This is a genomic window from Sphingobium scionense, from assembly GCF_014197035.1.
GTDB classification, from domain to species: Bacteria; Pseudomonadota; Alphaproteobacteria; order Sphingomonadales; family Sphingomonadaceae; genus Sphingobium; species Sphingobium scionense.
In genome coordinates, this window is sequence record NZ_JACIEU010000006.1 from 162061 (window position 1) to 257020 (window position 94960).

Below are 94960 nucleotides of genomic sequence, written 5' to 3' on the forward strand. Positions count from 1 at the left end.
GCTGATAGGGCAGGACATTCGCAGCCGCGTCACAACCGGCGATGTGCTGGAAGCGGCGGCGCAAGTCGATATCACGGGCATGTCGATGGTCAAGGGCCATGAGCTGGTATGCGCCTTGAGTGATGGGTCCGTGTTCCCCGCGATTTCCACGCTGGAGCGCGACGCGACCGTCAATAGCGGCGCGGGTTGGGGATATCAGTTCTACGATCAGGCCGACCTGGTCGGGGGCGTGATGAAAACCGGCAAGGCCAGCGTGCCAAGCAATTCAATGACGGACAGTTCTGGCAGCCTTCGCTTCCGCACAACCTTCGGCGGCGCGGGCGGTGCCGCCACCGTCAAAATGTCCCGCGCCCAGCTTCTGAAAAACTCCTGATCGAAAGGTATCGATATGACTGCTCTTAACATTCAGAATGCTGAGGCCATTTCAGCTCCTTCGGTTCGGACTGGCAAGGTTTATCCTCCGAAAGTAGATGGCCTGCGCGGGCTGTTTTTTCTCGGCGGTTCAATCAATGAGAGCATCGCTAACCGATCCCCGTGGCAAGGGGCGCAGCCTAATGCGATTGCGGTAGGTGCGCCTGCGGTTAACGCGTCGTATCTCACGCTGAAAAACATGACGAACTATTTGCAGACGCAGATCGCCGAAGTCGAAGAGATGACGCTAATCGCGTGGCACACAGCCGAATATCTCAACTTCAATGCTATCTCTAACACATGGACAACGCGGCAGGGCGGCACCGGGAATTCATATGGTGTTTCGCTCGCAGTCGGTGGCGGTTCGAGCCCAGCGACCGGCAAGCAGAACCGAGCGATCGCAGGTTACAAAACAACGGAGGAGCAGACCGCGGCTGGATCATCGCTGACGACCTCTCACACCGCAGTCATAAACGGCGGCGGCGCAGGCTCGTATATGACCCATGCAGCCCGATTCACCGCTACGGAAGTCTGTCATGACATCCTGACTAATGCATCTGGCAAGTCCACAGCGCTGTTCGGCTCGAATATTCGCGACAAGGCATCTGGGCTTCTGCGCATCGGCAGTTCGTCCGTTGGCGGGGCTGATGACGCCTTTAACATGTGTGGGGCGATCATTGCTGAGGGATTCTGGTCCGACGAAGACCTTTCAGACTGCTATGCGTGGCTATCTGCGCTTGAACTCGATGTGCGCGGTATCTCCGTATGATCGCTGATAAAACCAATCATGCGCAGCCCGTTGGCAATATCAATATCACAGCCGAGATGATCAAGGCAGGCGCTATGGAGATGCGCAGATTTCAAATCGGTGAGCCGTTGGAGCGTGTCGCAGAAGCAGTTTATTTGGCGATGGTCATAGAGGCTAATGCACACACAACAGGGAGCGGCGGCGGATGGCCTCTGAATATCTAGAGCAGATCGGCGCGGTGGCAACGTTGGGCGCGAGCGGTGGCGGCGGGTTCTTCGCGGTCAAATGGTTCGCCGAATGGATCGCGGGGCGGCTCGACAAGCGAGAGCAGCGCCTTGACGACACTGCGGCGAAACTGATCGCTGGGCTGGAACAGCGCATCGAAACGCTAACGTCACGCCTCGATATGGTCGAACGACTGCTGGCGGACTGCCAGAAACAGCACGCTAAGGCCGAGGCCGAGGTGATGAAGCTGACCGCGATCGTGGAGAGCAAGGGGATCATCAACCAGAAGGCGCAAGCGATCGTCGCGGCGGATCGCCTGGCGCAGGCTCAGGGGGAATTGTGATGGCCACCATCAACGCAATCATTGAAGACGTGCTGGCGAACGAGGGCGGCTATGTGAATGATCCGCGCGACGCCGGGGGCGAAACCAACTTCGGCATCACGATCGCGACGGCGCGCGCCAACGGCTTCACCGGCCCGATGAAGGCCATAACCCGCGACTTCGCGCGCGGCGTCTACGTGAAGCAATATGTGGAAGCGCCTGGCTTCGACAAGATCGCGGCTATCTCGCCCTCGATCGGCGCCGAGCTGGTCGACACGGGCGTCAACATGGGACCGAAGGTGGCGGCGCAGTTCCTCCAGCGCGCGCTCAATGGTCTGAACAATCAGGGCAAGGACTATGCCGACCTTCTGGTTGACGGATCGGCCGGGCAGAAGACGCGCGACGCGCTGACCGCCTTCCTGAAGAAGCGCGGCGCCGAAGGTGAGCGCCGACTGTTGCTGCTGCTCAATGCTCTCCAGGGTGAGCGCTATCTGTCCCTGTGCGAGGGCCGGGCTGCGAATGAGGCGTTTCTGTTTGGCTGGCTGGCAAGGATCGCGGCATGAGCCAGCCCCACGCCCTCATCGCCTTCATCGCAACCCTGGCAACGCTGCTCATGGTCCTGATCGCGTCATTCGTCGCCGCCTACATGGTGCCCCAGCTCATCGGCAAGATCGAGGCGTTCGGGTTGGGGACTGTCACCGGCGGCCTCGTCACGCTGGCGGCCTCGTTCCGGCCTCGCCACCCACAGGAGCCGCAGCCATGATCTTCGCCGCTGGATTTTTCATGGGCGCCGCGACCGTCGTCGGCGGGCTGGTGATCGCGGCATGCTTGATCTGGAAGCAACTGGCATGATTCCCCTGCCCGCCTCGATCCGTCCCTACCTGCTCGGTGCCGCCGGAATCGCCATCCTCGCCGCTGCCATCTGGGTATGGCGCATTGACAGCCTGCGCGCGTCCCACAAGGCCGACGCGGCGAACGTGCGGCGCGAATACGCCCTGTTCCGCGAGCAGGTGACGGCCAAGGCAACGGAAGCCCTGACAGCTCAGAAGGCCGTCAACGCCGCCCAGGAACAGAAATGGAAGGAGAGGGCCCATGCGGCTGACCAGATGCACGAAACCGAGCTGGCTTCGGCGAACGCTGCTGCTGAGCGCTATATTCGCGACAACCGCCTGCTGCGGCAAGCAGTCGTTCGAGGTGCGGGCGGGGAAGCCGGTGGAGCCGCCCAAGGTGACAGTGCCCAAGGTGGCGACCGATCCGGTGCGGCTGCCGACCTGGTTGCAGTGACGGCGGATGATGTGCGGATCTGCACCGAGAACACCCGCCGGCTGATCGATGTGCGGGATTGGGCGCTGGGGCTTAATCCTTAGCCCCCGCCTCCCGCGCTTCGGAGAGGGCGGCGCGGGCGATAACTTGGGCGTCTTTGTCCCGAAGCGGCCGATTATGGTGTTCCGAACCAGTAAACCGGATCGTTCGTCCATCAGATATTTTGCCCAGCGCCTTCCGCATCCGCGCAATCTCCTCATCCTTCCCGGCGGTTGCAGCGGCGACGGACTGGAGGCGGTGGGAAACGATCCGGCGCACAGTCTCGCTATCGCCGTCGTCCAGCGGATAGCCGGTCAGCCACATGTGCAACTCGCGATCCGCATCCGTCACCCCGCCAGCTTCCGCGACTGGCTGGGCGGGGGCGGGTTCTGTGCTCGTCATTTGTTCCTCCTTTCGCGCTTCCACTGCCGGTCGCACTCTCTGCATTTCCTGCGCGTGCCGTCGCCACGAACTACGATTTTCACGTTTTCAGCCGAAAGCTCATGCCCGTTAGAGCAATGAGTTTTCCGGCTATTTATGGCAGTAGGAGCATCCCCACGCAGTGTGTTGACCTTGCTAGTTACTGGCTCAAGGTGTGCCGGGTTCACGCACAGTTTGTTCCTGCACAAGTGATCGATGGTAAGGCCGTCCGGTATAGCCCCAACCTTTTCTTGATAGGCAACTCGATGGGCGAGCTGCGAACGGAAATTGCCATACCCGCGACTATTCGTGGCACCTGTCCAAACCCAACATTCATCACCGATAATTACCTTCGACCAAAACGGGCACGGCTCCAGCTTCTCGGCTTCTGGTCTGTCAGTCATGGGCGGTGCTCCTGCAGGGTGAGGGGGAATTTTTGGCGGGCGACGATTTGCGGAAATGATTTGCAGGCGAATGCGAAAGCCTGTTCCGCCTCTGGCCAGCCGAAGCCCCGAACATAGAAGCCTGAATTTGATGCGCCGCGCTTATCCCCTGACCGGTCCCACCAATAGAACGCATACCAGAAGGTCAGGCCGCCGCAGGTCCACCACACGCGACCATCAGGATCGTCGGCGCGCTTTCCATTCTTGAGCAGGCCGCCGTCCATGTGCGAAGGCTTCCACGGCAGTTGAATGGCGGACGCCTCGCGCTCCCAGACGGTTCGGCCTTGGGGATCGTGTAGGTAATGGCCCGGAGCGCCCCAGCATCCCCAATATAGCGCTGACTTCCCAGCCTCATGGCTGCGCCGAATAGCCGTTTCGAGGTCCATCATTCATCCCCCTTCTGTGAGGCGGCGACATCGGGATGCATGGCATAGCGGTCTGCGCTCTGTGAGGCGGCGAGGGCGCGTAGCTGCGTCGGGACCGCGATCATCTGGAAGCCCTGTGGCTCGACCTCGACCACGTAGCGGTGCTTGCCCTTGGTTGTCAGATAAGACGCGACGATGACGCCGTGCCAAATCGCCTCGCCTGTGAACTTCTCGACCGGATCGCCGATAGCAAAGCCCTCCCCCTCCCCGTCGAACGCCTGCCCGCGAGATTGGGGGCGACAGAACAGGTCGTATTCGCCGTCATCATCGGTGTCCGTGTGCGAATATTTCCAGATTTCACCAGCGTCTATTTTCAGACCGCTTATCCGGCCAGAAAGCAATTCGTTCGGCGTCCATTCGTGCAAATAGCATTTACGCTTTTCGACGGGTGTATCGTGAGATTGGGGCGGGTGGGCGAGGGCAGGGGCGATATGCTGTTCGATGATATCGCGCACCTCATCCCAATCGGACAGGCTGGCAACCGCGATCTTTTCAGGGCCATAGACCGAGAAGCCCATGCCCCCACCTTCGATGTCGAGAAGCTCGCCTAGCCACAGTTCCTTGCCGCCGCCCAAGCCGATCATGATGCCGACATCGGGGTCGCCGTCTTCTTCGCTGGAATGCCACTGGACATGACCCGGTTCCAGCCCCTCCCCCGCGTCGAACTCTTGGCCGAGACGCTGGAGCGTGGGGAGTGGGGCTTCGGTAGGCTGTTGAGCGTCACGCCACTCAGCATATTCCATCACGATCCCGATAATCGTGTCATCGAAATATTCAGACTGAGCATCCTGCCACGCCTGCAAATCCGGTCTCTGACTGCGGCTAATGCCGGGTTGTGCCTGATGCCGGCAAAGGCGCATATCGACGTTCACGAGCCGCATCACATCCTTTGTCGCGGCCTTCATGTCGCAGGAGAAATCCGCACCTCGGCAATGCTCAACCAAGGCATCAACGATGCGGCGCGCTTCAACGAGCGAAAGCATGACCTTCGGAGCCACCGGCTCCCCGGCCTGCTCAAGGGCGGAGATCAGCGTCTGGCAATCGCTGGCCAGCTGCTTGCTATCGGACGCGCCATCAATTCCATAGTGCGGGTGAAAGCGGGCCTTGATCCGCTCAATCGCCATCTTCACAGCATCAGTCATGTTCGTTTTCCTTGGATAGGAGGTGGGCGCGGACCTGCTCGCCACGCTTTGTCAGGGTCCAGCGGTCACGGAATCCCCGCGCAGTCACGCGTTTGAACAGGCCGAGCCTGCCGAGCGGGCGCATGACCGATGCGGCATACTGACAATTACCGAAGGCGATGCCGCGCCGCGCGATGACGAAGGCCTGATCCTCCGTCAGCTTCTCGGCTATCTGGTGGGCGGGGGTCATGCTGCGAGGCCTTCCGCCAGGGTCGCCACATGGATCGCCCAGTCTGCCATGCGATAAGCGTATTCGAGAGCGAACGGCTTGTAGGATCGGATGTGAGCAACATACTCGGCTGAGGTGCATTGCGCCGGATCGAACAGAGGCCGGCTATCCAGAGGGCTGCGGGTGTTGAACTCGCTGACTAGAAACAGATCGGCTAGTTGATCGCGTGTCATGCTGCAGCCCTCCTATTCTTCGCGAGGCGCGCAAGGCTCAGCAGCAGGTCGCGGAACGGACCAGGCGTGCGGTTGCGGATGCGCACCTTGTCCTTGCCGCCGACCATGGCCATCATCCCGATCCGCCGCGCCTTGGCATATCCGTAGCGCTCCAGGGCGCGGGGGTGCAGCCGCTGCCTACCCTTGCCCCAGATCAGTTCGGGCAGGTCTTTGGGGTCCACGCCGTTGACGTAAAGCCACGTCAGCTTGTTCGCGAAATGACCATAGTGCCCTTGGTCGACGCAGCAGGTCCATCCCCCGAGCATATCAGCGCGAACCCATCCGCCGTCCCGTGGGGGGGCATTCAGATTGAAGTGTGACCAGGCTTTGCTGTCAGCCGGATGCTCGATGACGCCGCCATGCTCGCGAGCCGATTCGAGTGCATGCTCGAAGCACCCGCCATCATCGCCCAGCTTGAACTGGTGAGGCTTGCGCGTGCTACCGTGCCAGAAACGGCCCCAGCGCTTGCAACTCGGATGCGCCACGACAGGCCAGGGGCCGGCATAGGTCCGCCCATCCATATGAACGGTCGTTGAGCCATCGGCATGGTCTTCGCCGTGCCCAACGACCTGGACGCCGGGCAGTCCAAAATAGCAGCCGTTGGTTTCGACATAGAGGGCGGCGATCATACACCCCTCCCCATCAGATCGGCGGGGCGGGTGGCGTTGAGGATTTCAGCGACAGCACCAACCGGGATGACGCCCCATTCCTCCATGAGGGCCACATGCGCTTTCCAGCGCCGCTCTTCGTGCCTGCCAGGCCGGAGCGCAGCGATGCGGTTTATCTCCTTGGTCATCGCGGCGCTGCGTCGGAACCACTCCCCGCGGATGCGCGTGTCAGCGAACATGCGGTGATAGTGGGCCTCAAGGGTAGCGTTGCCGGCGACGGAGGCGAGCAGCCTCAACGGCACCGGGTTTCCGATCTGGAGACTGTGCAGGCGCCTCCGCACGTCCTTTGCGATGCCGATCTTTACCAGACCCCGATCGCCGCCGATGAAATAGACGTGAGTCGTTTGATCGATTAAGCTGCTGTCAGCCATTGCGAACCTCCATTCGCTTGGTGAGGGCCGGGTGCGTTTGCAGACGCATTTCCGGCCCGTTTTTGTTTTCCATTCGGCCGCTATGATATTGATTTAAATAGCGGAGGTTTTGCGGTTCAATCCGTGGAGAGCCGCAGAAAACCTTCCTTCTTGGTAAAGGTTTGGTAAGCCATATGGTCTAGTGCCTGACCCTCATGTTGGGGGAATATTTCAGACTGGCGCTGATCGCCGCACTGGGCATTCTGCTGATCGCAGCCGCGATCACGGACCTGCGTGCGCGCATCATCTCCAACCGGCTGAACCTGGGCATCGCCGCCCTGGCGCCACTATGGTGGCTCGCCTGCGGCCTGCCGTTCTGGCCTGGCATGGCGGTGCAGTTGCTGGTCGGCCTGCTGGTCTTCGTCCTGTTCGCCGCGCTGTTCGCGTTCGGCATGATGGGCGGCGGCGATGTGAAGCTGCTCGGCGCGCTGGCGCTGTGGTTCCCGTGGCAGGCAGTGCTGACCTTGTTGACGCTGATGGCGATCCTGGGGGGGGCCGTGACGATCGTCACCGTGGTCCACCACCGCCTCCGCCGGAAACAGGGGCAGCCCGAAATACCCTACGGCGTAGCCATATCGATCGCCGCCCTTTGGTTACTTGGCGAACGATATCTTAACCAATTTGCGTGATGTTTGGGGCCTGGGGGCAGTGCACCCATTTGAGAAAGGCGAGTTCCGTCATGGATGCTAAGAAGATCGTGCTGCTGGTGGGGGCGTTAATCATAGCGGTCACTACAGCTTTGCTTGCACGCAGCATGCTGAGTTCTTCATCTACGCCGCAGGTGAACGCGGCCGCAATGCCGAACGAGGCGGATCAACCGCATGTTCTGGTCGCGACCAAGGCCCTGCCGGTGGGGACCATATTGGATGCGGAAAGCTTCCGCTTCCAGCCCTGGCCCAAGGATCTGATCGAAGCCGCCTATTATCTCAAGGGCCAGGCCGATCCGCTCAAGCTCGCGGGCAGCGTGGTGCGCAATCCGATCACCGCCGGCCAGCCGCTGACCCAGGGCGCCGTCATCCGTCCGGGCGACCGTGGTTTCCTGGCTGCTGCGCTCGGTCCGGGCATGCGCGCCGTCACCGTGCCAGTGTCCTCGCAGAACGCGGTTGCCGGCTTCGTCTTCCCGGGCGATCGCATCGATCTGGTGCTGACCCAGACGGTCTCGGGCGGCGGCGATGGCGCCCCGCTCAAGGTATCGGAAACGATCCTGCGCAACCTGCGCGTGCTCGCCACCGACCAGCGGACCGACGCCATGGGCCCCGATGGCAAGCCCGTCGTCCAGACCTATTCCAACGTCACGGTCGAAGTGACGCCCAAGATCGCCGAAAAGCTCGCCGTGTCGCAGACCATCGGCTCGCTGTCGCTGTCGCTGCGCTCGATCGCCGACACCGCGTCGGACCTGGATGCCGCCATCGCCGGCTCTGACGTCGACCTGCCCGATGGCACCAATCCGGGTTCGGAAAAGTCGATCATTGCCAAGATCGCCGCTCGCCCGGTCGATCGCGGCTCCACCTATTCGACCGGCGCCGACGTGTCGCGCTACCAGCGCAGCAGCGTCCCGGCCAAGCCTGATGCGGCCATGCCCGCGATGGCAGCTCCGGGTGGCGCACCGGTCGGCACGGCCGTCTTCAAGGGGCCGACCGTCCGCATCGCCCGCGGCACCAATGTGACCGAAGTTCCGGTCGGGGGGAAGTAAGATGAACGCTTACCAGATGCTCGCGCGGCACAAGGCGGCCCGTCCGCTCGCCGCCCCGGCGATCGCGCTCGGCCTGGCTATCGCCGCCGTCGCGGCGCCCACCACGGCCCTCAACGCCGCCCCTGCGGCCGATCAGGACAATGCGATCCTGATGTCGGTCGGCGGCAGCAAGGTCGTCAACCTGCCGGCCAAGATGTCGGACGTCGTCATCGCAAACCCCGAAGTGGTCGATGTCCATGTCCGCACCAACAACCAGCTCTATCTGATCGCCAAGAAGCCGGGCGAAACCACCGTCTTCGTGACGGCCGGCAATGGCAAGGTGCTGTTTTCGGGCACCGTTCGGGTCGGCAACAACCTGACCACCATCGACGACATGCTGCGTCTGGCGATGCCGGGTGCCAACATCGCCGTCAACAAGATGAACGGCATGGTGCTGCTGACCGGGACGATCAAGGCACCCGAAGACGCGGCCGAAGCCGAACGCCTGACCCAGGCCTTCGTCGGCAAGGAAACGACCGTGGTCAGCCGCCTGCTGATGGCTACCCCGCTTCAGGTCATGCTTCAGGTGAAGATCGCCGAAGTCAGCAAGGATGTCGGCCACAAGATCGGCACCAACTTCGCCAGCGTGGATCGGGGCAATTCCCTGGGTTTTGTGGGCGGCGGAAGCCGAGCTTTCTCGACCTACACCAAGCCGGAAATTGATACGGCTACCGGATTGATCACCAAGCCTGCCGAATGGGCATTCTCCACCCCTTCCGATGGTTCCTACAGCCTGGGCGGCGTTGCCCGCCTGTTCGGCATGGACATCGCCGGCGCACTCGACCTCGCAGAATCCAGCGGCCTTGCCACCACCCTGGCCCAGCCGAACCTGACCGCACTGTCGGGCGAAACCGCCAGCTTCCTGGCCGGCGGCGAGTATCCCTACACAGTCAACAACGGCCCGTCGTCGGGCAACAGCATCCAGTTCAAGCAATATGGCGTGCAACTGGCCTTCACCCCGACCGTGCTGGCCGATGGCCGCATCTCGCTGCGCGTCCGCCCGACCGTGTCGAGCCTGGACTTCAGCGTGAACAGCACCGTTCCCGCCCTCAAGAGCCGCACCGCCGAAACCACGGTGGAACTGGGCTCGGGCCAGGGCTTCATGATCGCGGGCCTGCTCAACAATGAAACCGGCAATACGATCAACAAGGTGCCGGGCCTGGGCAATGTCCCGATCCTGGGCAGCCTGTTCAAGTCGCGCAGCTTCCAGCGCAGCGAGACCGAACTGGTGATCGTCGTCACCCCTTATCTGGTGAAGCCGGTCAACGCGTCCGACATTCGCCTGCCGACCGACGGCTTCCGCAATGCCAATGTTGGCCAGGGCCTGTTCCTCGAACAGACCCATGACGGCGTCAGCGGCGCCCTGCCAAACATGCCCACGCGTGCCCCGGGTTCGCCCGTGGCGCCCACACCCGGCCCGCAGGCTTCGATCGCGGCGCCCGCGCTTGCCGCCCGCGAAGAGAGCCGGTCGTCCGGCAAGTCGGGCGGCGCGACCCCCGGCTTCAGCTTCTGACGGAAGGACGAAAGACATGACTTCCAAGTCCTACAAGAGCATCGTCCGCCTCGGCACCCTTGCCCTGCTGGCGCTGCCGCTCGCGGCCTGCTCGACCGACACCACCAATCGCGGCGTGGACTCGGTCCACCAGCCGGTCGTCAGCTATACCAGCTACACGTTCGACGTGCAGGCTGGCGGCGGCCGCCTTGCTCCGGCAGAAGCCGCGCGCCTGGATGACTGGTTTGCTTCGATCAAGCTGAGCTATGGCGACCAGGTCGCGATCGTCACCGACGCCGGCTATTACAGCCCCGACCTTGGCGAAGACATCGCCAATGTCGTCGCCCGCCATGGCATGCTGCTGGGCCAGGACAGTTCGGCCGCTGCCGGGTCCGCTCCCGAAGGCGCCGTCCGCCTGGTCGTGCGCCGCACCACCGCATCGGTGCCGGGTTGCCCCGACTGGTCGAACAAGGCCGAAACGCCGATGAGTCTGGGCACGTCGTCCAATTTCGGCTGCGCCATGAACAGCAATCTGGCGGCAATGGTCGCAGACCCCGAAGATCTGGTCCGCGGCCAGAGCAGCGACAGCGAATTGCGCACCGCCACGTCGAACCGCGCCATCTCCACCTATCGCGACAAGCCTCCGACGGGCTCGGGCGACCTCAAGCAGCTCTCGAACGGAGGCCAGTAAGATGAACGCACCCTGGAAACATGGTTCCGTGGGCCAGCGCGACCCCTTCCACGCCTTCGTTTGTGACGATCACAGCTTCGACCTGCTGCGCGCCGTCGCGTCCGAAATGGGCTGGGCACCGGAAAAGGTGAACAAGGGCGGCATGCGCAACGCCGTGCAGAGCCTGTCGATCACCGCCAGCCCTCAGATCCTGTTCGTCGACATGTCCGAAAGCGGCGATCCGCTGAACGACATCAACAGCCTGGCCGAGGTATGCGAACCCGGCACCGTCGTGATCGCGGCGGGCCAGGTCAATGACGTGCGCCTCTATCGCGACCTGGTCGCCAGCGGCATCCAGGACTATCTGCTCAAGCCCTTTGGTGCCGACCAGTTGCGCGATGCGCTGGCCCAGGCACAGGCCGTCTTCCTCGCCCCGCGCGACGCCGGGCCGGAACGGCCGCACATGACGGTCGCGGTCGTCGGCACCCGTGGCGGCGTCGGCGCCTCCAGCATGGCCACTTCGCTCGCCTGGATGCTGAGCGAGAAGAAGAAGCGCCCGACCGCCCTGCTCGATCTCGACATCCATTTCGGCACCAATGCGCTGGCGATGGACCTGGAACCGGGTCGCGGCCTTACCGACGCAATCGAAAATCCCAGCCGCATCGACGGCCTGTTCATCGAGCGCGCCATGGTCCGCGCCAGCGACATGCTGGCCATCCTGTCGGCCGAAGCGCCGATCAATCAGCCGATGATGACCGACGGCGGCGCCTTCTACCAGTTGCTGGAGGAGTTTCGTCAGGCGTTCGAATGCAGCATCATCGACCTGCCGCGCAACATGCTGATCCAGCACACCCACCTGATGACCGACGTCAATGTCGCAGTGGTCGTGACCGAACTCAGCCTGGCCGCGGCGCGCGACACGATCCGCATCCTGTCCTGGCTCAAGTCGAACGCGCCGCAGGCCCGCGTCCTGGTGGTCGCCAATCGCGTCCATCCCGGTGCGCCGGAAATCAGCCGCAAGGATTTCGAACAGTCGATCGAACGCAAGGTCGATGTGATCGTGCCGTTCGACCTGCGCATCGCGGCCCAGGCCGCCAAGCTCGGCAAGACGCTGGCGGAAACGGCCAAGGGCAGCAAGGTCGGCGCCGCCTGCACCGCCATGATGGACGAAGTGCTCGGCTTGGCCGGCGATGAGATCGACAATCCGGGCGGCAAGTCGGCAGCCAGGAAGGGCGACTCCCTGCTCGGCAAGATTGGCGACTTCAAGAGCATGATCCCGTCGCGCCGCAAGGACAAGGCGACGGCACTGGAAGGCTGACGCGCGGGCCGCTTCAGGGCGGCCCCGCACAGGCACATTCACGCACGGGGAACGGGCGAACAATGGACGGCAATTTCCTTCTGATCTTGGTGCTGATCGCGACCATGCTTGGTCTCGTCGTGGTCGCCTTTGCCGGCCCCTCGCCCGACAAGGCCCAGAAACGCCGTGTCGCCCTGATCCGTGGCCGCCACAGCGACTCCACCGAGGCGATGATGGAAGCGCGCATGCGCAAGGCCATCTCCAACCGGGCCACCGGCAACGAGGCCAAGATGCTGGTGTCGCTGATTCCCAATCCGGAGAATCTGGCCAAGCGCATCCGCATGACCGGCAAGAAATGGACGCTCAGCCAATATATGACGTCCTGCGCGGTGGTCTTCCTGCTGACCACCTTGTTCCTGCTGATGCGCGGCTTCCCCTTCCTGCTCGCTCTGATGGTGGGGCTGGCAGCCGGTCTTGGCCTGCCGCATCTCTGGATCGGCCGACTGATCAAGAAGCGGATCAACCAGTTCACCGGCAAATTTCCCGACGCCCTCGAACTGCTGACCCGCGGGCTTCGCTCGGGCCTGCCGGTTGGCGAGACGCTGGGTATCGTATCAACTGAAATCCCCGGTCCGGTCGGCGAGGAATTCAAGCTGATCACCGAGCGCATCAAGATCGGCAAGAGCATGGACCAGGCGCTCCAGGAAACCGCCGATCGCCTCGGCACGCCGGAATTCCAGTTCTTCGTCATCACATTGGCGATCCAGCGCGAAACCGGCGGCAACCTGGCCGAAACCCTCCAGAACCTTGCCACCGTGCTGCGCCAGCGTGCCCAGATGAAGCTCAAGATCCGCGCCATGTCGTCGGAATCCAAGGCGTCGGCCTATATCATCGGCGCCCTGCCGTTCCTGGTATTCGGCATGATCTGCTACATCAACTTCAACTATATGAGCCCCTTCTTCACCCCCGATCCGGCGGGCATTTTCGGGCTCTCGACCATGCAGGTCGTCGGCATTGGCGGCTTCTGCTGGATGGGCATCGGCGCCTTCATCATGGCCCAGATGATCAACTTCGAGATTTGACGGGGAACGGATAGAGATATGGACGCCCCTACCCCCACCGGCACCCTGTTCGGCATGACCGCGACCGATTTCGGGACGCTGCTTGCCGCGCTGGCCACGCTCGCCACGCTCTACGCGCTCTATGCGGTGATGACCGTGCGCGATCCGATGGCCAAGCGGGTCAAGGCCCTGAACGAACGCCGCGAACAGCTCAAGGCCGGCATCACCGCATCGACCGCCAAGCGTCGCGCCAAACTGGTCAACAAGAACCAGACCACCGACCAGATGCGGTCATTCCTGACCAGCCTCAAGGTGCTGCAGGACGATCAGCTCAAGGACGCCCAGATCCGCCTGGCCCAGGCCGGCATCCGTTCCAAGGACTGGGCGGTCGCGGTGATCTTCGGTCGCATGATCATGCCGATCGTCATCGGCAGCACCGCCGCGATCCTGCTCTATGCGGTCGGCATCTATCCCGAATGGGGTGGCGCCAAGCGCTTCATGGCCTTCGCCGCCGCGCTGCTGCTCGCCTACAAGGCGCCCGACATCTTCATCGACAACAAGATCGCCAAGCGCTCCGCCGCGATCCGCAAGGGCCTGCCCGACGCGCTCGACCTGCTGGTCATCTGCGCCGAGGCCGGCCTGACCGTCGACGCCGCCTTCAGCCGCGTCGCTCGCGAACTGGGCCGCGCCTATCCCGAACTGGGCGACGAATTCCAGTTGACGGCGATCGAACTGAGCTTCCTCACCGAACGCCGCATGGCCTTTGAAAACCTGGCCACGCGCGTAAAGCTGGACGCGGTCAAGGGCGTGGTCACGACCATGATCCAGACCGAGAAATATGGCACGCCGCTGGCCTCGGCACTGCGCGTGTTGTCGGCCGAGTTCCGCCATGAACGCATGATGCGCGCGGAAGAAAAGGCCGCCCGACTGCCCGCAATCATGACCGTGCCGCTGATTCTCTTCATCCTGCCGACCCTGTTCGTCGTCATTCTCGGCCCGGCCGCCTGCTCGATCAGCACGGCCTTCTAAAAAAATCGGGCTAAGGAGGGGGCGCTGCCGTAGCGTCCCCTCTTTCCGTTTCCGTAAACTGCCGGCAAACGCCTAGCGCGCTTCATTTTCCTCCCTTATTCTCGCCCTCAACCCTAAAAGGAGAGGATCGCATCATGACCATCAAGACCGGCGTTCGCATCGCCATCGCCGCTCTGGCCGCCTTCACTGCCACCCTGCCCGCTTATGCAGCCCAGCCCATCACCGGCCGCTGGTCGACCGTTGACGGCAAGGCGATCGTCCAGATCGCGCCGTGCGGAAAGAGCATCTGCGGCAAGATCGAGAAGATCGTGAAGCCGACGCCCGGCCGCCCCCAGACCGACATCAAGAATCCCGATCCCGCGCTGCGCACGAAGCCGCTGGTGGGCCTGGCCCTGCTGTCGGGCTTCAGCGATGCCGGCGATATCTGGAAGGGCACGATCTACGACCCGGAAAGCGGCAAGAGCTATACGTCCAAGGTCAGCCGCAATAGCGACGGCACGCTCAAGGTGCAGGGCTGCATCGCCTTCTTCTGCAAGACCCAGACCTGGACGCCGCTGCGCTGATCCCGCGCGCCGACCGGCAAAAAGAAGGGGCGCCAATGGCGCCCCTTTTGCTATCCATATTTCCCCGTTCAATCCCCGGCATGCTCCATTGGCGTGAAGCGCTGCGACCAGAGCGCGCCATAGATCGCCATCCACTGCACCACCGGCCCCAGACCCTTGGTCCGCGCCGCATACCAGGTTTCACGCCCCGTCCGCCTCGCCGTCACCAGTCCGGCGCGCTTGAGCTTGCCCATATGGCGGGACACCATCGGTTGCGAAACGCCGGCCACGGCGGTCAGCGCGACGACATTCTGCTCCCCCTCGCGCACCAGATATTCCAGCAGGGCACGTCGCGTACCGTCGGACAGCGCCTTGAAGAGTGAATCACTGTTCGCTCCCAGATCGCCTCTGAATTTCACTTCCGTCATCCAATTTTCATAATCATCTGGTTATGAATTGGTCAAGCGGCGGATGATTTTCGACTCGCCCGCGCCATTAACCAAAAAAAATGAAAAGCGGCGCTCCGCTGAGTCTTTTGAGTCACACTACCCGATGATGAGTCTCGCGCGACTCGCATGACTCAATATGTTGTGGCTACCCGCTTCGTTCTCCACCATCCTCGCAATCCTCACAGGGACGACCGCTAAAGCCCTGACCTTGACGGCAGACTCCTGAGGACTCAGTGCTGACGGACGAAACGAATGGGGGTTGCACACATGGGTGTCATGGAACGCGTCGCACCGCGGCGGAAGAAGGCGGTTGCGCTCGCGCCGGCACCGGCGATCGAGGCAAACCGCCTGCTGCGCGGTGACTGTATCGCGGAAATGGCCAAGCTGCCCGACGGCTGCATCGACATGATCTTCGCCGATCCGCCTTATAATCTCCAACTGGGCGGCGACCTGTTCCGCCCCGAAGGCGGCCGTGTCGATGCGGTCGACAATGATTGGGACAAGTTCGACACACTCAGCAGCTATGACCGCTTCACCAAGGCGTGGCTGGCGCAGGCGCGCCGCATCCTGAAGCCCAATGGCACGATCTGGGTGATCGGCAGCTATCACAACATCTTCCGCGTCGGCGCTGCCTTGCAGGATGAAGGCTTCTGGATCCTCAACGACATCATCTGGCGCAAGGCGAACCCGATGCCCAATTTCAAGGGCACCCGCTTCACCAACGCGCATGAGACGCTGATCTGGGCCAGCCAGGGCGAGGACGCGAAGTACACGTTCAACTACAAGGCGATGAAGACGCTCAATGACGAGCTGCAGATGCGCTCCGACTGGGTGCTGCCGATCTGCGGTGGCCAGGAGCGGCTGAAGCGCAACGGCACCAAGGCGCATCCGACGCAGAAGCCGGAATCGCTGCTCTATCGGGTGATGCTGTCCTGCACCAAGCCGGGCGACATCGTGCTCGACCCCTTCTTCGGCACCGGCACCACCGGCGCCGTCGCCAAGCGCCTGGGCCGCCAGTGGATCGGCATCGAACGCGAGCCCGACTATATCGAGGTTGCCGAGGAACGCATTGCCGAAGCCCTGCCACTCGATGAATCCGCGCTCGCCATCATGCAGACCGCGCGCCAGCAGCCCAAGGTCGCCTTCGGCACGCTGGTCGAGACCGGCTATCTCCAGCCTGGCTCAGTGCTGATGGACAGCAAGCGTCGCTGGAGCGCCACCGTGCGCGCCGACGGCTCGCTCGCCGTGGGCAGCGACACCGGCTCGATCCACAAGCTGGGCGCCACGCTGCAGGGCGCACCAAGCTGCAATGGCTGGACCTTCTGGCATATCGAGAAGGCGGGCAAGCTCCACCCGATCGACACGCTGCGCCAGACCTATCTGCTCGCCAACGAGCCTTGATTTCCGTTCCCCGTTCGGGTTGAGGCAGCCATAGTTCTTCCAAGACATGGCCCCGACCCGTCCGGGGCGAACGGAGCTTTATGACCCTCTCCTCCATCCCCGCTGACGCCCGGCTCTACCTCAAGCCGACCTGGTTCGTGCCGAGCCCGATCGGCCTGCCGGACGGATCGACCGCGCGGATGGGCAATGGCCTGATCTGGTTCCAGGCCTATGAACTGACGGCGCGCCATGCCGGCCGCCGCATCGCCCGCGACACCATCCCGGTCGCAGCGTTCGAGGCCGTCACCGCCACCCTGCCCGCCCCGCTGGCCGAGCGCGCCCGCCAACTGGCCGCCAACATCTCCGCCCAGCGCGCGCCGCTCAGCCTTGGCGATCGCGTCATCCGCTTCGACGCGCCACAGGCGATGGCGATCCTCAACATCACGCCGGACAGCTTCTCCGACGGCGGCAAGCATATGACCGACCCGCAGGCGGCGGCCGATGCCGGCTTTGCCATGGCGGCGGCCGGCGCCGCGCTGATCGATGTCGGCGGCGAATCCACCCGGCCCAAGGCACCCAAGCTCTGGGAAGGCGACGAGATCGCCCGGATCGTGCCGGTGATCGAGAAGCTCGCCGCAGCCGGCGTCGCCATGTCGGTTGACACGCGCAAGGCGGCGGTGATGGAGGCGGCGCTGGCCGCCGGCGCCCATGTCGTCAACGATGTCAGCGCGCTGGAACATGATCCCCGCAGCCTGGAGGTCGCGGCCCTCGCCGGTTGCCCGGTGATCCTGATGCACGCCCCTTCCGCCGGCGACGATCCGCACGACAATCCCAACGGCTATGCCGATGTCGTCACCGACGTGTTCGACTATCTCGATGCCCGCATCGCCGCCTGTCTCGACGCCGGCATCGCGCGCGAGAAGATCATGGTCGATCCGGGCCTGGGCTTCGGCAAGAACCTGGCCGACAATCTGGCGCTGGTGAACGGCCTCGCCACCTTCCAGGGGCTGGGCGTGCCGCTACTCTTCGCCGGCAGCCGCAAGCGCCTGATCGGCGCCCTGTCGAACGAGGCGCCCGCGCCCGACCGGCTGGGCGGTTCGGTCGCCCTCGCCTTCCGCGCGGCGCAACTGGGCGCGCAGATGGTCCGCGTCCATGACGTCAAGGAAAGCGTCCAGGCGCTCCATCTGTGGCGGGGCCTGGCCGATGCGGGGCTGAGCGCGGTCTGACACCGCGCCCGGCCGCCTCCGCCCTCATTCGCCCAGGATGAATTCCACGCCCGCCATGGCGTGGATTTCGGTGCAGTCGTAGATCGGCAGCACATTGGCCTTCACGTCGACGATCATCTCCAGCTCGGTGCAGGCCAGCACCACCGCCTGCACATCCTCCTTGGCGATGTCGGTCAGTTCCGACTTCATGAAGCGCTCGGAATCGCGGTTGATCTTGCCGACGGTCAGTTCGTCATAGACGATCCGGTCGATCCGCTCGGCCAGCGCGATATCGGCGGGCAGCAGCGATACGCCATGCGACACCAGCCGCTGGCGATAATATTTCTCGGTCATCACGTTGCGCGTGCCGATCAGCGCGGCGCGATCGATCCGGTCCGCCTTCATCCGCGTACCGACGACATCGGCGATATGGATGATGGGAATGGAAACCGCCGGCTTTACCCGATCATAGACACGGTGCATGGAGTTGGCGCAGATCAGCAGCGCTTCCGCCCCGCCCTGCTCCAGCCGCTGCGCCGCGCCGATCAGATGACCTGATGCACAATCCCAGTCTTCCTGGGTCACGCAGCCAGAAACCTGGGCAAAATCCAGGCTCTCGATCAGCAGCGGCGCGCTGTGCTGGCCGCCCTTTGCCCGGTGGATCGCCTGGTTGATGATCTCATAATAGCGGGCGGTGGACGTCCAGCTGAGACCACCAATCAGACCAAGTTTACGCATGTCGCTCCCAATATGAGGGCGCCTGTCCGGCCCCGTTCGGGCCGGGCATGTCAGTGCCCCACCCCCTCTTTTACGAAAGATGCGGGCTTCGACAAGTCAGGACGATCCACCCGCCCCGTCGACGGGGCGATCCGACGCGGGTGGATCGTTCGGTTTTAATGGGCCAGCGCCTTGACGATCTCCTCGACCATCTTCTTGGCGTCGGCCAGCAGCATCATCGTATTGTCCATGTAGAAGACCTCATTGTCGACGCCGGCATAGCCGGCCCCGCCCATGGAGCGCTTCACGAACAGCACCGACTTGGCATTGGCCACGTCCAGGATCGGCATGCCATAGATGGGCGACGCCTTGTCGGTCTTGGCCGCCGGGTTGGTCACGTCATTGGCGCCGATGACGAAGGCGACGTCGGCCTGGCCGAACTCGCTGTTGATGTCCTCCAGCTCGAACACCTCGTCATAGGGGACGTTGGCTTCGGCCAGCAGCACGTTCATGTGGCCGGGCATGCGCCCTGCGACCGGGTGGATCGCATATTTGACGCTGACGCCTTCCTTCTTCAGCATGTCGCCCATTTCGCGCAGCGCATGCTGCGCCTGGCTGACCGCCATGCCGTAACCGGGCACGATGATGACGCTGTCCGCCTGGCTCATCAGGAAGGCGGCATCCTCGGCGCTGCCGCGCTTGTAGGGACGATCGGCCGCTGCCGCGCCGCCGCCCGACGGGCCGGCTTCCGCGCCGAAGCCGCCGGCGATCACGCTGATGAAGCTGCGGTTCATCGCCTTGCACATGATGTAGGACAGGATCGCGCCGGAACTGCCCACCAATGCGCCGGTGATGATCATCGCCGTGTTACCGAGCGTGAAGCCCATGGCGGCGGCGGCCCAGCCCGAATAGCTGTTCAGCATCGACACCACGACCGGCATGTCCGCCCCGCCGATCGGGATGATCAGCAGGAAGCCGATGACGAAGCTCAGCGCCGTCACCGTCCAGAAGATCCAGGGCGACTGGTCGGTCACGAAATAGGCGATCAGGCCCAGGATCGCCGCCAGTGTCGCCAGATTGATGACATGGCGGCCCGGCAGCATGATCGGCTTGCCCGACATGTTGCCGTTCAGTTTCAGGAAGGCGATGACCGAACCCGAGAAGGTGATCGCACCGATCGCGACCCCCAGCCCCATCTCGATGCGGCTGGCATTGTGAATCTCGTTCGTCAGCGGATCGAGAATGCCGAAGGCGCCGGGATTGAGATAGGCGGCCGCGCCGACCAGCACGGCGGCCAGGCCGACCAGCGAGTGGAAGGCAGCAACCAGCTGCGGCATCGCCGTCATCTCGATGCGACGGGCGATGATGAAGCCGATGCCGCCACCGATGGCGATGGCGCCCAGAATTTCGGGCAGGCTCAGCACGTCATGGGTGTAAAGGGTCGTGACCATAGCGATCGCCATGCCGACCATGCCCATGCGGTTGCCGCGACGGCTGGTCGACGGGCTCGACAGGCCGCGCAGCGCGAGGATGAAGAGGACGCCGGAAACCAGATAGGCCAAGGCGACGAAGGGCGAGACGGGCGCAAGCTCGTGCATCACTTGCGCTCCTTCTTCTTGTACATGGCCAGCATGCGTTCGGTCACGGCAAAGCCGCCGAAGATATTGACCGATGCAAAGACCACCGCGACCAGCCCCAGCAGCTTGGCCGCCAGGCTACCGGCCTCCGCCGACGCGACCAGCGCACCGACGATGATGACCGACGAAATGGCATTGGTAACCGCCATCAGCGGCGTGTGCAGCGCCGGCGTCACCGACCAGACCACATAATAGCCGACGAAGCACGCCAGCACGAAAATCGACAGGATGGCAATGAAGTCCATGGTTAGTAAACCTCCCCCTTTGGTTCACGGATCATTTTAATGATCAGCTTGTCACCATCAGTTTTTTTATAAGAAAATGCCCCACCCATGAATTCCACCGTCTGCTCTAAATCAGAGGGCTTTATTTTTGGCGCATTTTGACGACAAACTTCCGTGCCATCGACACAATATGTCAGCATTCCCTGGGCGTAACGGATCTCGAAAGTCCCCCAAGGCTCAAGGCCCCTTACTTCCGAAATCGTCAACGGCTTTGTTGGCACCGGATCTATCGGATAGATATCATCACGTTTTAAGTGACCATAATATCCACCCCAAATAATGTTGATGCTGCTCTTAAACCAGGAATCGAGAACGCCATCCCCATCGCGATCAATCAGGCAAACAGGTGATTTACCCATACCCATGATGCCTTGCGATATGGGGGCATTCTTCTGACAAGCCATGAATTGCGCGCTATTAGCGACCGAGAAGACAGTACCCTTCTCAAGGAATATGCCCTTTTCAGAAATCGGTAGTGCTTTCTCAAGAACTACAGCGCGTACCGGAACCGCCTTCCCCAGGAGCCAAGCCCCCTTCTTCTTGATTGTCTGCGATTGATTGTCAGCTTTATCTGGGACCAACAATGTTGGAAAAATATATCGAATTGCTTCGGAGCCCCGATCCTCCTGAGCCAACGACTGTCCTGGAAGACTGATCAAAACTAGCAGAGGTGAGAGTAGTACGCGCATCAGCCCAGCAGCCGTTCGTTGACGACCTTGCCCCCCTGGGTCAGGCGGATGGCGTTGCCGATTTCCTCGTCCAGCACCGGCGCATTCCTCTCCTTGTCCCAGAAGGCGGACAGGAAATTATAGAGATTGCGCGAGAACAGGGCGGAGGTGTCGGCGGCCAGGCGGCTGGGCACGTTGCGATGGCCCACGATCTTGACGCCGTGGCGCACGACCACTTCGCCCGCGACCGCGCCCTCGACATTGCCGCCCTGCTCGACGGCCAGGTCGACGATCACGCTGCCCTGCTTCATCGATGCGATCTGCGCGTCACTGATCAGGCGCGGCGCAGGCCGGCCGGGGATCAGCGCGGTGGTGATGACGATGTCCTGCTTGGCGATGTGCGACGACACCAGCTCGGCCTGAGCCGCCTTATATTCGTCCGACATTTCCGTGGCATAGCCACCGGTGCCTTCCCCCTCGATGCCGGCCACCTTCTCCACGAAGATCGCCTTGGCGCCGAGCGATTCGATCTGCTCCTTGGTCGCGGCGCGCACGTCGGTCGCACTCACCTGCGCGCCCAGCCGCCGCGCGGTGGCGATCGCCTGAAGGCCGGCCACGCCCACGCCCATGACGAAGCATTTGGCCGCCGACACGGTGCCCGCCGCCGTCATCATCATCGGGAAAGCGCGGTCATATTCGGCCGCCGCGTCCAGCACCGCCTTGTAGCCCGACAGGTTCGACTGGGACGACAAGATATCCATCGACTGCGCGCGGGTGATGCGCGGCATGAATTCCATCGCCAGCGCCTCATAGCCGCCGGCGGCATAGGCATCGACCCGCACCCGCTCACCGAACGGGTTGAGGCCCGCGACGATCCAGGCCCCCGCCGCAGCGCCGCCAAGGCTTGCCGGATCGGGGCCTTGCACGCCCAGCAGGATCTCAGCCCCCGCCAGCGTCGCCGCACGATCGCCAACGCTGGCACCGGCCGCCGCATAGGCATCGTCGGCAATCCATGCGGTCAGGCCCGCGCCGGCCTCGACGGCCACGCTCGCGCCCAGCGCGATAAATTTCTTCACGGTCTCGGGCGTACCGGCCACGCGCCGTTCGCCCGCAGCCTGTTCCTTCAATATCGCAATTTTCATTATATCTGCATCCCCTCCTATGACGTCGGCCGGTTCAGCTGGAGATCAGCAGCACGACAAGGGCGGCGACAATGATGCAGCCGATCGTGCCCCATTTCACGAAACCGACAAACCCTTCATAGGTCTGGGTCGCGCTCTTGATGTTCCCGTCAGAAGCCATATCCGTTCCCCTAGTTCTTACATTGTTGTGCAACCTCTTATCCTGTCGCCCTACCCCCCTCAAGCCGTAGGGGCACAAGAAAATCTTTAGAGGTTAAGGGCGCCTTTACCCCCGGCGCCTACCCTGATGCTCTGTTTGCATATGAGGGGTCCAGATGGTTCGCGAAGGCGTTCCCTTGCTGATGTTGATCGACGACGAGCCCGCCCAGCGCCGGCTCGTGTCCGCGCTGGCGGCGCGTGCGGGATGGCGGACCATCTTCGCCAGCGACGCCGAAACCGCCCTGGCGACGCTGGGCACGCAGGACGGGATGCAGCTCGACGCGGTGCTGATCGATCAGTGGAGCCCCGATTTCGATCCCACCGGCCTGATCCGGGACATCCATGCACAACGGCCAAATCTGCCGATCCTGATCCTGACCGCCCATAACAGCGTCGCCGTCGCGGTACAGGCGATGCGTGCGGGCGCCACCGATTATCTGTCCAAGCCGATCGCGCCGGAACGGCTGCTGGCCGCGCTGAACATGGCGGTCGAAGGCAATGTGCGCGGCGAACTGCGCCCCCTCACCGAAAAGATCACCGCGCCCCTTGCCTTCGAAGACGTGGTGGGCGCCGCGCCCCAATTCCGTACCGCGCTGGCGATCGCCGCCAAGGCCGCGCGTGCCCGCGTGCCGGTGCTGATCGAGGGCGAAAGCGGTGTCGGCAAGGATGTCATCGCGCGCGCAATTCATGCGGCCTCTCCCCGGCACAAGCAGGCGATGGTGACGCTCAACTGCGGCGCCATCCCCGCCAATCTCGTCGAATCGGAACTGTTCGGTCATGAACGCGGCGCCTTCACCGGCGCGTTCGACCGCCATGTCGGCAAATTCCTGTCGGCCGACATGGGCACGATCTTCCTCGATGAAGTCAGCGAAATGCCGCTCGACGCACAGGTCAAGCTGCTGCGCGTACTTCAGGATGGCGAGGTGCAGCCGATCGGCGCGCGCCGCCCCCTGCATGTCGATGTCCGCGTCATCGCCGCCACCAACAAGAAGCTCAGCGAAGAAATCGAGGCCGGGCGCTTCCGCGAAGATCTTTATTATCGCCTGAACGTCGTCCAGTTGACCGTGCCGCCGCTGCGCGAACGCATGGGCGACATTCCCGCCCTCTGCCGCCACCTCCTCGCCCGCATCGCCACCCAGCCGGGCCTGCGGGGCCTGGGCCTCACCGACGATGCGCTCGCGCTGCTGATGCAGCATGACTGGCCGGGCAATGTCCGCCAGCTCCAGAACGCGCTGTTCCGCGCCGCGGTGCTGTGCGAGGGCGATGCGCTGACCCCGCATGATTTCCCGCAGGTGTCCGCGCATATCCTGTCGCGCGGCGCCAATGGTCCGCGCCAGCGCGCCGCCAGCACACCGCACCGCGAAGCGGCCGGCATCACCCTGTTCGAGGGCGATGGCCATGTCCGCCAGTTGGCCGAGATCGAGGCCGACGTCATTCGCCTCGCCATCGGCCATTATCGCGGCCGCATGACCGAAGTCGCGCGCCGGCTGGGGATTGGTCGCTCGACCCTTTATCGCAAGCTTGCCGAACTGGGCATCGACAACGCGGCCTGATCGCGGGACCGGGCGCCCCGCGACTGGGGCATATTGTCGCGGAGGCTCCGCTACGGCGTTGAATTATCCCCGCGCCTATGCTTTTGAACGGGACATGAAAGCGCCCCTCCTCGCCGCCTGCTCTCCCCTCCTGCTGCTGGTCGCCTGCGGCCGCGCCGAACCGGTCGCGGACATGCCGACCCAGGAAGAACTGGCCGCCGCCGCCAATGCGGCCGCTGCCAGTGCGCTGGCAAACGCGCAGAAGGATGATGCCGGCGCCACGCGCAACTATGTGAATATCGACCATGGCTATTCCGTCACCATGCCCGAAGGCTGGATGAAGGATGGCGAGGCGAGCAATGCCGATGGTGTGGTCTATCAGGATCCCGGCGCCGGTGCCGACGTCCGCGTCTTCTGGCAAAAAAATGCCAATGACCAGACGCTGCAGCAGATCGTGGAAGCCCTGTCGAATGGCGCAGAGGGCGTGGACGGCGATTTCATCGGCGAGAATGAATATCGCGGCACCGCCAATGACGGCGAAGGCAATAATGTCGCGCTGCGCCTGCTGAAACAGCCCGATGGCGCGATCGTCACCGCGACCTTCGTCTATCCCGAAATGCTGAGCGAACAATATCAGCCGATTGCCCAGACCCTGCTCGACAGCCTGCGCATCTTCGCGCCCAAGGCCCAGACTCCGGAGGGCCAGACGCCGGAGGGCGCGAGCGCCACGGCCACGCCCGCACCGGCCGCCAACGCCAGCAACTGACCGGCGGCTTTCGGCGCGGTCATTCGTTTCCTTCCGCGTCGATCATCCCGATCCGTTGACAGGAACCCTAGACGCTTGCGCCTGATCCGCCCCTTCGCCCCCGCCGACCAGCGGGGCATTCTCGACCTGATCCTCAGCATCCAGCGCGACGAATATGGCATCGCCATCACCGCAGCGGACCAGCCGGACCTCACTGACATAGCCGGCTTCTACCTGCCCGGCGCCGGCGGCTTCTGGGTCGCGGAGGAGGACGGCCCGATCGTCGGCACGATCGCGCTCAAGGATATCGGGAACGCCCAGGGCGCGCTGCGCAAGATGTTCGTCGCGGCCAGCCATCGCGGCCGCGCCCCCGGCGTCGCCCAGGCGCTGCTCGACCATCTGCTCGACGCGGCGGCCGATCGCGGCCTGGCCCAAATCTATCTCGGCACCACCGCCCGTTTCCTGGCGGCGCATCGCTTCTACGAGAAGAATGGCTTCGCGCTGGTCGAAGCCGACGACCTGCCACCCGCCTTCCCCAGGATGGCGGTCGACACGTGCTTCTACGAACGATCGATTAAACCGGCGAAAGCCGGATAAATTACGGATTATCGGTGCTGTTGGCCTTGGCGCCGGGCACCGCTTCCTTGCTGGTCATCGCCACTGCCGGCGGCCCCTTCTGGATCGCGGCATTGAGCTGCGCGACCTCGGGGCAGTTCCCCTTGCACAGGTTCTGCGCCTGGGCGAGATTTTCCTTGGCCTTGGCGATCGCGCCCTTCTCGACCATCGCCTCGCCCTGCCCGGCGATCGCGGTCACATCGGTGGGGTCGAGCAGCAACGCTTCCTTGTAGAGGCGGATCGCCTTGCCCTGCAGCCCCTGCGCCCGCGCCACTTCGGCCAGTTCGATATAGGCCGCGCGATTGCGCGGATCGACCGCCAGCGCGCTTTCCAGCGCATCGGTGGCACCGGTCAGATTGCCCGCCTTGCGCGCTGCCTCGCCCGCCTTCTGCCATTCGATCGACCGCGGTTCGATCTGGGTATCGGGGCGCTGGGTCAGGCCCACGCTGGAAACGGTGGTCAGAAGGACAGCAAGGGCAATCGAGGCCGGGGTGAAACGCATCAAAATCTCCAGCCATGTTTCAGGCATTGACTCAGGCCCGCAGACCGAAGGGCAAGTGTCGCTATTTTGCGCGCGCTTGTCCATGGCCTGTTTCAGGCGGTCCTCCGCAGCCGGGCGAAGTAGAAGCCGTCAGTGCCGTCATGGCCGGGCGTCAGCAGCAGGCCATGGCCATGGGCACGACCCATGGTCGACTGGTCAACACCCGCTTCGATCGGCTCGGCCCTCCAGCCGGCCTGACGCGCCAGAAACGCATCCACCTGATCCCGCCCCTCTCTGTCGGTCAATGCGCAGGTAGCATAGACCAGCAGACCGCCGGGCGCCAGCAAGGGCGCGGCGAAATCCAGGATCCGGGCCTGTTCCGACACCAGCCGGTCGAGCCGCGCCTGGGTCAGGCGCCAGCGCGCCTCGGGATTGCGGCGCCAGGTGCCCGTGCCCGAACAGGGCGCGTCGACCAGCACGATATCCGCCTGCCCCGCCAGGGGCGCCAGCGCACGCGCCTCATGCCCCTGGTCCAGCAGCAGCCTCTCGATACAGGTGACGCCGGCCCGCTCGGCACGTGGCGCCAGCCGGTCGATCCGGTTGCGGATCGTGTCGGCGGCGATCAACCGCCCCTTGCCGCCCATCGCTGCGGCGAGCGCCAGCGTCTTCCCGCCCGCGCCGGCACACAGGTCGACCACCGTCTGCCCGGCCTGTGCCCCGCATGCCGCCGAAATAAGCTGGCTGCCGGCATCCTGCACCTCGACCGCGCCGCGCTTCCACGCCTCGCTCTGTTCGACCGGATAGCCTTCGGGCAGGCGCAGTGCGTCCGGGATGCCGGCGATCGGCGTCGCGTCGGGCAATTCGGGCGCCACTTGCGCGGGCGTCGCCTTCAGCCGGTTGACGCGCAGGTCCACCGGCGCGCGGCCCAGCAGCGCATCCTGCTCCACCGGCGCGGCCAGCAAAGGCTGCAACCAGCCCGGCACCGCGCCGGCCGCCGCCCCCGTTTCGCCCGGCTCGATCGGCAGCGGCGCATGGGCCGATCCGTCGAACAGCGCGGCCAGCTCCGGCTGCGCCTCGACCAGGCCGATCATCGCCGCGCGGCCGGTTTCGGGCCGATCGGCGACGCGGCGGATCGCATCATAGACATGGTCGCGCACCGCCCGGCGATCGCGCGACCCGGCATAGCGCCGTTCCTTGAAATAGCGCGCGATCAGCGTGTCCGCCGCCGGCCCGCCATCGCGGGCGGCGGCGATGATCGCGTCCAGCAGGTCGATCGCGGCTTGGATACGGGCGGATGGTGTCATGTATACCTTCCCCCCTCCCTTCCAGGGAGGGGCTTGGGGGTGGGTAGCCTCCGCAGGAGGCTCGCTCCGCTCGCCACCTACCCTCGATCAGAGTCACGTGCCTCTGATCGACCCCTCCCTTGAAAGGGAGGGGAATGAAATGGGTTAGCGCGTCGGATAGTTGGGGGCCTCACGCGTGATCGTCACGTCATGGACATGGCTTTCCGACAGGCCGGCATTGGTGATCTGGACGAAGCGGGCGCGCTCCTGCAGATCCTTGATGGTGCGGCTGCCGGTATAGCCCATCGCCGCCTTCACGCCGCCGACCAGCTGATGGATGACATCCTTGGCCGGTCCCTTGAACGGCACCTGGCCTTCAATGCCCTCTGGCACCAGCTTCATCTGGTCCTTGATGTCCGCCTGGAAATAGCGGTCGGCGCTGCCGCGCGCCATCGCGCCGACGCTGCCCATGCCGCGATAGCTCTTATAGGCGCGGCCCTGATAGAGGAATGTTTCGCCCGGCGCTTCGGCCGTGCCCGCCAGCAGCGATCCGACCATGACGCAGCCCGCGCCCGCTGCCAGTGCCTTGGCGACGTCGCCCGACGTGCGCAGGCCACCATCGGCGATCACCGGCACGCCATGCTTGTGTGCCTCATTGGCCGAATCCATGACCGCGGTCAGTTGCGGCACGCCCACGCCCGCGACGACGCGGGTGGTGCAGATGGAGCCGGGGCCGATGCCGACCTTCACGCAGTCCGCGCCGGCGTCGATCAGCGCCTTGGTCGCTTCGGCGGTGGCGACATTGCCGGCCACGACCTGGACATGGTTGGACAGCTTCTTGACTGCTTCCACCGCGACCGCAACCTGCTTGCTGTGACCATGGGCGGTGTCGATGACGATCAGGTCGCATTCCGCATCGATCAGCGCCTTGCTGCGCTCCAGCCCCTTGTCGCCCACCGTCGACGCGGCGGCGACGCGCAGCCGGCCCGACGCATCCTTGGTCGCCTGCGGATAGGTGACGGCCTTCTCGATGTCCTTGACGGTGATCAGGCCGACGCAATGATAGGCGTCGTCCACCACCAGCAGCTTCTCGATCCGGCGCTGGTGCAGCAGCCGCTGCGCCTCGTCCTGGCCGACCCCGACCTTCACGGTGGCCAGATTGTCCTTGGTCATCAGTTCGCTGACCGGCTGAGCCGGATTTTCGGCAAAACGCGTATCGCGATGGGTCAGGATGCCGACCAGCTTGCCATTGGCCTCGACGACGGGAATGCCGCTGATCTTGTGGCGCTGCATCAGCATCTGGGCATCGGCCAGCGTCGCGGTCGGCAGGATGGTGATGGGGTTGACGACCATGCCGCTTTCGAAGCGCTTCACCGCGCGGACCGCATCGGCCTGTTCCTCGACGGTCAGGTTGCGGTGCAGCACGCCGATACCGCCCAGCTGCGCCATGACGATCGCCATGTCGGCCTCCGTCACCGTGTCCATGGCGGACGACAGGATCGGGATGTTGAGCTTGATCGCCTTCGTCACATAGGTGGACGTGTCCGCCTGGCTGGGCAGCACATCGGATTCGGCGGGCTGCAACAGCACGTCGTCAAAGGTGAGGCCAAGGCGGATGTCCATGGAAAAAGCCACTTTCTGCTGCGCGGGTCAGGTGGAGGGGAACCGGACCGCTGGGGGATTTGTGGCGGCCCATGTAACCATTAACCCGCAAAACGGCCAGCCCCCGGCGTCATTTTATTGCTGCTTCTGCGCAACAGCGCCCGTTACCCGTGCAATCCGCCGGCCATCCCCCGAAGCGACACGCGCATCTCGACAATTTTCTGCCCTGTCTCAGGGTATTTACGCGGTGCCCAGCCTGCGCCCCGGCTGCTAGACCGGCCCCCGACCAAGGCTTCCCCCTGTGATCCTGTCCACGGCCATAGCGAAGGAGACGGCAAAGATGACGTCATCGCCGATACCGGGTTTCGACATTCCCCGCACCGCCCCCGACGGATTCGTCCATGAACCCGACGCGGCCGGCGCCTTCTGGGAAAACAGCGCCGCCAATACCCTGCCCCCGCCGGACATGGTTGCCGCTTATCAGCGCAATCGCCCCCTGCCCACGGATGGCATCGAAGACCGCAAGGCCTATATCATCGGTGGCGGGATCGCCGGCCTTGCTGTCGCCTATTATCTGATCCGTGACGGCCATATGCCGCCGGCCAACATCATGATCCTCGAAAATCTCGATATAGAGGGCGGCTCGCTCGACGGCGCAGGCAATGCGCAGGACGGCTATATCATCCGCGGCGGGCGCGAGATGAACTGGAACTATGACAATCTGTGGGACATGTTCCAGCATGTCCCCGCGCTCGAACTACCCGAAGGGTTCAGCGTCCTCGACGAATATCGGATGGTCAACGACAATGACCCCAATTGGTCGAAGGCCCGGCTGATGCATCAGCAGGGCAAGATACGCGACTTCTCCACCCTCGGCCTCACCCGCGCGCAGCAATGGGAACTCATTCGCCTGCTGCTCAAGCGCAAGGAGGATCTGGATGACCTGACGATAGAGGATTATTTCTCCAGGGGCTTTCTCCAGAGCAATTTCTGGTTCCTCTGGCGCTCCATGTTCGCCTTCCAGAACTGGCAGAGCCTGCTGGAAATGAAGCTCTACATGCACCGCTTCCTCGACGCGCTCGACGGACTGCACGATATGTCGGCGCTGGTCTTCCCGAAATATAATCAATTCGACAGCTTCGTCCGCCCGCTCAGCAAGCTGCTCCGCGACAAGGGCGTGCAGATCCGCTTCGATACCCAGGTCCGCGACATGCACATGCGCCTGGACGGCGACCGGCGCACCGTCACCGACCTTGTGTGTCGCATCGTCGGGCAGGATCAGAATATCGCCATCGGCCCGCAGGATCTGGTCTTCGCCCTCACCGGATCGATCACCGAGGGGACGGCCTATGGCGACATGGATCATGCGCCGGCGTTGAAACGGGGCAAGGCCGATCCCGGCCCCGACAGCGACTGGACGCTGTGGAAGAATCTCGCCGCCAAGTCGCCGATCTTCGGCCGGCCCGAGAAATTCTATGGCGACGCGGACCGTTCGACCTGGGAATCGGCGACACTCACCTGCAAGCCCTCGCCGCTGGTCGACCGGCTGAAGCAGTTGTCCGTCAATGATCCCTATTCGGGCCGCACCGTCACCGGCGGGGTCATCACCTTCACCGACAGCAATTGGGTGATGAGCTTCACCTGCAACCGCCAGCCCCATTTCCCCGACCAGCCCGGCGATGTCCTGGTGCTGTGGGTCTATGCGCTGCTGATGGACAAGGACGGCAATCATGTGAAGAAGCCGATGCCCGCCTGCACCGGGCGCGAGATATTGGCCGAACTCTGCTATCATCTCGGCATCGCCGACCAGATCGATGCCGTGGCCGCCAATACCAAGGTGCGCCTGGCACTGATGCCCTATATCACCGCCGAATTCATGCCGCGCGCGGCTGGCGACCGGCCACGCATCGTGCCGGAGGGCTGCACCAATCTCGGCCTGCTCGGCCAGTTCGTGGAAACCAATAATGACGTGGTTTTCACCATGGAAAGTTCGGTCCGCACCGCGCGGGTCGCGGTCTACACGCTGCTCGATATCCCCAAGGCCGTGCCGGATCTCAGCCCGACCCAATATGATATCCGCAATCTGCTGAAAGCCGCCCGCGCGCTCAACAATGGCGAACCCTTCATCGGCGAGCGATTGCTGCGTCGCCTGCTCGACCGCACCTATTTCGCCCATATCCTGCCGCCCGCACCCGACGGCGCGCCACTCGACCGGGCGGAGGAGGAATTGCGCGGCCTGCTCGGCAAGGGCGGCGACGCGATCCAGAGGGTCGGCATATGGCTCAGCGGCTTCCGGGAGGCGCTGCAACGCCGGGGCGACTGATCCTGCCCACCCAAACGAAAAGGGGCGCGGCCATGATGGTCGCGCCCCTTTTTCATTCCACTGCCTGCTCGGCGCTTAGGCGCCAGCGGGGGTCGGATCGCCGAACGGCCCCTTGCGCTTGCGCGTCTTGGGGATGGACGACCCCGCGGCCGGGATCACCGACGGCTTGATCGTGGTGCCGTCGTCGCGGGTGATTTCCCCCTTCTCCAACAGCGCCTTGATCTCCTCGCCGGAGAGCGTCTCATATTCCAGCATGGCATTGGCCAGCAGGTGCAGCTGGTCCTCATGGTTCTTGAGCAGTTCCTGCGCGCGGGCATAGCCCTGCTCCACCAGACCACGGATTTCCTTGTCGATCAGCTTCGCCGTCTCGTCCGACATATGGACACGCTGGCTCTGCGAATAGCCAAGGAAGGTCTCGCCCTGCTGCTCTTCATATTGCAGCGGCCCCAGCTTGTCGGACATGCCCCACTGGGTGACCATGTCGCGCGCCAGCTTGGTGGCATACTGGATATCGCCCGACGCACCCGACGACACCTTGTCATAGCCGAAGATGATTTCCTCGGCGACGCGGCCGCCCATGGCGACGGCCATGTTCGCGTGCATCTTGTCACGATGATAGCTGTAGCTGTCCCGTTCCGGCAGGCGCATCACCATGCCCAGCGCACGACCGCGCGGGATGATCGTCGCCTTGTGGATCGGGTCGGACGCCGGCTCATGGACCGCGACGATGGCATGGCCCGCCTCATGATAGGCGGTCATCTTCTTCTCGTCGTCGGTCATGACCATGGAGCGACGCTCGCTGCCCATCATGACCTTGTCCTTGGCCGCCTCGAACTCGTCCATCGCGACCAGACGCTTGCCGCGACGGGCCGCCATCAGGGCGGCTTCATTGACCAGGTTGGCAAGGTCGGCGCCCGAAAAGCCCGGCGTGCCGCGCGCGATGGTGCGCGGGTTGACGTCGGGCGCCAGCGGCACCTTCTTCATGTGGACGGCCAGAATCTTCTCGCGGCCCTCGATGTCGGGACGGGGCACCACGACCTGACGGTCGAAGCGGCCCGGACGCAGCAATGCGGGGTCCAGCACGTCGGGGCGGTTGGTCGCCGCGACGATGATGATGCCCTCATTCGCCTCGAAGCCGTCCATCTCGACCAGCAGCTGGTTCAGCGTCTGCTCGCGCTCGTCATTGCCATTGCCCAGGCCCGCGCCGCGATGGCGACCGACCGCGTCGATTTCGTCGATGAAGACGATGCAGGGCGCGTTCTTCTTGGCCTGCTCGAACATGTCGCGCACACGAGATGCACCAACACCGACGAACATCTCGACAAAGTCGGAACCGGAAATGGTGAAGAAGGGCACGCCCGCTTCCCCCGCGATCGCACGGGCCAGCAGCGTCTTGCCGGTGCCCGGCGAACCGACCAGCAGCGCGCCCTTGGGGATCTTGCCGCCAAGGCGTGCGAACTTGCTCGGATCCTTCAGGAATTCGACGATTTCCTGCAGTTCCTCGCGCGCTTCGTCGATGCCGGCGACGTCATCGAACGTCACCTTGCCATGCTTTTCGGTCAGCAGCTTGGCCTTGGACTTGCCAAAGCCCATCGCGCCACCGGCGCCGCCCCCCTTCTGCATCTGGCGCAGCACGAAGAAGGCGATGCCCAGGATCAGCAGGAACGGAAGCGACTGGTACAGCATGATCTGCCAGAAGCTGGGCTGCTGTTCGGCCTGGCCCGAATATTTGACATTATAATCGTCCAGCAGGTCGGTCAGCTTGGGATCATTGACCGGGACCGTGCTGAAACCCTGGCCACTCGACAGGGTGCCGGTGATCCGGTCGGGCGCGATCGCCACATCCTTGACCTGGCCTTCCTGCACCTTGGCGCGGAATTCCGAATAGGCGATGGCGCTACCGGCCTGGGTGGTCGGGCGCTCGAACAGCGAAACGAACAGGAGCAGGGCGATGATGACCCCTGCCCAAATCATCGCACTCTTGATCCAGGGATTACCCTGTGGGTCTTTTTCGTCGTTCATCATCACTCTCTTTCACCCCGCAAGATAGGGTGTGGCCGACAAAGCGCAAGCTGGACGCACTGTCCGCTGCCGATTTCCAGCTAGTCAGTTGCCGGTGAACTGGAACAGCGCGACATAGACCAGCACCAGCGCCAGGCCGGCGGACAGGCCGCACAGCAGATAGCCCATATAGAGAAGCAGCGGCGGATGCGGCTGGTTCAGCTTCCGGTTCCGCTTTGCCGCCGAGAGGATCACGCTGGCCAGCAAGCCATAGGTCAGCGCCGCAAATTCCATCATTCCGAACAAATCCCGCTATTGGTCACGCTCTTGTGGTTAACGGCCCATGGGTTAAGAACCGGTCAGCATGCCGCCCAAAAGCGACGGACCGAAAGCACGGCAAGTCGGACGGTGGAACCTTCCCAGGAGTCTCAGCGGCGCGGTGGTGCCGGGGACAAGGTCCACACCGCGCCACCGCGCAGCAGCCAGTCGCCCAGACTCGCCTGTCGCCCGGCCCGTGCGGCGGCAATCGCCCGGTCCAGCGCCTCGCCACGCGGCAGCACGATCTCCGGGTCGGCGGAACAGAGCATCTCGATCAGCAGGCGCCGCAGCAATTCGCGCGGCAGGTCGGTGCGATCCAGCACCCAGGCATCGGTGGACGGATGGATATGCGCCGCCGCCAGCCCCGCAACCGTCCATTGCAATGCCGCTTCCGCCTCCGCCAGCGCCGCCGCGCTGCGCGCCGCCGCCTCCGCATCGATCCAGTCGACGCCCTCCAGCCGCTTGCGCAGCGCCGCCCGGTCGAAGCGCGGATCGGCATTGGACGGGTCCAGCACATAGTGCAGCCCGGCCTGGTCGGCATGGGCCTGCAACTGCGCCTTGCGCACCCCCAGCAACGGTCGCAGCACCCGGCCGGCCCGCGGCCGCACCCCGGCCAGACCGCCAACCCCCGATCCCCGGTTGAGCCGCATCAGCAGGGTTTCCAGCTGGTCGTCGGCATGATGGGCGGTCAATATCCAGTCCAACCCGGCACCGGCCCGCCACGCCTCCAACTGGGCATAGCGCTGCCGCCGCGCCCAATCCTGGATATTGCCGGACACCGCCGTTTCCGGCGCCAGGGTCGCATGGGGAATGCGCCGCTCCGCGCACCAGCGCGCGACCATCGCCGCCTCGGCCGCGGATTCAGCCCGCAATCCATGATCCAGCGTCGCGGCGGCCATCCGGCCGGGCCAGGCCTGCGCCGCCAGGTCCAGCAGCGCCATGCTGTCCGGTCCACCCGATACCGCAATGCCGAACCGGGCGGTCTCCTCCCCATCCACCAGCGCGCGCACGGCCAGCCGCAGCGCATCGGGGCGATGGGAAGGTGCCAGTTCCGGCACGTCTATCGGCTCAGACGCTGCACTTGGCCCTGGTCCGGCCTTTGTCCATCATGCCGCGCAGGCCGCTCGACAGGGTCGATCCATAGACCTGTTCCAGCTCCGCATAGACCTTGCAGGCGTCCGCAGGCTTCTTCAGCTGGATCAGCGCTTCGCCCAGGTAGGTGAGGCTGTCGGCCGCACGCTCGCCGCGCGGGCGCTTCTGATAATTTTCGTAGAAGGCAACCGACGCCAGCGCCGGCTTGCCATCGTCCAGATAGGCGCGGCCCAACAGGTTCGCGGCGCGACTGCCGACCGACCCGTCGCCATATTTGTCGACCGTTGCCTTGAGCTGCGCCTGCGCCTCAGGATAGAATTTCGCGTCCCACAGGCGGAAGCCATAGCTATAGGCGTCACCCGCCGCATCGCCGGTATCCGGCTTCTCGATCGCGGCCACCGCCGTCTTGCGCGCATCGCTCGCCACCGGCGCCGTTGCAGGCTTGGCGGGCACTGTCGTCGGCTTGGCAGCGGCCGGCTTGGGCGCGGGCGCGTCGGTCGCGACCGTCGGGCGCATCACCGGCGGGCCAGCTTCGACCGGTGTCGCAGCGCGCGCTTCGGCTTCCGCCTTGTAACGGTTGAACGCCTCTTCCAGCTGCTTGAGCTTGTAGCTGTTTTCCTCGACCTGGCCGGTGATCGACGCCAGCTGCGATTCCAGCGCGCCCACCCGCGCGGTCAGGTCGGCCACCGGGCTCGACGTCGGGCTGCCCGGCGCGATGGTCGGCGTCTGGGGGCGGGTGATTTCCGCTTCTACCGGCGTGCCGGCGGGAAACACCTTGCGCTGCACCGCCCGCATTTCCTTTTCCAGCCGGTCGACCCGCAGCTCGACCGTAGGGTTCTGCTGGGCAGCGGCCGGCGCAGGCGACAGCAGCGGGGCCGCCAGCGCAATGGCGGTGGTGGCAAGAAAGGCGTAACGCATGATGATCCCCGACTAAATCTATCCGCCTTTAACCATAGGCGGGCACGCCGCGCAATAAAGCGCGGCCCTCAGGCATCTGTCCGGCAATGGGACGGATCAGTTACCGGCGCTGGGCTGCGGCGCGGCGGGCGCGGGCGTCGATGCCGCCGGAGCGGGCACGGGCGCCTGAAGCGACGGTGTGCCAACCGATGCCGGCGCACGCCCCGGCCCAGATGGCGAGCTCTGCCCGGCCGGAACGCCAGCCGGCGTCGCCCGCGCCAGCAGCGCTTCCGCGCTCACCGGGACATCGGCGATGGTCCGATCGGCGGCGCCCAGCGGCGGGATCGGCTTGCCCCCCACGGTCACGTCCAGCGCCTGCGGACGACCGGTCAGGATCGTCGGATTGCGCGCGTCGGCCGGCAGGGTGAAGCTTTCACCCTTTTTCAGCAGCCCATCCTTCAACCGTTCCCCCGCCTCGTCGACGATGCGCATCCACACATCGTCATTGGCGGTGAACACGACCGGCCCGGTGACAGGCGCGGCGGCAGGCGCCGGCGCCCCGGCCTGCTGCGGCGCAGCCGGCTTCTGCTCCTGCTGCTCGGCGATCTGCTCGCCGGTCGGCGGGGTCAGCAACTGGGTGCGCCAGATGGTGAAGCCAGCAATTACCACGATCCCGATGACCGCTGCGGTCCAGGCCAGGGTGCGCGACGGCACGCGCGCCGGGTCGGCCGGCTCGAACGCCTCGTAACGGGTCGCACCCATGTCCGAATTATGCACGGCATTGCGCACGTCGGCGGCGATCGCCACCTCATCCAGGTCGATCGCCCGGGCATAGGCACGCGCAAAACCCACGGCATAGGGGATGCCCGGCAGTGCAGCATAATCGTCCCGCTCGATCGCCTCCAGCTGGCGCTGGGCTATCCGGGTGCGGGTTGCAATATCCTGTACCGACAGCCCCTGCGCCTCGCGCGCGGCGCGCAACTTGGCGCCGGGGGTGCTGGGCTGCGCTTCCGTCGCGTCGTCCGCGACGGGTTCGAATTCGGGTTCGTCTGCCATGCTGCTCCGCGACCTTGATTGGCGGCCTTGTCTCATTGCGGGACGGCGCTTGTCAACGCCGGGGCGGTGTCTTTTCAGGCCAGCTCGATGTTCCGCTGCTCGGCCCAACTGGTCAGCTGCGCGCGAATGTCTCCCGCCCCGCTATCCAGCAAGTCGCGCATCAGCGCCTGCAACTCGGCCGCGTCGATCGCCCGGATCATCGCCTTGACCGGACCAACCGATGCCGGCGTGATCGACAGGCGCCGCACGCCAAGGCCGATCAGCGCCATCGCCTCCAGCGTGCGCCCCCCCATCTCGCCACAAACGCCGACCGGCACCTTGTAGATTTCGCAAATGCGCACCACCCGATCCAGGAAGCGCAGGATCGCGATGCTCAGCCAGTCATAACGTTCCGCCAGTTTGGGATGGGCGCGATCGGCGGCGAACAGGAACTGGGTCAGATCGTTGGTGCCGATCGACAGGAAGTCGAGCCGCGGCAACAGCATGTCGAGCACTTCGGCGAGCGCCGGCACTTCCAGCATCGCGCCATATCTGACCGCAACCGGCAGCTTCTTCTTCTGCCCCGCCAGCCATTGTCGCTGATGCTCCACCAGTGCGCGCGCTTCGTCATATTCCCATGGCTCGGATATCATTGGGAACATGATGTTCAGCACCTTGCCCGCGCTCGCTTCCAGCAACGCGCGCGCCTGCGCCTTCATCAGCCCATCACGGTCCAGCGCCAGGCGGATCGCGCGCCAGCCCATCGCCGGATTATCCTCATGCTCGTCATCCTCGCGCTGCATGTACGGCAACGCCTTGTCGCCGCCGATATCGACGGTGCGAAAGATGACGGGGCGATCGCCCGCCGCGTCCAGCACATCCTTGTAGAGCCGCTGCTGCTTTTCGCGCTGCGGCAGCGTGGCCGACACCAGGAACTGGAATTCGGTTCGGAACAGGCCGATGCCATCGGCGCCGACCATGTCGAGCGCCTGCGCATCCTCGCGCAGGCCCGCATTGACCATCAGCTCGATCCGCGCCCCGTCCAGCGTCACCGACGGCAGGTCGCGCATCGCCGCGAACTCCGCCCGCCGCTTCTGCGTGACATGCAACTTGGTCTCGAACGCCTCCTCCATGTCGGGGGTCGGCCGGATCAGCAGCGCATTGCTACCCACATCCATCAGGATCACGTCGCCTTCATTCACCTGATGGCGAATGTCGCGCACGCGCCCCAGCACCGGCACGCCCATGGCGCGGGCCACGATGGTGACATGGGCGGTCAGCGATCCTTCCTCCAGGATCACGCCCTTCAGCCGCCGCCGGTCATATTCCAGCAGTTCCGCCGGCCCCAGGTTGCGCGCGATCAATATCGCGTCCTGGCGCAGGCCCATCTGCGCCGCCGTGCCCAACTGGCCCGACACGATCCGCAACAGCCGGTTGGCCAGATCCTCCAGATCATGCATCCGATCGCTCAGCAGCGGGTCGTCGATCTGCCGCATCCGCATGCGCGTGCGCTGCTGCACCCGCTCGATCGCCGCTTCGGCGGTCAACCCGCTGTCGATCGCCTCGTTGATCCGGCGCGTCCAGCCCTCGTCATAAGCGAACATCTTGTAGGTTTCGAGCACCTCCTGATGCTCGCCCTCGGTCCCGAACTCGACCGCGCCGGTCATCCGATCGATCTGCTCGCGCATCTTGGCAAAGGCGGAAATGACGCGCGCGCGCTCCGCCTCGGTATCCTCGGCGACGGTATGCTCGATATGGACGCGCGGCTGGTGGAAGACGACATGGCCACGCGCCATGCCCATCACCAGTTGCAGCCCGGTCATGATGTTCGACCCGGTTTCCTGCACCCGCGCATCGGCCGGGCCGTCATCGGCCAGTTCGGCATTGGCGATCAGCTCGGACAGCACCATCGCCACCGTCTGCAACGCCTCGATCTCGACCTCTTCATATTTGCGCGGCTCGACATGCTGCACGCACAACACGCCCAGCGCCCGCTCGCGCCGCACGATGGGGACGCCGGCAAAGCTGTGGAACAGTTCCTCGCCGGTTTCGGGCCGATAGGAAAAGTCGGGATGGGCCGCCGCCTCGTCCAGGTTCAGCGTCTCGACATTGGTGGCGATCAGGCCGACCAGCCCCTCGCCCTTCGCCATGCGGGTGACATGCACCGCCTCCTGCTTCAGGCCGCGGGTCGCGAACAGTTCCAGCACGCCCTCGCGCACCAGATAGATGGAGCAGACCTCGCTCGACAGCGATTCGCCGATGATCTCCACCACCTTGTTCAGCTTGGCCTGCGCGCTGGTGCGCGCCGCCATCACTTCCTGCAAGCGGACGAGTATCTGGCGGGCGGCGGCGGCGGGCGTGCTGGGCATGCCCATGCGCTAACAGATCGGCCGCTTTCTTTCCAAGCGCTTTCACATCGATATGACGATCACATCGGCAGAAAAGCACGATTGTTGCGCATCGCTGATAACCGACATGATCTTCCTCATTTGCTTGGCGGAAACATCCTGTACATTCGTTTAATCGAGCAAAGGCGCCATTCAGGCCTTCAGGGAGTTCAGGGATCATGGAAACGACCACGCCGACGGAGTTTGAACAGGATCTTCTCGACCGCGGCTATTCGCGTCGCCAGTTGGCGAAGGTGAGCGCGCTGCTGGGCGCCGGCGCCGTCGCGATGCGCACCGTGGGTGCCGCCGCGCAGCAGGCGGCCAAGCCGGTCGCGGGCGCCGTCCGCATCGGCGCCAACGAATGCTGGACCGGCCCCTTCCCGGTGGCGCAGGAAGCCGCGTTCAAGCTGGTGCGCGAAGGCAATCGCTACGAACCCGATGATGAACATGCCAAGCTGTTCGCCGCCGTCGCCCAGGTGGAGGGCATTCCGGCAGACCGCATCGTCGCCTGGCCCGGCTCGTCCGATCCGCTGAGCCGCGTCGCCGTCGCCTTCGCCTCGCCGACCAAGAGCATCGTCACCGCCGACCCGACCTATGAAGCGATCTGGCGCACCGGCGACTGGCTCGGCGCCAAGGTCATCAAGGTGCCGCTGACCAAGGACAATGCCCATGACGTCCGGGCGATGCTGGCGGCCGATCCCAATGCCGGCGTCTATTATATCTGCTCGCCCAACAACCCGACCGGCACGATCACGCCGATCGCCGACATCGAATGGCTGGCCGCCAACAAGCCCAAGGATTCGGTGCTGGTCGTCGACGAAGCCTATATCCACTGGACCGACACGCCGCGCGCCGCCAAGCTCGCCGCCACGCGCGACGATGTGCTGGTGCTGCGCACCTTCTCGAAACTGTTCGGCATGGCCGGCATGCGCCTCGGCCTCACCTTCGCGGCGCCCTCGCTGATGGCAAAGATGATGCGCTATGATGGCGGCCAGGTCACCGGCATGCTGCCGATGACCGCCGTCGCCTGCGGCACTGTCTCGGTCGCCCAGGCCGACCTCATCAAGGCGCGCCAGGCGGAAATGGCCGCCAACCGCGACAAGGCGATCGCCCATCTGACCAGGAAGGGGATCAAGGTTCTGCCGGGCAGCAAGGCGAACATGTTCATGGTCGACTGGGGTAAGCCCGCCAAGGACATGCAGGCCGCCCTGCTGGCGCAGAATGTCCAGATCGGCCGCAACTGGCCGATCTGGCCCAATGTCTCGCGCGTCTCGGTCGGCTCGGCCGAGGAAATGGACGCCTTCTCCAAGGCCGTCGATGCGGTCTGGAAGGCCTGATCTAGCCTGACCTTACGAAAAAGGGGCTGCGGCGCGCAAAATAAAGCGCGCCGCAGCCCCTTTTGCATTGCGGAAATTGTTTCCGACTTCGTTCTCCCAAACGAAATCCAAGGCATTTCGCAGGAAAATAAGGGGACAATCGGCATGACCATGATGTTGGACAAGGAAGCGCGGGAAGACCTGATCGAGCGCGGCTATTCGCGCCGCCAGCTTGCCAAGGTCGCCGCCCTGATCGGCGCCGGCGCCGCTATGCACGAAATGCTGGCCTCGCCGGCACTCGCACAGCAGCAGGCCGCCCGTGGCGTCAAGGGCGCGGTGCGCATCGGCTCGAACGAATGCTGGACCGGCCCCTTCCCCTCGGGCGTCGATGCCATCGCCAAGGCCGGCGCGGTCGGCAACTGGTATGATCCCGACAATTATCGCGGCGACCTGGTCTCGACCATCGCCAAGGTGGAGGGGATTCCCGAAGCGCAGGTGATGCTGTGGCCCGGCTCGGGCGGCCCGCTGGTGTCCACCGTCGCAGCCTATTGCTCGCCGACCAAGGGCTTGGTCACCGCCGACCCGACCTTCGAATCCGCCTGGCGCACCGCCGATTATCTCAAGGCCCCGATCGCCAAGGCGCCTCAGGCCGTCGGCAAGGGCCATGACGTAAAGGCGATGCTGGCCGCCAACCCGAACGCCGGCCTCTATTATATCTGCACGCCCAACAACCCGACCGGCACGATCACGCCGATCGCCGATATCAAGTGGCTGCTCGACAACAAGCCGGCCGACGCCATGCTGCTGGTCGACGAAGCCTATCTCCACTTCTCGGACGCACCCAGCGCCGCTTCGCTGATCGGCAACCGCAAGGACATCATTGTCATGCGGACCTTCTCGAAGCTGTTCGGCATGGCCGGCATCCGCCTCGGCCTCACCTTCGCCGATCCCGAAGTGCAGAAGCGCCTGATGCTGTTCGGCCCGTCGGCCGGCGGCCTGTCGATCACCGCCATGGCCTGCGGCAACGCCGTCTATCCCGAAGCCGCGCTCATCAAGGCGCGCCGCGACGAGATGATCGCCGCCCGCGACAAGACCATCGCCTGGCTCACCAAGAAGGGCATCGAAGTCCAGCCCGGCAGTGAAGCCAACATGTTCATGGTCAACTGGAAGAAGCCGGCCAAGGAAATGCAGGCCGCGCTGATGGCCGCGCCGGAAAAGGTGCAGATCGGCCGCAACTGGCCGATCTGGCCCAATGTCTCGCGCGTCACCGTCGGCTCGGCCGAAGACATGACGAAATTCTGTGCGGCTGTGGACAAGGTCTACAAGGCCTAAGCCCGTCCACGGCACCCCATAGCAAAGCCGTCACGAAGGAGGGGCGTCCGGACAACCGGGCGCCCCTTTCGCGTCAAGGCGCAGCGCCTTCCTGACTGTCCAGCGCCTTGCGATCCTCATGCGACACGAACTCGCAGGTCAGCAATGTGCGCCCGGCCAGGGCAGGCCCCTGCCGCGCGACGACGGAAATCAGCCCCATTTCGCGCATGTCTTGCGCCGCATCGTCCAGTTGCCGCGCAAAGCCCAGGCTCGACGCGCCGAACAACCGGCTCTTTTCCTTGGCCAGCCCATAACGGGCGGCAGCGGCCTCCGCGACCTCGCCATCCAGCAGCACGCCGACCGACATGCCGGCGAAGACCACTGCCCGCGCCATAAAGCCGTCCCGTTCGATCGGCGTGGGCAGCGTATAGATCGCCGCGCCCAGCATGGACATGTCCGCCTTCGCAAGCTTCTCGGCCGCCTCATAGAGCGCGGTCGCACTGTCGGTCGAATAGGGCGGCTGGCACAGTGCCGCGCCGAAAAAGTCCGGCGCCTCCTGCGCTGCGGCGGGAGAACCCAGCAAAATGCTCATCGGCAGAGCGAGGGTGCATAATTTTCTCATGCGCGCGAGATGCGAATTTTATGCTGTATTTTCAATAACGGTAATCCACCCGACGCGTCAGAACAGGTTCCCGCCGTCACTCGGTACATCCGTCGACAGCGCGCCATCACCATTGCCGGCCGCCTTCGCCGCGCCCAACTGATTCAACGCTTCGGCCGTTTCCGCACGGATGCGTCGGACGCGACCGGCGATGACCGAGTCATCATCGGACACCAGACGCCCCGCCGCTTGCTGGCTGTCATCGGCGACCACCCCCTGGAAATAATAGTTGGCCGGCATGCCATTTTGCACCGCCGCCGCATCGATCAGCGCGGCCGCCCAGTCGAAACCGATGCACCGATCAAAATCACGCACCATGTGCGATGCCGCCAGCCGATTGTGGCAATCCCGGCTATAGTCGGTCGCGCCTGACATGCCCGTATCGATATAGACCCGGTCGAATTCGGCCACCGCCCACTCGATGTCCGCCTTGTCCAGCGCCGGGATGAACGATGCGCCACCCGTCCCCTCTTCCGCCAACGCCTCGCCCGACAAAGCATAGCCAGCCATATCGTTGATCGGCTCGACATCATTATAGGACGTGGCCGCCGCGTCGGGCTGTCGCGATCGATCCTGCCAATAGAGGGCGATCATCGCCAGCGCCCCGACCAGCACGGCATAGCCGGCAATCTTGGTCCCGCGCCGAGCCAGGCGCCCTGCCGCCCGCATGCTATCCTTCGGTGCGGCTGTCCGCCGTCGATTGCCGGCCTGCGCAACATGGGGCGTCGGTTTGGTCCCCGGCTCGAACACCTCTTCATATTCGGCCTCGATGATACCGTCATCGACCGGCCTCTGACGCACTCGTCGCCCTCGCCCCAATGGCAGCAGCGCCAGTGTCGCCGCGATCACCATCGCTGCGATCGCGGGCAACAGGAAGGCCAGGCCCGGCGCCACGAACAACAAGGCGAAGAACCAGTGCCAGCCCCAGACATTCTTGGCGCACAGGAAAGCCGCGATGGTCAGTGGCAAGGTGAAGCGGAAATAGAGGCACAGAGCGATGACGAACAACGCGCCCAGAACGCCCAGATAGGTTTCCAGCCCCTGCAGGGATGCGACGATTTGCGCGATCGCATAAAGCGCAATGAATATCCCCGGCATATCGTCTCTCGCTTCCTGCCCGTTCCGTATGCAGACGACCTGCTGCACCGGCGCAATATTGGGCGATAATCACGATTTCCTGAATTTATCTAGGCCATTGTCCAATTTGATCGGCGATCGGCAGGAAAATAAGGGCGCGCCCGCCAGGACGCGCCCCGCTCAGAAGATCTTCCGCACCGACAGCATCAGCGTCCGCCCCTCGGGATCGAGATAGGCGGGCTGATAGGCGACGGGCGTCGTGCCCGTGCCATCGGTCACGCTCTGCCGCCGGTTGAGCAGGTTGCCGACGGTAAAGCTCAGCCGCATGCCCCGCGCCCAGTCCTGTCCACGGAACCGGTTGGCCATGTTGGCAAACAGCCGCAGGTCGAACGTCACCAACTGGCCAAAGCGCAGGTCGCCACCCGACGCCGTCTGGTCCCCGGTCACATGCGACGCGCTCTGCCAGTTGCCGTCCAGCCGGATGCCGACGCCATTGTCGATCACCCCGCTGCTCAGCTGCACCTTGTGGCGCGGCTGCGGACTGCCGCCCAGCGTGCCGCCGTTCAGCAGGTCGACCCACGGCCCGCCCTCGCTCAGCAGCACCGCGTCGCGCAGCATGATGCTGTGATAGAGCGAGAGTTGCAGACGCGCGCCATTGTCGCTGCCGCCGCCGAACGGACCGCCACCGGGCGGGCCGAAGCCGCCCCGTCCACCGGGTCCACCGGGACCGCCCGGACCACCGCCGGGCGGCGGACCATCAGGCGGCGGCCCCATGCCATCGGGCGGAGGGCCAGGCGGCGGGCCAAAGCCGTCCGGCCCGCCAAAGCCGCCGGGCGGCCCCATCGGCGTCGCATCATCGGGCCGGTGGCCGTCGACCAGGATCGCATCCTGCTCGGCATCGGGACCACCGCCGGGCGCGCCCTCTGCGGGCGGCCCATCGCCACCCTCCGCCTTTGGCGCCGCCATCTGCGCCTCATTCCCCTGCGCCGCTGCCCGCCGCCATGGCGGCACGAAGCCGGCCGGGGGCTCGGGCCGCTTGGGCTTGCGCAATATCTCCGTGAAATTGAGGCCCCAGCGCAGCTGCTTCACCTCCTCGCGCGCGACATTGACGGAGCGTGTGTCGATCCGCGTCAGCATTCCTTCCTCGTCGCGGCTGTAGCGATCGGGGAAGGCGCTCTCCAGCGCGGAGGACACGCCGGTCAGGCTGATGATCGCGTCGCGCGTCTCGCTGCTCACATAATTGGCCGACAGGGTCAGGTTGACCTTGGTGAGCGGCTTCACCGTCGCGCCCAGCTTGAACTGGTGGCGATTGTCGGCGGTCAGCGCCGGATTGCCGCCACTCACCTGCGTCACCGTCACGCTCTGCCCGCGCACATAGTCATAGACGCGCACATTGCTGGTCGTGATGGTCGGGCTGTTGCGCTGGTCCAGCGTCGGCGCGGTCCGGTCATTATTGACCGCCGCGATGATGGTGATGCCGGTGCGCGGCGTCCAGCTCAGGCCATAGCCCAGCGTGCCGAGCGTGCCATAGTCGGAAACCTGCGTCACCGACGCGTTCATGTTGGCGGTCAGCGTCCCCAGCACCGGCAGGAAGCCATTGCGCCGGCTGGCGATCGGCAGGTCGAAACTGATCTGGGCGCCGCCATTGGTGCGGCTGGCGGTCCGCTGCGACATCACCCCGTCCAGCGTGCTGGACGATCGCAGGCTGCTCGTGTCGCCGCTCAGCCGCAGGTTCATGCCGACATTGCCGGCCGGCAGCTTGAACAGCTTGCCATTGACCAGCAGGCTGGCGCTGCCCGTGTCCTGCAACGCGCGCGCCTTCTGCGTGCCCATGGCCCCCAGCAGGCTCGCGGACAGCACGCCATCGGCCGCCACATCGCCCGCGTCCAGCGCCGCCTGCACATCGTCCAGATCATAGCCGCGATCGCTGTCGGTCCGGCTATCGCTATGGCTGTAGCTGCCGATCACCGACAGGCGCCAGGTCTTCGACAGGTCGATATTCAGGCTGACGCCGCTGCTCAGCGTCAGCGCGCGCGCATCCTGATGCAGCGGATCGAGCGACAGGATGCGGTCGACCGTCTCGTCGCCATCGGTCAGGCTGCCGGTGGGCAGGCCATTCAGTGCCTTGCTCGTCTTGTAGTCCGCCCGCCCGTTCCAGGACAGGTTCGCCGTCTCGCTCAGTTGATGCGCGACCGTGGCGTTCAGCATATAGCTGCGGGTGGCGGGCGACAGGGTGCGATAGGCGCGGTCGTCGCTGACCCGCCCGGTCGGATCACTCGCAGCCTCCGGATCGACGATCACGTCGCGCTCGCTTTCCAGCAGCGAGGCGGAGGATTTGGCCCGCGCAGTCACGCTCACCCGGTCATTGTCGCGAATGCGGGTATAGCCCACGTCGCCGGCCAGATTTTCGCCCTGCCCCGCCGTCGCGATCCCGCCGCCCGCATTGGCGACCTGTGATCGGAAGCGCCGGTGCAGGATGATGTTCACCACCTTGCGCTGCGCGTCATAGCCATATTTGAGCGCGACCTCCTCGGGCAGGATGTCGAGCCGCAATATCGCCTCGGTCGGCAGGTCGCTGACCTCGTTGACGCCCGAAATCCGCTTGCCATTGACCAGCACCACCGGACCGTCATCGCTGCGCCCCTGATTGCTGCTGGTCTGCGCCGCGATCTCGTCCAGCAATTCGCTGACCGTGCCGACGCCATAGGCATCGATGTCGGCACGGCCGAGCTGGTTCTGCGCGGGAATGTCACCGATCACCGCGCCCGGCGGCGCCTGCCCGGTGACGACGATATCGTCGCTCGCCACGCTCTGCGCCGCCGCCGGTGTCGACAGGGCGAACGGGGACAGGGCGAACAGGCTGCATCCGGCGCGCAGCAGGGCGCTGCCCACCCGACGGCAGGACAAGGATAGGCAAGGCATCGGCATCTATCCCGTCAGTTGCGCGGCGGCGGTCCGCCCGCGCCGCCCGGTCCACCCGGACCGCCGGGGCCACCGGGGCCTCCACCGGGACCACGCCGCGGCATCAGGCTGCGCATCTCCTCGGCCGACAGCACGCCGTCATGATCGGCGTCCGCCGCATCGAAGCGGGCATGTTCGAACGCCAGCACTTCCTCCAGCGAGGCGCCGGCGTCATAATTGCTGTTGGCCTGGGCGATCGCGCTGGCATTGAGCGGCTCGATCAGGCGGCCCAGTATAGCATCCTCGGGGTCGTCGCCCAGCTTGGGCATGATCGCCTCGGCCACCGGCCCGCCCTGATCGCCCATCGCGCCGGTTTCCGACAAGGCTACCGATCCCATGCTGCTTTGCCAGGCCTGGAACTCAACCAGGCTCAGCGTGCCGTCATGATTGCCGTCGATCGCCTCGAAACGGGTGCGGATGATCGCTTCGCGCCGCGCCTGCACCACCAGCCGCAATTCGTCGATCGTCACGATGCCGTCGCGATTGCTGTCGGCTTCGGCAAACATGGCGGTCACGATCCTGTCGATCTGGCTGCGCTTGATCGGCTTCATCTCGCGCGGCTTTTGCGGCCGGCCTTCGCCACCACCGGGAGGGCCGCCACCGCCGCCGGGCGGGCCACCGCCCATGCCTCCCCCCATGCCGCCGCCGCCCATACCGCCACCCATGCCCCCCTGGGCCAGCAGCGGCGCCGAACAGAGCAGCAGCGCCGCCCCGATCATCATCTTGCGCATCGCGCCTCATCCTTCTTCATGAAAATGGGAAGGGGGCGGCGCCGTCCCCCGGCGCCGCCCCGCGTCGATCGCGATCAGAGCGTGCAGCGCACCCGCTTGCCGCGATAGAGATAGCTGTCCAGCCTGGCGTCATAGCTCTTGTAGCGATTGCGGCAGGCCTTCTGGTGCGCCGCGCCGGTCGAGTGGCCCTTGACCGGCTGGGCCTTGGCGGGCTGGGCCTTTGCCGGGGCAGGCTTCTTGGCCGGGGCCTTGCTGCTCGCCGGCTGGCTCGCGCCATGATGCGGCGCCTGCGCCATGGCCGGCGCGCCCAGCGTCGCCATCAGCGCGGCGGCGCCCAGGGTCAGGAGCGAAGGATAAGTCATGTCATGGCCTTTCATGTGGGTGGAAAATCTCCGTCCCGTCTGTGGCCACCCCATTTTGCCCCGGCATTTCACGAATATTTCAGAAGCCCGCGCCTTATTGCCCTCCTCTCTCAAAGGCTTGGGATGGCGCCTCCGGTGCGCGCGCGCATCACCGCCGCCTTGCTAAATTCCCGATATCCGGTATCCAATCCCGCAAATTGAACTTGAACTGGGAGGATGGGATGCGGTTGAGGCAGGCAATGATCGGGCTGGCCCTCCCCCTGCTCGTCGCGGCCCAAAAGCCCAACGCGTCGCCCGCTCCCGCCGCCTCGCCCGCCAGCTGGACCGACCCGACCACCGGCCACCGCATCGTCCGCGTCGATGACCGGCCGGGCAATTATGGCCTCTATTTCAACTATAATCCCTTCACTCCCGACGGAAAGCGCATGGTCTATCTGACGCCGGAGGGGATCCGCGTTGCCGACACCAGCAACTGGCGCACCCGGCTGGTGCTGAAGGAAAAGGTCGACCGGCTGCTGTTCGTCGGCCACCGCGCCAATGTCGCTTATTATACCACCAACCCGACCGGCAGCAGCGACGGCGAGCCCTCCTTCATCGTCTGGTCGGTCGATCTCGACAGCGGCAAGCGCCGCCGGATCGCGGCAATGCCGGGCGGCCGCATCGAATCCATCAATGCTAACGACACGCTGCTTGCCGGCCATCGCGAACTCGCCCCGCCGCCGCCCGCCATCGCCGCCCAGGGCAAGCGTGATCCCAAGACCGGCTCGCCCAGCTATAGCGGCACCGACGATCAGGGCCGCCCCCTCTCCTTCGCCGCCGCCAAGGAAAAATGGATGGAGGCCCGGCTCGCCGCCGGCGTGCCGATGGAAATCTTCGCGATCGACATCGCCACCGGCCAGCAGCGCCGCATCACCGCGTCGAAGGACTGGCTCAACCATGTCCAATTCTCGCCGACCGATCCCGATCTGCTGATGTATTGCCATGAAGGCCCCTGGCAGCAGGTCGATCGCATCTGGACCATCCGCACCGACGGCAGCGCCAAAACCAAGGTGCATCAGCGCATTCTGCAGGGCGAGATTGCCGGCCATGAATATTGGGCGCCCGACGGCCGCACCATCTGGTACGACCTCATCATGCCGCAGGGGATGCGCTGGCTTGCCGGCCATGACGTCACCAATGGCGCGCGTCGCTGGTATGCGATCCGTCCGGGCCAGGGCTCCTATCATTTCGCCTCATCGCCCGACGGCCGCAGCTTCTCCGGCGACGGCGCCAATGACGGCAAATATATCAGCCTCTTCCACCCTCGCCCCGACGACAATCCCCGCGCCCGCAACACGCTCGGCGGCGACGCGCTGATCGCCACCGGCACGCTGGAAACGGAACGGCTCGTCGATCTCGCAAGCCATGACTACACGCTCGAACCCAACCAGCATTTCACGCCCGACGGCAAATGGCTGGTCTATCGCAGCAATGTCGCCGGCAGCCCCGCCATCTATGCCGTCGAAACCGCGAAACCCCGCTAGACCGCGCGCGGACAAGTCCGACGCCCGCCGAATGGCGAGGATGGATGGGGTGCGCAATGCCCCTTATCCCGTCATGCCAGCGAACCCTGAGCCACCTTTGTCGTAACAATAGGTTCGGGCCGAGGGGTTTCGGTTGCAAAATCGAGTATGCTCATCAGGGCACCATGTAGCGTGGCGTGGATTTCGCCACGCTTCTCGCCGGGATGCAGGACGATCCGGTGAATGAGCGAACGAATAGCGCCGGAGGCGTCAAGCCGGGTTTCAGGGTCTTCGAGCGCCTTGCAGAACCGCTCCACTTCCCGCTTGTAGATTTCGGCGATACCTGGATGCACATCAGGCATCGCTTGCGGGGCCTGCGCCATGCGGGTTGCGATGTCGGCCTTCTGCCGTTCCAGTTCCGCCATGCGGGCCTTCATCGTGGGCTGGTATAGCCCGTCCTCGATCGCGGTCATGATCCCGGCGATGGCGCGCTCGATCTTGTCCAGCGCGCGGCCGTCGGCTTCGACCTGCGCGCGCGCCTCGCGGTTCTCGCGGTTGATATGCTCGGCATAGGCGGCGACTGCTGCCTGCACCTTCTCCGGCGACACCAGCCGTTCGCGAAGGCCAGCAAGCGCCCGCTCTTCCAGTGCCTCGCGGCGAACGGTGCGGTTGTTGTCGCAAGTATGGCGGCGATGATGATTGATACAGCCAAAGCGCCCATTGACCGCCAGACCGACCTTGCCGCCGCACACACCGCACTCGACGAGACCAGACAGCAGAGTGGCGGGGCGGCGGGCGCGGTGCATCCGGCTCGCCTGCGCCGCATGAACGCCATCGATCATCGGCTTGTATTGCTCGCCAAGCACGTCCTGTCGGTGCTTTACCGCCCGCCACATATCATCGCTGACGACGCGAAGTTGGGGCGCTTCGGCTCGAACCCATTCGGCCTCAGGATTGGGACGGCGCACGGTTCGTCCGGTGCGCGGGTCCTTGACGGCCTGCTTATGGTTCCACACACGCACGCCGACATAGAGTTCATTGTTGAGGATGCCGATCCCGAGACTGCGCTTGCCGCGTATGGTGGTGTCGCTCCACGGACGGCCTGATGGCCCCGGAATGCCATCGGCATTAAGATCGCGCGCGATAGCGCGCGGGCTCTTGCCAGCCGCGAACTCGCGGAAGATGCGTTCCACAATGGGCGACTCTGACGGCTCGATCCGACATTCGCCGCGCACCAGTTCGCCCTCACTGGAAAGGCGGCGAACGGTCCGATAGCCGTAGCCGACCGGACCCGCCGAGAAGCCCTTCTCGACCCGCCCGCGCTGCCCGCGATGGGTCTTCCTGGCGAGGTCTTTCAGGAACAGCGCGTTCATCGTGCCCTTGAGACCGACATGCAGTTCCGAAATCTCGCCTTCGGCGAGCGTCACCAAGGGAACGCGCGCGAACTGGAGATGCTTGAAGAGCGTCGCCACATCCGCCTGATCGCGCGACACCCGGTCCAGTGCTTCGGCAAGGACGATATCGAACTTGCCCGCCTGAGCGTCCTGCACCAGCGACTGGATGCCGGGACGCAGGATCATGCTCGCGCCGGAAATCGCGGCATCCTCATAGACGCTCACCACATGCCAGCCCTCGCGTGTCGCGCGCTCGCGGCACACGCGAAGCTGATCCTCAATCGAGGCCGCGCTTTGCTGATCGGAGGAGTAACGGGCATAGAGGGCAATACGCATCATGACATACCTCCCGTTTCGCGCCGTCAGGCGGCCTTGGTCAGCATGAAATCGACATGGACGGCATCGAAGGGAAACACGATGCCGCGCCCTTCCTTGCGGATCACGCCTGCCGCAAGGAGCGCTTGCACGTCGCCATGCACCGCCTTCATGTCCCGTCCCACACGGCGCGCCGCCTCGCGGATCGACATGACGCCCTGGCCGGTCATGGCCTGAATGAGGTCCCAGCGCTTGCGCGTGAACGTCTGCCACAGCAGGTCGGGGCTGGCGAAGCTGTGATGCGCGCCTTGGGCCTTGCCCTCGAACGCGGCCAGCGCGCGGCGTGTCACCTCTTCACGGGAGGCGACCGAGAGCGTTACAGTGTTCATGTCGGTTTCCATTGATCCACGTCCTTCCAAAAGTCCGCCAGCAGCGCGGCGGGCGTCGTGAAGGCATAGGCCGTTTCCACCTCGCCGATGTGCCGGTGATCGCCCTTGCCTGCCTCATTGTCGTAGCGCAGCACGCAAACGCTATCGACGACATAGGCAAGGGCGTATTTGAGATCGTGCGCCGATCCCTTCACCGGCTTTGGCACCCGCCATATCCGCAGTTCGACGAAGGAGACTGCATCAAGCTGGTGCCGCTCATTGAGCAACGGTTCCGCCTTCATGATGGCTTATATGCCATCATTAGCATTCGATGTCAATGAATCCATCATTTGCTTGTCTCCGGCTCATTGTCATTGGCCGCCCTCCAGGCGCGGATATGCTCCCGTGCGATGTGGCGGCCGATGGCCTCCGCTATGCGGGTCAGCGCCGCCTCCACATCAATGTCGGGCGGTTGCTGGGCAGGCTCATTGTCGTTGGCGGGGCGAAGGCGATCAGGGGGCGCGGCATCGTCACCCTTTTCCATGGCTCGCCTTTCCCTGCGAGGAAGGATTGTCGTTGTCGGCCCTGTAGCCAGCGGGATCAGCGATCCAGCGGCTTATGGCGGACTCGTGCCAGCCAGCGCCATGGATGCTGATCTTGAGTTGGGCAGGAAAGGTTCCGTCCGCCATCTTGCGGTAGATGGTCGAGCGGGAAAGCCCGGTGCGGGCGCGGACGGTATCGAGACGGATAATACGTTCTGCATTCGACATAAGGGAGGCTTTCAATCAAGCGTTGGCGATGCCCCCTAAAGCCCAGAATGGCGCAGTTTCCGCGCAAGACAAGATGCGCGCCACCGACCTTGCTGAAGGCCGGATGCCGGTTGTAGGGCAATGGAGGGACGTAGAGGGACATCGGCGGTCATAGCGGGACTTGGCGGGAACTTGCCCGCTTTGCTTCCGTATGCGTTTTCCTCAGGCGTTGTTGCCTGATTGCCACGCTTTTTACGCTCGCCGATCCGCCTCAGACCATTTGAGCTATGATGTATTCGGCATATCCATCGGTCCTTTCCCCGATGGCCTGCCCGCCAAGTGAGATGATTGCGCGAATCACGTGCTTCACGCAAGAGGCTGCTATGTCATGCCGAATGCGGCGGCGCGGATCTCGCGCAGGTTCGGGTGCCATCAAATCAACGACCGTTAAGCCTGCGAGCGGCCTGGAGGTACAGCGCATGTCCGCGCGTTTCCATATCATCACCGGCGGACCGGGTTCCGGCAAAACCAGCCTGGTAGGGCTGCTCGCGATGCAGGGTCTATGCTGCATGCCCGAAGGGGGGCGTGCGATCATTCAGGAGCAGGTCGCAAACGGGGGGACGGCTCTCCCCTGGGCGGATCGCACTGCGTTCGCCAGTATGATGTTGGACTGGGAATTGCACGCCTACAAAGCGGCAGCTTTGTGCGAAGGGCCTGTCGTCTTCGACCGGGGTCTTCCCGATATCGTGGGATACCTCCAGCTCAACGGTCTGGACGTTCCCCTTACGGTAATGCACGCGGTAGAAGTCCTTCGCTACGCCGAGCAGGTCTTCATCGCGCCGCACTGGCCTGCGATCTACAGGCAGGATGCCGAGCGGACGCAGAGCGAAATGGAAGCGAAGGTCACTTTCGAGGCCATGGTCGATGCGTACACGTCGTTGGGATACCGACTTGTTCACTTGCCTCTTGCATCCGTGTCGGAGCGCGCGGCCTTCATCCGCTCTCGGATCAATGCATGACCCTGACGCTGGAAGGCTTGTCTTAACGAGGGGGTGCTTTGATGAAGTCCGCTATAGCGTTCGCTACACCGGGAGCCAGCGGCAAGCCGGGGTCTGAGTAAGTCGCAATATTGGCTCTCCGATCATCGGAGGCAATCTCTTTCAATACATGATTGGTGGCGGGTAACAGGACCAGTTTGGCCTTGGGCTGCGCGTCTTTCAACAATTGCGCATCCCTGCGACTGACCTGGATGTCACGCTCGCCCTGAAGGATCAGAACCGGCTTCGAGCATTTTGCAGCAAGCTTTGCCGGGTCGATGGCAAACTGACTGATGAGAAACCCCTGAACCGCCGGGTGAAACAATGGAAGCAGGACGGGATTTATGCTGGCCTTGTCGACGCGGTGCCCTGCTTCGAGTTCGGAAATTATTCCTTCGGCTTCATCTAAAATAGGTGAATTTGCCGGATTAGCTTTCAACTGCTCATCCAACACCTGTCCCAAAGGCCTGCCCGGTGTAGATATAAGGATCACCCCGCAAATCTTCTCATCATCCTGCCCGGCCAGCAGTGCCACTGTCCCGCCTTCGCTATGCCCCAGCAGCCATACGCATTTGGCGCCGGTAGAGCGCTGGATGCTTGTGATCCAGGAATGCGTGTCCGACGCATAATCTTCCATGGTGACGGCGTTGGCATCTGCTATTGCGCCCGCGCTCGCGTACATGCCCCGCTTGTCGATACGGACGGTTGCAATGCCCCGCGCGGCCAGCCCCTCGGCAAGCAATCTCAGCGTGCCTGCCTTCAAGCCTGCAGAATTATTGCCATCCCGGTCTGTTGGGCCGGACCCAGGTATCATCAGGACGATCGGTGCGCTTTTCGCGGGGGACAGCATCGTCCCTTTCAGCGCCCCGTTCGGACCTTGCACCTCAGGAAAGGTTTCGAGTGGCGCAGGAGCCGTAGACGCGGCTAACGCGATGGCAAGCAGCGTGGCAGGAAAGCCCATGGGTCAACCTCGAAAGTAAGTAGTTATGCAATTTCTAGAAGGCACGCCTGCTCCGCGCAAGCAATGGTGCTGGTCGAGCGACGCATTGGAATGTTCTTTGTGACGTAGTAGGATTTGGAGATCAGCAAGGGCGTCCCCGCGCTGCGGCGCGGGCCGCGCTCTATTCCGCTTCGCTCCACCGAGCCACGCTGCGCTTGTGTCTCGGCGCCTCATGGCATGACGATCGCATGACGCGGGGAAAGCGCCTGCGCCGCTTCCATGCGGACATCGTGCATGCGCGCGATGGCGTAAAACCGGCTCCGACAAGCGGTGTGGGCGTCGCTACCCTTTAGGCGCGTCGCGGCGGGCCGCAACCTGGCTGCGCCGGGTCTTTCTCTTCGTTCCAGCCCTGCGGGTGCAACCCGCCTCTGCCGCCGCGCCTGCCGGTGCGCTCTTGCCGCCCACCCCGCATTCCGGGGCCGGGATGATGCGAAGAGGAGTAAAGAGACATGGAACTCAAGCACATCGATATCGCCAGCCTTTCGGTTTCGTCGGCCAACATGCGCGGGGGAAAGAAGGCTCCTGATCTGACCAACATCCTGCCTTCGGTACGCGCGCGGGGCGTCCTCGTGCCGCTGATCGTGCGGGAGAAGGATAGTGACAGCTATGAGATCGTGGCAGGCAAGCGGCGCTATCATGCCGCATTGGCTATCGCAGAGGAAAACGGCAGCATTGAGCCGTTGCCTTGCGCCGTCATGGCAGCAGGTGACGATGCGGCGGCGCTGGAAGCCTCGCTGATCGAGAACATCGCAAGGTTGGACCCCGACGAGATGACCCGCCACGAAACCTTCACCCGGCTTGTCCGGGAGGGGCGCAACGTGGAGGATATATCCCTGACCTTTGGGCTGACGGCGCTACAGGTGAAGCGGACCCTTGCGCTGGGCAATCTGATGCCGCGCATCCGCAATCTCTACCGGACGGATCGCATCGATGCCGTCACCGTGCGGCACCTGACCCTTGCCACCAAGGCGCAGCAGCGTGAATGGCTGGCACTGCTTGACAGCGAGAGGGACCATGCTCCCTTGGGCCAGAACCTCAAGGCGTGGCTCATGGGCGGTGCGGCCATTTCCACCAAGGTCGCGTTGTTCGGTCTTGAAGGCTATGGTGGCGAGATCGTCTCCGACCTGTTCGGCGAAGACAGCTATTTTGCCTGTGCCGCCGATTTCTGGACCGCACAGATGGCAGCGATCGAGAAACGCGCGGAGGCTTTCCGGGAGGCAGGTTGGCCGGAGGTCGTCGTGATGGGGCGCGGCGAATATTTCCACACATGGGAGCATGAGCGCTGCCAGAAGAAGAAAGGCGGTCGGGTCTATGTGGCTATCAGCCAACGCGGCGAAGTGACCTTCCATGAGGGCTACATCACCGGGAAGGAAGCCCGTAAGCGCGAGGCAGGAGAAACCCTATCCAAGCCCGTGCGCCCTGAGGTCAGCGCTCCTATCCAGAACTATATCGATCTTCACCGGCATGCCGCCGTGCGCGCTTCCCTAATTTCGCAGCCTGCGATGGCCCTTCGCCTGATACTCGCCCATGTCATTGTCGGTTCGCCCCTGTGGCGGGTGGATGTCGAGAAGCAGCGAGCCAATACCGATGCCATCGCGGAAAGCGTGGAAGCCAGTGCATCGGAAGCCATCTTCGATGCCAAGCGGCGCGCGGTTCTGAGCCTGCTAGACTTCGATCTCGAGACTCCCACCGTCACGGGCGGCTATACAGGCGATCATGGTTTGCCGGGGCTATTCAACCATCTGTTAGGCCTATCCGATGAGGGTGTCATGTCCGTCCTCGCCATCGTCATGGGCGAGACGCTGGCGGCGGGAAGCGGGATGGTCGAATTGCTGGGCGTGCTGCTCAAGGTGGATATGGCGGCGGTCTGGCAGGCCGACGACGCCTTGCTCGACAGCATCCGCGACAAGGAGATTATGGGCAAGATCGTCGCGGATGTCGCCGGTAACACGGTCGCAACCGCCAATGCCGGGGAAAGCGCCAAGGTCCAGCGGCAGATCGTGCGCGACTGCGTTGCCGGGACCAACGGGCGGGCGAAGGTTGATGGCTGGGTGCCGCGCTGGATGTCCTTCCTGCCGTCCACCTATACTGAGCGGGGCGGCGTTGGCAGCGTCGAGCGGTGGAGCGAGATTGCCTCGTTGCTCGATACCGCAGAAACCGTGGATCAGCCGATGGCGCAAGCCGCCTGACCTTGCATGACCCGGAGGCGGTATCGCCTCCGGGGCTTCTACCGCTCGGCGGGAAGAGCCACCAAGGACGAGCATGACGAACGCAGATTTGAAAAACCGCTCCTCCGCCAAAATGCCGGAGGAGCGGTTTGCGACGAACGGAATATTTCACTGCTGTCCAACTACTGGGGCCATAGAAAGCCTCTCGCAACGGTCATTTCGAAGCTGTCCGGCTGTAACGGATGGGAAGCGGCTTACTTGTGCGCCGACCCGCGTCGGTGTTGGTCCAAATCATAGGCAGACTTGCAAACTGAACCGCGCCGTCAGCGATCCAGGCTGTATCATACAGCGTTGTTCGCTCCTGTGCGAAGTAGAACGGATCGCATGTCCGCCCCGCAACAGATTTTGGCACATTGAGCGCCCACCTCTTCAATCCGCAGCCATGCACCTCCCCATCGACCAGATTATACTGGGCTATGACTGCCTCGGACAGTGGCGTCAGCGTGATTGATGCCACCGTATGATGAAACAGGATGCCGTCCTCCTTCTTGTTCGTTTGGAGGTCTATGCCACGATAGTCCACGTCCAGCGTGGGCGTTTGACAGTCATTCTTGGCATATAATCGAGCGCTGGCTTCGATCGCCCCGTCCTTGATGGCGATCCGGGTGATGATCCCATGTCGGCCGCCCTTGCCGATTGGGGTGCAATCCGAGGCCCAGTTTCCATACAACCCTTCTGCCTGAATCGGTGTAGCGACACTGACGGCTAATAAAGTGCCAAACAGGATCAATTGGGCCTCCCACTGCGATTCGAAGAAATTTAACTACCTGGTTGCGCTAAAGGCCAGCGTTTTTGACGGATAGGCGTCCATCCGCTGGCGCAAATAGTGCGACAAGTGGCATTGACGATCGGCTCTCTTTGAAACCGAACCAAAGCCCATCGCTTCAGCCGACTCTTTGTTTCATGGTCATTTTCTGATATGCTATCTTCGCGTTGCGAAAAGGGCAGCGCCGGGACTGGTAATCCCGATCCGAAAATAACGCGCCCGAAAACTCATCGTTTTCGGGGTGCCGTCGCATATGTCCAGGCCTTCGGGTTAAAAGCGGCGGCGCATGTCTTCGGATCATGTTACCAGCCCCGGTGGCTCCCGCGTCTCAGCGCGCGGGAGTTTCGGGACCGTATTACCGCATCCGCCCCGTTCCTTCCGCCTCATCCGCCTGGATGCGGACTGGAGGTTCCCATGGACGAGAACCATGACGGAGGTTCGCCGACACTTGCGGCTGACGCGAAGCATGATCGCGAGATGTCCGACTACAATGAGATGCGAGATCGCGTCGTCGCCCGCGTGCTGCATCTCGATCGCTATCCCAGAATGGCGATTGAGCGCGCGGTGCGCATACTTCGCGCCTATTTCATCGATCGTCGCGACCGCGCGCCCCGGCGCGGCAGGCTCGAAGGGTTGATGCTGGTCGGCAAGAATGCCGATCGATCAGCAATCATCAAATGGGACCGCGAGCCGCTGCTGTTCGAGATTTGGGCCTTCGTCGACCATGAGGCCTACAAGGGAAAAGAGCGCTATTGGGGCCGCGCCCAGGCCGTCCTCAAGTCTCAACTCGTGCGAGCGATAGAGGTTGAGCTATCGGTCTTCACCATCGATGAGGCCGCGCGCTTTTCCCATACCAATCCATGGCTGGCGGAGCGCTACGCGGGCGGCATCGTCCTGTTCGACCGGGCGATGGACCCGCCGCGGAATGCCGAGGCCAAGAGGGTCCATGACCGCTTCATGGCGGCAGTCGCGACCCTGGACGAGCCGCAACGGATCGCCTTCCAACGCTACCGGGCTTACGGCCTCGACCTTGGCCGGATCTCCCGCCCCCTGCGCACCAGCGAGGCCGAGGCTCGAATGATACTTGCTGAGGCATTCGGCACGCTTCTGGCCGAGATTGACAACGAGGCGCGGCCACGCTCGCTGCGTTCCCATCTTGGCAATCATCCCCGCCACAATCTCGATCTCTACCACCGCCCCGGCGACTTCGACCTGCTGCTTGCCGTCACCTTCTACCGCCGCGCCGTCGATCACGTCGGCATGATGGTCGAGGCCCATGCGCGCGACCTTTCCTCGAAGATCGTGCAGGCGGCAGCCTATGCCACGGAGTTCGCGCTCAAGGCCCTGCTGCTCCATGCAGGCTACTGCGATGACTGGAACCGAAGGCATATCGGGCTCGATCTGGAGGGCGCCCTGAGACACGCGCGCGCGAATGGGCTCGCGCCGCCCAGCGACGAACTCGAACGGCTGATCACGCCGCTGTCAGACTATCATCGCGGCGGCAGACGGCCAGATCAGGCAAGAGCCGTTCTCATGGCACTCCCTCCCGCCGAAATCATCGAAACGGTAGCCACGCTGGTTGCCGATGTGGGGACCATCACCGGCTATACCGATCTGCCGGGGGAGGAATTGCCGTGATGCTGCACACCGACCTCGATCATCTCTCCGGTTCCATGCGAGAGGAACTGCGCCGGGTCGCTGCCCTGTTGTTCGAGGGCTTCGACGACCTGTGCGCCCACAAGCGCGCGCAGCGCTACAAGACGGCCCGTATCGACAAGCTGATCCTCTACGGCGCGCACGCATGCCGGGATCAGGGCGCAAGTCCTGTACTTACACTCGCGCCCATCCGGCTGCTGGTTATCGTCAACCACAACCGGATCGCTGCGCGCCGGGATGATTGGGCGCCGATCCGCGACCGGCTGCGGCGCGCATGGGAAGTGGGCGAGATAACCCACCCGGTGCGGCTATGCATTCACACGCTCAGCCATGTGAACCACGCCCTCGTTCACGGCGTCCCATGGTTCGTGACGATCGCGACCGACGGTATCGCGCTCTATCAGGCCAGCAGCGCGCGCCTCGAAGCGCCGCGAAGGCTACCTGCCGCACGGCGGCGCGAGCGCGGGCATGGCGAGTTCGCACGCTGGTACGAACGGGCCGGTGATTTTCTCATGGGCGCGGCCTTCTTCGAAAAGCGCGGCAATGCGCCCATGGCGGCGCTCCTCCTGCACCAGGCCAACGAGCATCTCTACCAGTGCGTGGCGTGGTCGCTGACCCTCAATGGGCTGCGCACGCACGCCCTCGACGAACTGCGCGAAGTCGCCGAATATCTCGACAGCCGCCTTGCACTCGCATGGCCGCAGGAAACGCCTTTCGAGCGGCGTGTCTTCGGCTGTATCCGGCGCGCCTATGTCGAGGTGCGCTACGGGCGCACATACCGGATTGCGCCTGAAGAGGTGGCCTGGGCGATGGATTGCACCGCCGCTCTCTACAAGCTGGTGCAGGCGGTCTGCCTCGAACGGCTCGATGGGCTGGATGAGATTGGGCGGGAGGCGGATCATGTCCAGTTCGCCTGATCCCACGGCTGAAATGCGCGCCGCCTATCTCGATGCCGTGGAGCGCCTGCCGGTACTTTCCCGCGTGGTGCTCAGGATGCATCAGGCCGACGATCTCCCCTTCGAGGAAATCGCTCGCCGCTTGTCCATCGACATGACAGCGGTAATGGCCTGCATCGCAGAGGCACTGGGGATGATCGTCGCTATGCTCGACGGCGAGAGGCCAAGGCGCTGGCGCGCCGCGCAGATCAGCCCGACAGAGCGAGCTTTACGTGAGCGGCACCGACGCTATTGCGCGGATCGTTTACGCGCCATGGGCATCGACAAGCCGGTCGTCTGGCAGCGGAAGATGGATGATGACCTTACCGTCGCGATCCTGCTGATCGAAACCCTGCCCGAACCGTTGCGGGAAACGGTCCTTCTCTTCTCTGCCGACAAATTGACCCTGGATCAGATCGCCGCGCGGATGGCGATCACGCGAGAGAATGTCTTTGAGCGCATATCGAGCGTGCTTGACCTGATCGAGATCGGCCCGAAGCGCTTTGAGGATTGGTTGCGAACGCTGGGCACTGACGCCTGAGCCGTCAGTCGCCCTTGGCAAATAGCCGGTAGAAAAGTTCCTCGCTGCGGCGGCGACCTTCGGGTGTCAGCAGGACCGACTTTGCCTTTCCCACCGGGTCGAGAATCAGGTCTTGCGCATGCAAGCGATCGAGCGCGTCCCAGTCGAAGGACTTCCAGGCTCTCGCCATGCCCGACCGTCGGTCTTCCTCGTGCAGCGTCAGGAACATCAGCGCCAGGACCGCTTCGTCGATCCGATCGGTGTCGATATCCGCATCGTCCATGTCCTATCTCCCGAAGGTATCGGGCGAGTATGATATAGCGTGGGGAACCTGCCGTCACCGCATCGCCGATGGCGATCAATCCGGCGTGGCCGCAGCCGTTTGTGTTGCTGGCACCGCTTCACCTTTGAGCGCAGCGGTAATCATCGCTGCAAGCGTCTCTTCCGCGCGCGCGCGGACCCCGATATCCTTCGCTTCGAGATCGCGCCGTACCCATTGCGGCGCACGTTCCACTACGGCGAGAATGATCGCCTGAATATGTTCGTCCATGGCGCTCGGCTCTATGCGCCGCGCGACCTGTCGTCATCAAAAATTGCAGGCCAGTCGGCATCGGCGCGATAGAGTTCGAGTTGCGGTTCGGACAGCCACACGCGGGGATATTCCATGGGACCGTCGCCTTCCCTTGCGGCCCCATGGTCCTTGCCCCCACTTTGCGGCGGAACCACCCAGCCAAAGCGCCGTCGGCGAAGCGCCCGCAATTTGGGCCTGAACATGTTCAGGACCGATGGCGGGAGCAACGGTGCGCCGAAGTTGTCGTCTATCCATTCCAGCACCAGCAGCGCGCCTTCGCGCGTGCGCAGATCGGCGACACCGACAATAAGCAAGGCTTCGGCTAGATCGTCCAGCAACAAGCCCAGACGAAGAGCAGGCTGGCGCGCAATCAGCTTCTGCAACAGGTCATATCGGGCCTTGCCCTGTCCCAGCGTCGAGAACTTCGCCCAGAGATTCTCCTCGCCCTTGGTGAGACCTGAGAGCGAGTAGAGATCATAGGTGTCCTTGCTGACCGTGAAATCCCGGCTCACGGCATTGCGATGAACGCGCACGGCGTCATTGCGCAGGACCATCGGGAAGGCAGGATCGATCAACACAAGAAATCAAAGAAACGGGGTCAAGGTAAAACGAACCGATCGCGCCTGATCGTTCGTCGCAACCGATAGTGTAACGTCTTTCCCCGGAGCCCCCGTGATGCTCGCGATGGCCGCGCGGAAATCGAGGCCGGCAATCCGATCCCCGACCTGAATACCTGCCGCCGAAGCGGGGCTTCCCGTACCCACGACCGCGACACGAATTTCGTTCCCTTTGTTCTCCAGCCACAGACCCGACATCCCATAACGTTCCGGCAAAGGCGCGGCATCCGAATGACGTTGCAACCAAAGGGAGCGCGTCTTTACCTCCGTAGAGAGGTTGAAGCCGCGAAGCATCGTCAAGCCGACAATGCCGTCATGACTCCGCGCACCATCCGAGGGGCCGCGCAGCAGGACCAGCGGTCGATCAAAATGTTGACCGGCGAACAGGGCATTGTTAGCCCGCACGATCCTGCCGATCCCACCGCTGCCGCCAATCCCGCTTGTCGCCTGCGGCGCAAAGGGTCTGGCATCATCCCACAGCCCGAGGCGGCGGGCATTGTCATAGCTGATCGAGATCGCGCCTGGCGCGCCGGTATCGAGCAGACATTCGAGCACCATGCCGTTGACTTGTATATCGCCATAGAGGCGTGGCGATGCAGCGTTGCGGCCCAATGTACTGTCACTGCGGATTGCACGTTCCAGCTTCACAAAGCCGACACGTTCGGGACGACCATCCGGATAGGCTCGCCATTCGCCTGCTTCGATATCGAGATCACTATCGACGGTCGTCAGAATCCCTGCGGCCAATGACCCGCGCACACGAGGACCGAAACCTCCGTCTATGGCCGAAAGAGACACGACGGGTTGGCGCGCTCCGCCGCCGAATATGACGTCCCTTGCGGTGTAGCTGCCAAGCACTGCTTGCCCACCGACACCGCGCGTCCTGACCGAACCCGTCGATTGGAGCTTCAACTCGCGAGCGAGCTTCGCATCGATCAGGCTACCGGCCCCGCCTGTGTCCAGCAGAAACAGATATGGCCCATTGCCCGCAATCGTCACCGGCATCACTACGCGACCATCCAGAAGAGCGATCTTGCTGACGATCACACGCCCTTCCTGAGCGAGAACGGGCCTTGCCAGCCCCGCGATCAGGGTGAACGCAAATCCGCTCAAAACATCACGCCTTTGCATGGCGGTCCGGTTTCCTTCCGTGCGAAATATAGGGCGTGCGCCAATGATCGATTGCCCCATGCGAGAAGATTTCGATCTGAGACCCAAGTCAACCCTGCTGAAGCAAAAGACTGGCCCTATTGGCGGCTGTCTTCGTGAGATCGACTTGCGATATGTTTCTGCTGCTCCGCTTCGTCCTCGAACGCACGTTTGCCGCTACGCTTCCACAAGGCAAGCGCCTGATCGCGATCCTCGCCTTGCAGCTTCCTCGCTAGCGCAAGGAACGCCCCGTAAAGCGTCGTCCGATCATCGTCGGTGAGATCGACGAGGCCAGCCTTCACGACCAGGCCGCCCAGTTCGATCAATTGCTTCGTGCGCGCCCTGCGCTCGACCATCCAATCGCGCATGTCGGTTCTCGCCTTTTGGGCCTCAACGCGGTGCCGCGCCGCCGTCGAGCGGGAGAGCGCCTTCCGACCGTTGGTCAGATCGCGGCGCAGGCTGACGTGTCTTGCCCTGAAAGAAGGCGGCGCCCGCCTTGCGCCATCCCTCCTTTGTCGCGGCGTCCTTAACCGTGGCGGCATGGAGTAGCACCCCGGCTAGCATATCAGCGTCGAGCGTATCGGCCCCGGTTGCCGTGACCAGTTCGCCAAGCTGGCGCACGCGCCGTTCCTTGATCGCTTTCGCCTTGTCGGCGAGGGCTTTCAGTTCCGAATCGAAATCCTTGGGTTTGCGCATGGCAAAGTCTCCATTGAGTGACGATGCAGTCATGATAGAAGAAGGTAGGCGGTAGCGCAGTAGAGTCGCTGGGACGGGATGACACCGCCTAGTCCCTTCTCGGATTTTATTCGAGGAGGGCGCGCTTATACGTCGTGCCGACGTGCGCTTGAGATAGTAAATGGACGATCGTTATGGCGATTTTCCATTTCTCCGTTCAGGTCATTGGCCGCGCGCAAGGGCGCAGCGCCGTCGCGGCGGCGGCCTATCGTGCGGCCGAGCGCCTGCACGATGATCGGCTCGACCGCGACCATGACTTCACGAACAAGGCGGGCGTCGTCCATTCGGAAATCCTTTTGCCCGAAGGTGCGCCCGAACGCTTCTCGGATCGCGCGACTCTCTGGAATGAGGTCGAGGCAACCGAGAAGCGCAAGGATGCGCAGCTAGCGCGCGAAGTCGAGTTCGCTATTCCGCGCGAGATGAACCAGCCGCAGGGCGTCGCGCTCGCGCAGGATTTCGTGCGCGCCGAGTTTGTCGAGCGCGGCATGATCGCGGATTTGAATGTGCATTGGGACATCGGCGCGGACAAGCTGGCGAAGCCCCACGCCCATGTCATGCTCACCATGCGGGAAGTAGGCGAGGAAGGTTTCGGGCAGAAGGTCCGCGACTGGAACCGCACGGAATTGGTGGAGCAGTGGCGCGAGCGCTGGGCCGATCATGTCAACGTCCGCCTTGCCGAACTCGATATAGACGCGCGGATCGATCACCGCAGCCTTGAAGCCCAGGGCATCGAGCTTGAGCCGCAAGATAAGATCGGCCCCGCAGCGTCGCGCATGGGCGAGCGCGGCCTTGAGGCCGAGCGCATCGAGGATCACCGCGCCATCGCCGAGCGCAATGGCGATCGGATCATCGCCGATCCATCCGTGGCGCTCAACGCCATCACCCATCATCAGGCGACGTTCACGGGCCGCGACCTTGCGATGTTCATCCACCGGCACAGCGACGGCAAGGACCAATATGACCGTGCGATGAGCGCCGTTCGTGCCTCGCCTGATCTTGTCGCCTTGGGTAAGGACGGGCGCGGCGACGATCGCTTTACGTCGCGTGACATGATCGAAACCGAGCAGCGGTTGCAGCGCGCCAGCGAATTGATGGCGGAGCGCGAACAGCATCGCACGGACGAGAAGTCGCGCGAGGCAGCATTGGTCAGCGCGGAGGGGCGCGGATTGTTGCTGTCTGGCGAACAGCGGGCAGCGTTCGAGCATGTGACCGGCGATCGGGATTTGAGCATCGTCGTTGGCTACGCAGGCACCGGCAAGAGCGCGATGCTGGGCGTTGCGCGGGAGGCATGGGAGCGGTCGGGGTTCGAGGTGCGCGGCGTAGCGTTATCGGGCATCGCGGCGGAGGGGCTGGAGAACGGTTCCGGCATTGCGTCGCGCACCATCGCCAGCATGGAATATGGCTGGGCCAACGGGCGCGATATGCTCACGTCCCGCGATGTGCTGGTGATCGACGAGGCGGGCATGGTCGGCACGCGCCAAATGGAGCGCGTGCTGTCCCATGCAGAAGCGGCGGGCGCGAAGGTGGTGCTCGTCGGTGACGCCGAGCAGTTGCAGGCGATCGAGGCGGGCGCGGCGTTCCGCGCGATCCATGAGCGGCATGGTGGCGTAGAGATCACCGAAATCCGCCGCCAACATGAGGATTGGCAGAAAGACGCTACGCGCCATCTGGCGACCGGCAGGACCGGCGAAGCGATCCGGGCCTATGCCGATCACGGCATGGTCCACGCGGCCGAAACGCGAGAACAGGCGCGCGCGGACCTGATCGACCGTTGGGACGCCGCACGGCAGGCCGAACCCGACAAGACGCGGATGATCTTCACCCACACCAATGACGAGGTGCGCACGCTCAACGAGATGGCGCGCGATCGGCGGCGTGAGGCGGGCGAACTGGGCGACGACGCCCGCGTGAAGACCGTCAACGGCGACCGGGATTTCGCATCCGGGGATCGCGTCATGTTCCGGCGCAACGACCGCAGCATGGAAGTGAAGAACGGCACGCTTGGAACCATCGAGCGGGTCAACGAGCAGAACATGACGGTGCGCACCGATGACGGGCGCTCCGTATCGTTCGACCTCAAGGACTATCGCGACCTCGACCATGGCTATGCCGCCACGATTCACAAGACGCAGGCGGTGAGCGTCGATCGCACGCACGCGCTCACCACGCAGGGGATGGATCGGCACGGAACCTATGTCGTTCTCACCCGCCACCGGGACGGCGTGGACTTCCATTATGGGCGGGATGATTTCAAGGACGAGTCCCGGCTTATCCGCACCCTGTCCCGCGAGCGTGCCAAAGACATGGCGAGCGACTACCGCCAAGTCGATCCGGCCAAGGAGTTTGCCGAGCGGCGCGGCATCAGCTTTGGCGAGCGCGTCGCCGAGATCGTCAGGCCGATCGCGGAGAAGGCGCGCGGGATCTTCGACGGCTTGCGCCTCTCGCTGCCCGGTCAGGATCGCGCGCCATCGCCCGCACCCGAGCGCGGTATGTTCGACGGTCTGGATCTTGGGCGCTTCGCTTCTGCGCCTGTCCATGATCCCGCGCGCCAGCAACAGCGCGATCACGAACCGCAGCCGATGCGCGCAGGCGGATTGCGCGGTGCGGTCGAGCGCTACGCCAAGGCGCTCGACGCGATCCGGCAGACCCGCGCGCAGGGCATCGACCCCATGCCCCACCAGCGCGAGGCGCTGGATAAGGCGCGCGACGCCCTCGACGCGATCCGGCCCGAAGGCTCGACGGACCTCAACAGCGCGTTCCGGGCAGGCCCGGAACTGATCCGCGAGGCGGCGGAAGGACGCGGCCATGAAGCGGTGCGCGCGATGCAGGCGGAGGCGGAAATCCGTATCGACCCCTTCCAGCGCGCGGACCGCTTTGTCGAAGGTTGGCAGCAGTTGCAGCGCCAGCATCAGGAACTTGTGCGCGACGGCAACTTCCGGGCCGCGAAGACCACGGCGCAGCACATGGCCGACATGGCCAAAAGCCTTGAGCGCGATGCCCAGCTTGAATCGGTGCTGGGACTGCGCAGCCGCGAGCTTGGACTTGAGATCGGTCAGGACATGGGCCGCAGCATCGGTCGCGACCTCGCCGCTTCCATCCCCTTCGATCATGGCCGCGACATGAGCCGCGGCATGGAACGCTAGACCAAAGGAGAAAGACGCATGGACCACCAATCCCTGTTGAACGGTCCTGAATCCCAGCAACCGACCGGCACGGCGGCGGAGGCGTTCGCGCGCCTGGCGGCGCGCGTGGAGGCGATGGAACAGCGGCTTGACGGGCGCTTGGCGGTAATCGCCCGAGCGCTTGAGCATATCGCCGTTGAGAAGCAGAGCATCGAGGTTCCCGACTACAATCCGACGCTCGCCAAGATTAACGCCAACATCGCCGAGTTCGCCAAGCACATGAAGGCGCTTTCGCAGTCCGAGGCGCTCAACATGACCCCGGAGAGCATGGCGGAACGGATCATAGCATCAGCGGAGGCGGCGCGGGAGACGGACAAGGCATCCATCAAACAGGCGCAGGCGCTGCTCCGCGAAGCTCATGTCGAACAGATGAAAGCTATCGGCGCGATCCGCACCAAGGACCGGCAACGCCGGCACTTGGTCTACACCGGCATAGGCACGGCGCTGGCAGTATCGCTTCTGTGGCTGTTCTATCCGGGATGGGCGGCCAATGTCGGGCCGCAAGGTTGGCTTTGGCCGGAACGGGTGGCCGCCCGCACGTTAGGCGAGGCATCCCTATGGGATGCCGGGATCCGTCTAATGCGCGCTGGGAACCCGAAACGCTGGCAGGCGATCGTGGATGCCGCTGATATGCGGCAGGAGAACAGAGAAGCCATCGGGGCTTGCGAACGAGCAGCCACCAAGGCCGAAAAGCGGGTGCGATGCGCCATCAGTGTCAGAAGGCCCTAACCGCGCCGGAAACCGCTCGGGGCGGGGCCGCGAAGCCGATTGCTCGACATTTTGCTCTAGGCTGCCAAGGCTGCCAGATACGGTGAAAGTGGCCAGCTGTTAGACGAGCATGGTGATAGATTTATGACCCACAAAATAAATCAATACAGGGTACAAGATGGATTTCACAGCATCAAATTTACACTCTATTCTTCGTCTAATTGTCGCAAATCAAACTTCCGTCTTCCATAATATAAATCCGATCAGCAGAGTTTATTGTTTCCGTTCTGTGCGCTATAATTATGCGCGTTATACCCAATCTCTTAATTGCTTGATTGACCTGCATTTCGCGAACTAAGTCAAGATGAGCAGTCCCCTCATCAATCAGTAGAATTTTCGGATTCCGATAAAGAGCCCTAGCGAGGATAATGCGTTGTTTTTGCCCGCCAGAAAGAGTTGACCCAAGTTCACTCACTTGAGTATCATATTTCATAGGCATCGCCATGATATCATCGTGAATAGCTGCATCTTGGGCGACAGAATGGACCCGATCAATATCCATAATTTCTTCAAATAACGCTATATTACTCGCAATTGTTCCAGAAAATAGATTATCATTCTGAGATATTACAGAAATTTGTTGATGAAAGCTTCTTATGCCAAATTCCTCCATCGGCTCCCCATCAATAAGTATGCTTCCTTGAGTTGGTTTTTCAATGCCACCGATTAATTTTAGTAATGTTGACTTCCCACTCCCTGACGCACCAGTTAGTGCAACATGATCTCCAGGAAACACTTCCATACTAATGTTTCTCAATACTAAATTATCACCCGATGAATAGCGAAACGAAACATTGTCTACGGTTATACCTCCCTTTAATTCACGATCTGCGCTTCGACCATTAAAGGCCCAATCCTCTTCCCCTTTTACAATATCCGAAAGGCGGTCCAAGTGCAGGCCGAGCATTTTGAACGAGATATACTGATCCACAAGTAGAAAAATGCGAGAAATGAACATCTGTTTATAGGCAATGAAAGCAAATGTCATGCCAATTGTCATGTCACCGCGACTAATCATGATGACAGAGATGAAAATTATCAATATATCTTGCAAAGCCATAATAAGGCTGCAGAGTGATGATTCCCAGTTCTGAATTCGTGCTGTTCTGATGTCACCATTCAGCGCATCGACCATCTTCGCTTGCCAAGCAGAAAAGCGCTTAGTTTCAGCACCGAATAAACGTAGACTCAAAATTCCTCGTATGGATTCAATTAAAAAACTCTGCTCACGACCATGAGAAACGATAGACTCTTGCTTTGCCTCACGCGCATACCGAAAAAATATAATCCTTGTAAATACGTAAGTTAATATAGCCAATAACGCAATTAACGTCATCAGCGTATTATAGAAAAACATCAATATCATTACCGAAATAGAAAATATTCCATCAATAATTGATATAATACCTTTCTCTAATATTAACTGCTGAATAGGCTGAATAGACGAAAAACGGGATAAAATATCACCAAGATGCCTGCGCTCGAACCACGAAATCGGCAGCCTGAATAGCTTTCTAACTGTATTTGACGCGATGGAGAGGTTGGCTTGCGAGGAAGCCGTAAGAATTGTGAACGATCGGAGCCAGCCAGCAGCAACTCCCACTACGCTGATGATGCCGAATCCAGCCGCAAGAGCCAACAGAAAATCTACACTTTGTATTGAAATAGTATTATCCAAAGCGACCTGCATGAAATACGGGGTCGCGATCGAGGCAATCTGTATTATGAGCGTCATGGTTAGAACCTGCACAATAACGCTCAGTATTCCGCCCATTCCTGAAAAAAGCTCACGTATACGTAAGGTATTAGCGGTTGGCAAAGGCTCTTGCTTTTCGCTGCTGGGCCGCAATTCCAAGGCTATGCCGGAGAAATGCAGTGACAAGTCATTCCAGCTGTACCACCGGCTGTGGCCGTCCGGGTTGTGGATCATGACGCCCCGGGAAGATGCCCGCTCAGCCACAACGAAATGCTTCAAATTCCAGTGCAAGATTGCCGGAAACGTGAGCAAACGCAATTCGTCGAGTGGAACCTTCAGTGCCCGGGGCAGGAAACCGATTTGATCCGCAATCGACATCAGTTTCGCAATATTGGTTCCCCGATGAGAAGGCGGGAAACGCCGTCTGAGGTCTTGAAGTGCTTGCCCTCTTCCATGGTAATTTGCCACCATCGCTAAGCAAGCCAAGCCGCATTCCGCCAGCTCAATCTGCCTAACCATTCGGACGCTGCGACGCCTAAAAAAATGAAGATCTAGCATTTCGCCTACAGCCGCTCGTAACCAGAGAACATCCATCTAATCATCCGGCGTCGCTCAACCTCAATGGAAGCCTTCAGCGTCATTCCTGGAATAAGTCGCAGGGCCTCATTGCCTTTCTTGCGGTAGAATCTGACTCGCACCTTATAGGCCGACATTTGATCGGATGGGGAGGCTTTCACGGGAGCCCCAGCCACCTCACTAATCACGCCGACCAGCATCCCGTACTGACTTTTCGGGAAAGCGTCGATTGCAAGCTCGACAGGCATCCCAACCCGAATGGATCCTATAGCGGAAGGAGAAACATTTAATTCCGCTTCCAGAGCAGAGTTACGCGGGTAGAGACTCGCTATTTCCTGACCGGCGACGATGGAACTCCCCAACCCCAAATCCAATGCGGCAATGGTACCAGATGCGGGTGCCCTTACTAGATAAGAGCGAAGGCCCATCGTCTGAGATATCGCCTCCGAAATTTGATTGCGTCTAAGAGAGATGGCCGCCTGATTAGATTTCGAGGTTGCGAGAAGCAAATCAAGCTCCTGCTTTTCCTGAAATAACTCGCTACGCTTTTGATCCCGTTGATCAATGATTTCATCAAGCGCAATCTGTTTCGTCGCGAGGGTATCTCTTCGATCATTAACATCTCTTACACTAATAAATCCCCTGTCTACGACATCTGCGATTCTCTGAAGATCATCCTCAGATCTTTTCACCAAATCCGTATAAAGGGACGCCCGCCGGTCCAAGCTCGTTATCTCTCTTGCTAAGGCCTCCATCCTTGCCTTAGCCCGATTAATTTGAGCCTTCTCCGCCTTTCGACTTTCCTCAACCTGACTATCAAGATCGGAATCTTGGTCACTAAGTGATTTCAAGACAAGTGTTTCAGAGGTGTCATATTGAGATATTGATCGTTCCACCCTCACTTCGGCTATTATGTCACCGGAGTTGACGGTCTGGCCCTGTTTAACAAAAATCTTGGCGACGGAACCCATGGCATCCGCTCTCAAACTGATTAGGCCACCAGCGGGAACGATTTTGCCTGTTGCCGTTTCCGATCTCACATGGAATGCGATCGAAAGAGCCAAAATGGCCAAAAGCATTAAGGATGCCAGGAAAAATCCGAATATCTGCCACGATACCGGCGTTGCGAGAAATGGCTTCCCTGAAATGTCGGCACTTCTATTTTGAACTACTTCTTTACGAAATAGCACGAGAAACGCCTCTTATAAATGAAACATATGCCATAACTAGACAGCACCTAACTCAATAACCGGTCGTTCCCCAACATATTTTATGCTATTTGTTAATTCGGTGTCGATGAACGATCGTAATAATTCATTGGGTGCCACGTCCTGCAAGCGCAACTTTGGCCTATGGTTGCGAGGCAATTGGAATTTCGGATCGCGAGACATCAGGAAATGGCAGAATGTATCCAAAAGGGGAATTTCCGGGCAGTATGCTTCTACCCAGAAAAAATTCCCCATCGGATTAAGATCTACGAACCACCATTGTCCCTGATCATCCACGATGAAGTCTATAGAACCAAAAACGAGGTTCAACTTTTTGAACATAATTGATACCGCAATGTTGATTGCGTCGGGGATATCGCAGCGCTCCATCCCTAAATCCGTCCAATCCGGCGTTCGTCGGAAATCAACTTCAGTGTCATCCCCGGGCCTATGCACGAACCGCCCGGCGAGCGAATAGCCGCCCATTTTAGTTAGTCGCACTTCATAAGATTTGGGAATGCGAGCTTGATAAATAGCGGGGCAAGCTTCTATTTCCGAAGCTTCGACATCCCGTATCGTTACAATTTCCGTACCAGTTGTTAGTCCGCTTCCGGATGATTGACAATACCAGACAGGAATGAAGAAACCTTTTACGATTGTTTGTCGATCATTATCCGTATTAAGATTGATGAAATCAATAATTTTATCGCGGGAATTACTTATCAATGTCGGTGGAATTTTTAAACCACTGGCTGTTGCGATATCAAGATGGAGAGGCTTCGCACTATGTTCCAGCGCCGATCGGGGATCGTTGATGTGAAAACCGCCCGATAGCTCTGTTTGTAGCCATATCGATTCCACTAGGCTTTTCCAGCTAAGTTCTGCGTACCGACGGTCATCCTCATGAACGGCGTCGCCTAAAACCGGACGCCCCATGCGCCTTAGCCATATAGTGTCAAATTCCGTCAAATTGAGGCTGCCCGCGCTCGATTCATAGATGATCGAATTTCGTCCACAGTTGGAGTCATGCGATATGGATGCGCGTTGCGGAATTTCAGTTAAGAATATTTTATTCATAGGTTGATTTAGAGCTTTTAAGCCAAGTTCTACATAGATTGCGTGCGCATCACCTGGCACACTCACGATGAGTATCGACATAGCTCTAAACCAATTGATGGAGCCCATCAGCCACTAGTGGCTGATGGGCTGAATATTTTAATAGTCGAAACGTGTTTCTGTATCTCCATTCGGACCGATATTGGTCGCTATTGGAGTTTCACTAGGAGCACCGCCAGCAACAATTGCTGCTTCTTCCGGAGTAAGTTCACGGGCCTTCGTGCGGTTGATGGTACGCTTTTTCTGCATAACAATCTCCTTGGTTCAGGCAGGGAAATTAATTGTTGCGGCCGAGCAAGGGGCTGTCAAGGCTGATTTGTGTCAAGTATATATATGATCTTCAAATGCACAGAACCAAAATGGATGGAAACGCTTTAGCAATATTAGCCACTTCCTTGCAGGAATCGAAATTCACTATCTAGTTCGAGGTGGCGAAATGCCGGTTTTCCGAGATTACTCGAGTTGGCATATGGTGCCTTGATTGCTAGTCCTTACTTCACGCATTGGTTTTGCAGAGGTGCATTCTGCGTTGCGGTGTTGTGGGAGGAAGATGGTAGCAATGGGAAATTTCCGAGCGATGGTTGTCCTAACTGGGCGTGGGTTATCCGCGTTGCTTGTCGGCCTTGTCGCCGCTTGCTCGTTTACGAGTTCCTACGCGGCGACCACAGGAGACTTTGAAGGCAACTGGGTCGTGAGAGCGCACTGTCGCGCCCTGATGTCTCTGACGCTCCACAGGGATGGTGGATCAGGTAATTTGGTTGGCGTGTTTCGCCGTCCGGCCAAGATGAGTTTGTCGGTGGGGCCGATCATTAGCAACCCTTCTGGCTCCCCGACCAAGTTGGCTGTAAAATCGAGCCGATTTGAGAATGACAGGCTGTTTGTGGATATTGAAAACCGGCGTGATCCGAAGAAAGTTGATACGTACATTCTGACGAAGCTGGGTCATGATGGATTGCTTATGGAAATTCAGGGCGCGCCGGTTGGACTTTTTCCTTTGATGCGCAGCAACTCGGGAATTGATCTGGCGCAGGATTGGGCCCCGGATATTAGCGTGCGACCCGATACGCCGTTCGCGTCAAATGAGGATTTGAAAAAGATTTTTGATGAGGATCAGGCTTTGCGAACAGGGCAGGACTCTAAAGATTGGAAGCAGATTGCTAAAAGCGACAAAGTTCGCCGCCAGGCGGTGATGAAGTTGCTGCAAGAAGGCGACCTAAAAACCGGTCAAGACTATGAGCGTGCCGCGATTATATATCAGCATGGAGAGACATCCGACGACTTTCTAATGTCTCATTCCTTGGCACTTGCTGCACTGTCGAAGGGCGCCCCGTCTGCGGTCTGGATAGCAACCGCGTCGATGGATCGATACCTCGAGTCTATCGGTCGGCCACAGATTTACGGTACGCAGTCGGTCGTACAAGCCTCCCCCGCACCGGATACAGTCGCACCTTTGCCGCAGGCATTACGAAAGGATCTCGCGCTGCCGGAGTCGCGCCCTTGAAATCTGAATTCGAGAAGGCATTTTCTGAGGCGGAAAGTCGAAGCTTTCCGCCCTTTCTACCCACTGCACAAGAAAGTACACCGTTCAATTCCACCCCCTACGTTACGAATATCGCAGCCATAAAGGCCGGAGCAGCGCTCGCGGATCGCGCGGAGTTGATGGAACGTTTCGTAGAAACGGTGGAAGGCCTGCCAGATATCGCGATTCGACCCGTATTTGCGCTGTTAGGAGGCAGTGCGATTGGCCCTAAAATCGATCCCAACGACCTAGATTGTGTTGTATTTTATGAAGCGATTGAAGGCTTCAATGCGGGTGCAATACCTGATTTTCAGAAGCTCTCACGTCTGAGAAGGATCGATTTACGACTTATTCCTTGGGACACCGACCCTATCCTTGCTGCAAAAGCACTATCCTATTTTAGCACTCTTTATGTAAAAAATCGAAATGAATTAAATATTGTGCGCGGATTAGTGATCGTTGACGTCAGGCAATAAATTAATTTTGTCGCAATATTCGTTCAATTATGCTGGACATAGATATGAAATATGAAATCAACGGCGTCCATCTTCCAAATATTTCCGCTTCTCTGAGACTCAGTTCGTAACCCCCGGTAGCCATATTGGAAAATATCTTTAGTGGAATATAGAAATTATCAGACGCACCGGAATATTGCATCGTCAAGTTGAATAGAATTCGGCCAACTCGACCATTTCCGTCATGGAATGGGTGAGAATTCACAAGAATTGCTTGAGAAATGATCGCCTTTCGTAGACCAATTCCTCCACCCATGCAGTAATTCTTAATATTTATTATTGATGATATTATGTTATCTGCGGATGGATAGAATACCCTATTCCCATATGCATCTGGCGCAGTATTTACATCTGTTTTCCTAAAGTCCCCGTACTTATTATCTGTCAAAGCAAGATTTATCTCTTTTAGTAGTAAGATGAAGTACGTAACATCTTCGCTATCGACAGCAAATTTGAACTTTTTGAGCAGTCCTGTACACACTAGACGCTCCCGTTGCCATAAGTTCTCATGAGGCGTAGAAATTATCTGCTGTTCATTCCAATGGCTCGATAGCGGATGCAGCAATTTCTTACACATCTTCGGATCAGACAAAATGCGTTCGGCTACTCGTTCGGTCGCCCTATCAATCAAGCTCGATGCCTGGAGGGATTGATTGGCAACTGAAAGTTGAGCTTCAACTAACGCTAATTTCGAATGGCTTGGTTCGGTCAGTGGTGTGCGCCGCTTGTTAAAAGTCATATCCTTCATGCCACCCTAGTTGCTCGTAGAGACCTGCTAAGTTCCTGGTAAACAGGAAGCAATCAGTAGTTTAGGACATATACGAACATGGTCCCGACGCCGTGAACCCAAGGCCACCGATATCGGTTGGCCACCCGCATGAAAACTCTCTGCCAGTGCGATGTCATATCGACCCAAGGGACAGATGGCATTTGTGACGGTATATAAATCGTGCATCGGATAAATGTCGATGTAAATTGAGCACCTTGCTGCCACTGCCGGGTGCCCGTAGGGGGGGCACCAGAAAAATCAACGACTTACATCATGTGACGAACTTCGTCCCATATCTGGCCGTAACATCAATCGTTACGCTGGACGCCGACGGCACACCGCATGTGTAGCTGTGTCCTTGGTCGCGACCACCTTTCGATCCAGCCGGGGGCTTTTTATTTTGGAGAGGAGGAGACTCGATTCAGCGAGCTGGGGCAGAACGCAGATACGGAACGACCACCAACTTTCCGGCCTTGATATCAAGGACGAAATCAGTGTTCAGAAGGAAGCCGAACCCAAGCCGCCCATCAGCCTCTTGGTTCGGAGCATCAGGAACGACGCGGACCGCAACATTCTCACGGCGTAGGCGGCCTAAAGTCACGGCAGGAAGAACGCCGCGATCAACCAGAAACGGCTGACCGTCCAGCCCCGCGACTGTGGTCTGCGTAAGCATTTGATTCTTCGGAGCGATACGATCCCAGACACGACGGGAAATGGACATCATCCCATTATCGCCCAAGTCCAGAACAAGATTCAGAGTTTGCGCCCCAATTGTGACGGCAACCGTGGGTCTGTTGCCGATTAAGGGGACCACAGGAAATGCCGGAGGCAGCGTGATCCCACCTCCCGGCCCGAGGCGGAAGCTATTTTTACTTCCCTGAAATATCAGAGCTAGGGAGCGCAGGTAGTCTGCCCCAAAAATAGCGTCGATTCTGCGATTTTCAGCACTGAGAACGTGAGATAGGTCTGCGACGGCGATCGCTCCCGCATTTATATCAACGACGCCAGGAACAGAAAATGCTACGTCCCGAACAACGCGCTTTGGGACAGATCTATGGACGGTGGTAATCACTCCGTCGCGCTGCTCTATCTCCCGACCAAGCCGTTCGACGAAAGAACTGTCGATCACGCTGGGGAATGCGCCATTATCAATCATGACCAAGGCATCCTGCCCCGCCAGCTTCGCGCGGAAAAGTATATGTCCATCAACAATTTCGACGGGCGCGGGAGCCTGGTCCGGCTTGGCAGGGAATTTAATTTCCACTGAGTATGATTGCTGTTCGTCAGTGCCTGGTGGATTGGCGCCTTGCGGAAGGGCGGCGGCAAGTATCAAAGCGATAAGCACGTATCACCCTCCGATTGTTCAGCGCCAGGGTAGCCGTTATGGGCCGATATCCGCAATTTAAAACTATAAGCGCGTGCGATAGCTCCAACGCATGCTGCCCCAACCTTCAACGCCGTGATGCATCCTCAACTCAGATAGCTATCCGTAGCGAATTACAACAAAGGTGGCCCAGTGAAGGCTGGCATCTCAGGCAGGCGCACGCGACATAAACGGATAGCGCAAGACGGCTGACCTTCTTGTCTCACCGCCTGAGACCCCAGCCTCCGCTGGGGTGACGGAGTTAGGTGGGAAGCGGACTGTCCGGAAATCCTCCCCAAGCTTGCTTGGGGAGGGGGACCGCCAAAGGCGGTGGAGGGGCCAGAGAATTGTGCTTTTGCTATTGCCCCTCCGTCAGGCGCTACGCGCCTGACGCCTCCCCAAGACAAGCTTGGGGAGGAATTGGAACCAGCCGCTCTTGGTCGCTTCCAGACCGTCCGAATTTGCCCCAGCGGCGCAGAACCAAAGAATAGCGCCTGATTTACGCCACCGGTGAAATCGCGAAGTCACATCGAAGGGTAAACACCCCCTTCAGCCCATTCCCTCATATTCCGGTAACAGCTTCCCCGTCAGGCTGCCGCCGCGGCGCGCCCGCATTCCTCCCTGCCGGACCCTTGCCATGCGCCGCCCCACCGCCCTTTTTCTCGCTGCCAGCTTCCTCGACAGCGCCTTCGGCCATGGCGCGGACGGCCGCCCGCTGTTCATGCCGTTCGGCCTGATCGGCGGCCAATATGCCATCCCCGACATGGCCACCGCGCAGCGCCTGCGCCGCGGCGTCGCGCGCCTGCTACCGTTCGCCCTGCTGCCGATGCTCTGCCTGCTCGCGCTGTTCCTGCCACCTGTCCGCAACGCCTACGCCCTGCCGCTGCTCGGCGCGATGGCGGCCAGCTTCGCGCTGTTCAGCATCACCTTCTTCCTCTGGGTCCGCCACGCCACGCGCGGCCTGCACCGCGTCGATCGCACGCGACAGGGCATTCCCGCCCTGCTCGATCCCGACGAGGCGCTCGCCCGCCGCCTGCTCGACCGCGTCCGTCCGCCGCGCACCCGTTCGGTCGAAGAGACGCTGGGCGCCCTGGCCGGTTTCGCCTGCCAGATGCTGCTGCGCCATCGCGCCGAGCAGGAAGGCACCGCCGCCCCGTTGATCGAGGTCGCGACCCATGACGGGCGGCTGCGCTATTTCGGCGATGCGCTCAATGGCCTGCTCGCGGAATATCCCGGCTCGCTCTGGGCGGGCGTGGGCGATGGCAAGCCGCAACTGCTGCTCGGCCCGCTCTTCCGCGAGATGACCGATGCCTGTGTCGGCGATGATCCCGACTATGCGCAGATGATCGCCCTGCTCCAGCGCCACTGGAGCGCCACCGCGCTCATCCTGCGTGGCCAGGGCGTCGTGATCGACCGCTGGCCCGATCTCTTCGCCCGCGCCCTCCAGCTTGCGGCGCAGGACAGCGACGACAGCTCGCTCAAGCCCGCCCTGCTCTTCATGCGCGCCGCCATCGCCATGTCGAAAATGGACCCGGCGGAAATATTGGTGCCCGACCAGCCCGCCGGCGATCCGCTCAGGCGCTCGCGGCCGACGTCTCGCACAACGCCTTGAACTGGGCCATCATCTCGTCCCAGCCGGGATGGAAGCCCATTTCCTCATGCCGCGCCTTGGCCTCCGCGTCCCAGTGGCGGGCGGTCGCGGTGAAGCGGGTGCCATCGCCCTCCGCCGTAAATTCCCAGATCGCGGTCATGAACGGGCTCTGCGGTATCCAGCCGGCGGCATAGGCATCGGTCGTCACCACCCGCTGGTTCGGCACCACCTCCAGGAAAATGCCCTCCATCGGCCCGGTTTCCTCGCCATCGGGACCGAACATCTGCACCGCACTGCGGCCACCGGGGCGCATATCCTCCTCGATCACCTCGGCGCGCCAGGGCTTGGGACAGAACCATTCATCCTTCAGGTCCGTCCACACCTTCCAGCAGATCTCGCGCGGCGCCTCGATCAGGCAGGTGACCGACAATTCATGCTCCGCCCCGCTCATGCCGCCTCTCCCAGGAACGCCGCATGCATCGCGGCGCTGTCCAGCTTCTGCATCGTCATCATCGACTGCATCATGCGGGCAATGCCGGCCCGGTCGCCGGTATGATAATTGTCCATGATCTGGCGCGTAACCAGCTGCCAGGAGAGGCCATATTTGTCGGTCACCCAGCCGCACGGGCCGGCCGTGCCGCCATCACCGGTCAGCCGGTCGAAATAGCCATCCAACTCGGCCTGGTCCGCGCACGCCACCGACAGCGATATCGCCTCGTCAAAGCTGAATTGCGGCCCGCCGTTCAGCGCCTGATAGCTTTGCCCGAACAGGCTGAACTCGACCAGCAGCACGCTCCCGCCCGGCAGCGGCGAAGGCGACGGATTGACCTCGGGATAATAGCTCACATGGTCGACCGACCCGCCGAACAGCGAAACATAATAATGCGCAGCTTCCTCGGCCTGGCCGTCGAACCACAGGCAGGGGGAAATCTTGTCCATCACCCCTCTCCCTTGCTGCCGACCAGCGCGAACATCGCGCCCTGCGGATCGGTCGCCTGGATGATCCAGGCGCCGCCCGGCACCTCCATCGGCCCCTGCAGCACGCTGCCGCCACCCGCGCTCACCCGCGCGACCGCCGCGTCAATGTCGCCGACGGTGAAATAGAACAGCCATAGCGGCACCGGCATCATCGGCGGCACCGGCATGATGCCACCGGTCATGCCGTCAAAGTCCGTCGAGCCGGTCTGCGAGACAAGCTGATAGCTGCCCATCTCGCCCATATCCATGGCCTCGCCCTTGGTCCAACCCAGCGCCCCGGTATAGAAGGCCAGATCCTTGTCGAAATCGCCGGCATATAGCTCGTGCCAGCCGACATGGCCCGGCGCCATCGGCGGCGGCGCATCCATCCCCTCGGGGCTCGATCCCTTGAGCAGCATGAACACCGCGCCGCCCGGATCGGCCATCACCGCAAAGCGGCCGACGCCCGGAATATCCTCGGGCGGCCGCTTCACGCTGCCGCCGGCCGCGCTCAGCCGTTCGGCATCCGCATCGACATCGGCCGACCCGACATAGCCGCCCCACCAGGGCGTCATGCCGCAATCCTTCGCCTCGGCCGGGATCGCCATCACCCCGCCCAGCGGCCCGGCGCTGCCGCTGACGACATTATAATCGCCATCGGGGCCGAACGGCTGGGCCGTCCAGCCGACGACATCGCCATAGAAAGCCAGCGCCGCCGCGGGATCGCTGGTCATCAGTTCATACCAGAAGAATTTGCCGCTAAAGTCGGTCATCGTCTTTCTCCGGAATGCGATATTGGGAAAGGTCAGGCGCTTTCGTCGACCAGCACCTCGAACCCGCCATAGATCAGCCGCGCGCCAATGAAGGGCATGTCCTCGCCCTCCTTGGGCTGCATGCGTTCATCCTTCATCACCTTTTCGGCGCCGGCATCGCGGGTCGCCTTGTCGGGCCATTCGATCCAGGAGAAGACGACCTCCTCATCCTCCTGCGCAATCACGGCGGTGCGGAAATCATTGACCTTGCCGGGCTTGATATCGTTGCCCCAGCATTCGACCACGCGCAGCGCGCCATATTCGATGAAGATCGGCGCGGCAAAGGCCGCCAATTCCCGATATCGTTCCCTGTTACCCTTGGGCACCGGGATCACGAACCCGTCCATATAGCTCATCGTCTCTCTCCTTGTGCAAGGTCGTCGACATCAGGCGTCGGCAGTTTCTCCCTGGCTCGCGGCCATCGCGGCGGCGACATCCATCCACATCACTTCCCAGATATGGCCGTCCAGATCGGCAAAGTTGCGGCCATACATGAAGCCATGATCCTGCTTGGGGTTCGGCTCGGTCCCGCCCGCCGCCAGCGCCCTGTCCACCGTCGCGTCCACCGCGTCCCGGCTCGTCTCGCTCAAACACAGCAGAACCTGTGCGGTTTCATGGGCATTGGGGATCTTGCGCGGGGTAAAGCCGGCGAACCGCGCATGGGTCAGCAGCATCGCGTGGATCGTCTCGGAAAAACTGATCATCTGCGCGCTGTCATCGGCAAAATCATTGTTCCGCACGGCGCCGACCGCTTCATAAAAGGCGATCGCGGCGGACAGATCGGTGACGGGCAGGTTGACGAAGATCATCTTCGGCGCGGGTGCATCGGCCATCGTCTCTCTCCTCATGCTTTCATGGCGGCTCGCACCCTGGCTTGAGTCGCCGACTTGAACTTTGTGCGCCCGAAGATTATATTATGCAACAGACAAGTTAGAAAAGATAACCAATGAGTCCCAACCCGCGCAAACGCGCCTATCAGGATGGCTGTGCCACCGCCCATGCGCTCGATCTGATCGGCGATCGCTGGGCGATGCCGATCATGCGGGAATTGCTGCTCGGTCCCAAGCGCTTCACCGACCTGCGCGCCAGCCTGCCCGGAATCAGCGCCAATGTGCTGACCCAGCGGCTGGAGGAACTGGAAGCGGCCAGCATCCTTGTCCGCCGCCGCCTGCCCCCGCCCGCCGCCAGCCAGATTTACGAGCTGACCGAATGGGGCCGCGAGTCGGAAATATTGTTCATGGTGCTGGGCCGCTGGGCCTGCCGATCGCCCACGATGCAGCCGGGCATGCCGATGAGCCAGGTGTCGGTGGTGATGTCGATGCGCACGATGATCGACCGGGCCGCGATCGGCGATCTGGATGCGGCCATCGGCTTCCGCTTCGGCGAGGAGGCATTTCGCGCCACGCTCCATGATGGCGATTTCACCATCGGCCGGGGCGAAGCAGCCGGGGCGGATGTGATCTTTACCGGCGACCAGAATGCGCTCGCTGCCATCGTCTATGGTGGCCAGTCCTTCGCCGCGATGGCGCCGGCCCTGCAGGTGGAGGGCGACCGGGCACTGGCGGAACAGTTCGTCCGCCTCTTCCCCCTGCCGCCCAAAGCGCCCTCGACGGTCAGCCCGGCGACGCCAGCTTCATCATGACAAGGCCCGACAGGATCAGCGCCGCCGCCGCCAGCCGCGCCGGGCTGATCGCCTCACCCAAAAAGGCGACACCGACGGCAAAGGCGCCCAGCGCGCCAATCCCGGTCCAGATCATATAGGCGGTGCCCAGCGGCAGGCTGCGCATCGCCATCGACAACAGGCCGAAACTGGCGATCATCGCGATGAGGGTGATGAGGCTCGGCACCAGCCGGGTAAAGCCATGCGACTGCTTCATCGCAAAGGCCCAGACGATTTCCAGCAATCCGGCAAAAAACAGGGCAATCCAGGCCATGATGGCGCTCCTTCAAGAGGGGCGCCGGGCCGTCCCGGACTTGAAACCCGCATCGCGGGGGGAGGACGTGGCCTCGCTTGACGAAGCCCAGATAGTCCTCCCCCATGCAGGAGGCAAGCTTTGCGGGCGTCAATGCGCCCCGTTCAGCATCCCGAACACCTGGTCGAACTCGCCGCGCCTGGTCGCCTCGCTCAGGAACTTGACCCGCTCGACATGGATTTCGGCCGGGGTCGGCTCCTGCCGCAACAGGCCCATCGTCTCGCTGATGAAATCGGCGAGCGGCATCATCTGCGGATTGTCGGCATGGCCGGGCATCAGGTCGGTCTGCACGCCCGGCGGGACGATCTCCACCACATCGACGCTGGTGCCCTTGAGCTGCTCGCGCATCGCCAGCGACCAGCCATGGATCGCCGCCTTGGTCGCGCTGTAAGTCGGCGTCGCCGCCAGCGGGACGAAGGCCAGGCCCGACGACACGGTCAGGATCGTCGCGCTCGGCTGGGCCAGCAGGTGCGGCAGCAGTGCATGGGTCAGGCGGATAGGTCCGAGCAGATTGGTGGCGACCGTCGCCTCGGCGATGGCGAGGTCGATCTGATCCTCCGCCACCATGATCCCGGCATTGAGCAGCACCGCGTCGAGCGCCGGGAAATCGGCGACCAGCTTTTCCGCGAAGGCCGGGATCGCCGCCGGATTTTCCATGTCGATCACCATCGACGCCATGCCGGGGTGGGCTGCGACGACCTCATCGAGCGCCGCCTGCCGCCGTCCGGCGATGATGACCTGGTTGCCCGCTGCGTGGAATTCATGGGCCAGCGCCGCGCCGATGCCGGAACCGCCGCCGGTGATGAGGATGGTATTGCCGGAATTTTTCATGAGGAAAGCTCCTTTGACCGAAGCATCGCGCGTAAAAGTGGGAACCGGTTTTACGCTGAGCGATGCGTTACAAAAAACTGGAGCATGCTCCAGTTGCTTGCCGATCAATTTAATCCCACACTCTCTTTTGGAAAGAAGGCACCAAAAAGTGCCATAGGCACCCAAAGGTAAGAAATGGCAAATCCTCTGGAATCCCGCTTCGCCACCGCCGAAATAGCGGCGGCCGAGCAGTATCTCGACCATGATCCGCCGACCGAACTCGATCCGCGGGTGGAGCGACTCGTCAATGAACTGATCGGCCGGGTCGCCGACAAATGGACGATGCTGATCCTGGAATTGCTGGAGGAGCGCGGCACGCTGCGCTTTACCGAGGTCGGCCGCGCGGTCGAGGGGATCAGCCAGAAGATGCTGACCCAGACGCTGCGCCAGATGGAGCGCGACGGTCTGCTCACCCGCACCGTCCATCCGGTCGTGCCGCCGCGCGTCGACTATGCCCTCACCCCGCTCGGCAACAGCCTCAGCGCCGCCTTCTGCGGCGTATGGGTCTGGGCCGAACGCAATCTCGCCACGGTCGAGGATGCCCGCGCCCGCTTCGACGCGCGCGACGCCTGACCGGCGATCAGGTTTCGGGCGGCGCGGGAACCGGCTGCAACGGCAATCTGGGCGCCTGCACCTGCGGCTGGGTCGGCACCACCGGCGGCGGCGCGCTCGGCGTTGCCGGAACAGACGGGGCCGGAGCAGACTGGGCCGGAGCAGCAGGCGCGGGCACGGAAGCCGGCGCATCGGGCAGGATCATGTCCGACGGCCGCTGCATCGGCGTGGCCGGCACCTGCCCCATCGGCGCGGGCGCGGTCGGCGCCGGCGGTTCATGGTCGTTCAGATCATCGCCGCCGACCGGGCCGACCAGCTTCACCGTCGCGCCGAAGCGCTTGCGCCACTCCTCCAGCCGCCGCAGATAATCCTCATATTCCGCCCAGAAATCGCGGAAGGGCTGCTCCAGCTCATCCAGCGCCTTGGGCGCATAGGCGGCCAGCGCCTCGGGCGTCAGCCCGTTGATGATCGTCATCGTCGCCACAGCCTTCTGGCAAAAGGCCTTCTGGGCCGGCGGCAGGGCGAAGAAATTATAGACCAGCGTATTGAGCACCTCGCGCATGCGGATCGCGCTGCTGCCGTAACGCTGCTGATAGCTGGCCTCCAGCGTGTCGTTCGCCCGCTTCAGCGACGCGCCATGCACGCTCAGCATCTGGTTATACAATATGCGCGTCTGGCCATTGGTCTCGGTACAGGCCAGTGCCGCAACGTTCAGCCCCATGCGCACATGCCACAGCGCCTGGTCGCCCTGGGAATCGCGATTGGGGGTAATGAACTTCCCGGCCTCGTCCTTGTCCGGCGGCACCATGTCGGGCGCGGAATAGCGTGGCGGGGTCGGCATGACCGTCGGCACCACTGCCGGCGGCGGCGTGGGCGGCACCTGCTTCACCGGCGTCGCACAGGCCGCAAGCGCCATCAGGGCGAGCAGCGACAGGCGGGAAGACAGGGAACGTGGCAGAAACATCAACTACTCCGACGACCTGGCCCGGCAAACATGCCGGGCATTTCCACCGGAGGAAATATGCTTAATGCGCGGCCGGCAACGACCCCGCCCCTGGTTCACGACTGAACACCCGCCCGGCTGCTGTTAAAAGCCCGCTATCCCAATTGGTTGCAACGCAGCAAGCCGGCGACGGCGAAAAAGGGCGGAAAAGCCGATTTTTCTCAGTCGGCCCGCGCCAGCAGGCGGGGCAGCGTCCCCTTCGGTGCGATGACCCCATCATCGGCGATCAGGTCCGCCCGGCTCAGCCGCACCTCCAGCACCACCGGCGCCATCGCCAGCGCCCGCCCCGAACGCCAGGCCGCCAGATTGCTCTGATAGCGGGCATAGGCATCATAGAAATCGGTGAACGGCTTTTCCAGCGCTGCCAGCCCAGCCGGCGCATAGGCCAGCAACTGGTCCGCCGGCAGGCTGTTGACGGTCGCGCCCACGCGCACCGCCTCTGCGCAGAAGGCCGCCTGAACCGGCGGGAGCGCGAAGAAATTATAGACCACGGTATTCAGCCGCTCGCGCTGCGGGATCGCCGCCCCGCCGAACTGCGCCTTATATTCCCCCTCGACCTGCGCATTGGCCCGCGTCAGCGCGGCCCTGTGCCGAGCCAGTAACTGGTTATATTGCAGCCGCGCCGCGTCGCCGCTCCCCTGGCAGGACAGGGCCGCCACATTCAGCGCCATGCGCATATGCCACAGCGTCGCCGGCCCGCTCAGGTCGCGGTTGGGCGTCACGCGCTGACCATCGACCCCGATCGACGGTATCTGCATATTGGCCGTCGCCCCCAGCGGCGGCAGCGGCTGCGGCACGGGCTGTGCCTGCACGGGCACTGGCGGCGGCGCAACCGCCACCTCCTTCTGCCCCGCGCAGCCCGACAGCAGCGCAATCCCGGTGAGCGGGCACAATAGCAGGCGACGGATCGAGGCACGCATGGACGGTCTCCGGCAAATCTGATGCCGCAAACCATGCCCGATATTGGTTAAAAGCCGATAAAGCCTGTTTTTCAGGCGCAGGGATCAGGCCGCGCGACGCTCCAGCGCCGTGGCGGCCTGCACCATCAGTTCGGCGATGATGTCGGCGACGGGCTCTTCCTTGGTCACCATGCCGACCGACTGGCCCGCCATCAGCGACCCGCCCTCGACATCGCCGTCGATCACCGCACGGCGCAGCGCACCGGCCCAGAAATGCTCGATCTGCAACTGCGCTTCCATCATGTCGACCGCGCCCTGATCCAGCAGGTTGGCGACCTCGCGCTGCTTGGCGGTGAAATTCTCCATGCCCGCATTCTTGAGCGAGCGCACCGGGATCACCGGCAGGCGCGGGTCGATCTGCACGCTGGCAATGGCATCGCGCGCCGACGCGCGGAAGAAGGCCTTCTTGAACGCGGGATGGGCGATGCTCTCGCTCGCACAGGCAAAGCGCGTACCCAGTTGCACGCCGGCCGCGCCCATTTCCAGATAGGCGGCGATCGCCTCGCCCCGGCCGATGCCGCCGGCGACGAACACCGGAACCTGCTCCGCCATTTCGGGCAGGATTTCCTGCGCCAGCACGCTGGTCGCGACCGGGCCGATATGGCCGCCTGCCTCCATGCCCTCGACCACCAGCGCGTCGACGCCCGATCGCACCAGCTTCTTCGCCAGCGCCAGCGCGGGCGCGAAACAGATCAGCTTGGCGCCATTAGCCTTGATCGCCTCGATGCTGCCCTTGGGCGGCAGGCCACCGGCCAGCACCACATGGCTCACGTCATGCCTGGCGCACACCGCGATCAGGTCGAACAGCTGCGGATGCATGGTGATCAGGTTCACGCCGAACGGCTTGGCAGTCAGCGCCTTGGTCGCCGCAATCTCCGCGTCCAGCAATTCGGGCGTCATCGCGCCACAGGCGATCACGCCGAAACCGCCGGCGTTCGAGATCGCCGATACCAGGTGCCGCTCGCTGACCCAGCTCATCGCCCCGCACAGGATCGCCGTCTCGCAGCCGAGAAATTCGGTGCCGCGGGCCATCAGGGAAGCGAGTTTGGCAGTGGTCATAAGTTCAGCCTTCAAGAATCAAAAAGCATCCCCGAACGCGATGTCCGGGGATGGTAAAGAGAGTCACCTGACTTTCTGCAATCCGCCTTTGCGGGGATAACACCGAAAGTAAAGAGCAACTCGGCTTGATCGATATTTGGCTCAGGCCGAGCCGAAAATGGTGCCTTTCGAGAACCTCGGGCCGAGTCACGTGCCTCGGCCCGACGCAGCGTGCTTAAAGCACGTGAGCACCGGAAGCGGAGAAAGTTGAAACGAGGCACGTGACTCGTTTCAACATTTGCAGGCCGGCCTCAGCCAAATAGCGATCAAGCCGCCGGGGCGTCGAGGCCATAGGCGGTATGCAGCACGCGCACCGCCAGTTCGGTCTCGTCCTCGTCGATCAGCACCGAAACCTTGATCTCGCTGGTGGAAATCGCCTCGATGTTGATGCCGCGTTCGGCCAGCGTCTTGAACATGGTGGCGGCGACGCCGGCATGGCTGCGCATGCCCACGCCCACGACGCTGATCTTGGCGACTTCGGTGTCGGTGATGATCCGGCGGAAGCCGATCGCGTCCTTGTTCGCTTCCAGTATGTCGACGCTGCGGGCGAGGTCCGCGCGCGGGACGGTGAAGGTGACGTCGGTCTCCTCATTGTCCTTGCTGTCATTCTGGATGATCATGTCGACGTTGATCGCCGCATCGGCCAGCGGGGTGAAGATGCTGGCCACCGCGCCCGGCTTGTCGGGCACGCGGGTGACGATGATCTTCGCCTCATTCTTGTCATGGGCGATGCCGGTGATGAGCTGACGTTCCATCTTGCTTTCCTTGAGCTTGGCTTCCAGTTCCTCGTCGCTCACGATCAGCGTGCCGGGGAGGTCGTCCTGGGTGGGATCATCGAAGGAAGAGAGCACCTGCACGACCACGCCTTCCTTCATGGCGAGGCCGACCGAGCGAGTCTGCAGCACCTTGGCGCCGACCGAGGCCAGCTCCAGCATTTCCTCATAGGTGACGAGGTCCAGCTTGCGGGCGCGCGCCACGATGCGCGGGTCGGTGGTGTAGACGCCGTCGACGTCGGTATAGATGTCGCAGCGATCGGCCTTGACCGCCGCGGCCACCGCGACCGCCGACGTGTCCGAACCGCCACGGCCCAGCGTCGACACCCGGCCATCGTCCATCATGCCCTGGAAACCGGGGATGACGGCGACCTGCCCGGACTGCATCGCCGCAACCAGCGCGTCGGTCTCGATCGTGCTGATGCGCGCCTTGGCATGGGCCTCGATCGTGCGGATCGGCAATTGCCAGCCCAGCCAGCTGCGCGCGTCCACGCCGATCGCCTTCAGCGTCATCGCCAGCAGGCCGCTGGTGACCTGCTCGCCCGCCGCCACGACGACATCATATTCGGCCGGGTCGTAAAGGGCCGATGCTTCCTTGCAGAAGCCGACCAGGCGATCGGTCTCGCCCGCCATGGCCGACACCACGACCGCCACTTCATGGCCCTGGTCCACGACATGTTTGACGCGTGCCGCCACGTTGCGAATTCGCTCCATCCCCGCCATGGAGGTGCCGCCGAATTTCATCACGATGCGCGCCATTTGCTTGTCGAACCTATTCCTGTTTGTGAAACAAAATGTCCCAAAGGGCCAAAACGGCGCTCCTATTAGCAGCCGCGGCGGATATGGCAAGCAATCCTGCCTCACCGCCCGCCGCAGCAGCGGTCCATTTCCCGCACCATGCCCCGCCTTCAAAGACATAGCTATGGCAGCATGGCACATTGGCCTTCCCGCCGCCCGCTGCTAGAACGGCCGCACGGGTGCTTCCCCACCCAGCAAGACCCAAGGTGCATGATGACTGAGACGACCGCGACGATCGACCCGAAGGAAGCTGCCCATTTCGGCACCATGGCCGCCGACTGGTGGGATCCCAAGGGGTCGAGCGCGATGCTGCACAAGCTGAACCCGGTCCGCCTCGCCTATATCCGCGCCGCGATCGACCGGCACTGGGACAGCGACGATCATGGCTTCCGCCCGCTCAGCGGCAAGCGCGCGCTCGATGTCGGCTGCGGTGCCGGCCTGCTGGCCGAACCGCTCGCCCGCCTCGGCGCCAGCGTCACCGGCCTCGACGCCGCGCCGGAAAATATCGCCGTCGCTGTCGCCCATGCGCAGGGCCAGGGCCTTTCCATCGACTATCGTGCCACCCCGGTCGAGCAGGTCGGCGACAGCGGCTATGACCTCGTCACCTCGATGGAAGTGATCGAACATGTCGCCGATCCCGCCGCCTTCGTCCGCGCCCTCGCGGCCAGGCTCGCGCCCGATGGCCTGATGATCCTGTCCACCCCCAACCGCACGCCGATGTCGCGCCTCGCCATGATCACCATCGGCGAAAGCATCGGCGGCATTCCCAAGGGCACGCATGACTGGGCCAAGTTCATCACCCCCGATGAACTGACCGCCCTGCTCGAAGACGCGGGCCTCGAAGTCACCGACAGCAGCGGTCTCGCCTTCGATCCGGCGCGCGGCTTCACCCTGTCGGCCAACAAAGCGATCAACTATCTGCTGACGGCGCGGCACAAGGACTGAAACGGGACGGGCTTTCGCAACGATCAGGCACCCCACTGCCATCAGGAGATTGGGACATGACCGACGCTCCCGACAGGATCGACGCCTATATCGCCGCCCAGGCCGATTTCGCCCGCCCCATCCTCACCCATATTCGGGCGCTGATGCACGCTGCGTCGCCGGACATGGGCGAAGCGGTCAAATGGGGCATGCCCTTCTTCACTTACAAGGACCAGAATCTCGCCAACATGGCCGCTTTCAAGGGCCATGCCGCCTTCGGCTTCTGGCATGACAAGGTTGGCAGGGACGATGCCAGTGACGACGCCATGGGCCAGTTCGGCCGCATCACCACCCGCGCCGACCTCCCCTCCGACGAAGAGATCGCCACGCTGATCGCGCAGGCCATCGCCCTGATCGACGCCGGCGACCGCCCGCGCACCGGCCCCAAGTCGCCAAAGCTGCCTCTGCCCGTCCATCCGACCTTTGCGGCCGCCCTCGCCGCCAGCCCGGCCGCTACCGCCGTCTGGGCCGCCTTTCCGCCCGGCAAGATCCGCGACTATTGCGAGTGGGTCAATGAGGCCAGGACCGACGCCACCCGCGACAAGCGCATCGCCCAGGCCGTCGACTGGATCGCTCAGGGCAAGGGCCGCAACTGGAAATATGAGAAGAAATGACCGCCAACCGCTTCCATCCCCGCGCGCAGCGAAGCAATGATCCTGTCCGACCTCGTCCGCTGAGGACCAGAAGCGGCCATCGTCACCCCGGCCTTGAGCCGGGGTCCCGCTTCTTTATCTGTTGCATAGAAAAGCGGGATGCCGGGTCAAGCCCGGCATGACGGATGTGGGTACAGCGGCTAACGACCAATTTTGGTCATTCCTTCGCAATCCGCCATCGCTGCATTGCAGACATCTATCGGATGTCGTTTAAGGCGGGCATGGTATTTGGGTTCTTCTTGAAAAAGGGTAATGGGCCGGAAGCACCTCGCCCATCAATCCCAACCGTCAAATTCGATGCCTCACACGTCACTATGACGATCCGTGCCGATCTGTGGGAGCGCGTCCAAGAATTTGAGGATTTGCCTGTCGGAGAAGTGCAGAGTGTGTTCGAGGCTGCGGTTATGGCAGCACAGCGAGGACGCGACGCGGCACATCTTTTTAATGCGCTAACGAACCTTGGCGTTTCAAAGAGCCGGGCCAGCTATATATCGCGCTATCTGCTCAATCGTTCGACCGCACTTATGAATGTGCAGCGTATGCGGGACAGTGGAATCACAGAAGGCAAATGGGGATATTCAGGCTCCCCGTGTTGGTCGGCCAATCCTCCCAGTCCTGAGGAACGTAAAATTGACGCGGCTCACAGCGCGGCTAACCGGCAGACATTCCTGCTTACTAAGGGGATGCTCATCAACGGTGAGTGGACTTTCCCAGGATTAGCACCTGCTTGCAAGTGCGTGACCATCGCCGTCGTGCCCGGATTTGACTAGCTGCTTGTCGTTCGACTGATGTCAACTAATCGATCTTCTCATCCGAGAGCTACCTTCCGCTTCCCACCCTTCCTCGTCATTCCCGCGAAAGCGGGAATCCATCTCCCAAGGCCTAATCCAATGGAATGTCAGGGCAGCGCCTCCAGCCTCCGCGCGGATGATGGACCAAGAAGCACAAGCCCGCCACAGACGCCCGATATGAACCAACGCGCCCATTTTCCCGGATCGCCTAATCAAGCCCGTCCATGATGCCCTGCAACACCGCTGCCGACGCCAGCAGCGCCGCCCGTTCCTCCGCATCCAGGTCCGGCACCAGCACCCGGCTCACCCCCTGCGCCCCGATCACGCAGGGCAGGCTCAAATAGACGCCCGCCACGCCGCATTCGCCATGGGCCAGCGTCGACACCGGCAGCACCACCTGCTCGTCGCGCCGCACCGCCTCGCACAACCGCACGATCGCCGTCGCCACGCCATAGCTTGTATGGCCCTTGCCATAGTTGATCGCATAGCCCGCCCGCATCGTCTCATGCGCCAGTTCCGCCCGGTCCAGAACCGCGCCGCCGCGAAACTGGTCCAGCGTCACCCCGCCGATCCGCACGCCCGAAAAGACCGCCACCTCGCTGTCGCCATGTTCGCCCAGCACCTGCCCCTCGACCGACACCGGCGCCACGCCCAGCCGGTCGGCCAGCCGCCGGCGAAAGCGCGCACTGTCGAGCAGCGTCCCGGTGCCGATCACCTGCCCCACCGGCAGGTCCGACGCGCGCTGCGCCACCTGCGCCATCGCGTCGACCGGGTTGGACGCGACGATCATCACCCCGCCAAAGCCCGCTTCCACCACCCGCCGCGCACAGTCCGCCACGATCGCGGCGCTGCGCCCGGCAACCGACAGCCGGCTTTCCTCGCCATGGGTGGTCGCGCCCGCCGTGATGACCACGATCGCCGCGTCGCCCGCATCCCGATAGTCGCCGCGCAGGACATGGGCCGGCCGCGCCAGCGCATTGGCGTCGGCGATGTCCAGCGCCTCGGCCTGCGCGCGCAGCCCGTCCGCATCGATCAGCATGATCTGCGTGAACAGCCCGCGCAGCATCATCGCATAGGCGGCCGTGGCACCGACATGACCGGTCCCGATGATCGCAACCTTGTCGAACCGCACCGCCATGCCTTTGTCGCCTCCTGCTATTGCCCGACCGCCTCCGCCCGCGCCACCAGCGCCCGCGCCTCCTCGACATGCATCGCCTCGATCATCCGTCCCTCGAAGCGTTCGGCCCCGCCGGTCGCCGCCTCGATCAGCCGGCGCGCGTCCGCCACGGCCTGCGCGTCCGGGCCGAACGCCTGGTTCGCCACCGGCACCTGCCCCGGATGGATCAGCGTCTTGCCGTCAAAGCCGAAGCCATGGCCCTCGGCGCATTCCGCCTCCAGCCCCGCCTCGTCGTCCAGCCGGTTGAACACGCCGTCGAACACCGCGATCCCCGCCGCCCGCGCCGCCAGCACCACGCTCTGCAGCACATGGGCCAGCCCCGCCCGCCCGGCCGAGGGCGGAATGGCCAGATCCTTGCGCAGATCATTGGTGCCCACGAACAAAGCGGCACAGCCCTCGCCCGCCGCGATTCCCGGCGCCGCCAGCACGCCCTTCGCGCTCTCGATCATCGCGATCACCGGCTTCTGCGCGACGGAATAGACGTCCTTCACCTGCTTGGCATTCTCGACCTTGGGCAGCACCACATAGTCGACCGCGGTGCGCTTCAGCGCCACCATCTCGGGGCCATGCGACGGCATCCCCTCGACATTGATCCGCACCGCCATCAGCCGCCCGCCAAAGCCCTCGCCCACGGCCTCGACCGCCGCGTCCAGCGCCGCCGCCTTGTCCGCGTCGGGCACCGCATCCTCCAGGTCCAGGATCACCATGTCGCACGCCAGCGTGCGCGCCTTGGCCACCGCGCGCGGATTGGACGCGGGCAGGAACAGCAGGGATCGGGCGTGGCGCAACTGCATCTCATGTCTCTCCATCACTTTGCCTTTTCCCGTTAACGAAGAACCGCCATAGTGCTCCCCTTCTCTGGGGAGGACATATGGTGACGACCTTCGCACTCACGGTCACATTTCTGGTGCTCTTCTACCTGGCGGTCAGCGTCAAGGTGGTGCGGCAGGGCTATCAATATACCATCGAGCGTTTCGGCCGCTTTACCGAGGTGGCGAAGCCCGGCCTCAATTTCTACCCCGCCTTCTTCTACGCCGTCGGCCGCAAGATCAACATGATGGAGCAGGTCGTCGACATTCCGGGGCAGGAAATCATCACCAAGGACAATGCCATGGTGTCGGTCGACGGCGTGGTCTTCTTCCAGGTGCTCGACGCCGCCAAGGCCGCCTATGAAGTGTCCGAACTCTATGTCGCCATCATGCAGCTCGCCACCACCAATCTGCGCACCGTGATGGGCTCGATGGACCTCGACGAGACCCTGTCGAAGCGCGACGAGATCAACGCCCGCCTCCTTTCCGTGGTCGATCATGCCACCAACGCCTGGGGCATCAAGATCACCCGCGTGGAACTCAAGGACATCCGCCCGCCCGCCGACATCGTCAACGCCATGGGCCGGCAGATGAAGGCGGAGCGCGAGAAGCGCGCCAACATCCTGGAGGCCGAGGGCCTCAAGAGCAGCGAAATCCTGCGCGCCGAGGGCCAGAAACAGTCGCAGATCCTCGAAGCCGAAGGCCGCCGCGAAGCCGCCTTCCGCGATGCCGAGGCCCGCGAGCGCGAGGCCGAAGCCGAAGCCAAGGCGACCCAGATGGTGTCGGACGCGATCGCGGCCGGCAATCCGCAGGCGCTCAATTACTTCATCGCCCAGAAATATACCGACGCGGTCAGCCAGTTCGCCACCTCGCCCAATGCCAAGACCATCCTCTTCCCGGTCGAGGCGACCCAGCTCATCGGTACGCTCGGCGGCATCGGCCAGCTCGCCAAGGAAGCGCTGGGCGACACCCCCACCCCACCAGCGCCACCCGCCGCGCCACGCCGGGGACCGTTCGGCCAGACCCAGGGCTGACGGGGGGTGACCATGGCGCCCCTGCGCAACCGGTCCAATTTGAGCGGCCCAGTCCTCCACCTTCCGTTCGCTTCGAGCCAAGTCGAGAAGCCGGCAGCGCTACGCATCCTCCTGGAACCGTTTGCCCTGAGCTTGTCGAAGGGCTCAGCCGAACAAAGTGAGGCCTTCGCTCCGCTCAGGCGAGGGCTTCGACAAGCTCAGCCCGAACGGATTGTGTTTGGCCCCACCCATCCCCGTCATTCCCGTCATTCCCGTCATTCCCGTCATTCCCGCGAAAGCGGGAATCCATCTCCCCACCTTGGTTCAAGCCCGAAATCGCATGAGATGGATCCCCGCCTCCGCGGGGATGACACAAAAACACCCCACCCCACCAACCACAGGACCACCCCATGAACGACTGGCTCACCCTGCTCCAGGATCATTGGGCCTGGCTGGTCTTCGCCGCGCTGCTGGCGATTGCGGAGGTGCTGATCCCCGGCGTCTTCCTGATCTGGATCGCGATCGCCGCCGCCATCACCGGCCTCGCCGCGCTGGCGCTGCCGATCACCATTCCGCTCCAGCTGCTGATCTTCGCCGCGCTCTCGGTCGCCTCAGTCTGGGCCGGGCGGCGCTGGTATGTGGACAATCCGGTGCCCTCGACCGACCCCAATCTCAACGACCGCACCGCCCGCCTGATCGGCGAACTGGTGACAGTCGTAGAGCCGATCCGCGGCGGCGAAGGCCGGGTCAAGGTCGGCGACAGCGTCTGGACCGCCCGCGGCCCGGACAGCGAAGCGGGCGCGCGGGTCCGCGTGACGGGCGCAGAAGGCACGGTGCTGTGGGTGGAGGGCACCTGACCCCACGCCAGCCCCACCGAACCGCCGTCATCCCGACTCCTTCGACAGGCTCAGGACAGGCTTGATCCGGGATCCATTCGGCACGCGCCCCCGATCGTAGCGCCACGCGCGCACCACAACGAACGGAGCGACCGCTCCCTCAGGCCAGATGCCGCCCCGTATCCTGTCGCCCATGCAGGATACGGACAATGGCCAGATGATCGCCCCCGTCGCGATAATAGATCATGTGCGATCCCGCTGGCGCCTTGCGATAGCCGGGCCGCACATCGACCGGCAGCCCCGGCCGCCGCCCATCCGCCAATGCCAGACAGACATCGCGTATCGCATCGATATAGAGATCGGCCTGATCCACGCCCCAGGTCGCCGCGCTATAATCCCAGATGTCGGACAGATCGGCCTGCGCCGCCGGCGTAAAAAGCAGCCACTTCACCGCCCCGCTCGCCTCAGCAGCCGCGCTTGGCCGCCTTGAACGCCTCGAAATCGAACGGCGTCGCTGCGCCCGACTCCTCTCCGGCAATCAGCGCCGCCTGCAACGCCTGCACCTGCGCCTCACGCTCTTCCAGCAGACGCAGCCCCGCCCGCACGACATCGCTCGCCGATCCATAGCGACCGGTCTGCACCTGATCGCTGATGAAGCGGGTAAAATGATCGCCGATCGTCACCGATGTGTTGCGCGCCATCGCCGCACCTTCCTGTCGCAGAGCGAGGCGAGAATATACCAAAAAATATTACAGTTCAACGCAACTGCCAACTTCTGATTGCGAAACCGGAATCTAATCCACCGATAAAGTACGAAAAAAATCCTTGAGTATCAGGGTTGCGCACCATCTCGCAGGCGCTATGAACAATCATTCCGGATGGAGAACAAATGTGGCAACCATTATTAGCCTGTTTAACCACAAAGGCGGCGTAAGCAAAACGACAACCGCATTTAATCTTGGTTGGATGATCGCACGCCAAGGCAAGAATGTACTGCTTGTAGATTGTGACCCGCAATGCAATTTGACCGGCATGGTTCTTGGACTGGAAGATTTGGCGACAGCGGATTCAATCCAAGGTACCAAAAACGGCAGACCGCTAAATATCCGAGAGGGACTTGCTCCCGCGTTTGAGTCGCGTCCTTCGCTTATCCAACCAGTCGATTGCCCCCAAGTACCCGGCAACGATCGACTTTGGCTGATGCCTGGACACATCGGCCTAGCCGAATACGAAGTCACCCTAGGCATCGCCCAAGAACTGTCAGGGTCGCTCGTAACGCTAAGAAACCTGCCGGGCTCCCTCCGATATCTCATAGATACAACAGCCGATGCCTACGGAATCGACATTGTTATTGTCGACATGAGCCCAAGCCTCGGCGCCGTTAATCAAAACCTTCTTACAATTAGTGATCTATTTCTGGTACCTATGCATCCAGATTACTTCTCGACGATGGCAATAAAATCACTGACAAGCGTTCTTCCAAAATGGAAGGCATGGGCGGAGTCAGCATCCCAGATCGATACGTTGCGCGACGCGGAATATCCATTCCCTCACAGCAATCCGCGCTTTCTTGGATACGTCGTCCAGAAATACCGTCCCCGTGCCGGCGCGCCGTCTAAAGCATTTCAAAGCTGGATTGACCAATTGGAGTCTGCTGTCGCTGAAATATTTATTCCTGCGCTCGAAAAATGCGGCTTAATGCTTGATTCTGATGCTTACGCAGCGGGCGAATACGACCGAGGCTGTGTAAAAACGCCTTTGTATGATAGGGTTTTCTGGCGTCTCGGGAGACTTGGTCATGGGCCGTTTCGTCGAAGGGGAAGATCGC

105 protein-coding genes (1 of these 105 cut by a window edge) are annotated in these 94960 nt (G+C 62.6%); 42 read left to right on the forward strand and 63 right to left on the reverse strand.

Features of this window, described 5'->3' with window-relative positions:
* The 7 genes from GGQ90_RS08805 to GGQ90_RS08835 form a co-directional block, all read left to right on the forward strand.
* Window positions 1-373, forward strand: the 3' end of a protein-coding gene (locus GGQ90_RS08805) for an SGNH/GDSL hydrolase family protein (protein ID WP_188081789.1). It extends 4478 nt beyond the left edge of the window; only the last 373 of its 4851 coding nucleotides appear in the window; its start codon lies off the left edge, out of view; it ends in the stop codon at window positions 371-373.
* 15 nt (window positions 374-388) lie between these two features.
* Window positions 389-1180: a hypothetical protein gene (locus GGQ90_RS08810; protein WP_188081790.1), complete on the forward strand. Its 792-nt coding sequence runs from the start codon at window positions 389-391 to the stop codon at window positions 1178-1180.
* A complete protein-coding gene (locus GGQ90_RS08815) occupies window positions 1177-1383 on the forward strand; it encodes a hypothetical protein (RefSeq protein ID WP_188081791.1) in 207 nt (68 codons plus the stop codon). Before GGQ90_RS08810 ends, GGQ90_RS08815 begins: the two co-directional genes overlap by 4 nt.
* On the forward strand, window positions 1365-1727 hold the full coding sequence (locus GGQ90_RS08820; protein ID WP_188081792.1) for a hypothetical protein: 363 nt from the start codon (window positions 1365-1367) through the stop codon (window positions 1725-1727). Before GGQ90_RS08815 ends, GGQ90_RS08820 begins: the two co-directional genes overlap by 19 nt.
* On the forward strand, window positions 1727-2269 hold the full coding sequence (locus GGQ90_RS08825; RefSeq protein WP_188081793.1) for a glycoside hydrolase family 108 protein: 543 nt from the start codon (window positions 1727-1729) through the stop codon (window positions 2267-2269). Before GGQ90_RS08820 ends, GGQ90_RS08825 begins: the two co-directional genes overlap by 1 nt.
* Entirely contained in the window at window positions 2266-2469 is a 204-nt protein-coding gene (locus tag GGQ90_RS08830) for a hypothetical protein (protein WP_188081794.1), read from the forward strand. Before GGQ90_RS08825 ends, GGQ90_RS08830 begins: the two co-directional genes overlap by 4 nt.
* Before the next feature lie 61 nt (window positions 2470-2530).
* On the forward strand, window positions 2531-3073 hold the full coding sequence (locus GGQ90_RS08835) for a hypothetical protein (protein WP_188081795.1): 543 nt from the start codon (window positions 2531-2533) through the stop codon (window positions 3071-3073).
* Here GGQ90_RS08835 and GGQ90_RS08840 read toward each other — a convergent pair.
* From GGQ90_RS08840 to GGQ90_RS08875, 8 genes are read right to left on the reverse strand one after another with little or no spacing between them, the layout of a single operon-like run.
* Window positions 3063-3410 (reverse strand): hypothetical protein, encoded by a 348-nt coding sequence (locus GGQ90_RS08840; protein ID WP_188081796.1) that lies wholly within the window; start codon window positions 3408-3410, stop codon window positions 3063-3065. The genes GGQ90_RS08835 and GGQ90_RS08840 overlap by 11 nt on opposite strands.
* Complete coding sequence (locus GGQ90_RS29990) at window positions 3407-3832, reverse strand: HNH endonuclease signature motif containing protein (RefSeq protein WP_188081797.1); 426 nt, start codon at window positions 3830-3832, stop codon at window positions 3407-3409. The genes GGQ90_RS08840 and GGQ90_RS29990 overlap by 4 nt, the downstream gene beginning before the upstream one ends.
* Window positions 3829-4260 (reverse strand): hypothetical protein, encoded by a 432-nt coding sequence (locus GGQ90_RS08850; RefSeq protein ID WP_188081798.1) that lies wholly within the window; start codon window positions 4258-4260, stop codon window positions 3829-3831. Before GGQ90_RS08850 ends, GGQ90_RS29990 begins: the two co-directional genes overlap by 4 nt.
* Window positions 4257-5438, reverse strand: coding sequence for a hypothetical protein (locus tag GGQ90_RS08855; protein WP_188081799.1), 1182 nt, complete (start codon window positions 5436-5438; stop codon window positions 4257-4259). Before GGQ90_RS08855 ends, GGQ90_RS08850 begins: the two co-directional genes overlap by 4 nt.
* Complete coding sequence (locus GGQ90_RS08860) at window positions 5431-5667, reverse strand: hypothetical protein (protein WP_188081800.1); 237 nt, start codon at window positions 5665-5667, stop codon at window positions 5431-5433. Before GGQ90_RS08860 ends, GGQ90_RS08855 begins: the two co-directional genes overlap by 8 nt.
* Window positions 5664-5879: a hypothetical protein gene (locus tag GGQ90_RS08865; protein WP_188081801.1), complete on the reverse strand. Its 216-nt coding sequence runs from the start codon at window positions 5877-5879 to the stop codon at window positions 5664-5666. Before GGQ90_RS08865 ends, GGQ90_RS08860 begins: the two co-directional genes overlap by 4 nt.
* A complete protein-coding gene (locus GGQ90_RS08870) occupies window positions 5876-6547 on the reverse strand; it encodes a hypothetical protein (RefSeq protein WP_188081802.1) in 672 nt (223 codons plus the stop codon). The genes GGQ90_RS08865 and GGQ90_RS08870 overlap by 4 nt, the downstream gene beginning before the upstream one ends.
* Window positions 6544-6957, reverse strand: coding sequence for a GIY-YIG nuclease family protein (locus GGQ90_RS08875; protein WP_188081803.1), 414 nt, complete (start codon window positions 6955-6957; stop codon window positions 6544-6546). Before GGQ90_RS08875 ends, GGQ90_RS08870 begins: the two co-directional genes overlap by 4 nt.
* Before the next feature lie 194 nt (window positions 6958-7151).
* On the opposite strand from GGQ90_RS08875, the gene GGQ90_RS08880 reads away from it, so the two are divergent.
* The 8 genes from GGQ90_RS08880 (at window position 7152) to GGQ90_RS08915 (ending at window position 14840) form a co-directional block, all read left to right on the forward strand.
* Window positions 7152-7625, forward strand: a complete 474-nt coding sequence (locus GGQ90_RS08880) for an A24 family peptidase (RefSeq protein WP_188081804.1) — start codon at window positions 7152-7154, stop codon at window positions 7623-7625.
* 50 nt (window positions 7626-7675) lie between these two features.
* On the forward strand, window positions 7676-8689 hold the full coding sequence (cpaB, locus tag GGQ90_RS08885; RefSeq protein WP_188081805.1) for a Flp pilus assembly protein CpaB: 1014 nt from the start codon (window positions 7676-7678) through the stop codon (window positions 8687-8689).
* Window position 8690: 1 nt separating this feature from the next.
* Window positions 8691-10241 (forward strand): type II and III secretion system protein family protein, encoded by a 1551-nt coding sequence (locus GGQ90_RS08890; protein WP_188081806.1) that lies wholly within the window; start codon window positions 8691-8693, stop codon window positions 10239-10241.
* A 16-nt stretch (window positions 10242-10257) separates the two neighbouring features.
* Window positions 10258-10911: a CpaD family pilus assembly protein gene (locus GGQ90_RS08895; protein WP_188081807.1), complete on the forward strand. Its 654-nt coding sequence runs from the start codon at window positions 10258-10260 to the stop codon at window positions 10909-10911.
* 1 nt (window position 10912) lies between these two features.
* Window positions 10913-12208 (forward strand): P-loop NTPase, encoded by a 1296-nt coding sequence (locus GGQ90_RS08900; protein WP_188081808.1) that lies wholly within the window; start codon window positions 10913-10915, stop codon window positions 12206-12208.
* A 62-nt stretch (window positions 12209-12270) separates the two neighbouring features.
* Window positions 12271-13269: a type II secretion system F family protein gene (locus GGQ90_RS08905; protein WP_188081809.1), complete on the forward strand. Its 999-nt coding sequence runs from the start codon at window positions 12271-12273 to the stop codon at window positions 13267-13269.
* 18 nt (window positions 13270-13287) lie between these two features.
* A complete protein-coding gene (locus GGQ90_RS08910) occupies window positions 13288-14277 on the forward strand; it encodes a type II secretion system F family protein (protein WP_188081810.1) in 990 nt (329 codons plus the stop codon).
* 134 nt (window positions 14278-14411) lie between these two features.
* Window positions 14412-14840: a DUF2147 domain-containing protein gene (locus GGQ90_RS08915; RefSeq protein ID WP_188081811.1), complete on the forward strand. Its 429-nt coding sequence runs from the start codon at window positions 14412-14414 to the stop codon at window positions 14838-14840.
* Between the two features lie 68 nt (window positions 14841-14908).
* On the opposite strand, the gene GGQ90_RS08920 is transcribed toward GGQ90_RS08915, so the two are convergent.
* The gene (locus GGQ90_RS08920) at window positions 14909-15247 is read right to left on the reverse strand and encodes an ArsR/SmtB family transcription factor (RefSeq protein WP_188081812.1); all 339 of its coding nucleotides are present in this window, start codon (window positions 15245-15247) and stop codon (window positions 14909-14911) included.
* 288 nt (window positions 15248-15535) lie between these two features.
* Between GGQ90_RS08920 and GGQ90_RS08925 the strand changes: the two genes are divergently transcribed.
* Both GGQ90_RS08925 and folP read left to right on the forward strand, forming a co-directional pair.
* Window positions 15536-16669 (forward strand): site-specific DNA-methyltransferase, encoded by a 1134-nt coding sequence (locus GGQ90_RS08925; RefSeq protein ID WP_281391428.1) that lies wholly within the window; start codon window positions 15536-15538, stop codon window positions 16667-16669.
* 80 nt (window positions 16670-16749) lie between these two features.
* Window positions 16750-17874, forward strand: coding sequence for a dihydropteroate synthase (gene folP / locus GGQ90_RS08930; RefSeq protein WP_188081813.1), 1125 nt, complete (start codon window positions 16750-16752; stop codon window positions 17872-17874).
* 24 nt (window positions 17875-17898) lie between these two features.
* Here the strand turns inward: folP and GGQ90_RS08935 are convergent, their stop codons facing one another.
* From GGQ90_RS08935 to GGQ90_RS08960, 6 genes are all read right to left on the reverse strand, one after another.
* Window positions 17899-18591, reverse strand: coding sequence for an aspartate/glutamate racemase family protein (locus GGQ90_RS08935; RefSeq protein ID WP_188081814.1), 693 nt, complete (start codon window positions 18589-18591; stop codon window positions 17899-17901).
* A gap of 155 nt (window positions 18592-18746) precedes the next feature.
* Entirely contained in the window at window positions 18747-20168 is a 1422-nt protein-coding gene (locus GGQ90_RS08940) for an NAD(P)(+) transhydrogenase (Re/Si-specific) subunit beta (RefSeq protein WP_188081815.1), read from the reverse strand.
* Complete coding sequence (locus tag GGQ90_RS08945) at window positions 20168-20452, reverse strand: NAD(P) transhydrogenase subunit alpha part 2 (protein WP_004208003.1); 285 nt, start codon at window positions 20450-20452, stop codon at window positions 20168-20170. Before GGQ90_RS08945 ends, GGQ90_RS08940 begins: the two co-directional genes overlap by 1 nt.
* 2 nt (window positions 20453-20454) lie before the next feature.
* Window positions 20455-21126 carry a hypothetical protein gene (locus GGQ90_RS08950; protein ID WP_188081816.1) on the reverse strand — a complete coding sequence of 224 codons (672 nt, stop codon included), beginning with the start codon at window positions 21124-21126 and terminating at the stop codon, window positions 20455-20457.
* Between the two features lie 53 nt (window positions 21127-21179).
* A complete protein-coding gene (locus GGQ90_RS08955) occupies window positions 21180-22301 on the reverse strand; it encodes an NAD(P) transhydrogenase subunit alpha (protein ID WP_188081817.1) in 1122 nt (373 codons plus the stop codon).
* 34 nt (window positions 22302-22335) lie between these two features.
* Window positions 22336-22461: an aa3-type cytochrome c oxidase subunit IV gene (locus tag GGQ90_RS08960; protein ID WP_188081818.1), complete on the reverse strand. Its 126-nt coding sequence runs from the start codon at window positions 22459-22461 to the stop codon at window positions 22336-22338.
* Between the two features lie 154 nt (window positions 22462-22615).
* On the opposite strand from GGQ90_RS08960, the gene GGQ90_RS08965 reads away from it, so the two are divergent.
* From GGQ90_RS08965 to GGQ90_RS08975, 3 genes are all read left to right on the forward strand, one after another.
* Window positions 22616-24052 carry a sigma-54-dependent transcriptional regulator gene (locus tag GGQ90_RS08965; RefSeq protein ID WP_188081819.1) on the forward strand — a complete coding sequence of 479 codons (1437 nt, stop codon included), beginning with the start codon at window positions 22616-22618 and terminating at the stop codon, window positions 24050-24052.
* A gap of 94 nt (window positions 24053-24146) precedes the next feature.
* Window positions 24147-24797 (forward strand): hypothetical protein, encoded by a 651-nt coding sequence (locus GGQ90_RS08970; protein ID WP_188081820.1) that lies wholly within the window; start codon window positions 24147-24149, stop codon window positions 24795-24797.
* A gap of 75 nt (window positions 24798-24872) precedes the next feature.
* Window positions 24873-25373 (forward strand): GNAT family N-acetyltransferase, encoded by a 501-nt coding sequence (locus GGQ90_RS08975; RefSeq protein ID WP_188081821.1) that lies wholly within the window; start codon window positions 24873-24875, stop codon window positions 25371-25373.
* Window position 25374: 1 nt separating this feature from the next.
* On the opposite strand, the gene GGQ90_RS08980 is transcribed toward GGQ90_RS08975, so the two are convergent.
* The 3 genes from GGQ90_RS08980 to guaB all read right to left on the reverse strand — a co-directional run bounded on the left by GGQ90_RS08980 (window position 25375) and on the right by guaB (window position 28778).
* The gene (locus GGQ90_RS08980; protein ID WP_188081822.1) at window positions 25375-25893 is read right to left on the reverse strand and encodes a tetratricopeptide repeat protein; all 519 of its coding nucleotides are present in this window, start codon (window positions 25891-25893) and stop codon (window positions 25375-25377) included.
* Window positions 25894-25985: 92 nt separating this feature from the next.
* A complete protein-coding gene (locus GGQ90_RS08985) occupies window positions 25986-27176 on the reverse strand; it encodes an RsmB/NOP family class I SAM-dependent RNA methyltransferase (RefSeq protein WP_188081823.1) in 1191 nt (396 codons plus the stop codon).
* Window positions 27177-27320: 144 nt separating this feature from the next.
* The gene (gene guaB, locus GGQ90_RS08990; protein ID WP_188081824.1) at window positions 27321-28778 is read right to left on the reverse strand and encodes an IMP dehydrogenase; all 1458 of its coding nucleotides are present in this window, start codon (window positions 28776-28778) and stop codon (window positions 27321-27323) included.
* Between the two features lie 319 nt (window positions 28779-29097).
* Here guaB and GGQ90_RS08995 point away from each other — a divergent pair, with 319 nt between their 5' ends.
* A complete protein-coding gene (locus GGQ90_RS08995) occupies window positions 29098-31080 on the forward strand; it encodes an oleate hydratase (RefSeq protein ID WP_188081825.1) in 1983 nt (660 codons plus the stop codon).
* A gap of 75 nt (window positions 31081-31155) precedes the next feature.
* Here the strand turns inward: GGQ90_RS08995 and ftsH are convergent, their stop codons facing one another.
* The 6 genes from ftsH to ptsP form a co-directional block, all read right to left on the reverse strand.
* Entirely contained in the window at window positions 31156-33102 is a 1947-nt protein-coding gene (ftsH, locus tag GGQ90_RS09000) for an ATP-dependent zinc metalloprotease FtsH (protein WP_188081826.1), read from the reverse strand.
* 84 nt (window positions 33103-33186) lie between these two features.
* Window positions 33187-33378, reverse strand: coding sequence for a hypothetical protein (locus GGQ90_RS09005; RefSeq protein ID WP_188081827.1), 192 nt, complete (start codon window positions 33376-33378; stop codon window positions 33187-33189).
* A gap of 131 nt (window positions 33379-33509) precedes the next feature.
* Window positions 33510-34457, reverse strand: coding sequence for a tRNA lysidine(34) synthetase TilS (tilS, locus tag GGQ90_RS09010; RefSeq protein WP_188081828.1), 948 nt, complete (start codon window positions 34455-34457; stop codon window positions 33510-33512).
* Between the two features lie 10 nt (window positions 34458-34467).
* The gene (locus GGQ90_RS09015; RefSeq protein ID WP_188081829.1) at window positions 34468-35409 is read right to left on the reverse strand and encodes a tol-pal system YbgF family protein; all 942 of its coding nucleotides are present in this window, start codon (window positions 35407-35409) and stop codon (window positions 34468-34470) included.
* Between the two features lie 96 nt (window positions 35410-35505).
* The gene (locus tag GGQ90_RS09020) at window positions 35506-36444 is read right to left on the reverse strand and encodes a helix-turn-helix domain-containing protein (RefSeq protein WP_188081830.1); all 939 of its coding nucleotides are present in this window, start codon (window positions 36442-36444) and stop codon (window positions 35506-35508) included.
* A gap of 74 nt (window positions 36445-36518) precedes the next feature.
* Entirely contained in the window at window positions 36519-38792 is a 2274-nt protein-coding gene (ptsP, locus tag GGQ90_RS09025) for a phosphoenolpyruvate--protein phosphotransferase (protein ID WP_188081831.1), read from the reverse strand.
* Window positions 38793-38989: 197 nt separating this feature from the next.
* Between ptsP and GGQ90_RS09030 the strand changes: the two genes are divergently transcribed.
* Both GGQ90_RS09030 and GGQ90_RS09035 read left to right on the forward strand, forming a co-directional pair.
* A complete protein-coding gene (locus GGQ90_RS09030; protein WP_188081832.1) occupies window positions 38990-40147 on the forward strand; it encodes a pyridoxal phosphate-dependent aminotransferase in 1158 nt (385 codons plus the stop codon).
* Between the two features lie 144 nt (window positions 40148-40291).
* Window positions 40292-41458 carry a pyridoxal phosphate-dependent aminotransferase gene (locus GGQ90_RS09035; RefSeq protein ID WP_188081833.1) on the forward strand — a complete coding sequence of 389 codons (1167 nt, stop codon included), beginning with the start codon at window positions 40292-40294 and terminating at the stop codon, window positions 41456-41458.
* Between the two features lie 73 nt (window positions 41459-41531).
* Here the strand turns inward: GGQ90_RS09035 and GGQ90_RS09040 are convergent, their stop codons facing one another.
* The 5 genes from GGQ90_RS09040 to GGQ90_RS09060 all read right to left on the reverse strand — a co-directional run bounded on the left by GGQ90_RS09040 (window position 41532) and on the right by GGQ90_RS09060 (window position 47229).
* Window positions 41532-42059, reverse strand: coding sequence for a hypothetical protein (locus GGQ90_RS09040; RefSeq protein ID WP_188081834.1), 528 nt, complete (start codon window positions 42057-42059; stop codon window positions 41532-41534).
* Window positions 42060-42116: 57 nt separating this feature from the next.
* Entirely contained in the window at window positions 42117-43196 is a 1080-nt protein-coding gene (locus GGQ90_RS09045) for a hypothetical protein (protein ID WP_188081835.1), read from the reverse strand.
* 159 nt (window positions 43197-43355) lie between these two features.
* Window positions 43356-46067, reverse strand: a complete 2712-nt coding sequence (locus GGQ90_RS09050; RefSeq protein WP_246428180.1) for a TonB-dependent receptor — start codon at window positions 46065-46067, stop codon at window positions 43356-43358.
* 44 nt (window positions 46068-46111) lie between these two features.
* Window positions 46112-46867: an EF-hand domain-containing protein gene (locus tag GGQ90_RS09055; RefSeq protein WP_188081837.1), complete on the reverse strand. Its 756-nt coding sequence runs from the start codon at window positions 46865-46867 to the stop codon at window positions 46112-46114.
* Window positions 46868-46941: 74 nt separating this feature from the next.
* Window positions 46942-47229, reverse strand: coding sequence for a BA14K family protein (locus GGQ90_RS09060; RefSeq protein ID WP_246428181.1), 288 nt, complete (start codon window positions 47227-47229; stop codon window positions 46942-46944).
* A gap of 239 nt (window positions 47230-47468) precedes the next feature.
* Here GGQ90_RS09060 and GGQ90_RS09065 point away from each other — a divergent pair, with 239 nt between their 5' ends.
* Window positions 47469-48752, forward strand: coding sequence for an oligogalacturonate lyase family protein (locus tag GGQ90_RS09065; protein ID WP_188081839.1), 1284 nt, complete (start codon window positions 47469-47471; stop codon window positions 48750-48752).
* A 71-nt stretch (window positions 48753-48823) separates the two neighbouring features.
* Here the strand turns inward: GGQ90_RS09065 and GGQ90_RS09070 are convergent, their stop codons facing one another.
* From GGQ90_RS09070 to GGQ90_RS09090, 5 genes are read right to left on the reverse strand one after another with little or no spacing between them, the layout of a single operon-like run.
* Entirely contained in the window at window positions 48824-50464 is a 1641-nt protein-coding gene (locus tag GGQ90_RS09070) for a recombinase family protein (RefSeq protein WP_188081840.1), read from the reverse strand.
* Window positions 50465-50487: 23 nt separating this feature from the next.
* Window positions 50488-50829: an HVO_A0114 family putative DNA-binding protein gene (locus tag GGQ90_RS09075; protein WP_185707738.1), complete on the reverse strand. Its 342-nt coding sequence runs from the start codon at window positions 50827-50829 to the stop codon at window positions 50488-50490.
* Complete coding sequence (locus GGQ90_RS09080; protein ID WP_188081841.1) at window positions 50826-51110, reverse strand: toxin-antitoxin system TumE family protein; 285 nt, start codon at window positions 51108-51110, stop codon at window positions 50826-50828. Before GGQ90_RS09080 ends, GGQ90_RS09075 begins: the two co-directional genes overlap by 4 nt.
* Before the next feature lie 44 nt (window positions 51111-51154).
* Window positions 51155-51352: a hypothetical protein gene (locus GGQ90_RS09085; protein ID WP_188081842.1), complete on the reverse strand. Its 198-nt coding sequence runs from the start codon at window positions 51350-51352 to the stop codon at window positions 51155-51157.
* On the reverse strand, window positions 51339-51578 hold the full coding sequence (locus GGQ90_RS09090; RefSeq protein WP_188081843.1) for a helix-turn-helix transcriptional regulator: 240 nt from the start codon (window positions 51576-51578) through the stop codon (window positions 51339-51341). Before GGQ90_RS09090 ends, GGQ90_RS09085 begins: the two co-directional genes overlap by 14 nt.
* Before the next feature lie 458 nt (window positions 51579-52036).
* Between GGQ90_RS09090 and GGQ90_RS09095 the strand changes: the two genes are divergently transcribed.
* The gene (locus GGQ90_RS09095; RefSeq protein ID WP_188081844.1) at window positions 52037-52576 is read left to right on the forward strand and encodes an AAA family ATPase; all 540 of its coding nucleotides are present in this window, start codon (window positions 52037-52039) and stop codon (window positions 52574-52576) included.
* A 22-nt stretch (window positions 52577-52598) separates the two neighbouring features.
* Here the strand turns inward: GGQ90_RS09095 and GGQ90_RS09100 are convergent, their stop codons facing one another.
* Window positions 52599-53555, reverse strand: coding sequence for an alpha/beta hydrolase (locus tag GGQ90_RS09100; RefSeq protein WP_188081845.1), 957 nt, complete (start codon window positions 53553-53555; stop codon window positions 52599-52601).
* A 488-nt stretch (window positions 53556-54043) separates the two neighbouring features.
* Between GGQ90_RS09100 and GGQ90_RS09105 the strand changes: the two genes are divergently transcribed.
* Window positions 54044-55783 carry a ParB/RepB/Spo0J family partition protein gene (locus GGQ90_RS09105; RefSeq protein ID WP_188081846.1) on the forward strand — a complete coding sequence of 580 codons (1740 nt, stop codon included), beginning with the start codon at window positions 54044-54046 and terminating at the stop codon, window positions 55781-55783.
* Window positions 55784-55976: 193 nt separating this feature from the next.
* On the opposite strand, the gene GGQ90_RS09110 is transcribed toward GGQ90_RS09105, so the two are convergent.
* Complete coding sequence (locus GGQ90_RS09110) at window positions 55977-56552, reverse strand: hypothetical protein (protein WP_188081847.1); 576 nt, start codon at window positions 56550-56552, stop codon at window positions 55977-55979.
* A gap of 555 nt (window positions 56553-57107) precedes the next feature.
* Between GGQ90_RS09110 and GGQ90_RS09115 the strand changes: the two genes are divergently transcribed.
* From GGQ90_RS09115 to GGQ90_RS09125, 3 genes are read left to right on the forward strand one after another with little or no spacing between them, the layout of a single operon-like run.
* On the forward strand, window positions 57108-58226 hold the full coding sequence (locus GGQ90_RS09115) for a M14 family metallopeptidase (protein WP_188081848.1): 1119 nt from the start codon (window positions 57108-57110) through the stop codon (window positions 58224-58226).
* Window positions 58226-59161: a HEPN domain-containing protein gene (locus tag GGQ90_RS09120; RefSeq protein WP_223178170.1), complete on the forward strand. Its 936-nt coding sequence runs from the start codon at window positions 58226-58228 to the stop codon at window positions 59159-59161. The genes GGQ90_RS09115 and GGQ90_RS09120 overlap by 1 nt, the downstream gene beginning before the upstream one ends.
* Window positions 59162-59174: 13 nt before the next feature.
* Complete coding sequence (locus tag GGQ90_RS09125; protein WP_223178171.1) at window positions 59175-59720, forward strand: sigma factor-like helix-turn-helix DNA-binding protein; 546 nt, start codon at window positions 59175-59177, stop codon at window positions 59718-59720.
* A 4-nt stretch (window positions 59721-59724) separates the two neighbouring features.
* Here GGQ90_RS09125 and GGQ90_RS09130 read toward each other — a convergent pair whose 3' ends face one another.
* The 6 genes from GGQ90_RS09130 to GGQ90_RS09155 all read right to left on the reverse strand — a co-directional run bounded on the left by GGQ90_RS09130 (window position 59725) and on the right by GGQ90_RS09155 (window position 62732).
* Window positions 59725-59982, reverse strand: a complete 258-nt coding sequence (locus GGQ90_RS09130; protein ID WP_008828206.1) for a DUF6429 family protein — start codon at window positions 59980-59982, stop codon at window positions 59725-59727.
* A gap of 75 nt (window positions 59983-60057) precedes the next feature.
* Entirely contained in the window at window positions 60058-60249 is a 192-nt protein-coding gene (locus tag GGQ90_RS09135) for a DUF6771 family protein (protein WP_188081851.1), read from the reverse strand.
* Between the two features lie 11 nt (window positions 60250-60260).
* Window positions 60261-60848: a hypothetical protein gene (locus tag GGQ90_RS09140; protein WP_188081852.1), complete on the reverse strand. Its 588-nt coding sequence runs from the start codon at window positions 60846-60848 to the stop codon at window positions 60261-60263.
* A gap of 6 nt (window positions 60849-60854) precedes the next feature.
* Entirely contained in the window at window positions 60855-62018 is a 1164-nt protein-coding gene (locus GGQ90_RS09145; RefSeq protein WP_188081853.1) for an aspartyl protease family protein, read from the reverse strand.
* 116 nt (window positions 62019-62134) lie between these two features.
* Window positions 62135-62404, reverse strand: coding sequence for a conjugal transfer protein TraD (locus tag GGQ90_RS09150; RefSeq protein ID WP_188081854.1), 270 nt, complete (start codon window positions 62402-62404; stop codon window positions 62135-62137).
* 22 nt (window positions 62405-62426) lie between these two features.
* The gene (locus GGQ90_RS09155) at window positions 62427-62732 is read right to left on the reverse strand and encodes a conjugal transfer protein TraD (RefSeq protein ID WP_188081855.1); all 306 of its coding nucleotides are present in this window, start codon (window positions 62730-62732) and stop codon (window positions 62427-62429) included.
* Window positions 62733-62905: 173 nt separating this feature from the next.
* Here GGQ90_RS09155 and traA point away from each other — a divergent pair, with 173 nt between their 5' ends.
* Together traA and GGQ90_RS09165 are read left to right on the forward strand one after the other, a co-directional pair.
* Window positions 62906-65914, forward strand: a complete 3009-nt coding sequence (traA, locus tag GGQ90_RS09160; RefSeq protein WP_188081856.1) for a Ti-type conjugative transfer relaxase TraA — start codon at window positions 62906-62908, stop codon at window positions 65912-65914.
* Between the two features lie 18 nt (window positions 65915-65932).
* The gene (locus GGQ90_RS09165; protein ID WP_188081857.1) at window positions 65933-66682 is read left to right on the forward strand and encodes a DUF6118 family protein; all 750 of its coding nucleotides are present in this window, start codon (window positions 65933-65935) and stop codon (window positions 66680-66682) included.
* A 196-nt stretch (window positions 66683-66878) separates the two neighbouring features.
* Here the strand turns inward: GGQ90_RS09165 and GGQ90_RS09170 are convergent, their stop codons facing one another.
* Genes GGQ90_RS09170 through GGQ90_RS09185 form a run of 4 tightly spaced genes read right to left on the reverse strand, consistent with a single transcriptional unit; the run spans window position 66879 to window position 71566 of the window.
* Window positions 66879-69011, reverse strand: a complete 2133-nt coding sequence (locus GGQ90_RS09170) for a peptidase domain-containing ABC transporter (RefSeq protein WP_188081858.1) — start codon at window positions 69009-69011, stop codon at window positions 66879-66881.
* Window positions 68981-70183 (reverse strand): HlyD family secretion protein, encoded by a 1203-nt coding sequence (locus tag GGQ90_RS29675; protein WP_188081859.1) that lies wholly within the window; start codon window positions 70181-70183, stop codon window positions 68981-68983. Before GGQ90_RS29675 ends, GGQ90_RS09170 begins: the two co-directional genes overlap by 31 nt.
* A 36-nt stretch (window positions 70184-70219) precedes the next feature.
* The gene (locus GGQ90_RS09180; protein ID WP_223178172.1) at window positions 70220-71386 is read right to left on the reverse strand and encodes an ATP-grasp domain-containing protein; all 1167 of its coding nucleotides are present in this window, start codon (window positions 71384-71386) and stop codon (window positions 70220-70222) included.
* Window positions 71387-71416: 30 nt separating this feature from the next.
* Window positions 71417-71566, reverse strand: a complete 150-nt coding sequence (locus GGQ90_RS09185; protein ID WP_188081861.1) for a hypothetical protein — start codon at window positions 71564-71566, stop codon at window positions 71417-71419.
* Between the two features lie 466 nt (window positions 71567-72032).
* On the opposite strand from GGQ90_RS09185, the gene GGQ90_RS09190 reads away from it, so the two are divergent.
* Together GGQ90_RS09190 and GGQ90_RS09195 are read left to right on the forward strand one after the other, a co-directional pair.
* Window positions 72033-72818, forward strand: a complete 786-nt coding sequence (locus GGQ90_RS09190; protein WP_188081862.1) for a hypothetical protein — start codon at window positions 72033-72035, stop codon at window positions 72816-72818.
* Window positions 72815-73312, forward strand: coding sequence for a DUF6932 family protein (locus GGQ90_RS09195; RefSeq protein ID WP_188081863.1), 498 nt, complete (start codon window positions 72815-72817; stop codon window positions 73310-73312). Before GGQ90_RS09190 ends, GGQ90_RS09195 begins: the two co-directional genes overlap by 4 nt.
* A 1-nt stretch (window position 73313) precedes the next feature.
* On the opposite strand, the gene GGQ90_RS09200 is transcribed toward GGQ90_RS09195, so the two are convergent.
* Together GGQ90_RS09200 and GGQ90_RS09205 are read right to left on the reverse strand one after the other, a co-directional pair.
* Window positions 73314-74099, reverse strand: coding sequence for a Fic family protein (locus GGQ90_RS09200; RefSeq protein WP_188081864.1), 786 nt, complete (start codon window positions 74097-74099; stop codon window positions 73314-73316).
* A gap of 442 nt (window positions 74100-74541) precedes the next feature.
* Window positions 74542-75465, reverse strand: a complete 924-nt coding sequence (locus GGQ90_RS09205; RefSeq protein ID WP_188081865.1) for an aspartyl protease family protein — start codon at window positions 75463-75465, stop codon at window positions 74542-74544.
* 655 nt (window positions 75466-76120) lie between these two features.
* Between GGQ90_RS09205 and GGQ90_RS09210 the strand changes: the two genes are divergently transcribed.
* On the forward strand, window positions 76121-77095 hold the full coding sequence (locus GGQ90_RS09210) for a hypothetical protein (protein ID WP_188081866.1): 975 nt from the start codon (window positions 76121-76123) through the stop codon (window positions 77093-77095).
* Here GGQ90_RS09210 and GGQ90_RS09215 read toward each other — a convergent pair.
* From GGQ90_RS09215 to GGQ90_RS09235, 5 genes are read right to left on the reverse strand one after another with little or no spacing between them, the layout of a single operon-like run.
* Window positions 77058-77525: an SRPBCC domain-containing protein gene (locus GGQ90_RS09215; protein WP_188081867.1), complete on the reverse strand. Its 468-nt coding sequence runs from the start codon at window positions 77523-77525 to the stop codon at window positions 77058-77060. The two genes, GGQ90_RS09210 and GGQ90_RS09215, sit on opposite strands and share 38 nt — an antisense overlap.
* The gene (locus GGQ90_RS09220; RefSeq protein WP_188081868.1) at window positions 77522-78013 is read right to left on the reverse strand and encodes a VOC family protein; all 492 of its coding nucleotides are present in this window, start codon (window positions 78011-78013) and stop codon (window positions 77522-77524) included. Before GGQ90_RS09220 ends, GGQ90_RS09215 begins: the two co-directional genes overlap by 4 nt.
* Window positions 78013-78804: a VOC family protein gene (locus tag GGQ90_RS09225; RefSeq protein WP_188081869.1), complete on the reverse strand. Its 792-nt coding sequence runs from the start codon at window positions 78802-78804 to the stop codon at window positions 78013-78015. Before GGQ90_RS09225 ends, GGQ90_RS09220 begins: the two co-directional genes overlap by 1 nt.
* Before the next feature lie 32 nt (window positions 78805-78836).
* Window positions 78837-79199 (reverse strand): DUF1428 domain-containing protein, encoded by a 363-nt coding sequence (locus GGQ90_RS09230; RefSeq protein WP_188081870.1) that lies wholly within the window; start codon window positions 79197-79199, stop codon window positions 78837-78839.
* Window positions 79200-79229: 30 nt separating this feature from the next.
* Window positions 79230-79676, reverse strand: coding sequence for a VOC family protein (locus tag GGQ90_RS09235; RefSeq protein ID WP_188081871.1), 447 nt, complete (start codon window positions 79674-79676; stop codon window positions 79230-79232).
* 113 nt (window positions 79677-79789) lie between these two features.
* Between GGQ90_RS09235 and GGQ90_RS09240 the strand changes: the two genes are divergently transcribed.
* On the forward strand, window positions 79790-80485 hold the full coding sequence (locus tag GGQ90_RS09240; protein WP_188081872.1) for a winged helix-turn-helix transcriptional regulator: 696 nt from the start codon (window positions 79790-79792) through the stop codon (window positions 80483-80485).
* On the opposite strand, the gene GGQ90_RS09245 is transcribed toward GGQ90_RS09240, so the two are convergent.
* Window positions 80457-80777 (reverse strand): DMT family transporter, encoded by a 321-nt coding sequence (locus tag GGQ90_RS09245; RefSeq protein ID WP_188081873.1) that lies wholly within the window; start codon window positions 80775-80777, stop codon window positions 80457-80459. The genes GGQ90_RS09240 and GGQ90_RS09245 overlap by 29 nt on opposite strands.
* A 129-nt stretch (window positions 80778-80906) precedes the next feature.
* The gene (locus tag GGQ90_RS09250) at window positions 80907-81647 is read right to left on the reverse strand and encodes an SDR family oxidoreductase (protein WP_188081874.1); all 741 of its coding nucleotides are present in this window, start codon (window positions 81645-81647) and stop codon (window positions 80907-80909) included.
* 174 nt (window positions 81648-81821) lie between these two features.
* Here GGQ90_RS09250 and GGQ90_RS09255 point away from each other — a divergent pair, with 174 nt between their 5' ends.
* Entirely contained in the window at window positions 81822-82259 is a 438-nt protein-coding gene (locus GGQ90_RS09255; protein ID WP_097384233.1) for a winged helix-turn-helix transcriptional regulator, read from the forward strand.
* A 7-nt stretch (window positions 82260-82266) separates the two neighbouring features.
* Here the strand turns inward: GGQ90_RS09255 and GGQ90_RS09260 are convergent, their stop codons facing one another.
* The 4 genes from GGQ90_RS09260 to GGQ90_RS09275 all read right to left on the reverse strand — a co-directional run bounded on the left by GGQ90_RS09260 (window position 82267) and on the right by GGQ90_RS09275 (window position 86830).
* Window positions 82267-83202 carry a hypothetical protein gene (locus GGQ90_RS09260; protein WP_188081875.1) on the reverse strand — a complete coding sequence of 312 codons (936 nt, stop codon included), beginning with the start codon at window positions 83200-83202 and terminating at the stop codon, window positions 82267-82269.
* A 200-nt stretch (window positions 83203-83402) separates the two neighbouring features.
* Window positions 83403-84161, reverse strand: coding sequence for a hypothetical protein (locus tag GGQ90_RS09265; RefSeq protein WP_188081876.1), 759 nt, complete (start codon window positions 84159-84161; stop codon window positions 83403-83405).
* Between the two features lie 84 nt (window positions 84162-84245).
* On the reverse strand, window positions 84246-85259 hold the full coding sequence (locus GGQ90_RS09270) for an NAD(P)H-dependent flavin oxidoreductase (RefSeq protein WP_188081877.1): 1014 nt from the start codon (window positions 85257-85259) through the stop codon (window positions 84246-84248).
* A 305-nt stretch (window positions 85260-85564) separates the two neighbouring features.
* The gene (locus GGQ90_RS09275) at window positions 85565-86830 is read right to left on the reverse strand and encodes an aspartate kinase (protein ID WP_188081878.1); all 1266 of its coding nucleotides are present in this window, start codon (window positions 86828-86830) and stop codon (window positions 85565-85567) included.
* A 249-nt stretch (window positions 86831-87079) separates the two neighbouring features.
* Between GGQ90_RS09275 and ubiG the strand changes: the two genes are divergently transcribed.
* The 3 genes from ubiG (at window position 87080) to GGQ90_RS09290 (ending at window position 89276) form a co-directional block, all read left to right on the forward strand.
* Window positions 87080-87814 carry a bifunctional 2-polyprenyl-6-hydroxyphenol methylase/3-demethylubiquinol 3-O-methyltransferase UbiG gene (ubiG, locus tag GGQ90_RS09280; protein ID WP_188081879.1) on the forward strand — a complete coding sequence of 245 codons (735 nt, stop codon included), beginning with the start codon at window positions 87080-87082 and terminating at the stop codon, window positions 87812-87814.
* Between the two features lie 56 nt (window positions 87815-87870).
* Window positions 87871-88467 (forward strand): YdeI/OmpD-associated family protein, encoded by a 597-nt coding sequence (locus GGQ90_RS09285; protein ID WP_188081880.1) that lies wholly within the window; start codon window positions 87871-87873, stop codon window positions 88465-88467.
* A 260-nt stretch (window positions 88468-88727) separates the two neighbouring features.
* Window positions 88728-89276: a hypothetical protein gene (locus GGQ90_RS09290; RefSeq protein WP_223178173.1), complete on the forward strand. Its 549-nt coding sequence runs from the start codon at window positions 88728-88730 to the stop codon at window positions 89274-89276.
* A gap of 229 nt (window positions 89277-89505) precedes the next feature.
* Here GGQ90_RS09290 and GGQ90_RS09295 read toward each other — a convergent pair whose 3' ends face one another.
* A complete protein-coding gene (locus GGQ90_RS09295) occupies window positions 89506-90435 on the reverse strand; it encodes a lactate/malate family dehydrogenase (protein WP_188081882.1) in 930 nt (309 codons plus the stop codon).
* A gap of 17 nt (window positions 90436-90452) precedes the next feature.
* On the reverse strand, window positions 90453-91268 hold the full coding sequence (locus GGQ90_RS09300) for an HpcH/HpaI aldolase/citrate lyase family protein (RefSeq protein ID WP_125987540.1): 816 nt from the start codon (window positions 91266-91268) through the stop codon (window positions 90453-90455).
* Window positions 91269-91345: 77 nt separating this feature from the next.
* Here GGQ90_RS09300 and GGQ90_RS09305 point away from each other — a divergent pair, with 77 nt between their 5' ends.
* Entirely contained in the window at window positions 91346-92317 is a 972-nt protein-coding gene (locus tag GGQ90_RS09305) for an SPFH domain-containing protein (protein WP_188081883.1), read from the forward strand.
* Between the two features lie 389 nt (window positions 92318-92706).
* Entirely contained in the window at window positions 92707-93153 is a 447-nt protein-coding gene (locus GGQ90_RS09310) for an NfeD family protein (RefSeq protein ID WP_188081884.1), read from the forward strand.
* Between the two features lie 139 nt (window positions 93154-93292).
* On the opposite strand, the gene GGQ90_RS09315 is transcribed toward GGQ90_RS09310, so the two are convergent.
* Both GGQ90_RS09315 and GGQ90_RS09320 read right to left on the reverse strand, forming a co-directional pair.
* Window positions 93293-93583, reverse strand: a complete 291-nt coding sequence (locus GGQ90_RS09315) for a type II toxin-antitoxin system RelE/ParE family toxin (protein ID WP_188081885.1) — start codon at window positions 93581-93583, stop codon at window positions 93293-93295.
* A 13-nt stretch (window positions 93584-93596) separates the two neighbouring features.
* On the reverse strand, window positions 93597-93833 hold the full coding sequence (locus GGQ90_RS09320; protein ID WP_188081886.1) for a type II toxin-antitoxin system ParD family antitoxin: 237 nt from the start codon (window positions 93831-93833) through the stop codon (window positions 93597-93599).
* Window positions 93834-93993: 160 nt separating this feature from the next.
* Between GGQ90_RS09320 and GGQ90_RS09325 the strand changes: the two genes are divergently transcribed.
* A partial coding sequence (locus GGQ90_RS09325; protein ID WP_223178174.1) for a ParA family protein occupies window positions 93994-94960 on the forward strand: 967 nt, incomplete at its 3' end.

What these genes read in the sequence shown, in the direction of transcription:
- GGQ90_RS08810 (WP_188081790.1), top strand. Translation starts at nt 389, where the DNA reads ATGACTGCTCTTAACATTCAGAATGCTGAGGCCATTTCAGCTCCTTCG.
- GGQ90_RS08815 (WP_188081791.1), top strand. Translation starts at nt 1,177, where the DNA reads ATGATCGCTGATAAAACCAATCATGCGCAGCCCGTTGGCAATATCAAT.
- GGQ90_RS08820 (WP_188081792.1), top strand. Translation starts at nt 1,365, where the DNA reads ATGGCCTCTGAATATCTAGAGCAGATCGGCGCGGTGGCAACGTTGGGC.
- GGQ90_RS08825 (WP_188081793.1), top strand. Translation starts at nt 1,727, where the DNA reads ATGGCCACCATCAACGCAATCATTGAAGACGTGCTGGCGAACGAGGGC.
- GGQ90_RS08830 (WP_188081794.1), top strand. Translation starts at nt 2,266, where the DNA reads ATGAGCCAGCCCCACGCCCTCATCGCCTTCATCGCAACCCTGGCAACG.
- GGQ90_RS08835 (WP_188081795.1), top strand. Translation starts at nt 2,531, where the DNA reads ATGCTTGATCTGGAAGCAACTGGCATGATTCCCCTGCCCGCCTCGATC.
- GGQ90_RS08840 (WP_188081796.1), bottom strand. Translation starts at nt 3,410, where the DNA reads ATGACGAGCACAGAACCCGCCCCCGCCCAGCCAGTCGCGGAAGCTGGC.
- GGQ90_RS29990 (WP_188081797.1), bottom strand. Translation starts at nt 3,832, where the DNA reads ATGACTGACAGACCAGAAGCCGAGAAGCTGGAGCCGTGCCCGTTTTGG.
- GGQ90_RS08850 (WP_188081798.1), bottom strand. Translation starts at nt 4,260, where the DNA reads ATGATGGACCTCGAAACGGCTATTCGGCGCAGCCATGAGGCTGGGAAG.
- GGQ90_RS08855 (WP_188081799.1), bottom strand. Translation starts at nt 5,438, where the DNA reads ATGACTGATGCTGTGAAGATGGCGATTGAGCGGATCAAGGCCCGCTTT.
- GGQ90_RS08860 (WP_188081800.1), bottom strand. Translation starts at nt 5,667, where the DNA reads ATGACCCCCGCCCACCAGATAGCCGAGAAGCTGACGGAGGATCAGGCC.
- GGQ90_RS08865 (WP_188081801.1), bottom strand. Translation starts at nt 5,879, where the DNA reads ATGACACGCGATCAACTAGCCGATCTGTTTCTAGTCAGCGAGTTCAAC.
- GGQ90_RS08870 (WP_188081802.1), bottom strand. Translation starts at nt 6,547, where the DNA reads ATGATCGCCGCCCTCTATGTCGAAACCAACGGCTGCTATTTTGGACTG.
- GGQ90_RS08875 (WP_188081803.1), bottom strand. Translation starts at nt 6,957, where the DNA reads ATGGCTGACAGCAGCTTAATCGATCAAACGACTCACGTCTATTTCATC.
- GGQ90_RS08880 (WP_188081804.1), top strand. Translation starts at nt 7,152, where the DNA reads ATGTTGGGGGAATATTTCAGACTGGCGCTGATCGCCGCACTGGGCATT.
- cpaB (WP_188081805.1), top strand. Translation starts at nt 7,676, where the DNA reads ATGGATGCTAAGAAGATCGTGCTGCTGGTGGGGGCGTTAATCATAGCG.
- GGQ90_RS08890 (WP_188081806.1), top strand. Translation starts at nt 8,691, where the DNA reads ATGAACGCTTACCAGATGCTCGCGCGGCACAAGGCGGCCCGTCCGCTC.
- GGQ90_RS08895 (WP_188081807.1), top strand. Translation starts at nt 10,258, where the DNA reads ATGACTTCCAAGTCCTACAAGAGCATCGTCCGCCTCGGCACCCTTGCC.
- GGQ90_RS08900 (WP_188081808.1), top strand. Translation starts at nt 10,913, where the DNA reads ATGAACGCACCCTGGAAACATGGTTCCGTGGGCCAGCGCGACCCCTTC.
- GGQ90_RS08905 (WP_188081809.1), top strand. Translation starts at nt 12,271, where the DNA reads ATGGACGGCAATTTCCTTCTGATCTTGGTGCTGATCGCGACCATGCTT.
- GGQ90_RS08910 (WP_188081810.1), top strand. Translation starts at nt 13,288, where the DNA reads ATGGACGCCCCTACCCCCACCGGCACCCTGTTCGGCATGACCGCGACC.
- GGQ90_RS08915 (WP_188081811.1), top strand. Translation starts at nt 14,412, where the DNA reads ATGACCATCAAGACCGGCGTTCGCATCGCCATCGCCGCTCTGGCCGCC.
- GGQ90_RS08920 (WP_188081812.1), bottom strand. Translation starts at nt 15,247, where the DNA reads ATGACGGAAGTGAAATTCAGAGGCGATCTGGGAGCGAACAGTGATTCA.
- GGQ90_RS08925 (WP_281391428.1), top strand. Translation starts at nt 15,536, where the DNA reads ATGGGTGTCATGGAACGCGTCGCACCGCGGCGGAAGAAGGCGGTTGCG.
- folP (WP_188081813.1), top strand. Translation starts at nt 16,750, where the DNA reads ATGACCCTCTCCTCCATCCCCGCTGACGCCCGGCTCTACCTCAAGCCG.
- GGQ90_RS08935 (WP_188081814.1), bottom strand. Translation starts at nt 18,591, where the DNA reads ATGCGTAAACTTGGTCTGATTGGTGGTCTCAGCTGGACGTCCACCGCC.
- GGQ90_RS08940 (WP_188081815.1), bottom strand. Translation starts at nt 20,168, where the DNA reads ATGCACGAGCTTGCGCCCGTCTCGCCCTTCGTCGCCTTGGCCTATCTG.
- GGQ90_RS08945 (WP_004208003.1), bottom strand. Translation starts at nt 20,452, where the DNA reads ATGGACTTCATTGCCATCCTGTCGATTTTCGTGCTGGCGTGCTTCGTC.
- GGQ90_RS08955 (WP_188081817.1), bottom strand. Translation starts at nt 22,301, where the DNA reads ATGAAAATTGCGATATTGAAGGAACAGGCTGCGGGCGAACGGCGCGTG.
- GGQ90_RS08960 (WP_188081818.1), bottom strand. Translation starts at nt 22,461, where the DNA reads ATGGCTTCTGACGGGAACATCAAGAGCGCGACCCAGACCTATGAAGGG.
- GGQ90_RS08965 (WP_188081819.1), top strand. Translation starts at nt 22,616, where the DNA reads ATGGTTCGCGAAGGCGTTCCCTTGCTGATGTTGATCGACGACGAGCCC.
- GGQ90_RS08970 (WP_188081820.1), top strand. Translation starts at nt 24,147, where the DNA reads ATGAAAGCGCCCCTCCTCGCCGCCTGCTCTCCCCTCCTGCTGCTGGTC.
- GGQ90_RS08980 (WP_188081822.1), bottom strand. Translation starts at nt 25,893, where the DNA reads ATGCGTTTCACCCCGGCCTCGATTGCCCTTGCTGTCCTTCTGACCACC.
- GGQ90_RS08985 (WP_188081823.1), bottom strand. Translation starts at nt 27,176, where the DNA reads ATGACACCATCCGCCCGTATCCAAGCCGCGATCGACCTGCTGGACGCG.
- guaB (WP_188081824.1), bottom strand. Translation starts at nt 28,778, where the DNA reads ATGGACATCCGCCTTGGCCTCACCTTTGACGACGTGCTGTTGCAGCCC.
- GGQ90_RS08995 (WP_188081825.1), top strand. Translation starts at nt 29,098, where the DNA reads ATGACGTCATCGCCGATACCGGGTTTCGACATTCCCCGCACCGCCCCC.
- ftsH (WP_188081826.1), bottom strand. Translation starts at nt 33,102, where the DNA reads ATGAACGACGAAAAAGACCCACAGGGTAATCCCTGGATCAAGAGTGCG.
- GGQ90_RS09005 (WP_188081827.1), bottom strand. Translation starts at nt 33,378, where the DNA reads ATGATGGAATTTGCGGCGCTGACCTATGGCTTGCTGGCCAGCGTGATC.
- GGQ90_RS09015 (WP_188081829.1), bottom strand. Translation starts at nt 35,409, where the DNA reads ATGCGTTACGCCTTTCTTGCCACCACCGCCATTGCGCTGGCGGCCCCG.
- GGQ90_RS09020 (WP_188081830.1), bottom strand. Translation starts at nt 36,444, where the DNA reads ATGGCAGACGAACCCGAATTCGAACCCGTCGCGGACGACGCGACGGAA.
- ptsP (WP_188081831.1), bottom strand. Translation starts at nt 38,792, where the DNA reads ATGCCCAGCACGCCCGCCGCCGCCGCCCGCCAGATACTCGTCCGCTTG.
- GGQ90_RS09030 (WP_188081832.1), top strand. Translation starts at nt 38,990, where the DNA reads ATGGAAACGACCACGCCGACGGAGTTTGAACAGGATCTTCTCGACCGC.
- GGQ90_RS09035 (WP_188081833.1), top strand. Translation starts at nt 40,292, where the DNA reads ATGACCATGATGTTGGACAAGGAAGCGCGGGAAGACCTGATCGAGCGC.
- GGQ90_RS09040 (WP_188081834.1), bottom strand. Translation starts at nt 42,059, where the DNA reads ATGAGAAAATTATGCACCCTCGCTCTGCCGATGAGCATTTTGCTGGGT.
- GGQ90_RS09045 (WP_188081835.1), bottom strand. Translation starts at nt 43,196, where the DNA reads ATGCCGGGGATATTCATTGCGCTTTATGCGATCGCGCAAATCGTCGCA.
- GGQ90_RS09055 (WP_188081837.1), bottom strand. Translation starts at nt 46,867, where the DNA reads ATGCGCAAGATGATGATCGGGGCGGCGCTGCTGCTCTGTTCGGCGCCG.
- GGQ90_RS09060 (WP_246428181.1), bottom strand. Translation starts at nt 47,229, where the DNA reads ATGACTTATCCTTCGCTCCTGACCCTGGGCGCCGCCGCGCTGATGGCG.
- GGQ90_RS09065 (WP_188081839.1), top strand. Translation starts at nt 47,469, where the DNA reads ATGATCGGGCTGGCCCTCCCCCTGCTCGTCGCGGCCCAAAAGCCCAAC.
- GGQ90_RS09070 (WP_188081840.1), bottom strand. Translation starts at nt 50,464, where the DNA reads ATGATGCGTATTGCCCTCTATGCCCGTTACTCCTCCGATCAGCAAAGC.
- GGQ90_RS09075 (WP_185707738.1), bottom strand. Translation starts at nt 50,829, where the DNA reads ATGAACACTGTAACGCTCTCGGTCGCCTCCCGTGAAGAGGTGACACGC.
- GGQ90_RS09080 (WP_188081841.1), bottom strand. Translation starts at nt 51,110, where the DNA reads ATGAAGGCGGAACCGTTGCTCAATGAGCGGCACCAGCTTGATGCAGTC.
- GGQ90_RS09085 (WP_188081842.1), bottom strand. Translation starts at nt 51,352, where the DNA reads ATGGAAAAGGGTGACGATGCCGCGCCCCCTGATCGCCTTCGCCCCGCC.
- GGQ90_RS09090 (WP_188081843.1), bottom strand. Translation starts at nt 51,578, where the DNA reads ATGTCGAATGCAGAACGTATTATCCGTCTCGATACCGTCCGCGCCCGC.
- GGQ90_RS09095 (WP_188081844.1), top strand. Translation starts at nt 52,037, where the DNA reads ATGTCCGCGCGTTTCCATATCATCACCGGCGGACCGGGTTCCGGCAAA.
- GGQ90_RS09100 (WP_188081845.1), bottom strand. Translation starts at nt 53,555, where the DNA reads ATGGGCTTTCCTGCCACGCTGCTTGCCATCGCGTTAGCCGCGTCTACG.
- GGQ90_RS09105 (WP_188081846.1), top strand. Translation starts at nt 54,044, where the DNA reads ATGGAACTCAAGCACATCGATATCGCCAGCCTTTCGGTTTCGTCGGCC.
- GGQ90_RS09120 (WP_223178170.1), top strand. Translation starts at nt 58,226, where the DNA reads ATGCTGCACACCGACCTCGATCATCTCTCCGGTTCCATGCGAGAGGAA.
- GGQ90_RS09125 (WP_223178171.1), top strand. Translation starts at nt 59,175, where the DNA reads ATGCGCGCCGCCTATCTCGATGCCGTGGAGCGCCTGCCGGTACTTTCC.
- GGQ90_RS09130 (WP_008828206.1), bottom strand. Translation starts at nt 59,982, where the DNA reads ATGGACGATGCGGATATCGACACCGATCGGATCGACGAAGCGGTCCTG.
- GGQ90_RS09135 (WP_188081851.1), bottom strand. Translation starts at nt 60,249, where the DNA reads ATGGACGAACATATTCAGGCGATCATTCTCGCCGTAGTGGAACGTGCG.
- GGQ90_RS09145 (WP_188081853.1), bottom strand. Translation starts at nt 62,018, where the DNA reads ATGCAAAGGCGTGATGTTTTGAGCGGATTTGCGTTCACCCTGATCGCG.
- GGQ90_RS09150 (WP_188081854.1), bottom strand. Translation starts at nt 62,404, where the DNA reads ATGCGCGATTGGATGGTCGAGCGCAGGGCGCGCACGAAGCAATTGATC.
- GGQ90_RS09155 (WP_188081855.1), bottom strand. Translation starts at nt 62,732, where the DNA reads ATGCGCAAACCCAAGGATTTCGATTCGGAACTGAAAGCCCTCGCCGAC.
- traA (WP_188081856.1), top strand. Translation starts at nt 62,906, where the DNA reads ATGGCGATTTTCCATTTCTCCGTTCAGGTCATTGGCCGCGCGCAAGGG.
- GGQ90_RS09165 (WP_188081857.1), top strand. Translation starts at nt 65,933, where the DNA reads ATGGACCACCAATCCCTGTTGAACGGTCCTGAATCCCAGCAACCGACC.
- GGQ90_RS09170 (WP_188081858.1), bottom strand. Translation starts at nt 69,011, where the DNA reads ATGGATGTTCTCTGGTTACGAGCGGCTGTAGGCGAAATGCTAGATCTT.
- GGQ90_RS09180 (WP_223178172.1), bottom strand. Translation starts at nt 71,386, where the DNA reads ATGGGCTCCATCAATTGGTTTAGAGCTATGTCGATACTCATCGTGAGT.
- GGQ90_RS09185 (WP_188081861.1), bottom strand. Translation starts at nt 71,566, where the DNA reads ATGCAGAAAAAGCGTACCATCAACCGCACGAAGGCCCGTGAACTTACT.
- GGQ90_RS09190 (WP_188081862.1), top strand. Translation starts at nt 72,033, where the DNA reads ATGTCTCTGACGCTCCACAGGGATGGTGGATCAGGTAATTTGGTTGGC.
- GGQ90_RS09200 (WP_188081864.1), bottom strand. Translation starts at nt 74,099, where the DNA reads ATGAAGGATATGACTTTTAACAAGCGGCGCACACCACTGACCGAACCA.
- GGQ90_RS09210 (WP_188081866.1), top strand. Translation starts at nt 76,121, where the DNA reads ATGCGCCGCCCCACCGCCCTTTTTCTCGCTGCCAGCTTCCTCGACAGC.
- GGQ90_RS09215 (WP_188081867.1), bottom strand. Translation starts at nt 77,525, where the DNA reads ATGAGCGGGGCGGAGCATGAATTGTCGGTCACCTGCCTGATCGAGGCG.
- GGQ90_RS09220 (WP_188081868.1), bottom strand. Translation starts at nt 78,013, where the DNA reads ATGGACAAGATTTCCCCCTGCCTGTGGTTCGACGGCCAGGCCGAGGAA.
- GGQ90_RS09225 (WP_188081869.1), bottom strand. Translation starts at nt 78,804, where the DNA reads ATGACCGACTTTAGCGGCAAATTCTTCTGGTATGAACTGATGACCAGC.
- GGQ90_RS09230 (WP_188081870.1), bottom strand. Translation starts at nt 79,199, where the DNA reads ATGAGCTATATGGACGGGTTCGTGATCCCGGTGCCCAAGGGTAACAGG.
- GGQ90_RS09235 (WP_188081871.1), bottom strand. Translation starts at nt 79,676, where the DNA reads ATGGCCGATGCACCCGCGCCGAAGATGATCTTCGTCAACCTGCCCGTC.
- GGQ90_RS09240 (WP_188081872.1), top strand. Translation starts at nt 79,790, where the DNA reads ATGAGTCCCAACCCGCGCAAACGCGCCTATCAGGATGGCTGTGCCACC.
- GGQ90_RS09245 (WP_188081873.1), bottom strand. Translation starts at nt 80,777, where the DNA reads ATGGCCTGGATTGCCCTGTTTTTTGCCGGATTGCTGGAAATCGTCTGG.
- GGQ90_RS09250 (WP_188081874.1), bottom strand. Translation starts at nt 81,647, where the DNA reads ATGAAAAATTCCGGCAATACCATCCTCATCACCGGCGGCGGTTCCGGC.
- GGQ90_RS09255 (WP_097384233.1), top strand. Translation starts at nt 81,822, where the DNA reads ATGGCAAATCCTCTGGAATCCCGCTTCGCCACCGCCGAAATAGCGGCG.
- GGQ90_RS09260 (WP_188081875.1), bottom strand. Translation starts at nt 83,202, where the DNA reads ATGTTTCTGCCACGTTCCCTGTCTTCCCGCCTGTCGCTGCTCGCCCTG.
- GGQ90_RS09265 (WP_188081876.1), bottom strand. Translation starts at nt 84,161, where the DNA reads ATGCGTGCCTCGATCCGTCGCCTGCTATTGTGCCCGCTCACCGGGATT.
- GGQ90_RS09270 (WP_188081877.1), bottom strand. Translation starts at nt 85,259, where the DNA reads ATGACCACTGCCAAACTCGCTTCCCTGATGGCCCGCGGCACCGAATTT.
- GGQ90_RS09275 (WP_188081878.1), bottom strand. Translation starts at nt 86,830, where the DNA reads ATGGCGCGCATCGTGATGAAATTCGGCGGCACCTCCATGGCGGGGATG.
- ubiG (WP_188081879.1), top strand. Translation starts at nt 87,080, where the DNA reads ATGATGACTGAGACGACCGCGACGATCGACCCGAAGGAAGCTGCCCAT.
- GGQ90_RS09285 (WP_188081880.1), top strand. Translation starts at nt 87,871, where the DNA reads ATGACCGACGCTCCCGACAGGATCGACGCCTATATCGCCGCCCAGGCC.
- GGQ90_RS09290 (WP_223178173.1), top strand. Translation starts at nt 88,728, where the DNA reads ATGGTATTTGGGTTCTTCTTGAAAAAGGGTAATGGGCCGGAAGCACCT.
- GGQ90_RS09295 (WP_188081882.1), bottom strand. Translation starts at nt 90,435, where the DNA reads ATGGCGGTGCGGTTCGACAAGGTTGCGATCATCGGGACCGGTCATGTC.
- GGQ90_RS09300 (WP_125987540.1), bottom strand. Translation starts at nt 91,268, where the DNA reads ATGCAGTTGCGCCACGCCCGATCCCTGCTGTTCCTGCCCGCGTCCAAT.
- GGQ90_RS09305 (WP_188081883.1), top strand. Translation starts at nt 91,346, where the DNA reads ATGGTGACGACCTTCGCACTCACGGTCACATTTCTGGTGCTCTTCTAC.
- GGQ90_RS09310 (WP_188081884.1), top strand. Translation starts at nt 92,707, where the DNA reads ATGAACGACTGGCTCACCCTGCTCCAGGATCATTGGGCCTGGCTGGTC.
- GGQ90_RS09320 (WP_188081886.1), bottom strand. Translation starts at nt 93,833, where the DNA reads ATGGCGCGCAACACATCGGTGACGATCGGCGATCATTTTACCCGCTTC.